This is a genomic window from Massilia sp. GCM10023247, assembly GCF_042653325.1.
Lineage (GTDB): Bacteria > Pseudomonadota > Gammaproteobacteria > Burkholderiales > Burkholderiaceae_D > Telluria.
This window is the reverse complement of record NZ_JBHSIB010000011.1, coordinates 397,881-509,759: the sequence shown is the minus strand read 5'-3', so window position 1 is coordinate 509,759 and position 111,879 is coordinate 397,881. Positions and strand designations below refer to the sequence as shown.

103 protein-coding genes and 1 tRNA gene (2 of these 104 running past the window's edge) are annotated in these 111,879 nt (G+C 68.5%); 43 read left to right on the top strand and 61 right to left on the bottom strand.

What is annotated here, in order from left to right:
• Positions 1–649 carry the 5' portion of an acyl-CoA dehydrogenase family protein gene (locus tag ACFPAH_RS12635; RefSeq protein ID WP_379745574.1) on the bottom strand. It extends 539 nt beyond the left edge of the window, so the window shows 649 of its 1,188 coding nt (coding positions 1–649); it begins with the start codon at positions 647–649; its stop codon lies off the left edge, out of view.
• 199 nt (positions 650–848) lie between these two features.
• Between ACFPAH_RS12635 and ACFPAH_RS12630 the strand changes: the two genes are divergently transcribed.
• Genes ACFPAH_RS12630 through dmpG (ACFPAH_RS12610) form a run of 5 tightly spaced genes read left to right on the top strand, consistent with a single transcriptional unit; the run spans position 849 to position 5,462 of the window.
• Complete coding sequence (locus tag ACFPAH_RS12630; protein WP_379745571.1) at positions 849–1,814, top strand: flavin reductase; 966 nt, start codon at positions 849–851, stop codon at positions 1,812–1,814.
• A 46-nt stretch (positions 1,815–1,860) separates the two neighbouring features.
• Positions 1,861–2,688, top strand: coding sequence for an alpha/beta fold hydrolase (locus tag ACFPAH_RS12625; RefSeq protein ID WP_379745568.1), 828 nt, complete (start codon positions 1,861–1,863; stop codon positions 2,686–2,688).
• Between the two features lie 6 nt (positions 2,689–2,694).
• On the top strand, positions 2,695–3,486 hold the full coding sequence (locus tag ACFPAH_RS12620; protein ID WP_379745565.1) for a fumarylacetoacetate hydrolase family protein: 792 nt from the start codon (positions 2,695–2,697) through the stop codon (positions 3,484–3,486).
• A 9-nt stretch (positions 3,487–3,495) separates the two neighbouring features.
• Positions 3,496–4,419, top strand: a complete 924-nt coding sequence (locus ACFPAH_RS12615; RefSeq protein WP_379745562.1) for an acetaldehyde dehydrogenase (acetylating) — start codon at positions 3,496–3,498, stop codon at positions 4,417–4,419.
• Positions 4,420–4,433: 14 nt separating this feature from the next.
• Positions 4,434–5,462: a 4-hydroxy-2-oxovalerate aldolase gene (gene dmpG / locus ACFPAH_RS12610; RefSeq protein WP_379745559.1), complete on the top strand. Its 1,029-nt coding sequence runs from the start codon at positions 4,434–4,436 to the stop codon at positions 5,460–5,462.
• 119 nt (positions 5,463–5,581) lie between these two features.
• On the opposite strand, the gene ACFPAH_RS12605 is transcribed toward dmpG (ACFPAH_RS12610), so the two are convergent.
• Both ACFPAH_RS12605 and ACFPAH_RS12600 read right to left on the bottom strand, forming a co-directional pair.
• Positions 5,582–8,413, bottom strand: a complete 2,832-nt coding sequence (locus ACFPAH_RS12605) for a long-chain-acyl-CoA synthetase (protein WP_379745556.1) — start codon at positions 8,411–8,413, stop codon at positions 5,582–5,584.
• A gap of 41 nt (positions 8,414–8,454) precedes the next feature.
• Positions 8,455–9,228 carry an SDR family oxidoreductase gene (locus ACFPAH_RS12600; protein ID WP_379745553.1) on the bottom strand — a complete coding sequence of 258 codons (774 nt, stop codon included), beginning with the start codon at positions 9,226–9,228 and terminating at the stop codon, positions 8,455–8,457.
• A 158-nt stretch (positions 9,229–9,386) separates the two neighbouring features.
• Between ACFPAH_RS12600 and ACFPAH_RS12595 the strand changes: the two genes are divergently transcribed.
• Both ACFPAH_RS12595 and ACFPAH_RS12590 read left to right on the top strand, forming a co-directional pair.
• A complete protein-coding gene (locus ACFPAH_RS12595) occupies positions 9,387–10,208 on the top strand; it encodes an enoyl-CoA hydratase-related protein (RefSeq protein WP_379745550.1) in 822 nt (273 codons plus the stop codon).
• Between the two features lie 78 nt (positions 10,209–10,286).
• Positions 10,287–10,988 (top strand): hypothetical protein, encoded by a 702-nt coding sequence (locus ACFPAH_RS12590; protein WP_379745547.1) that lies wholly within the window; start codon positions 10,287–10,289, stop codon positions 10,986–10,988.
• A gap of 30 nt (positions 10,989–11,018) precedes the next feature.
• On the opposite strand, the gene ACFPAH_RS12585 is transcribed toward ACFPAH_RS12590, so the two are convergent.
• Genes ACFPAH_RS12585 through ACFPAH_RS12575 form a run of 3 tightly spaced genes read right to left on the bottom strand, consistent with a single transcriptional unit; the run spans position 11,019 to position 14,540 of the window.
• On the bottom strand, positions 11,019–12,284 hold the full coding sequence (locus ACFPAH_RS12585) for a spinster family MFS transporter (protein ID WP_379745544.1): 1,266 nt from the start codon (positions 12,282–12,284) through the stop codon (positions 11,019–11,021).
• 57 nt (positions 12,285–12,341) lie between these two features.
• Positions 12,342–13,736 (bottom strand): aldehyde dehydrogenase family protein, encoded by a 1,395-nt coding sequence (locus ACFPAH_RS12580; RefSeq protein ID WP_379745541.1) that lies wholly within the window; start codon positions 13,734–13,736, stop codon positions 12,342–12,344.
• A gap of 33 nt (positions 13,737–13,769) precedes the next feature.
• Positions 13,770–14,540, bottom strand: coding sequence for an SDR family NAD(P)-dependent oxidoreductase (locus ACFPAH_RS12575; protein WP_379745538.1), 771 nt, complete (start codon positions 14,538–14,540; stop codon positions 13,770–13,772).
• A gap of 189 nt (positions 14,541–14,729) precedes the next feature.
• Here ACFPAH_RS12575 and ACFPAH_RS12570 point away from each other — a divergent pair, with 189 nt between their 5' ends.
• Positions 14,730–15,497 carry an SDR family oxidoreductase gene (locus ACFPAH_RS12570; protein ID WP_379746015.1) on the top strand — a complete coding sequence of 256 codons (768 nt, stop codon included), beginning with the start codon at positions 14,730–14,732 and terminating at the stop codon, positions 15,495–15,497.
• 39 nt (positions 15,498–15,536) lie between these two features.
• Here the strand turns inward: ACFPAH_RS12570 and ACFPAH_RS12565 are convergent, their stop codons facing one another.
• The 14 genes from ACFPAH_RS12565 to ACFPAH_RS12500 all read right to left on the bottom strand — a co-directional run bounded on the left by ACFPAH_RS12565 (position 15,537) and on the right by ACFPAH_RS12500 (position 29,062).
• Positions 15,537–16,733, bottom strand: coding sequence for a helix-turn-helix transcriptional regulator (locus ACFPAH_RS12565; protein ID WP_379745535.1), 1,197 nt, complete (start codon positions 16,731–16,733; stop codon positions 15,537–15,539).
• Positions 16,734–16,789: 56 nt separating this feature from the next.
• The gene (locus tag ACFPAH_RS12560; protein ID WP_379745532.1) at positions 16,790–17,992 is read right to left on the bottom strand and encodes an acetyl-CoA C-acyltransferase; all 1,203 of its coding nucleotides are present in this window, start codon (positions 17,990–17,992) and stop codon (positions 16,790–16,792) included.
• 210 nt (positions 17,993–18,202) lie between these two features.
• Entirely contained in the window at positions 18,203–19,078 is an 876-nt protein-coding gene (locus ACFPAH_RS12555) for an SDR family oxidoreductase (RefSeq protein WP_379745529.1), read from the bottom strand.
• 42 nt (positions 19,079–19,120) lie between these two features.
• Positions 19,121–20,275, bottom strand: a complete 1,155-nt coding sequence (locus tag ACFPAH_RS12550) for an acetyl-CoA C-acetyltransferase (RefSeq protein WP_379745526.1) — start codon at positions 20,273–20,275, stop codon at positions 19,121–19,123.
• 12 nt (positions 20,276–20,287) lie between these two features.
• Entirely contained in the window at positions 20,288–21,346 is a 1,059-nt protein-coding gene (locus ACFPAH_RS12545) for an acyl-CoA dehydrogenase family protein (protein WP_379745523.1), read from the bottom strand.
• A 16-nt stretch (positions 21,347–21,362) separates the two neighbouring features.
• Positions 21,363–22,535, bottom strand: a complete 1,173-nt coding sequence (locus tag ACFPAH_RS12540; protein WP_379745520.1) for an acyl-CoA dehydrogenase family protein — start codon at positions 22,533–22,535, stop codon at positions 21,363–21,365.
• A 15-nt stretch (positions 22,536–22,550) separates the two neighbouring features.
• Positions 22,551–23,306: an enoyl-CoA hydratase family protein gene (locus ACFPAH_RS12535; RefSeq protein WP_379745517.1), complete on the bottom strand. Its 756-nt coding sequence runs from the start codon at positions 23,304–23,306 to the stop codon at positions 22,551–22,553.
• Positions 23,307–23,322: 16 nt separating this feature from the next.
• The gene (locus tag ACFPAH_RS12530; protein WP_379745515.1) at positions 23,323–24,402 is read right to left on the bottom strand and encodes an NAD(P)H-dependent flavin oxidoreductase; all 1,080 of its coding nucleotides are present in this window, start codon (positions 24,400–24,402) and stop codon (positions 23,323–23,325) included.
• Complete coding sequence (locus ACFPAH_RS12525) at positions 24,399–25,292, bottom strand: enoyl-CoA hydratase (protein WP_379745512.1); 894 nt, start codon at positions 25,290–25,292, stop codon at positions 24,399–24,401. The genes ACFPAH_RS12530 and ACFPAH_RS12525 overlap by 4 nt, the downstream gene beginning before the upstream one ends.
• Before the next feature lie 20 nt (positions 25,293–25,312).
• Entirely contained in the window at positions 25,313–26,086 is a 774-nt protein-coding gene (locus ACFPAH_RS12520) for a CoA-transferase subunit beta (RefSeq protein WP_379746012.1), read from the bottom strand.
• 6 nt (positions 26,087–26,092) lie between these two features.
• Positions 26,093–26,971 carry a CoA transferase subunit A gene (locus tag ACFPAH_RS12515; protein ID WP_379745509.1) on the bottom strand — a complete coding sequence of 293 codons (879 nt, stop codon included), beginning with the start codon at positions 26,969–26,971 and terminating at the stop codon, positions 26,093–26,095.
• The gene (locus ACFPAH_RS12510) at positions 26,968–27,870 is read right to left on the bottom strand and encodes a VOC family protein (RefSeq protein ID WP_379745506.1); all 903 of its coding nucleotides are present in this window, start codon (positions 27,868–27,870) and stop codon (positions 26,968–26,970) included. Before ACFPAH_RS12510 ends, ACFPAH_RS12515 begins: the two co-directional genes overlap by 4 nt.
• Positions 27,871–27,931: 61 nt before the next feature.
• Positions 27,932–28,681: a TetR/AcrR family transcriptional regulator gene (locus ACFPAH_RS12505; protein ID WP_379745504.1), complete on the bottom strand. Its 750-nt coding sequence runs from the start codon at positions 28,679–28,681 to the stop codon at positions 27,932–27,934.
• Between the two features lie 207 nt (positions 28,682–28,888).
• The gene (locus tag ACFPAH_RS12500; protein WP_379745501.1) at positions 28,889–29,062 is read right to left on the bottom strand and encodes a hypothetical protein; all 174 of its coding nucleotides are present in this window, start codon (positions 29,060–29,062) and stop codon (positions 28,889–28,891) included.
• A gap of 261 nt (positions 29,063–29,323) precedes the next feature.
• Between ACFPAH_RS12500 and ACFPAH_RS12495 the strand changes: the two genes are divergently transcribed.
• Entirely contained in the window at positions 29,324–29,725 is a 402-nt protein-coding gene (locus ACFPAH_RS12495) for a DoxX family protein (RefSeq protein WP_379745499.1), read from the top strand.
• A gap of 48 nt (positions 29,726–29,773) precedes the next feature.
• On the opposite strand, the gene ACFPAH_RS12490 is transcribed toward ACFPAH_RS12495, so the two are convergent.
• From ACFPAH_RS12490 to ACFPAH_RS12425, 14 genes are all read right to left on the bottom strand, one after another.
• The gene (locus ACFPAH_RS12490; protein ID WP_379745496.1) at positions 29,774–30,172 is read right to left on the bottom strand and encodes a RidA family protein; all 399 of its coding nucleotides are present in this window, start codon (positions 30,170–30,172) and stop codon (positions 29,774–29,776) included.
• Positions 30,173–30,190: 18 nt separating this feature from the next.
• On the bottom strand, positions 30,191–31,366 hold the full coding sequence (locus tag ACFPAH_RS12485) for an acyl-CoA dehydrogenase family protein (RefSeq protein ID WP_379745493.1): 1,176 nt from the start codon (positions 31,364–31,366) through the stop codon (positions 30,191–30,193).
• Between the two features lie 4 nt (positions 31,367–31,370).
• Entirely contained in the window at positions 31,371–32,225 is an 855-nt protein-coding gene (locus ACFPAH_RS12480) for an enoyl-CoA hydratase family protein (protein ID WP_379745490.1), read from the bottom strand.
• A gap of 19 nt (positions 32,226–32,244) precedes the next feature.
• Positions 32,245–32,784, bottom strand: a complete 540-nt coding sequence (locus ACFPAH_RS12475; protein ID WP_379745487.1) for a MarR family winged helix-turn-helix transcriptional regulator — start codon at positions 32,782–32,784, stop codon at positions 32,245–32,247.
• 12 nt (positions 32,785–32,796) lie between these two features.
• Entirely contained in the window at positions 32,797–35,190 is a 2,394-nt protein-coding gene (locus ACFPAH_RS12470; protein ID WP_379745484.1) for a bifunctional salicylyl-CoA 5-hydroxylase/oxidoreductase, read from the bottom strand.
• The gene (locus ACFPAH_RS12465) at positions 35,187–36,824 is read right to left on the bottom strand and encodes an AMP-binding protein (protein ID WP_379745481.1); all 1,638 of its coding nucleotides are present in this window, start codon (positions 36,822–36,824) and stop codon (positions 35,187–35,189) included. Before ACFPAH_RS12465 ends, ACFPAH_RS12470 begins: the two co-directional genes overlap by 4 nt.
• 156 nt (positions 36,825–36,980) lie before the next feature.
• Positions 36,981–38,081, bottom strand: coding sequence for a porin (locus tag ACFPAH_RS12460; protein WP_379745478.1), 1,101 nt, complete (start codon positions 38,079–38,081; stop codon positions 36,981–36,983).
• Positions 38,082–38,206: 125 nt separating this feature from the next.
• Positions 38,207–38,653 carry a MaoC family dehydratase gene (locus ACFPAH_RS12455; protein WP_379745475.1) on the bottom strand — a complete coding sequence of 149 codons (447 nt, stop codon included), beginning with the start codon at positions 38,651–38,653 and terminating at the stop codon, positions 38,207–38,209.
• Entirely contained in the window at positions 38,650–39,459 is an 810-nt protein-coding gene (locus ACFPAH_RS12450; RefSeq protein ID WP_379745472.1) for an enoyl-CoA hydratase/isomerase family protein, read from the bottom strand. The genes ACFPAH_RS12455 and ACFPAH_RS12450 overlap by 4 nt, the downstream gene beginning before the upstream one ends.
• The gene (locus ACFPAH_RS12445) at positions 39,456–41,012 is read right to left on the bottom strand and encodes a 3-hydroxyacyl-CoA dehydrogenase (protein ID WP_379745469.1); all 1,557 of its coding nucleotides are present in this window, start codon (positions 41,010–41,012) and stop codon (positions 39,456–39,458) included. Before ACFPAH_RS12445 ends, ACFPAH_RS12450 begins: the two co-directional genes overlap by 4 nt.
• A gap of 39 nt (positions 41,013–41,051) precedes the next feature.
• Positions 41,052–42,302: a benzoyl-CoA 2,3-epoxidase subunit BoxA gene (gene boxA, locus ACFPAH_RS12440; protein ID WP_379745466.1), complete on the bottom strand. Its 1,251-nt coding sequence runs from the start codon at positions 42,300–42,302 to the stop codon at positions 41,052–41,054.
• A gap of 57 nt (positions 42,303–42,359) precedes the next feature.
• A complete protein-coding gene (gene boxB / locus ACFPAH_RS12435) occupies positions 42,360–43,787 on the bottom strand; it encodes a benzoyl-CoA 2,3-epoxidase subunit BoxB (RefSeq protein ID WP_379745463.1) in 1,428 nt (475 codons plus the stop codon).
• Between the two features lie 43 nt (positions 43,788–43,830).
• Positions 43,831–45,489 carry a 2,3-epoxybenzoyl-CoA dihydrolase gene (gene boxC, locus ACFPAH_RS12430; protein WP_379745460.1) on the bottom strand — a complete coding sequence of 553 codons (1,659 nt, stop codon included), beginning with the start codon at positions 45,487–45,489 and terminating at the stop codon, positions 43,831–43,833.
• Positions 45,490–45,668: 179 nt separating this feature from the next.
• Positions 45,669–46,577, bottom strand: a complete 909-nt coding sequence (locus ACFPAH_RS12425; protein ID WP_379745457.1) for a helix-turn-helix transcriptional regulator — start codon at positions 46,575–46,577, stop codon at positions 45,669–45,671.
• Between the two features lie 199 nt (positions 46,578–46,776).
• Here ACFPAH_RS12425 and ACFPAH_RS12420 point away from each other — a divergent pair, with 199 nt between their 5' ends.
• The 9 genes from ACFPAH_RS12420 to ACFPAH_RS12380 all read left to right on the top strand — a co-directional run bounded on the left by ACFPAH_RS12420 (position 46,777) and on the right by ACFPAH_RS12380 (position 55,997).
• Positions 46,777–47,256: a DUF4863 family protein gene (locus tag ACFPAH_RS12420; protein ID WP_379745454.1), complete on the top strand. Its 480-nt coding sequence runs from the start codon at positions 46,777–46,779 to the stop codon at positions 47,254–47,256.
• Positions 47,257–47,266: 10 nt separating this feature from the next.
• On the top strand, positions 47,267–48,841 hold the full coding sequence (locus ACFPAH_RS12415) for a 3,4-dehydroadipyl-CoA semialdehyde dehydrogenase (RefSeq protein WP_379745451.1): 1,575 nt from the start codon (positions 47,267–47,269) through the stop codon (positions 48,839–48,841).
• A 92-nt stretch (positions 48,842–48,933) separates the two neighbouring features.
• Positions 48,934–50,493, top strand: coding sequence for a benzoate-CoA ligase family protein (locus ACFPAH_RS12410; protein ID WP_379745448.1), 1,560 nt, complete (start codon positions 48,934–48,936; stop codon positions 50,491–50,493).
• Positions 50,494–50,500: 7 nt separating this feature from the next.
• Positions 50,501–51,277, top strand: a complete 777-nt coding sequence (locus ACFPAH_RS12405; protein ID WP_379745445.1) for an alpha/beta fold hydrolase — start codon at positions 50,501–50,503, stop codon at positions 51,275–51,277.
• 28 nt (positions 51,278–51,305) lie between these two features.
• Positions 51,306–52,481: an ABC transporter substrate-binding protein gene (locus ACFPAH_RS12400; protein ID WP_379745442.1), complete on the top strand. Its 1,176-nt coding sequence runs from the start codon at positions 51,306–51,308 to the stop codon at positions 52,479–52,481.
• Positions 52,482–52,617: 136 nt separating this feature from the next.
• Positions 52,618–53,490: a branched-chain amino acid ABC transporter permease gene (locus ACFPAH_RS12395; RefSeq protein WP_379745439.1), complete on the top strand. Its 873-nt coding sequence runs from the start codon at positions 52,618–52,620 to the stop codon at positions 53,488–53,490.
• Between the two features lies 1 nt (position 53,491).
• Positions 53,492–54,514 carry a branched-chain amino acid ABC transporter permease gene (locus ACFPAH_RS12390; RefSeq protein WP_379745435.1) on the top strand — a complete coding sequence of 341 codons (1,023 nt, stop codon included), beginning with the start codon at positions 53,492–53,494 and terminating at the stop codon, positions 54,512–54,514.
• Complete coding sequence (locus tag ACFPAH_RS12385; RefSeq protein WP_379745428.1) at positions 54,511–55,266, top strand: ABC transporter ATP-binding protein; 756 nt, start codon at positions 54,511–54,513, stop codon at positions 55,264–55,266. The genes ACFPAH_RS12390 and ACFPAH_RS12385 overlap by 4 nt, the downstream gene beginning before the upstream one ends.
• Before the next feature lie 29 nt (positions 55,267–55,295).
• Positions 55,296–55,997: an ABC transporter ATP-binding protein gene (locus ACFPAH_RS12380; RefSeq protein WP_379745425.1), complete on the top strand. Its 702-nt coding sequence runs from the start codon at positions 55,296–55,298 to the stop codon at positions 55,995–55,997.
• Here the strand turns inward: ACFPAH_RS12380 and ACFPAH_RS12375 are convergent.
• The 11 genes from ACFPAH_RS12375 to hcaE form a co-directional block, all read right to left on the bottom strand.
• A complete protein-coding gene (locus ACFPAH_RS12375; protein ID WP_379745422.1) occupies positions 55,982–56,485 on the bottom strand; it encodes an acyl-CoA thioesterase in 504 nt (167 codons plus the stop codon). The genes ACFPAH_RS12380 and ACFPAH_RS12375 overlap by 16 nt on opposite strands.
• An 85-nt stretch (positions 56,486–56,570) precedes the next feature.
• A complete protein-coding gene (locus ACFPAH_RS12370) occupies positions 56,571–57,440 on the bottom strand; it encodes an alpha/beta fold hydrolase (RefSeq protein WP_379745418.1) in 870 nt (289 codons plus the stop codon).
• A gap of 18 nt (positions 57,441–57,458) precedes the next feature.
• The gene (gene dmpG / locus ACFPAH_RS12365; RefSeq protein ID WP_379745415.1) at positions 57,459–58,496 is read right to left on the bottom strand and encodes a 4-hydroxy-2-oxovalerate aldolase; all 1,038 of its coding nucleotides are present in this window, start codon (positions 58,494–58,496) and stop codon (positions 57,459–57,461) included.
• Positions 58,497–58,510: 14 nt separating this feature from the next.
• Positions 58,511–59,455, bottom strand: coding sequence for an acetaldehyde dehydrogenase (acetylating) (locus ACFPAH_RS12360; RefSeq protein ID WP_379745412.1), 945 nt, complete (start codon positions 59,453–59,455; stop codon positions 58,511–58,513).
• A gap of 17 nt (positions 59,456–59,472) precedes the next feature.
• The gene (gene mhpD / locus ACFPAH_RS12355) at positions 59,473–60,258 is read right to left on the bottom strand and encodes a 2-keto-4-pentenoate hydratase (protein WP_379745409.1); all 786 of its coding nucleotides are present in this window, start codon (positions 60,256–60,258) and stop codon (positions 59,473–59,475) included.
• Positions 60,259–60,276: 18 nt separating this feature from the next.
• Positions 60,277–61,221, bottom strand: coding sequence for a 3-carboxyethylcatechol 2,3-dioxygenase (locus ACFPAH_RS12350; protein ID WP_379745406.1), 945 nt, complete (start codon positions 61,219–61,221; stop codon positions 60,277–60,279).
• Between the two features lie 77 nt (positions 61,222–61,298).
• Positions 61,299–62,537, bottom strand: a complete 1,239-nt coding sequence (gene hcaD, locus ACFPAH_RS12345) for a 3-phenylpropionate/cinnamic acid dioxygenase ferredoxin--NAD(+) reductase subunit (protein WP_379745403.1) — start codon at positions 62,535–62,537, stop codon at positions 61,299–61,301.
• A gap of 51 nt (positions 62,538–62,588) precedes the next feature.
• Positions 62,589–63,428, bottom strand: coding sequence for a 3-phenylpropionate-dihydrodiol/cinnamic acid-dihydrodiol dehydrogenase (gene hcaB, locus ACFPAH_RS12340; protein WP_379745400.1), 840 nt, complete (start codon positions 63,426–63,428; stop codon positions 62,589–62,591).
• Positions 63,425–63,745, bottom strand: a complete 321-nt coding sequence (gene hcaC, locus ACFPAH_RS12335) for a 3-phenylpropionate/cinnamic acid dioxygenase ferredoxin subunit (RefSeq protein WP_379745397.1) — start codon at positions 63,743–63,745, stop codon at positions 63,425–63,427. Before hcaC ends, hcaB begins: the two co-directional genes overlap by 4 nt.
• Before the next feature lie 5 nt (positions 63,746–63,750).
• On the bottom strand, positions 63,751–64,284 hold the full coding sequence (gene hcaF, locus ACFPAH_RS12330) for a 3-phenylpropionate/cinnamic acid dioxygenase subunit beta (RefSeq protein ID WP_379745394.1): 534 nt from the start codon (positions 64,282–64,284) through the stop codon (positions 63,751–63,753).
• Between the two features lies 1 nt (position 64,285).
• Positions 64,286–65,650 carry a 3-phenylpropionate/cinnamic acid dioxygenase subunit alpha gene (gene hcaE / locus ACFPAH_RS12325; RefSeq protein ID WP_379745391.1) on the bottom strand — a complete coding sequence of 455 codons (1,365 nt, stop codon included), beginning with the start codon at positions 65,648–65,650 and terminating at the stop codon, positions 64,286–64,288.
• A gap of 167 nt (positions 65,651–65,817) precedes the next feature.
• Here hcaE and hcaR point away from each other — a divergent pair, with 167 nt between their 5' ends.
• Positions 65,818–66,702, top strand: coding sequence for a DNA-binding transcriptional regulator HcaR (hcaR, locus tag ACFPAH_RS12320; protein WP_379745388.1), 885 nt, complete (start codon positions 65,818–65,820; stop codon positions 66,700–66,702).
• A gap of 161 nt (positions 66,703–66,863) precedes the next feature.
• Here hcaR and ACFPAH_RS12315 read toward each other — a convergent pair.
• The 4 genes from ACFPAH_RS12315 to ACFPAH_RS12300 all read right to left on the bottom strand — a co-directional run bounded on the left by ACFPAH_RS12315 (position 66,864) and on the right by ACFPAH_RS12300 (position 68,975).
• Positions 66,864–66,938: transfer RNA gene (locus ACFPAH_RS12315), tRNA-Val, on the bottom strand.
• A gap of 39 nt (positions 66,939–66,977) precedes the next feature.
• Positions 66,978–67,685 carry a DNA polymerase III subunit epsilon gene (dnaQ, locus tag ACFPAH_RS12310; RefSeq protein WP_379745385.1) on the bottom strand — a complete coding sequence of 236 codons (708 nt, stop codon included), beginning with the start codon at positions 67,683–67,685 and terminating at the stop codon, positions 66,978–66,980.
• A 55-nt stretch (positions 67,686–67,740) separates the two neighbouring features.
• Positions 67,741–68,178, bottom strand: a complete 438-nt coding sequence (rnhA, locus tag ACFPAH_RS12305; RefSeq protein WP_379745382.1) for a ribonuclease HI — start codon at positions 68,176–68,178, stop codon at positions 67,741–67,743.
• A gap of 23 nt (positions 68,179–68,201) precedes the next feature.
• Complete coding sequence (locus ACFPAH_RS12300; protein WP_379745379.1) at positions 68,202–68,975, bottom strand: class I SAM-dependent methyltransferase; 774 nt, start codon at positions 68,973–68,975, stop codon at positions 68,202–68,204.
• Between the two features lie 149 nt (positions 68,976–69,124).
• Between ACFPAH_RS12300 and gloB the strand changes: the two genes are divergently transcribed.
• Positions 69,125–69,901: a hydroxyacylglutathione hydrolase gene (gloB, locus tag ACFPAH_RS12295; RefSeq protein ID WP_379745376.1), complete on the top strand. Its 777-nt coding sequence runs from the start codon at positions 69,125–69,127 to the stop codon at positions 69,899–69,901.
• A gap of 54 nt (positions 69,902–69,955) precedes the next feature.
• Here gloB and aceB read toward each other — a convergent pair whose 3' ends face one another.
• A complete protein-coding gene (gene aceB, locus ACFPAH_RS12290; protein ID WP_379745373.1) occupies positions 69,956–71,545 on the bottom strand; it encodes a malate synthase A in 1,590 nt (529 codons plus the stop codon).
• Positions 71,546–71,710: 165 nt separating this feature from the next.
• On the opposite strand from aceB, the gene ACFPAH_RS12285 reads away from it, so the two are divergent.
• Positions 71,711–72,613: a LysR family transcriptional regulator gene (locus ACFPAH_RS12285; protein ID WP_379745370.1), complete on the top strand. Its 903-nt coding sequence runs from the start codon at positions 71,711–71,713 to the stop codon at positions 72,611–72,613.
• 123 nt (positions 72,614–72,736) lie between these two features.
• Here the strand turns inward: ACFPAH_RS12285 and ACFPAH_RS12280 are convergent, their stop codons facing one another.
• The 4 genes from ACFPAH_RS12280 to ACFPAH_RS12265 all read right to left on the bottom strand — a co-directional run bounded on the left by ACFPAH_RS12280 (position 72,737) and on the right by ACFPAH_RS12265 (position 76,069).
• On the bottom strand, positions 72,737–72,940 hold the full coding sequence (locus tag ACFPAH_RS12280; RefSeq protein ID WP_182988379.1) for a cold-shock protein: 204 nt from the start codon (positions 72,938–72,940) through the stop codon (positions 72,737–72,739).
• Between the two features lie 302 nt (positions 72,941–73,242).
• A complete protein-coding gene (locus tag ACFPAH_RS12275; RefSeq protein ID WP_379745367.1) occupies positions 73,243–73,620 on the bottom strand; it encodes an Hpt domain-containing protein in 378 nt (125 codons plus the stop codon).
• Positions 73,617–74,267 (bottom strand): uracil phosphoribosyltransferase, encoded by a 651-nt coding sequence (gene upp / locus ACFPAH_RS12270; protein WP_379746009.1) that lies wholly within the window; start codon positions 74,265–74,267, stop codon positions 73,617–73,619. The genes ACFPAH_RS12275 and upp overlap by 4 nt, the downstream gene beginning before the upstream one ends.
• Positions 74,268–74,362: 95 nt before the next feature.
• Positions 74,363–76,069, bottom strand: coding sequence for an isovaleryl-CoA dehydrogenase (locus ACFPAH_RS12265; protein ID WP_379746006.1), 1,707 nt, complete (start codon positions 76,067–76,069; stop codon positions 74,363–74,365).
• 358 nt (positions 76,070–76,427) lie between these two features.
• Between ACFPAH_RS12265 and ACFPAH_RS12260 the strand changes: the two genes are divergently transcribed.
• Together ACFPAH_RS12260 and ACFPAH_RS12255 are read left to right on the top strand one after the other, a co-directional pair.
• Positions 76,428–78,164, top strand: a complete 1,737-nt coding sequence (locus tag ACFPAH_RS12260; RefSeq protein ID WP_379745364.1) for a putative bifunctional diguanylate cyclase/phosphodiesterase — start codon at positions 76,428–76,430, stop codon at positions 78,162–78,164.
• Positions 78,161–79,657, top strand: coding sequence for an HDOD domain-containing protein (locus tag ACFPAH_RS12255; protein ID WP_417568501.1), 1,497 nt, complete (start codon positions 78,161–78,163; stop codon positions 79,655–79,657). The genes ACFPAH_RS12260 and ACFPAH_RS12255 overlap by 4 nt, the downstream gene beginning before the upstream one ends.
• Positions 79,658–79,728: 71 nt before the next feature.
• On the opposite strand, the gene aroC is transcribed toward ACFPAH_RS12255, so the two are convergent.
• On the bottom strand, positions 79,729–80,823 hold the full coding sequence (aroC, locus tag ACFPAH_RS12250) for a chorismate synthase (RefSeq protein WP_379745361.1): 1,095 nt from the start codon (positions 80,821–80,823) through the stop codon (positions 79,729–79,731).
• Between the two features lie 210 nt (positions 80,824–81,033).
• Here aroC and ACFPAH_RS12245 point away from each other — a divergent pair, with 210 nt between their 5' ends.
• Together ACFPAH_RS12245 and ACFPAH_RS12240 are read left to right on the top strand one after the other, a co-directional pair.
• Positions 81,034–83,310, top strand: a complete 2,277-nt coding sequence (locus ACFPAH_RS12245) for an EAL domain-containing protein (RefSeq protein ID WP_379745358.1) — start codon at positions 81,034–81,036, stop codon at positions 83,308–83,310.
• Between the two features lie 121 nt (positions 83,311–83,431).
• The gene (locus tag ACFPAH_RS12240; protein ID WP_379745355.1) at positions 83,432–83,803 is read left to right on the top strand and encodes a hypothetical protein; all 372 of its coding nucleotides are present in this window, start codon (positions 83,432–83,434) and stop codon (positions 83,801–83,803) included.
• Between the two features lie 184 nt (positions 83,804–83,987).
• Here the strand turns inward: ACFPAH_RS12240 and ACFPAH_RS12235 are convergent, their stop codons facing one another.
• Complete coding sequence (locus ACFPAH_RS12235) at positions 83,988–84,440, bottom strand: CBS domain-containing protein (protein ID WP_379746000.1); 453 nt, start codon at positions 84,438–84,440, stop codon at positions 83,988–83,990.
• Positions 84,441–84,634: 194 nt separating this feature from the next.
• Between ACFPAH_RS12235 and ACFPAH_RS12230 the strand changes: the two genes are divergently transcribed.
• The 3 genes from ACFPAH_RS12230 to ACFPAH_RS12220 are packed head-to-tail and all read left to right on the top strand — an operon-like array spanning position 84,635 to position 87,058.
• Positions 84,635–85,951, top strand: coding sequence for an O-acetylhomoserine aminocarboxypropyltransferase (locus tag ACFPAH_RS12230; protein WP_379745352.1), 1,317 nt, complete (start codon positions 84,635–84,637; stop codon positions 85,949–85,951).
• Entirely contained in the window at positions 85,948–86,757 is an 810-nt protein-coding gene (locus ACFPAH_RS12225) for an alpha/beta fold hydrolase (RefSeq protein ID WP_379745349.1), read from the top strand. Before ACFPAH_RS12230 ends, ACFPAH_RS12225 begins: the two co-directional genes overlap by 4 nt.
• A 10-nt stretch (positions 86,758–86,767) precedes the next feature.
• Positions 86,768–87,058: an Mpo1-like protein gene (locus tag ACFPAH_RS12220; protein WP_379745346.1), complete on the top strand. Its 291-nt coding sequence runs from the start codon at positions 86,768–86,770 to the stop codon at positions 87,056–87,058.
• Position 87,059: 1 nt separating this feature from the next.
• Here ACFPAH_RS12220 and ACFPAH_RS12215 read toward each other — a convergent pair whose 3' ends face one another.
• Positions 87,060–88,427 (bottom strand): YihY family inner membrane protein, encoded by a 1,368-nt coding sequence (locus ACFPAH_RS12215; protein WP_379745343.1) that lies wholly within the window; start codon positions 88,425–88,427, stop codon positions 87,060–87,062.
• Positions 88,428–88,514: 87 nt separating this feature from the next.
• Between ACFPAH_RS12215 and wrbA the strand changes: the two genes are divergently transcribed.
• From wrbA to ACFPAH_RS12150, 13 genes are all read left to right on the top strand, one after another.
• Positions 88,515–89,159: an NAD(P)H:quinone oxidoreductase gene (gene wrbA / locus ACFPAH_RS12210; protein ID WP_379745340.1), complete on the top strand. Its 645-nt coding sequence runs from the start codon at positions 88,515–88,517 to the stop codon at positions 89,157–89,159.
• Positions 89,159–89,557, top strand: a complete 399-nt coding sequence (locus tag ACFPAH_RS12205) for a DUF2069 domain-containing protein (RefSeq protein ID WP_379745337.1) — start codon at positions 89,159–89,161, stop codon at positions 89,555–89,557. The genes wrbA and ACFPAH_RS12205 overlap by 1 nt, the downstream gene beginning before the upstream one ends.
• 20 nt (positions 89,558–89,577) lie before the next feature.
• The gene (locus tag ACFPAH_RS12200) at positions 89,578–90,987 is read left to right on the top strand and encodes an FAD-binding oxidoreductase (RefSeq protein WP_379745334.1); all 1,410 of its coding nucleotides are present in this window, start codon (positions 89,578–89,580) and stop codon (positions 90,985–90,987) included.
• Positions 90,988–91,000: 13 nt separating this feature from the next.
• Positions 91,001–91,438 (top strand): DUF4124 domain-containing protein, encoded by a 438-nt coding sequence (locus ACFPAH_RS12195; protein WP_379745331.1) that lies wholly within the window; start codon positions 91,001–91,003, stop codon positions 91,436–91,438.
• Positions 91,426–93,972, top strand: coding sequence for an FtsX-like permease family protein (locus ACFPAH_RS12190; protein WP_379745328.1), 2,547 nt, complete (start codon positions 91,426–91,428; stop codon positions 93,970–93,972). The genes ACFPAH_RS12195 and ACFPAH_RS12190 overlap by 13 nt, the downstream gene beginning before the upstream one ends.
• 14 nt (positions 93,973–93,986) lie before the next feature.
• Complete coding sequence (locus ACFPAH_RS12185; protein ID WP_379745325.1) at positions 93,987–95,090, top strand: lipocalin-like domain-containing protein; 1,104 nt, start codon at positions 93,987–93,989, stop codon at positions 95,088–95,090.
• On the top strand, positions 95,087–96,949 hold the full coding sequence (locus tag ACFPAH_RS12180; RefSeq protein ID WP_379745322.1) for an ABC transporter transmembrane domain-containing protein: 1,863 nt from the start codon (positions 95,087–95,089) through the stop codon (positions 96,947–96,949). The genes ACFPAH_RS12185 and ACFPAH_RS12180 overlap by 4 nt, the downstream gene beginning before the upstream one ends.
• A 100-nt stretch (positions 96,950–97,049) precedes the next feature.
• The gene (locus tag ACFPAH_RS12175) at positions 97,050–99,062 is read left to right on the top strand and encodes a Cache 3/Cache 2 fusion domain-containing protein (protein ID WP_379745319.1); all 2,013 of its coding nucleotides are present in this window, start codon (positions 97,050–97,052) and stop codon (positions 99,060–99,062) included.
• Positions 99,063–99,301: 239 nt separating this feature from the next.
• The gene (locus ACFPAH_RS12170; protein ID WP_379745316.1) at positions 99,302–100,390 is read left to right on the top strand and encodes a threonine aldolase family protein; all 1,089 of its coding nucleotides are present in this window, start codon (positions 99,302–99,304) and stop codon (positions 100,388–100,390) included.
• Between the two features lie 33 nt (positions 100,391–100,423).
• Positions 100,424–101,218 (top strand): thymidylate synthase, encoded by a 795-nt coding sequence (locus tag ACFPAH_RS12165; RefSeq protein WP_379745313.1) that lies wholly within the window; start codon positions 100,424–100,426, stop codon positions 101,216–101,218.
• A 19-nt stretch (positions 101,219–101,237) separates the two neighbouring features.
• On the top strand, positions 101,238–101,903 hold the full coding sequence (locus ACFPAH_RS12160; protein ID WP_379745310.1) for an MOSC domain-containing protein: 666 nt from the start codon (positions 101,238–101,240) through the stop codon (positions 101,901–101,903).
• A gap of 119 nt (positions 101,904–102,022) precedes the next feature.
• Positions 102,023–102,508 (top strand): dihydrofolate reductase, encoded by a 486-nt coding sequence (locus tag ACFPAH_RS12155; protein ID WP_379745307.1) that lies wholly within the window; start codon positions 102,023–102,025, stop codon positions 102,506–102,508.
• Positions 102,509–102,875: 367 nt separating this feature from the next.
• Complete coding sequence (locus tag ACFPAH_RS12150; RefSeq protein ID WP_379745304.1) at positions 102,876–105,131, top strand: Orn/Lys/Arg decarboxylase N-terminal domain-containing protein; 2,256 nt, start codon at positions 102,876–102,878, stop codon at positions 105,129–105,131.
• 207 nt (positions 105,132–105,338) lie between these two features.
• Here ACFPAH_RS12150 and ACFPAH_RS12145 read toward each other — a convergent pair whose 3' ends face one another.
• The 3 genes from ACFPAH_RS12145 to ACFPAH_RS12135 form a co-directional block, all read right to left on the bottom strand.
• Positions 105,339–106,007 carry a cation transporter gene (locus ACFPAH_RS12145; protein ID WP_379745301.1) on the bottom strand — a complete coding sequence of 223 codons (669 nt, stop codon included), beginning with the start codon at positions 106,005–106,007 and terminating at the stop codon, positions 105,339–105,341.
• Positions 106,008–106,061: 54 nt separating this feature from the next.
• Positions 106,062–106,628 carry a dCTP deaminase gene (gene dcd, locus ACFPAH_RS12140; protein WP_379745298.1) on the bottom strand — a complete coding sequence of 189 codons (567 nt, stop codon included), beginning with the start codon at positions 106,626–106,628 and terminating at the stop codon, positions 106,062–106,064.
• A 93-nt stretch (positions 106,629–106,721) separates the two neighbouring features.
• The gene (locus tag ACFPAH_RS12135; protein WP_379745295.1) at positions 106,722–107,552 is read right to left on the bottom strand and encodes an alpha/beta fold hydrolase; all 831 of its coding nucleotides are present in this window, start codon (positions 107,550–107,552) and stop codon (positions 106,722–106,724) included.
• A 158-nt stretch (positions 107,553–107,710) separates the two neighbouring features.
• On the opposite strand from ACFPAH_RS12135, the gene ACFPAH_RS12130 reads away from it, so the two are divergent.
• Both ACFPAH_RS12130 and ACFPAH_RS12125 read left to right on the top strand, forming a co-directional pair.
• Positions 107,711–108,403 (top strand): response regulator, encoded by a 693-nt coding sequence (locus tag ACFPAH_RS12130; protein WP_379745292.1) that lies wholly within the window; start codon positions 107,711–107,713, stop codon positions 108,401–108,403.
• A gap of 47 nt (positions 108,404–108,450) precedes the next feature.
• Positions 108,451–109,911 (top strand): sensor histidine kinase, encoded by a 1,461-nt coding sequence (locus ACFPAH_RS12125; RefSeq protein ID WP_379745289.1) that lies wholly within the window; start codon positions 108,451–108,453, stop codon positions 109,909–109,911.
• A 14-nt stretch (positions 109,912–109,925) separates the two neighbouring features.
• On the opposite strand, the gene ACFPAH_RS12120 is transcribed toward ACFPAH_RS12125, so the two are convergent.
• Positions 109,926–111,879, bottom strand: the 3' portion of a protein-coding gene (locus tag ACFPAH_RS12120; RefSeq protein WP_379745286.1) for a DNA internalization-related competence protein ComEC/Rec2. The gene runs 392 nt beyond the window's last position; 1,954 of the gene's 2,346 nt are visible here — the last part of the coding sequence; its start codon lies off the right edge, out of view; it ends in the stop codon at positions 109,926–109,928.

Sequence of the window (111,879 nt, the reverse complement as noted above, 5' to 3'; positions counted from 1 at the left end):
TGTGGTCGTTGGTGCGCTGGGTGTGGTGCTCGGGCACGAACACGTTATCGACCACGATGTCGTGGCTGCCGGTGGCGCGCAGGCCCAGCACGTCCCAGTTGTGCTCCACCTTGAAATCGGACGCCGGCAGCAGGAAGGTGGTGTGCTCGAAGCCGGGCGTGCCGTCGCGTTTCGGCAGCAGGCCGCCCAGGAAGATCCACTGGCAGTGCTCGACGCCGCTCGAGAATTGCCAGCGGCCCGAGAAGCGGTAGCCGCCCTCGACCGGCTCGGCCTTCCCGACCGGCATGTAGGTCGAGGCGATCAGGGTCGCGGAGTCCTTGCCCCAGACATCCTGCTGCGCCTGTTCCGGGAACAGCGGCAGCTGCCAGTTATGGACCCCGATCACGCCATAGATCCAGGCGGTCGACATGCAGCCCTCGGCCAGCGTCATCTGGACCTGGTAGAACACGCGCGGGTCGAGCTCGTAGCCGCCCCAGCGGCGCGGCTGCAGCACGCGGAACAGGCCGGCCTCCTGCATTTCCCGGATGGTCTCGTGCGGGACCATGCCGGCCCGCTCGGCATCGGACGCGCGCGCGGCCAGCTTGGGCACCAGCGCGCGCGCGGCCTCGATCAGCCGGACCGCGTCGGGGGTCATATAGGATTGGTTCATTCTGGTCATGCCGTACTCCTCGTTGTCCATAGTGTTGGTCGCCGCGCTGCATTGGCGGGGGCGTAGCGACGATGGTGGCACCGGCCCGCCCCGTCCTCATCGTCTGACCGGACTACCGGCGAGGTAGTCCAATCGGCCGATTCCGCCCCCGCGCAACTGTCGCAAGCTATCCCGACTTATGGACAACGAGGAGAGCAGCGTGGACCAATCCAGGGCATTCGATGCGGGCGACTTCCGCAAGGCGCTCGGCCATTTCGCCACCGGGGTGACCATCGTCACCACCCGCGGCGAAGACGGCGCGGCGATCGGGATGACGGCCAACAGCTTCAACTCGGTCTCGCTCGATCCGCCGATGGTGTTGTGGAGCCTGGCCAAGAGCGCGCGCAGCCTGCCCGCCTTCGCGCGCGCGTCGCACTGGAACGTGCACGTGCTGGCCTGCGACCAGGAGGCGCTCTCGAACCGCTTCGCGCGTGCCGGCGAGGACAAGTTCGGCGGCCTCGCGCTCGACCCCTGCCCCAGCGGCATGCCGCTGCTGCCCGGCTGCAGCGCGCGCTTCCAGTGCCGCTCGGCCTTCCAGTACGAGGGCGGCGACCACATCATCTTCGTCGGCGAAGTGATCGATTACGACCGCAGCCCGGCGCCGCCCCTGCTCTACGTCACCGGCCAGTACGCGGTCGCCGCCCACAAATGCGGCCCGGTCGCCGGCGCCGGCCCAGGCCCTGATGCGGCCCAGACCGGCGCCTTTTCGGAAGACATGCTGGGCTACCTGCTGGGCCGCGCCCACTACCAGTTCATGGCGCGCTTTCGCCCCGCGCTAACCGAGACGCGCCTGTCGGACGCCGAGTTCTTCCTGCTCTCGCTGCTGAGCGTGCGCCAGCCGCTCGGCGCCGCCGAGATCGCCGCCCACATGGCCTATACCGGGGTCGAGCTGACGCCGGAGGCCCTGCAGGCCGCCTGCGCCCGAGGCCTCTTGCAGGTGCAGGCCGGCGGATTCAGCCTGACCCCGGCCGGCAACGACGCCATCCTGCACGTGCTGGCCGCGGCCAAGGCGGTCGAGGCCGACCTGAGCGCCGGCATGGGCCCGGTGCAGGCCACCGCCTTGCGCAACCTGCTCAAGACCCTGGTCAGCGCCAGCGACCCGGGCCTGCCCAAGCTGTGGCCGTAGCCTCGCACAGCGCGCCGCCCCACTTCCACTTCGACCAAAGGACAACATGGACCAGCACTCTCCCATCCCCGTCGGCCGCTTCGCCGACATCGGCCAGGGCCAACAGATCCACTACCACGACAGCGGCAGCGGCGAGGCCGTGATCTTCCTGCACGGGGCCGGCGCCGGCGCCAGCGGCTACAGCAATTTCAAGGGGAATTTCCCGGCCTTCGCCGAAGCCGGCTTTCGCTCCATCGTGCCGGACCTGCTCGGCTACGGGCTTTCGAGCAAGCCGGACCTGCCGCAGTACGACCTCGATTTCTTCGTCGACGGCGTCAAGCGCCTGGTCGACGCCCTCGGCCTGAAAAACATCACCCTGCTCGGCAATTCGCTGGGCGGCGCGGTGGCGCTCGGCTATGCGCTGGCCCATCCCGAGGACGTCAGCCGGCTGGTGCTGATGGCGCCCGGCGGCGTCGAGGACCTCGACACCTACCTGGCCATGCCCGGCATCGCCAACATGTTCGCCGTCTACCGCTCGGGCCTGACCGGCATCGAGGCCATGCGCGCCGTGATGCGCATGCAGCTCTACGACCCGTCGCTGCTGACCGACGCCATCCTCAACGAGCGTGCGCCGATCGCGGCGACCCAGACCGAGGCGGCGCGATCGGTGCTGAAAGTGCCGAACATGACCGCGCGCCTGGGCGAGCTGCGCTGCCCGGTGCTGGCCTTCTGGGGCATGGACGACCAGTTCAACCCGGTCGGCGGCGCCGACAAGCTGATGGCGCATTGCCCCGAGATCCGCACCATCCTCGTCAACCGCTGCGGCCACTGGGTCCAGGTCGAGCACCAGGCCATGTTCAACCGCATGTGCATCGACTTCCTGAAGAACGGATGACGCGCCATGAACCATGAGCTCATCGAAGCGCTGGGCGAGGAACTGTTCCGCGCCTGGCAGACCCGCGAGACCATCCGCCCGGTGTCGGCGCGCCACGCGGCCCTCACGCTGGAAGACGCCTACCACGTCTCGCAGTCGGTGCTGCGCCGGCGCCTGGAAGGCGGCGAAGCCCTGGTCGGCAAGAAGATCGGCGTCACCTCGCGCCCGGTGCAGGAAATGCTTGACGTGCACCAGCCCGATTTCGGCTTCCTGCTCGACAGCATGGCCTACCCGGACGGCGCCACCGTCAGCCTGGGGCAGGCGCGCCTGATCCAGCCGCGCGCCGAGGGCGAGATTGCCTTCTGCCTGAAGCAGGACCTGCACGGCAGCAACCTGACCCGCGAGGACGTGCTCGACGCCACCGAATGGGTGGCGCCCTGCTTCGAGATCGTCGACTCGCGCATCCACAACTGGGAAATCCGGATCCAGGACACGGTGGCCGACAACGCCTCCTGCGGCGTGTTCACGGTCGGCTCCCTGCGCACGACCCCGCGCTCGCTCGACCTGGCCGCCGCCCGCATGGAACTGCGCCGCAACGGCGAACTCGTGTGCAGCGGGCTCGGTTCGGCGGTCCAGGGCCATCCGGCCGAAGCGGTTGCCTGGCTGGCCAACACCCTCGGCCGCTTCGGCATTCCGTTCCGCGCCGGCGAACTGATCCTCTCGGGCTCGCTCGCGGCGCTGGTGCCGGTCCAGGCCGGCGACGCTTTCGCGATGCACATCGAAGGCCTGGGCGGCTGCGCGATCAACTTTATCCACTAGGTGACCTCCATGAAGAAAATCAAATGCGCCCTGATCGGGCCGGGCAACATCGGCACCGATCTCCTCTACAAGCTGCAGCGCAGCAGCGTGCTCGAACCGGTCTGGATGGTCGGCATCGACGCCGGCTCCGAAGGCCTGCAGCGCGCCGCCGCGATGGGCCTGAAAACCAGTTTCGAGGGCGTCGACGGCCTGTTGCCCCACGTCGAGGCCGACGAGATCCGGATCGCCTTCGACGCCACCAGCGCCTATGCCCACGCCGAGCACTCGGCCAAGCTGACCGCGCTGGGCGTGCTGATGATCGACCTGACCCCGGCCGCGATCGGCCCCTTCTGCGTGCCGCCGGTGAACCTCGACACGCTGCTGGGCACGCAGAAACTGAACGTCAACATGGTCACCTGCGGCGGCCAGGCCACCATCCCGATGGTGGCGGCCGTCTCGCGGGTGCAGCCGGTGGCCTACGGCGAGATCGTCGCCACCGTCTCGAGCCGCTCGGTCGGCCCCGGCACCCGCAAGAACATCGACGAATTCACCCGCACCACGGCCGGCGCCGTCGAGCAGGTCGGCGGCGCCAAACAAGGCAAGGCGATCATCGTGATCAACCCGGCCGAGCCGCCCCTGATCATGCGCGATACGGTCCACTGCCTGACCGAGGACGAGCCGGACCAGGCCGCGATCACCGCCTCGGTGCACGCGATGATGGCCGAAGTGCAGAAATACGTGCCCGGCTACCGCCTGGTCAACGGCCCGGTGTTCGACGGCAAGCGGGTCTCGGTCTACCTGGAGGTGACCGGCCTCGGCGACTACCTGCCGACCTACGCCGGCAACCTCGACATCATGACCGCCTCGGCGGCGCGCACCGCCGAACTGTTCGCCGAACACATGCTGGCTGAATCGCCTGCCAACGCGCCGGCCGCCGCGGCCCTGGCCGACTAATCGAAAGGACTACCATGACACTCAAGGGCAGGAAGATCACCGTTCACGACATGACGCTGCGCGACGGCATGCACCCGAAGCGCCACCTGATGACGCTCGACGAGATGCGCACCGTCGCCTGCGGGCTCGATGCGGCCGGCGTGCCGCTGATCGAGGTCACCCACGGCGACGGCCTGGGAGGCTCCTCGGTCAACTACGGCTTTCCCGCGCATAGCGACGCCGACTACCTGGGCGCGGTGGTGCCGCTGATGAAGCAGGCCAAGGTATCGGCGCTGCTCATTCCCGGCATCGGCACTGTCGACCACCTGCGCATGGCCAAGGATCTCGGGGTCGGCACCATCCGCGTGGCCACCCACTGCACCGAGGCCGACGTCTCCGAGCAGCATATCGGGCTGTCGCGCAAGCTGGGGCTGGACACGGTCGGCTTCCTGATGATGGCGCACCTGAACTCGCCCGAGGGCCTGGTCAAGCAGGCGCGCCTGATGGAGAGCTATGGCGCCAACTGCATCTACGTCACCGACTCGGCCGGCTACATGCTGCCCGAGGACGTGCGCGAGCGCCTGCAGGCGGTGCGTGACGCCCTCAAGCCCGAGACCGAGCTGGGCTTCCACGGCCACCACAACCTGGCCATGGGCGTGGCCAATTCGATCGCGGCGATCGAGGCCGGCGCGACCCGCATCGACGCCGCCGCCGCGGGCCTGGGCGCCGGCGCCGGCAACACGCCGATGGAAGTGCTGGTCGCGGTCTGCCACCGGATGGGGATCGAGACGGGCGTCGACGTCTACAAGATCTCGGACGTGGCCGAAGACCTGGTCGTACCGCTGATGGACCACCCGATCCGCATCGACCGCGACGCCCTCACCCTCGGCTACGCCGGCGTATATTCGAGCTTCCTGCTGTTTGCCAAGCGCGCCGAGAAAAAGTACGGCGTGCCGGCGCGCGACCTGCTGCTGGAACTGGGCCGCCAGGGCATGGTGGGCGGCCAGGAAGACATGATCGAGGATACCGCGATCACGATGGCGCGCACCCGCGCCGCCGCCTGACACACCGAAGCACGGCTGCGGCATGCCGCAGCCAATAAAACAGCCGGGGGACGCTGCGACAGCGTCCCCCGGCTTTATTGTTCTCCGCGCCGGCCGGCGACGCCGCGCCGGCGCCTCCCCTACGCGGCGCGGAAGCGGTACAGCCCGTCCGCGTCGAGCGTGCGCACCAGCTCGCCGGCCGCGCACAACCAGGCCAGGTGGGCCATGGCTTCGCCGAGCGCCATCATGCTGTCGGCGCCGCCGCGCAGTTTCGGGAACATCGCCTGCATCACCTCGTAGGCGGTGCGCGCCTGGCCGTCGGCGAAGCGCAGGCGCAGCACGCCGAACTGCTGCTCGTGGTGCTCGCGCAGCTGGCGCAGGCGCGGGTGCAGGCCGCGGAAGACCTTGTGGTGCGAGGGCAGCACCAGCGTGTCCGGCGCCAGCGGCGCAAGGCGCTCGAGCGAATCGAACCACAACTGCAGCGGATTGGCCTCCGGCTCGAGCGAGGACACCGAGACGTTCGAGGTGATCGTCGGCAGCACCTGGTCGCCGGCGATCAGCAGGCGGTCCGCGGCGCTGTACAGGCAGGCGTGCTCGGGCGAGTGCCCCTCGCCGATGATCACTTCCCACTCGCGGTCGCCGATCCGGAGCCGGGTGCCGGCGCGCAGGCGGCGGAAGCTGGTGGCGGCCGTGTTCCGGTAGGTGTGGCTGCCGATGGCCGCCAGCATGCTTGCCGTCGTCTCCGCCGGCATGCCCGAGCGCGCATAGAAGCGCTGCTGGGCCGGCGGGGGCGGATCCGGCATCGGGCTGGCGGACAGGCGGAGCATGAAGAATTCGCCGTGCGTCATGTAGAGCGGCACGTCGTAGGTCGTGCTCAGCCAGTGGGCCAGCCCGGCGTGGTCGCTGTGGAAGTGGGTGCAGAGCACGGCCTTGAGCGGCAGGCCGTCCAGCTGGGTGGCGCACAGCTGCTGCCAGAGGGCGCGCACCGGCTCCGAGTCGAGCCCGGTGTCGACCGCCCACCAGCCGTCGCCGTCGCGCAGCAGGTAGACGTTGACGTGGTCGAGCGACATCGGCATCGGCATGCGCGCCCACAGGATGCCGGGCGCGACCTCGACCACCGAGCCGTCCGCCGCCGGCGGCGCCAGCGGGTAAGTGAGCAGCGGCGTGCCGAAGGCGCGCGCCATCGAATCGGGCGTCAGCGGCACATAGGTGCCGGCCTGCTCGTCGCGCACATACAAGGGGTCCGTTACCAGCCGGCTGTCGTAGCCCTCCTGCTGCAGGCGCACCTTGCGCAGCTTGAAGGTCGAGGTCATGTCGGCGTTCGAGGACACCCGCACGAACAGCGGCAGCGCGTAGTGCGGCAGGCGCGCCCTGGTGAGGGCGAAGAAGGCGTCCGGATCGAAGGCATGGCCCTCGCACATCACGATCGAGGCCATGCCGGCGCGTCCCTCGTGGCCCGGCACCTGGACGCCGTAGATGGCGATGGTGTCGACCCCGGGCGCGTCGGCCAGGCTGTCGGCCACTTCGAAGGTCGAGACGTTCTCGCTCTTCCAGCGGTAGGTGTCGCCGATCCGGTCGACGAAATAGCAATAGCCCTCCTCGTCGTAGCGCAGCAGGTCGCCCGAGGACCACCAGGCGTCGCCCGGCTCGAACACGTCGCGCAGGATCTTCTTCGCGGTCGCCTCGGCCGAGGTATAGCCCTCGAAGCGCCCGGCCACCACGTCCGGGATGTCGAGGATGCGGCCCAGGGCCTCGCCGGTTTCGCCCGGCTGGCAGACGATGCAGGCGCCGTTGGCGTCGCGCGGGTAGCTGTCGGTGTCGACGTCGTAGCGCACGATGCGCAGGTTGGTTTTTTCCCAGTACGGGATGCGGCCGCAGGAGCCGAGCCGGTTGTCGACGTTGATCGTGTTGGTGTTCGACTCGGTGGCGCCCCAGCCCTCGAATACCTGGAGCGGGCCGAAACGGTCGATGAACTGCTGCCAGACCTCGACCGACAGGCCGGCGCCGATCATCTTGCGCAGCCCGTGGTCGCGGTCGCCCGGCTGCGGCGGCTCGGTCAGCAGGAAGCGGCAGATCTCGCCCACGTACTGGCAAATCGTCACCCGGTAGCGCCGCACGTCGTTCCAGAATCCGCGCCGGCTGAACTTGCGGCGCAGCGCCAGGGCGGCCCCGGCCGCGAACGCGGTGGCCGCGGCAGACAGCGAGGCCGCGCCGTGGTAGAGGGGAAGGAAGCAGTAGAAGCAGTCCTCGCCGCTCACCTCCATCGTCACTTCCATCACGTCGGCCGTGATCAGCCAGCGCGCGTGGCTGATCACCGCCGCCTTCGGCAGCCCGGTGGTGCCGGAGGTGAAGATGTAGACCGCCGGGTCTTGCGCGACCAGGCCGGCGCGCCACTCGAAAGGAGGATTGCCGCGCGGCGCCGAGGCGGCCGCGGCGCCGAGGTCGAATTCGCACAGGGCGCGGCGCGCCAGGTCCGGGTTCTCCGGGTCCTGCCACAGCCAGTAGCGCGCCAGCCCCTCGAGTTCGGGACCCTCGAAGTTGGCCAGGCATTCCTCGCCGACCACCACCAGGGCGGCGCCGGCGGCGCCCAGCGCATGGGCCATTGCCTTGCCGGCGACGTTCGTGTTGAGGAAGGCGACGGTGGCGCCCAGCTTGGCCAGGCCGAGCCAGGCGAACAGGAAGCCGGGCCGGTTTTCCAGGCAGATGGCGACCACGTCGCCGCGCCGCACGCCCTGGGCGCGGGCTGCGTGCGCCACCTGGTTGACCTGCGCATTCAGGTCGGCATAGCTGTAGGTCTCTTCGCCGAAATACAGGCAGGGCCGCTCGGCGAAGCGCTGCGCGCATTCCTCGATGCGCTCGGCGGTGCAGTAACTCTGCGATGCGCGGTGGCGCCCGGCCTGGGCGGCGCGCAGGTCCAATTTGGCCTGGGTCGCATCCCGGCTCACGTACGCATGTTGCGCAAGATTGTTCATCGAAGTCTCTTTCCGGTGGGTGAAGAAAGGCCGCAGGATGCTCAGGCGGCGCTGTTGGCGGCCGCCAGGAAGGCCGGCTTTTCGCCGCCGCCGTGCAGCAGCAGGTTGGTGCCGCTCATGTAGGCCGCGCGGGGCGAGGCGACGAACAGGCAGGCGTTGGCGATGTCGGCCGGGTCGGCCATGCGGCCGGCCGGAATGGTGGCGCCGACGGCGGCGATGCCGGCCGCGTCGCCGTAATGCAGGTGCGATTGTTCGGTCTGGACCAGGCCCGGGCTGACCGCGACCACCCTGACCTTGGGCGCCCATTCGACGGCCAGCGAGGACACCAGGCTCAGCACGCCGGCCTTGGCGGCCCCATAGGCGGCGGTGCCGGGCGACGGGCGCAAGGCGCTGACGCTGCCGATGAAGACGATGACGCCGCCGCCATTGGCCTGCATCAGGCTGTTGGCCGCCTGCGCCAGGTGCAGCGGGGCCAGCAGGTTCAGGCGCAGGATGCTTTCGTGGAAGCGCGGCGAGGCGGTCGCGGCCTCGGCGTAGGGACTGCCGCCGGCGTTGTTGACCAGGACGTCGAGCCGGCCATGGCGCGCGGCGATGCCGTCGACCAGCTGCTGCACCGCCTCGGCGTCGCGCACGTCGCAGGGGACAAACTCGGCGCTGGCGGCACCGAGCGCCGGCAGGGCTTCGGGCCGGCTGCGCCCGCAGACGACGACATGGGCGCCGGCAGCGAGGAAGGCTTCGGCGATGCCGCGGCCGATGCCGCGGGTGCCGCCGGTGATGAGGACGACTTGGTTCTTGAAGCAGGCGGAATCGGTCATGAAGTGTTCTCGTCGCAGTAACAGGTAGGCCTACTGTAGGAGGCCTACCCTGCCTGCGGCTACGTCCGAAAGGACGATGTTGGCGCGGCCCGCGGCGCCGATCATGGGGCCACTGCCGCCGCCTTTCCCGCGCGCGCGGCGCCATCCATGAGGAACGCATGAACAGCCGCACCGACAGCCGCACCGACAGCCACAGCGAGGCCCCGGCCGCGCCGGAATTGACCATCGAACGCCCGCGCGAGGGCGTCGCCCTGCTCTGCCTGAACCGTCCCCAGGCGACCAACGCACTGAGCCTGCAACTGCAGGCCCTGCTCTCGAACGCGTTCCGCGAACTCGGCGCAGACCCCGCGGTGCGGGTGATCGTCCTGACCGGGGGACCGGCGGTGTTCGCCGCCGGCGGCGACATCAAGTCGATGGCCGGCGCCGGCCCGATCGAGATCATGGCGCGCCATACCGAGCGGGTCTGGGCGCCGATCGCCGACTGCCCGAAGCCGGTGATCGCCGCCGTCTGCGGCTATGCCTATGGCGGCGGCAACGAGCTGGCCATGCACTGCGACATCATCGTCGCCGGCGAAGGTGCCCGCTTCGCGCAGCCCGAAATCCGGATCGGGATCATGCCCGGCATCGGCGGCACCCAGCGCCTGGTGCGCGCGGTCGGCAAGGCGCATGCCATGCGCATCCTCCTGACCGGGCAGCCGGTGGCGGCGCGCGATGCCTGGCAGATGGGCCTGGTGAGCAGCGTCGTGCCCGACGAGCAGGTGCTGCCCGAGGCGCTGGCGATGGCCGCGACCATCGCCGCCATGCCGCCGCTGGCGGTGCAGCAGATCAAGGAAGTGGTGCTGGCCGGGATGGACGCCCCGCTCGAGGTCGCCCTGATGCTCGAACGCAAGGCCAACCAGATCCTGTTCGCCAGCCGCGACCAGAAGGAAGGGATGGAAGCATTCGTCGAGAAGCGACCGGCGCGTTTCGAAGGGCGCTAGCCGGCCCGGCAGGCAAGGACCGCCCTGTGCTATAAAGCCGCCATCGGCAACCATCGCGGCAAGAACGCACCTGCGCCCATGACTGACTTTCCTTCACTGAGCGAACTCGCCTGGAACTACAACAATCGGCTCGAATACCTGGCGGTCGAGATGGTCCAGGAGTTGCAGTGCATGTTCGAGCGCCACGCTCCGTCGACCGCGGACGGGCTCTACCAGGTCATCGATATCGTCTCTTCGGCAAGCCTCAGGCAAGTGCGTCCTGGGCGCGGCTTCTACCTGATCGCCAGCGACCACCTGCCGCCCTGGGAAAGGCGAAACGCCTGTACGCTGACCGTGGCCGGCCTTCCCGTCCTGTATCGGGGGCAGGCCCATCAGGTGCAGGAAAGGCTGATGAGCCATCTGGCCAATCGCCACTATGTGCAGACCAAGACGGACAAGGGACAGGCCTTCTGGGAACGCTGCCTCAAGCTCGACGAGGTCAAAGGCAACAAGGGCGGCATCAACGTCGAGGACCCGCCGTTCGACCGGTCACGCTGGGCCGTGGCGGTCCTGCCGATGCCGAACAGTACGAGCCAGATGCGGGAGCTGGCCGAGTGGGCTTTCGACCGCGTATACGGCAGGCCCGTCGCGTCCAACGAACGCAAGCAGATTCCGCGGCGCGTCGAGGCGGAGATCGAGGCGGCGCAGGCCAGGGCCAGGGCGCTGCAGCTCGTGAGCGACCGGGTGTTCGGCCAGCCCGGGGACGGCGCGCCTGGCCGGACGGCGGGCACCTCGGGCTGACAGCCCCGGCGGTGCGGCCGGCCGTGCTTGTCACACGGCCGCGCTCGCGGCCTCTTCGCGCGCCATCCGGTGCGCCGCCGGATAGGCGCGCCAGGCCGCCACGAAGGCGGCCAGCGCGCCCAGCAGCAGGAACATCGAGATCGCCAGCGCGTAGCGCAGCGAGTCGGCGCCGGCGACCGGCACCAGCCGGTCGCTGAGCCAGCCGATCAGGATCGGGCTGGCACCGCTGCCGATCAGCGAACTGGCGAGCAGCATCATGGCGTTCGCCGTGGCCCTGCGCTGCGGCGCCACCACGAAACTGAGCGCGGCATAGGTGGGCGCGGCCCAGCCGGAGAGCAGCATCGCGTACACCACCACCAGCAGCGTGGCCGCGCCGATGGCGCCGGGCGGCACCATGAAGTAGACCAGGCTGACCGGCAGGCCGCAGGCGAGCGCCATGATCGGCACCCCGATCTGCCAGCGCAGGTCGCGCCGGGCCAGGTAGTCGGTCAGCATGCCCGAGCCCAGCCCGCCCAGCACCGAGCCGATCGCCGCCGTGCTCGAGATGATGCCTGCCTGCCCCAGCGACAAATGGTGGTAGCGCACCAGGTAGGTGAAATTCCAGGCGCCGAAGGCATAGGCCGGCACCAGCACGCAGGCCGCGGCGACGATCAGCGCGCGCGCCACCGGCTGCCCCCATACCTGGCGCAGCGCGCCGGGTGCGCCCAGCGTCGGCGCCGCCGCCTTGAAGACGGGACGCGCCGGCTCGTGCGCGCGCCAGCGAAACAGCAAAGCCAGCAGCAGCGAGGCGATGCCGGCCGTGGCCAGCGCCACGCGCCAGCCATAGCGCGCCGCCAGCCAGCCGCCGCCCACCAGCGCGATCAGCGAGCCGATGGCGGCGCCGAGGCCGAACACGCTCAGCGCGCGCGAGCGTTGCTGGGGCGGGAACAGGTCGGCGATCATCGACATCGAGGCCGGCGCGCTGCCCGCCTCGCTCAGCGCGCCGCCGGTGCGGGTCAGGGCCAGCGTCCAGAAGCCGCCGGCGCAGGCGCCGAGCGCGGCGATCGCCCCGCCCAGGCTGCGGAACAAGGCCACCAGGCTGCGCCGCTCGCCGCGGTCGGCGATGCGCCCGAGCGGAATCCCGACCAGGGCGAAGGTCAGCGCGAAGCCGAAGCCGGACACGATCCCGATCTGCATGTCCGACAGCGCGAACTCGGCCTTGATCGGCTCGATCAGGACCGCGAGCATCTGCCGGTCCATGAAGGACAGAGCCGACATCGCCGTCAGCATCGCCAGTACGTAGCGGGGATTGTGCATGGACTTCTCCGGCAACTTCAAGGAAGGCGCCGGCCGGGGCCGGCGCCGGGGGCGCTGCTAGCGGGTTACAGCGGCGCGGATCGCCTGGCGGAAGGCCTCGTTGTAGGGCGGGAGCATGCCCCACTCGCGGCGCGGATCGTGGCCGCCGGCCTGGTACACGCTGCGCGCATGGCTGAACTCGAGGAAGCCTTCGCGGCCGTGGTAGTGCCCCATGCCGGAGGCGCCGACGCCGCCGAAGGGCGCGTCGTGCAGCGCCGGGTGCATGGTGACGTCGTTGAGCGACACGCCGCCCGAGAGCGTGCGCGCCAGCACCTGCTGCTGCGCCTCCTGGTCGCTGCCGAACCAGTACAGGGCCAGCGGCCGCGGGCCCGCATTCACGGCGTCCAGCGCCTCCTCGAAGCGCTCGTAGGTATTGAGCACCAGGGCCGGGCCGAAGACTTCCTCGGTGGCGAAGGCGCTGCCGGCCGGCGGGTCGATCACCAGGTGCAGCGCCATGCGGCGCCCCTCGGCCACGCCGGCCGTCTCGATGCGTACCCCGCGGGCTCTAGCCTCGTCGATATAGCCCTGCAGGCGCGCGGCATGGCGGTCGTTGACCACCGCGACCACGTCCCCGGCATCCGGGAACAGGCCCTCGTGGCAGGCGCGCGCGGCCGCCACGAAAGCCTCGAGCTTCTCGCGCGGCAGCCAGACGGTGTCCGGCGCCACGCACAGCTGCCCCGCATTGCCGGCCTTGCCGACCACGATGCGCTCGGCCGCGTTGGCGATGTCGGCGCCGGGATCGACCAGCACCGGCGACTTGCCGCCCAGTTCCAGCGTGACCGGCACCAGGTTCGCGGCGGCGGCCGCCATCACCGCCTTGCCGACGGCGGTCGAACCGGTAAATACGAGGTGATTCCAGGGCTCGGCGCTGAACGCGCGCGCCACCTCGGCGTCGCCGTTGACCAGGCCCACCACCTCGGCGTCGAAATACGCCGGCAGCACCGAGGCCAGCAAGGCGGCGGTGCGCGGCGCGATCTCGGACGGTTTCAGGACGGCGCGGTTACCGGCCGCCAGCACGCTCGCCAGCGGCGAAAACAGGGTGTACAGGGGCGCGTTCCAGGTGCCGATGATGCCGACCACGCCTTTCGGCTGGTATTGCACCCAGGCGGTCGCGCCGAAGGCGTCGAAGGGTGCCACGCTCGGGCGCGGGTCGGCCACCATCCACGCTTCCAGGTGGTCGCGCGCATGCTTGAGCGAGGCGAGCGAGCCGAGGATATCGTTCATCATCGAAAACACGGCCGGTCGCCCGCCGAAATCCTCGTCCATCGCCGCGCACAGCGCGTCGTTGTGCTCGACCAGCAGGTCGATCGCCGCCTGCAGGCGCGCCTTGCGCACCTCGGCCGTGACCAGCCCCTCGGCGCGGAAGGCCTTCTGCTGCGCGTCGAGCAGCGCGCGTATCGTTGGGTATCCCATGCATGTCTCCCTTGTTTATTTTTGCGGTCAGGTTCAGCCGACCGGTGCTTCGCAGCCGCCGTCGACGCCGAGGATCTTGCCGGTGACCCAGCGCGCCGCCGGCGAGGCCAGGTAGACCACTGCGGCCGCGATGTCTTCGGTCTCGCCCAGCGAGCCGAGCGGCGTGGCGCGCACCAGGCCGGCCTCGATGTCCGGGGTCAGGTAGGCGGCCAGCGCGTCGGTGCGGATCGCGCCCGGCTCGATGGCGTTGATGCGCAGGTGCGGCGCAAAATCCTGGGCCAGGTTGCGCGTCATCTGGTTCAGCGCCGCCTTGGCCGCGCCGTAGGCGCTGAAATGCTTTTGCGCCAGGCGCGCCGCCATCGACGAGATGTTCACCACGGCGCCGCCGCCGGCCGCGCGCATCGCCGGCGCGGCCTTCTGGATCAGCAGGTAGGCCGGCACCACGTTCCAGGCCAGCACGCCGGCGAAATCGGCGCCGCTCATGCTGCGCGGATCGTTGGGGCCGGCGCCGCCGGCATTGTTGACCAGGATAGTGATCTTGCCCAGTTCGGCGACCGTACGCTGCACCAGGGTGTCGAGCGCGGCGTCCTCGTTGACGTCGCCGGGCACGACGATGGCGCGCCGGCCCAGTGCCCGGATCTCCTGCGCCACCTGTTCCAGGTCGGAGGCGGTGCGCGCCGCCAGCGCCACGTCGGCGCCGGCCTGGGCCAGGGCGATGGCGCAGGCGCGCCCGATGCCCTTGCCGGCCCCGGTCACGACGGCGACCTGCCCCTCGAGTGAAAACAGGCTTGGTACATGTTGCATGACAGCGTCTCCCGGCAGTAGTTGATTTGATCGGATGGCCGCGGCGCGGCCTGTCCCCCATATTGCGCGGCCCGGACCGGGCCGGCATCGTCCGTTTGCATGACGCCGGGCCGCCGGCGCCGGGCGATACTGGCTGCCCCTATGATTGACCCATTTACCCGTTTGACCCATTACTACAAGGAGAGCGACATGCCCGTTACCGCCATCACCGGCTCGGCGTCCGGAATCGGCGCGGCCACCCGCGCCGCACTGCTGGCCGCCGGCCACACCGTGCTGGGAATCGACCTGCGCGACGCCGACATCGTCGCCGACCTGTCGTCCCCCGCCGGTCGCGCCGCGGTCGCCGCGGCGGTGCTCGACCGCTGCGGCGGCGTGCTCGACGGCCTGGTGCTGTGCGCCGGCCTGGGCCCGCAGGCCGAGCCGCCTGCGCGCACCGTCTCGGTAAATTATTTCGGCGTGGTCGACCTGCTCGACGCCCTGCTGCCGGCCCTGCAGCGCGGCCACAACGGCGCCGCCGTGGTGGTGTCCTCGGTGGCCTCGACCCAGCTTGCCTGGGACCGCAATCCGCTGGCCGCGGCCCTGGAACAGGGCGACGAGGCGCTGGCCGGCCAGCTGGCCACGGCCGCCGGCGGCGGCCAGCTGGCGTATGCCGGTTCGAAGAACGCGGTGACGGTGGCGGTACGGCGCCGCGCGGCGGCCTGGGGCGCGGCCGGAGTGCGCCTGAACACGGTGGCGCCGGGCGCGGTCGCTACCCCGCTGCTGCGCGCCGGCATGGACGACCCGCGCTTCGGCCAGGCGATCCGCGATTTCGTCGCCCCGATCGCGCGCCACGCCCAGCCGGAAGAAATCGCGTCCCTGATCGCCTACCTGATGGGTCCGCACGCCGGTTTCATCCATGGCGCCCAGATGGTGATCGACGGCGGGGTCGACGCCCTGATGCGGCCGACCCAGTTCTGAGCCGCGACGGACCGGACCAACAACCAGGATCAAGCGAAATCAGTCCTGGTTGCCGAGCAGCGCCACGCTGTTCAGGAAGATGCGCACCAGCTCGGTCTGGCGGCGCACGCCGGTCTTCGAGAAGATCGAACGCAGGTGGGCGCGCGCCGTGTTGCGGCGGATGCCGAGCACCTCCGATGCCTCGTCGAGCGACAGGCCGTTGGCCAGCTGGATCGCCAGCGCCGTCTCGGCCGGGGTCAGCTGGAACAGCTGCTGGGCCAGGCGCGCCGGCGGGTCCGACTTGCCCTCGGCGTCGCGCATGAACACGACCACGCTCGGTCGGCGCTTGCCGACGGTCCACTCGGTCGAGTCGATCGCCTGCGCCACCACGCCCCAGGCCGCGCGTCCGGATGGGCGGCTCAGCGACATCGCCTCGACCACGCCCATCTTGCCCGGCTCGCGCCGGCTCAGCACGTTCTGGATCATCTGGTACAGCTTGCGGTTCTCGGCCTGGTAGGAAGCGCTCAGCTTTTGCGAGGAAATGCTGACGCCGTCGTTGAGGGCGACGATGGCGCTGGCCATGGTATTGCTTTCCAGGATGACGCAATTCTCGTCGAGCACGAAGACGCCGACCATCAGCTGGCCCATCGCGTGGCGGTACATCGAGTCGACCTGGCGGTCGCGGTGCACGGCCGCATACAGGGTCAGCGCCCGCTGCAGGTGGGGAATCAGGTGCTCGCACAGCTCGCGGTCGGCGCCGGAGAACGGCGCCGCGTCGATCGGGCGCGTGATGCGAAAGCCATAGATGCCGATGCCGGGCAGGTCGACGTCGACCGCCATCACGTGGAACACGCCCTGGGGCTGGCACCACTGGCGGTAGTACTCGGAGGCCTGCCATTCGTCGATCGAGAGCAGGTCGCTGGTGGTGACCACCTTGCCCGGGCGCAGGCAGGAAAACGGGCTGATGGCGCTCAGCGGGTTATGCGAGAGCAGCGGGCGGCGCTCGCCGGAGGCCGAAATCACGTAGCCGAGGTCGGCTCCTGCGGCGCGCCGCACGATCAGCGAGCAGAAATTGCCGCCGAATTCGCGGCGTACGTGCTCCAGGCATTGCGACCAGCGGTCGGCGTCCTGGGCGGTTTCGTAAATGGCCCCCAGCAGGCGGCTGAAACGGTCGAGCGACAAGGGCGCTGCGGCATGCACAGCGTTGGCGGGAGGGGCCGCCTGCGGGGCGGCAATCGTGTCCAGGTCGGTTTCCATCGTGCAATTTAGTATAGCATCGCTTGCCATGTTTTCAAGCACCATGCATACGCCGGTCATGCCAGCTCGAACAGTGCGGCCGCCCCCATGCCGCCGCCGATGCACATGCTGACCACGACGTAGCGCACGCCGCGCCGGCGCCCTTCGAGCAGGGCGTGGCCGACCAGGCGCGCGCCCGACATGCCGAATGGGTGGCCGATGGCGATGGCGCCGCCGTTCACGTTCAATCTGTCGTCCGGTATGCCGAGCGTATCGCGGCTGTACAGCACCTGGCAGGCGAAGGCCTCGTTGATTTCCCACAGGCCGATGTCGGCCACCGTCAAGCCGTGGCGCGCCAGCAGCTTCGGGATCGCCACCACCGGACCGATGCCCATTTCGTCGGCGCGGCAGCCGGCCACGGCCAGGCCGCGGTAGGTGCCGAGCGGGCGCAGGCCGCGCCGCGCCGCTTCCTGCCGGCTCATCAGCACCGAGGCCGAGGCGCCGTCCGACAGCTGCGAGGCATTGCCGGCGGTGATGAACTGCCCTTCCCCGCTCCACTGCCCGCCCTTCCACACCGGTTTCAGCTGGCCCAGGCTTTCGAGCGTGGTACTGGGGCGGTTGCCCTCGTCCTGGGTCAGCCGCACTTCTTCGCTGCCGCTCGGCTGGCCGTCCTTGTCGAACAGCTGGCGCGTGCTCGTCAGGGGCACGATTTCGTCGGCGAACAGGCCGGCCTGCTGGGCCGCGGCGGTGCGCTGCTGGCTGCGCAGGGCATAGGCGTCCTGGTCGGCGCGCGAAATCCCGTAGCGCTGCGACACGATCTCGGCGGTCTCGATCATCTGGATGTAGGCCGTCGGCGCCGCTTCCAGCACGGCCTTCGACTGGGCCCGGTAGCTGTTCTTGTGGGCGTTCTGGACCAGCGAGATCGATTCCAGGCCGCCGCCGACGGCGATGGCGTATTCGCCCGCCATGATGCCCTTGGCCGCGCCGGCGATCGCCATCAGGCCGGAGGCGCACATGCGGTCGATCGCCATGCCGCCCACCGATTCGGGCAGGCCGGCGGTATAGGTGCACAGGCGCCCCAGGTTGTAGCCCTGGGTGCCCTGCTGGGCCGCGATGCCGAGGATCACGTCGTCGACCTCGGCGCCCTCGACTTCGGCCCGCTCGAGGGCGGCGCGGATCACATGGCCGCCCAGCACCGGCGCTTCGGTGTCGTTGAAGGCGCCGCGGTAGGCTTTGCCGATCGGGGTGCGGGCGGTGGAGACGATGACGGCTTCTTGCATGACGGTTACTTTCTATCGAGATGAAGACCAGGCCGCTGCAGGGCTGTACCGGTCCGGCAGCGGCGGATGCGAAAAAGGGGCACTGCTTGCACCTTGACGGTGCGGCGCGACAGGCGACGCCTCATTATTGACAGCGGCGCGCGCGCCGGCATCGTCTTAATGGATGATGCCGGCGCCGCGATTCCGGTGTCTGATGCTCAGCTTTGCGTTTCAGGTTCCATACACCGGCTGGGGCGGACGGGCCTCGGCGACCAGGCGCTCGATCACCGGCGCCAGCTCGGCCGGCTCCCAGCGCGCGCCCTTGTCGCGCACCGTGCCGGTGCGCCAGCCGTCGGCCAGCGACAGTTCGCCGCCCTTGGCTTCGAAGCAGCGCCCGCTCACGGCGCGCGCCTCCAGGCTGCCCAGCCAGACCACCAGCGGCGCCACGTTCATCGGGTCCCAGGCGTCGAAACCGGCTTCCGGCTTTTTCACCAGGTCGGGCATCGCGCTTTCGGTCATCGAGGTGCGCGCGGCCGGGGCCAGGCAATTGACGGTGATGTCGTAGCGCGCCATCTCGGCCGCCTGCACCAGGGTCAGGCCGGCGATGCCGGCTTTCGCGGCGGCGTAGTTCGACTGTCCGATCGAGCCTTGCAGGCCGGCGCCGGAACTGGTGTTGACGATCGCCGCCCGCGGCGCCTGGCCGCGCTTGGAAAGATCGCGCCAGTGGCGCCCGAAGGTGCTGGCCATGCAGAAGTGGCCCTTCAGGTGGACCTTGATCACCGCGTCCCAGTCCTCCTCGGACAGCGACAGGAACATCCGGTCGCGCAGGATGCCGGCGTTGTTGACCAGCACGTGCACGGCCCCGAAGGCGCCCAGGGCAGCGTCCAGGATGCGCCCGGCACCGGCCGTGCTGGTGATGTCGTCGCCGTTGGCCAGCGCGCGCCCGCCGCCGGCGGCGATCTCGTCGGCCACCGCCTGCGCGGCCTCGATGCGCACGTCGTTGACGACGACGCCGGCCCCTTCGGCCGCGAACGCGAGGGCGTAGGCGCGGCCAAGGCCGCCGCCGGCCCCGGTGATGACGACGACGCGCTGATCGCAGATACCCATGTCTACTCCATTATTCAATTTTTGATAGGTGGGCGAGCGGACTTACAGCCGCTCGATGATGGTGACGTTGGCCAGGCCGCCGCCCTCGCACATGGTCTGCAGCCCGTAGCGCCCGCCGCTGCGTTCCAGCTCGTGCAGCAGGGTCGTCATCAGCTTGGCGCCGGACGCGCCCAGCGGATGGCCGAGCGCGATCGCGCCGCCGTTGACGTTGGTGCGCTCGCGCGGGTAGCCGGTCTCCTGCAGCCAGGCCATGACCACCGAGGCAAAGGCTTCGTTGATTTCGACCAGGTCGATGTCTTCCAGGCGCATGTTGCTGCGCTCGAGCGCGCGGCGGGTGGCGGCGATCGGGGCCGTCAGGTGCCAGATCGGGTCGTCGCCCAGCACCGACAGGTGGTGGATGCGGGCGCGCGGGGTCAGGCCGTAGCGCTTCAGGGCCGCTTCCGACACCACCAGCACGGCGGCGGACGCGTCGCAGGTCGAGCTCGACACGGCCGCGGTGATCGCGGGGTAGCTGGGGTCGACCGGCTCCAGGCCGGCCATCTTTTCCAGCGTGCTCTCGCGCGCCGTTTCGTCCATCGCCAGCACGCCCGGCAGCGGCACCACCTCGCGCTCGAAGCGGCCGTCGCGGATCGCCGCCAGGGCGCGGGCATGGCTCTCCAGCGCGTAGCGCTCCATGTCGGCGCGCGAGATGCCCCAGTGGTCGGCGATGCGCTGGGCCGCATAGAACTGGTTCACCGGGGCGTCGCCGAAGCGCCGGCGCCAGCCGCTGCTTTCGGCAAACGGCGTGGTGAAACCGAGCGGCCGGCCGGCCAGCATGGCCGACGAAATCGGAATCCGGGTCATGGTCTGCACGCCGCCGGCCACCACCACGTCCTGGGTCCCGCTCATCACGGCCTGGGCCGCGAAGTGGATCGCCTGCTGCGACGAGCCGCACTGGCGGTCGACCGTGGTGCCGGGCACGTTCAGCGGCAGCCCGGCGGCCAGCCAGGAGGTGCGCGCGATGTTGCCGGCCAGCGCACCGATGGTGTCGACGCAGCCGAAAATGACGTCGTCGTAGTCGGCCGCGGGAATCGCGTTGCGCTCGACGATGGCACGCAGCACGTGGGCGCCGAGGTCGGCGCCGTGGATCTCGGCCAGCGAACCCTTGCGCTTGCCGGTCGGGGAACGCAGGGCGTCGACGATATAGGCTTCAGCCATTCCAGCTCCTCTTCAATTCGAAAAAACGGCGGTCGGCCCGAGCGGCGCGCCGGCACCCAGCAGGGCCTCGGAGACGCGCCCCTTGTGGAAGGCGCGGTCGCCCCAGGCCGCGTCCAGCACCCAGGCGCGCTTCATGAACATCTGGAGGTCGACTTCCCAGGTATAGCCCATCGCGCCGTGGACCTGGATCGCCTTGCGCGCGGCCAGCCAGGCGGCTTCCGCGCAGGCCAGCTTGGCGTGCGAGGTGTGCAGGGCGCGCTGGGCTTCGGCGTGCTCGAGCGCATACACCGCGCGGTACAGCACCGGCTTGGCGAACTCGATCCTGGTCATGACGTCGGCCAGATGGTGCTTGACCGCCTGGAACGACCCGATGGGTTTGCCGAACTGCTTGCGCTGGGCGGCGTAGTCGACCGCCAGGTCGAGCATGCGCTGGGCCAGCCCGATCAACTGGCCGCTGACGTTGAGCGCGCCGCGGTCGAGGGTCTCGGCCCACATCGCCCGGCCCTGCTCGCCGCTTGCGACCAGCGTCGCGGGGCCCGGCTGCCACTCGACCCGCGCCAGGCGGCGCGAAGCGTCGATGCTGTGCAGGGGCGTGAGCACGACCTCCGCGCGGGGCACCGCGTGCACCTCGTCGCCGTGCGCCAGCAGTAGCACGTCGGCCAGCGCGGCGTCGGCAACCCACGGGTTGACCGGATGGCCGACGGCGATCCGGCAGCTGCCGTCCGGAATACGCGCCAGCCACCGGGCGCGCAGCGGGTGGCCCGGCTCGAGCGCGGCCAGCAGGCCGGTGGCGACATAGGCGGTATCGGACATCGAATCGGGGATCGCGTAATAGCCCAGTTCCTGGGTCATCAGGGCCCAGTCGACGTCGCCCAGCCCCATGCCGCCTTCGGCTTCCGGCACCGACAGGCTGAACAGGCCCTGTTCGGTGATCTTGGCGCGCAGCCCGGGCGAGCGCCCGGCATCGGTTTCCCAGATCTCGCGCAGCATCTCGGGCGGCGCCTCGGTCATGAAGAAGCGGCTGATCGAATCGCGGAAGGCGACCTGCTCTTGCGTGAATGTGAAGTTCATGCGACTGTTCTCCGGCTTAGCTCTTGGGCAGGCCAAGCACACGCTCGGCGATGATGTTGCGTTGGATTTCGTTGGTGCCCGCATAGATCGGGCCGGCCTGGGCGAACAGGAAGCCGTCGAGCCAGCCGTCGCCGTCGCTGTCGCTGTCACCGAGGCCCCCGTCCATCAGCTCGGCATTGGCGCCGAGGATGCGCAGCGCGGTCTCGTGCATTTCCAGGTCGAGTTCGGACCAGAAGATCTTGTTGGTGCTCGACTCGGCGCCGATCGCCGCGCCTTCCTGCAGGCGCCCGACCGTGTGGTAGGACGACAGCGCATAGGCCTGGGCGCCCATCCAGGCGCGCATCACGGCGTCGCGGATGGCAGGATCGCGGTCGGCCTGCTCGCGGTGCTTCAGGTAGAGCTGCATCAGCTTGTGCGCCGTGTGCTGGAAGCGCGCCGGCGAGCGCAGCAGCAGGCCGCGCTCGAAGCCGGCCGTGGCCATCGCCACCTGCCAGCCGCTGCCTTCGGCGCCGACCAGGTTCCCGGCCGGCACCCGCACCTCGTCGAAGAAGATCTCGGCGAAGGCCTGGCGCCCGTTCAGGGCCTTGATCGGGCGCACCGTGATCCCGGGCGAATCGAGCGGCACCAGCAGGTAGCTCAGGCCGTGGTGGCGCTGCGATCCGGGTTCGCTGCGGAACAGGCCGAACAGCCAGTTGGCGAACACGGCGCGGGTCGACCAGGTCTTCTGGCCGTTGAGGACGTAGTGGTCGCCGTCGCGCACGGCGCGGCTGCTGATGGCCGCCATGTCGGAGCCGGCATTCGGTTCCGACCAGCCCTGGGCCCACATGTCGTCGCAGCGCGCCATGCGCGGCAGGAAGCGCGCCTTCTGCTCCTCGGTGCCGAATTCCATGATCGTCGGCCCGAGCAGCAGGATGCCGTTCTGGTTGACCCGCATCGGGGCGTCGGCGGCCCAGTACTCTTCCTCGAAGATCAGCCAGTCGATCAGGTCGCAGCCGCGCCCGCCCAGCTCGACCGGCCAGGCGACGCTGCTCCAGCCGGCGTCGGCCAGCTTGGCTTCCCACTGGCGGTGCTGCTCGAAGCCCTCGCGCGACTCGTAGCTGGCGAAGGGCTCGGCCGGCACGTTCGCGCGCAGCCAGGCGCGCACTTCCTGGCGGAAGGCTTGCTGCGCCGGTGTATAGGTCAGATTCATGCTGCCTTCTCCCGATTAAAATGTCGCTGCCCGCTTTTCGACGAAGGCGGCGCGCGCCTCGACCGAATCGGGACTCATGTAGGCCTGCATCGTGAAGCCCTGCTCCCAGCGGTACTTGTCTTCGAGGTTGCCGTCCTCGATGCCGTTCAGGGCTTCCTTGGCGATCCGGATCATGGCCGGGCTCTTGGCGGCGATCTTCGCCGCGATCTCGAGCGCGGTCGAGCGCAGCGCCGCGCGCCGCACCACCCGTTCGACGGCGCCCAGGCGCAGGGCCTCGGCGGCCGGGATCATCTCGCCGGTGAAGAAGGCGTAGCGCGTCTTCTGCAGCCCGAACATGCGCTGCAGGTGGGCCGCGCCGCCCATCGCGCCGCGGTCGACCTCGGGCAGGCCGAAGGAAGCATCCTCGGCCGCGATCACGAAGTCGGCGGCACCGCAGATGCCGATCCCGCCGCCCAGCACGAAGCCGTGTACGGCGGCGATCACCGGCACCTTGTTGCGGTGCACGGCCTTGAAGGTGGCGTAGTTGCCGGCATTGACCGAGACGATCCGGCCCTGCTCGGCGTCGAGCTGCTTGATGTCGACCCCGGCGCAAAAGCCGCGCCCTTCGGCCCGGATCACGATCGCGCGCACGGCGCGGTCCTCGCCGAGCGCGGCGATGCAGGCCGCCAGGGCGTGCCAGCCGTCGTCGTCGAGGGCGTTGACCGGAGGCCGGTCGAGCACGACTTCGGCGACGCCGTTATCGTGGACGCTTGAACTGAATTGTGAAGTCATCGGTCTTCCTTGGTTCCTAATAGGTATTCAGGCGCGCACGCGCGCGGCGGGCGTCGGCGACGATGGCGTCGACCACCTCGCGGCACGACTGCAGCTGGCCGATCAGGGCCGCCACCTGGCCGGCCGACATCACCCCTTCGGCCGGCTTGCCGTCGACCATCGAGCGCTGCAGCAGCACCGGGGCATTCGCCGCCATCACCACCTGGGCCACCGAGGCCGGGTCCTGGCGCAGCGCCTGCAGCAGCACCCGGGCGGCGTGGCCGGCGGTCATCCCGGTATGGGCCTTCCAGGCCAGCGCGCTGCGCAACGCGATCCATACCCGGCGCAGCGGCGCCGCCTTTTCCAGCGCGGCCAGGTACTCGTTGTCGATCATCCGCTGCGGCATGCCGTCGACCAGGTGCGAGACGCGCACCTGGTCGACGTCGCGCACGGCCAGGTAGCGCTCGAGGGTGGCCGGCGGCACGCCGCTGTCGGTGGTCATCAGGAAGCGCGTGCCCATCGCCACGCCCTGGGCGCCGAAGGCCAGCGCGGCAAGCAGGCCGCGGCCGTCGTAGAAGCCGCCGGCCGCCACCACCGGCACCTTGACCGCATCGACCACCTGCGGCAGCAGCACCGTGGTAGGCACCGAGCCGGTGTGGCCGCCGCCCTCGCCGCCCTGGATCGTGATGGCGTTGGCGCCCATCTCGATCGCCTTCTGGGCGTGCTTGAGCGCGCCCACGGTCGGCATGCAGACGATGCCGGCGTCGCGCAGGCGGGCAATGGTCTTCTTGTCGGGACCGCGGCCGTAGCTGACCGCGCGGATCCGGTACTTCACCGCCAGGTCCAGCAATTGCTGGGCGTTCGGCTGGAACATGTGGAAGTTCAGGCCGAAGGGCTTGTCGCCGGTGAGCTGCTTCACGCGCAGGATGTCCGCTTCGATCCGCTCGGCGGGAATCGTCGCTCCGGCCAGGAAGCCGAAGGCGCCGGCGTTGCAGGTGGCGGCCACCAGCTCGGCGCCGGCGACCCAGCCCATCGCGGTCTGCACGATCGGGTAACGGCAGCCGAGCAGCTCGCACAGGGGCGTGCGCAGGCCGGTGTCGAGATCGGCTTCGCTCATGATCCCGCCTTGTTGGCCGCCGCCATCGAGGCCGCGTCGTGGCCGCCCAGGTGTCCCTGGCCGATCACCTGGCCGTGCGCATGCGCCAGCTGGTGGTAGCCGTAGGCCATGTCGATCGTGGCGCGCAGGCCCTGCAGCTCCTCGGCGCGGTTGAGCACCTGCTTGGCCAGCGCCAGCCCGAGGCGCGGCTGGGCCGCGATGCGGGCCGCCAGCGACATGGTCTCGGCTTCGAGCGCCTCGGGCGCGACGATCCGGTTGACCATGCCCATCGCATGGGCGCGCTGGGCCGGCAGCCGCTCGCCGAGGAACAGGAATTCCTTGGCGATGCGCGGATTGAGCTCCTGCGCGTGGGCGAAGTACTCGACCCCGGGTATTCCCATGCGCAGCACCGGGTCCTGGAAGAAGGCGTCCTCGGATGCGACGATCAGGTCGCACACCCAGGCCAGCATCAGGCCGCCGGCGACGCAGGCGCCCTGCACCATCGCGATGGTCGGCTTCGGGATGTCGTGCCAGCGCCGGCACATGCCGACGTAGACTTCCTGCTCGCGCGCGTAATTGAACTCGGCGCCCGGCTTGTTGGCGTGGTCCCACCACAGGTGGGCGCGCTCGAAGGACTTGTTGACGTCGCGCCCGGGCGTGCCGATGTCGTGGCCGGCGCTGAAATGGCGGCCGTTGCCGCGCAGGACGATCACCTTCACCGCATCGTCGTCGACCGCGCGCCGGAAGGCGGCGTCGAGCGCGTAGGTCATCTGCGAGTTCTGCGCGTTGTTGAATTGCGGACGGTTCATCGTGATCGACGCGATGCCGTCGGCGGCCTGGTAGAGCACCGGGGAGTCGGTTTCGTAGACTGCGTCGTCTGGACGCTGGACGAATTCGGTCTTGGGGAGCATGGCGGCGTTCTTCACGATGTTCAGGCGCCCAGGGCGGCGGCGCGCAGGTTGTGCGGGTCGAGCCGCGCCAGCAGGGCCAGTTCGGCCGCCGTCGGCGCCGGCGTCTCGACGATGGGGTCGCCGCTCCAGAGCGGGAAGCCGGTGGCTTCCTCGACCTGCTCCAGGCTGACGCCGGGATGCAGGGAGAGGATGCGGGCCTGGCGCTGCGGCCCGCCGAAGTCGAACACGCACAGGTTGGTGATCACCTGGCGGATGTCGATGTCGTCGAAGCTGTAGCCGCGCGGCAGGCGCGCCGGGTTGTAGCCGATCGAGGCCACCATGTCGACCTCGCCCTCGACGAACACCTTGCGGTTGTGCTGGGGCACGAAGAACGAGTTGGCGTGACAGAAGGAGTTGCCGGGGAAGCCGCGCACGCCCAGCATCTGCACCTTCGGGCGCCGATAATCGTCGCCGATCATCGAGATGTTGGCCTGGCCGTAGCGGTCGACCTGGGTCGGGCCGACCATCGCATGGCGCCGGCCGCTCCAGACGTTGTCGAAGATGCGCGAGAAACCCATCCAGGTTTCGCGCTGCATCCGGTAGTCGCCGCGCGGGCCGACCGGCACCGGTTCGCGCACCAGCCAGGCTTCGGAATCGGTCATCATCAGGTCGGGATTGGTGGTCGACATGCACAGCGAGGCGGCCAGGCGCGGCACGATGCCGATGCCGGTGGCGAGCACCTCGCCGTCGCCGGCCCAGGCACGGGCGGCGGCACAGATGATGCGGTCGATCAGGGAGGTATCGTTCACGAGCAGGTCCTTTCAATACACCGGCAGGGGCAACTTGCGGATCGCTTCGATGCCGCCGACGGCATCGATATAGGCGTCTTCGCCGGCGGCGACATAGCGCTCGGCATAACGGGTCCAGCCGCCCTCTTCGCGGGCGCTGGCGGCGTACAGCTTCAGGTGGGCCATGTCGGGGCCATAGGCCGGCGCGCAGGAGCTCGGGTGGGCGCCGCCCGGCGCGTGCACCACGCCGGTAGTCACCGCGCGCTCCCAGAACACGTAGCGCGCTTCCTCGCCGGCGGCGAACCAGCTGTCGTCGACCAGCTCGTCGCAGGAGACATAGGTACGGCGCGCGGCGCGGGCGAACAGGTCGTCCATGTACAGGTCCGGGCCCTTGACCTGGCACACCCCGCGCGCGCTGGCGCGGTCGACGTGCAGCAGCGCGGCGTCGAGCGGCAGGGCCGGCATCGCCACCCAGTCGCGCCCGTCGTAGGGCGAGCCGATCACCTGGATCTCCGGATTGTGGCGGATCACGTCCGTGCCCAGGCCGATGCGGGTCGGGATGAAGGGCGCGCCCATCGCGGCGGCGCGCAGGCCGAGGAGCAGCATGCCTTCGTCGATCTCGGTGACCTCGAGGGCGCCGGCCTGGCGCGCCTGGCGGAAATACGGCTCGAGCGGGATCGCATCGAGCGACACGAAGGCGAACACCAGTTTCTTGACCTTGCCGGCCGCGCACAGCATGCCGACGTCGGCGCCGCCGTAGGCGACGATGGTGAGGTCCTTCAGCGGCGAGCGCAGGATTGCGCGCACCAGCGCCATCGGCTTGCGGCGCGCGCCCCAGCCGCCGATGCCGATCGTCATGCCGTCGCGCAGCTGCGCCACCACGTCGGCGGCGCTCATTTGCTTGTTCGTCATTGCTGCCCTTTCTGTCCAACCGAAAAATCGTGACCCCACAGGCTGACCTGGGTGAATTCATGGGTGATGTGCTGGGCCCAGTCGACCACCGCGCCGCCGTAGCCGAACTCGACGTCGAAACCGGACGGCGACTTCATGTAGAACGAGGTCACGCGGTCGTTGGTGTGCTGGCCCAGGGTCGAGGATTGCTGCACCCCGCGCGCGGCCATGCGGTCCATCGCGCGGCCGACTTCCGGCATCGATTCGACCTCGACCATCACGTGCACGCATCCGCTCTCGACCGGGTAGCCGGCCAGCGCCAGGCTGTGGTGGCGCCCGTTATTGCAGTGCAAGAAGTAGATCGGCACGCTTGGACCGTCTTCGCCGGCCGGCTGGAAGTTGAACATGTCCGACAGGCCGAAGCCGAGCACGTCGCGGAAGAAGCGCATGGTTTCCTCGAAGCCGGGCGCCGGCAGCACCACGTGGCCCATGCCGATGTCGCCGGTGACGAAGCGCGCCACGCCGACCGGGGAAGCGAAATGGCGGAAGTCCGACTTGTAGCCCCAGACCACCTCGTGGCGGTTGCCGGAAGGGTCGCTGAAGGCGGCCAGCTGCTGCACGCAGCGGCGCTTGCACAGGGCGGCGTCCGCTTCGGTCCAGGCGACGTCCGCCTGGCGCAGGCGCTCGAGCACGCGGGCGAAGGCGTCGCGGTTCGGCACTTCCCAGCCGGTGGCGACATAGGCGTCGCGTTCGCCCTGCTGGACCGCGATGCGGAACTGGCGCTCGTCCATCTTCAGGTACAGGTCGCCGGACGGAGCGGTCGATGCCATCATGCCGAGCACGTTTTCGGCATAGTCCTGCCATTTGCCCAGGTCGGTGGTCTCGGCGACGATATACGACAGGGCGCTAATTTCGGTCATGTGCATCACTCCTTCGATTGCGGGGAACATGCATCGATTATGGTTGCGCCCCCCTGCCCGATCATCGTCCAATAAGACTAGCGAAAACGGCGCGCTGCGCCCGGTCGGCGGGAGCGGCGTAGCGGGCGCCCGGCAGCGCCGGCGCGCGCCCGGCCGGGGCGGCATGGCAGGCGGCGAGCAGGCGCTCGAAGGCGCGCGTGCTGCGTTCGAGCGCGTCGTCCGCGCCCAGCAGGCGCGCATGGTGCTGCAGCACCAGCACCAGGCCGGTCATGTCGCAGGCCAGCTGCGCGACGTCGGTGGCCGGACCGAGCTGGCCGGCATCGATCGCGTAACGGATGCAGGTTTCCAGGGCGCGGCGCCACTCCAGCGCGTTGGCCAGCACGGCATCGCGCAGCACCCCGGGCTGGTCGGCGAATTCGGCGGCGCAGTCGAGGTAAAGGCAGCCCTGGGCGCCGGCCAGCCGCGCCCAGAAACCGAACATGGCGCGCAGGCGCGGCAGGCCCGCCGGGGTGGCGTTGGCGGGGTCGACCACGTGCCGGCGGAAGCGGGCGCGGTAGGCGGCCAGCACGTCGAGCTGCAGCGCCTCGATCGAGCCGACCCGCGCAAAGACGCCGGTCTTGCTCATCCGCATCTCGTCGGCGACCGTGCCCAGGGTAAGCGCGCCCAGGCCGCCGGCGCTGGCCATGCGCAGCGCGCATTCGACGATGGCCTTGTGGGTCTGCGCGGCCTTGCCGGCGGCCCCCGCCACGGGGCGGCGCCGCGCCGTGTCGGGCCGATGGCTTGTGCGCTCGATATCGGTGTTCGGTTTCATGATGGATGCGCCTCCCTATCCCGGCAGTCCGGTGCTAGCGCACAGGTTGGCGGACTCGGCCGAGCAGCACATACCCCACGCGGACTAAACGCGCGGCGGGCGGGCCGGGCCGCTGGTGGAGCGATGGGAGAAGGAGAAAGATGGCGGCGCGGCGGCCGGTTGTGGGCTGTAAAGCTTGGCGCCGCCCGCCGCGCCTGCGCGTGCTGGTCAGCGGTCGAAGGCCTGGGCGATCCGCTCCGGCCCGGCTTTTGCCGGGGTCGAGTGGTGAGGCTGGTTGTAGCTGAGATTGGCAGGCTGCTGGACCGGGTCATACGACCAGGCGGTCCAGCCGACGAAGCCGACAACGGCTGCGAGCAGGGAGTAGAAACGAAACGCCGACATGATATTCCCCTTTCCAGGAAGTTCACCAGACAGGGTTTCAAGCTACGCCTGCCGCATGGGCGTGGAATCGTCCGTATGGACGATTCCGCGCCCTTGGGCAGGCGTGCTGCGCTGCAGCAGGCGCATCGGGGGAAGCAGGCGCGCCGTCACGAGCTGGTGCAGGGCGCGCTGGCGGGAAGACAATCCTTCACAAGGACCGCCATTCGGGTGTAGCGTAGGCGCTATCCCTGTTGCATATCTTGTAGACCAAAGGAGGCGAACATGGCACTGAACCTCACGGCGCGGCTCTTGATGTCGCTTATCTTCATCCTCTCCGGTTGGAGCAAGCTGGTCGGCTACAGCGCTACCGCAGGGTATTTCGCGTCGATGGGCATACCCTCGCCGGCGCTGGTGACCCCGCTCGTCATCCTGATCGAGCTGGGCGGCGGCCTGGCCCTGCTGTTCGGATTCAAGGCACGCTGGGCGGCAGGTGTCCTCGCGCTGTTCAGCGTCGCGTCGGCGTTCGTGGCGCACACGAATTTCGCCGACGCAAACCAGATGAACAACTTCCTGAAAAACCTGGCGATGGCAGGCGGCTACCTGCTGTTCGTCCGGTACGGCGCCGGTGCGCCTTCGTTCGACACCCGGCCGGAATCGCTGGCCGGCGCGCGCAAGGGTTTTTAGCCAGCTCGGCGAGGCCGGGCGGTAACGGCCGGTGCGGCCGCCGCCAGGTCAGGCCGGTTCGGGAACGACCGCCGTGACTTCGATCTCGACCTTCGCGCGGTCCTCGACCAGGCCGGCCACCTGCACCGTGCTCATGGCCGGGAAGTGGCGGCCGATCAGGTCGCGGTAGGCCGCGCCGATCTGCGGATAGGCGCCCACGTACTCCTTCTTGTCGAGCACGTACCAGGTCATGCGCACGATGTGCTCGGGCCTGGCGCCGCCCTCGTGCAGCACCGCCACGATGTTCTCCAGCGCCTGGCGCACCTGGCCGGCCAGGTCGTCGGTGTGGAACACGCCGTCGCGGTCCCAGCCGACCATGCCGCTGACGAAGATCATCCGGCCCGAACAAGCGACGCCGTTCGAGTAGCCGCGCGGCCGTGGCCAGCCTTCCGGTTGCAGAAATTCCATGTGATTGCCTTTCCTTGATTAGCTTGTTCGGGCGGCCGCTTCGGCCAGCAGTTCGCGCGCGATGATCAGCTGCTGCACTTCGGTGGCGCCTTCGTAGATGCGCAGCGAGCGGATTTCGCGGTACAGGCGCTCGACCGGCTGTTCGCTCACGACCCCGAGGCCGCCGAACATCTGGACCGCGGCGTCGATCACCTGCTGCGCCGTTTCGGTGGCGGTCAGCTTGGCCATCGCCGCCTCCTTCGTCACGCGCCGGCCCTGGTCGCGCTGCCAGGCGGCGCGGTAAGTCAGGAGCGCGGCGGCATCGATGCCGGTCGCCATCTGGGCCAGCTTGGCCTGGGTCAGCTGGAAGTCGGCCAGGGTCTTGCCGAACATCTTTCTCGCGGTGGCGCGCGCCAGCGCCTCGTCCAGGGCGCGCCGCGCAAAGCCCAGCGCGGCCGCGGCCACCGAGGTGCGGAAGATGTCGAGCGTCGCCATCGCCACCTTGAAGCCCTGCCCGGCCGCGCCCAGGCGCTTCGAGACGGGCACCCGGCAATGGGTGAAGCGCAGGCGCGCCAGCGGGTGCGGCGCGATCACGTCGATCCGTTCGGCGATCTCGAAGCCCGGCAGGCCGGCGTCGACGATGAAGGCGGAGATGCCGCGCGCGCCCGGCGCTTCGCCGGTGCGCGCGAAGACCACGTACATGTCGGCGATGCCGCCGTTCGAGATCCAGGTCTTCTCGCCGTCGAGCACGTAGTGGTCGCCGTCCAGGGTGGCCGCGCAGGCCATGGCCGCGACGTCGGAACCGGCATCGGGCTCGGACAGGGCAAAGGCGGCGATCGCCTCGCCGCGCCCGACCCGCGCCAGGTAGTCGCGCTTGTTCTCCTCGCTGCCAAACAGGGTGATGGCGCCGCTGCCCAGGCCCTGCATGGCAAAGGCGAAGTCGGCCAGGCCCGAATGGCGCGCCAGGGTTTCGCGGATCAGGCAGACGGCGCGCGTGTCGATCGCCTCACCGGCGGCGCCGTAGGCGGTGCCGCCGATCGCGTGCTTGAGCCAGCCGGCGTCGCCGAGCTGTTTCACGAGGGCACGGCAGGCGGCGTCGACGTCGTGCCCGTGCTGCTGGGGAATGTGCTGCGCGGCCCAGGCGTCGAGCGCCTGCGCCAGTTCGCGGTGGCGGCCTTCGAGGAAAGGCCAGTTCAGGTAATCGAGGTCGGCCATGGCGTCAGTCTCCTTCGAATTGCGGTTTTTCCTTGGCCACGAACGCGTGGTAGGCGCGATGGAAATCGTTGGTCGCCATGCAGATCGCCTGGGCCTGGGCTTCGGCCTCGATGGCTTCGTCGACGCCCATGTTCCACTCCTGCTGCAGCATCTTCTTGGTCATGCCGTGGGCAAAAGTCGGCCCGGCGGCCAGCGCGGAGGCGAAGCCTTGCGCCTCGGCCAGCACGCTCTCCGGCGCGCACAGGCGGTTGAAGAAGCCCCAGCGTTCGGCTTCCTCGCCGCCCAGGCTGCGCCCGGTGTAGAGCAGCTCGGCCGCGCGGCCCTGGCCGATCACGCGCGGCAGCAGCGCGCAGGCGCCCATGTCGCAGCCGGCGAGACCGACCCGGGTGAACAGGAAAGCGGTCTTGCTGCGCGCGGTGCCGTAGCGGATGTCCGAGGCCAACGCCAGGATCGCGCCGGCGCCGGCGCAGATGCCGTCGATGGCCGCCACCACCGGCTGCGGGCAGGCGCGCATGGCTTTCACCAGGTCGCCCGTCATGCGGGTAAAGGCCAGCAGGCCCGGCATGTCGAGCCTGGTCAGCGGGCCGATGATGTCGTGCACGTCGCCGCCCGAGCAGAAGTTCTCGCCGGCGCCGGTGACGACGATCGCCTTGACCGCGTCGGCGTAGGCCAGCGTGCGGAACAGGTCGCGCAGCTCGGCGTAGGAATCGAAGGTGAGCGGGTTCTTGCGCTCGGGGCGGTCGAGCGTGATCGTGGCCACGCCTTGGTCGAGGGCGAACTGGAAGTGCTGCGGCCGGTATTGGGCCAGGTCGGCGCGGTTGCCAGGCAGCTGGTGCGGTTCGCCTGTGAGGTAACGCATGGGTTCTCCTGTGTTTCGGTTACTGCGTTGCGGTTGATGGGGGCCGCCCAGGGGGGGCGCCCAGGCCCCGCTTCATGGTCGACAGCAGCGCGATGAGGCTGGCCCTTTGCTGCTCGTCCAGGGCCTGCATCAGTTCGATGATCCAGCTCTCGTGGCGCGCGGCCATGCGCTTGAAGGCGCGCTGGCCGGCCGCGGTCAGCCTGACGCTCCAGGCGCGGCCGTCGCCGGGTACCGGGTCGCGCGCGACCAGACCTTCCTGCTCGAGCAGGTTGGTGATGCCGGTGACGTTGGCATTGGTGACCATCATGCGCCTGGACAGTTCGCCCATGCGCAGGCCTTCCGGATGGCGGTCGAGCTGGGCCATCAGGTCGAAGCGCGGCAGCGTGATGCCGAACTCGCTGCGCAGGCGGCTGCGGATCTCGGTCTCGACCAGGGTCGTGCACGAGAGCATGCGCAGCCACAGCTTGAGCGACTGGTGGTTGTCCTCGGTCAGCCGGCTCTCGTGGTCGAGGACATCCTCGGCATCGGTCTCGGCCGCCAGGCTTCGTTTTTGTACCATGCGCCTGTCCCGTCAGCCTTCGAGCAGTTTGGCCGCGACCTGCTGCGGGCTCAAGCCGCTGCTGGCCGCCGCCAGCTGGCGTTCGCGTTCCAGGTTGCGTTCGAGCTGCTGCTTGCCGGCGTAGTACTGCTTGGGCCAGGCAACCCCGGTGTAGCCGAGCTTGGCCGTTTCGTGCAGGGTCCAGGCGGGATCGGCCAGGTGCGGCCGCGCGATCGCGCACAGGTCGGCGCGGCCGGAGGCGATGATGCTGTTGGCGTGGTCGGCCTCGTAGATCGCGCCCACCGCGATGGTCGCGATCCCGGCCTCGTTGCGGATGCGGTCCGAGAACGGGGTCTGGAACATGCGCCCGTACACGGGCGTTTCCTTCTTGCTGACCTGGCCGGAGGACACGTCGATCATGTCCGCGCCCGCCGCCTTGAACAGGCGCGCGACCTCGACCGCGTCGTCCGGCGTCAGGCCGCCGGGCGTCCAGTCGTGGGCCGACAGGCGCACGCTGATCGGCTTGTCTTGCGGCCAGGCGGCGCGCATCGCGGCGAATACCTCGAGCGGATAGCGGCAGCGGTTTTCCAGGCTGCCGCCGTACTGGTCGCTGCGCTGGTTGGTCAGCGGCGAAATGAAACTCGACAGGAAGTAGCCGTGGGCGCAGTGCAGCTCGAGCCAGTCGAAGCCGGCCTTGTCCGCCTCCACGGTGGCGCGCACGAAGTCGCCCTTGATCCGTTCCAGGTCGTCCGGCGTGGCTTCCCGCGCGACCTGCGACACGCCTTCCAGGTACTGCTGGGGCGAGGCGGAGACCAGCGGCCAGTTGCCTTCCTCGAGCGGCAGGTCGGTGCCGTCCCAGGCGCGCCGGGTCGAGCCCTTGGCGCCTGCGTGGCCCAGCTGGAGCGCGATCTTCGCGTCGCTGCTGGCATGGACGAAATCGACGATGCGGCGCCAGGCCGCCGTGTGTTCAGGCGTGTACATGCCGGGGCAGCCGGGCGTGATGCGGGCGTCGGCGGACACGCAGGTCATCTCCGCGAACACCATGCCGGCCCCGCCCAGCGCGCGGCTGCCCAGGTGCACCAGGTGGTAGTCGCCGGCCACGCCGTCGACCGCCGAATACTGCGCCATCGGCGAGACCACGATCCGGTTCTTGAGCACCGTGCCGCGCGCTTTATAGGGGGTGAGCATCGGCGGTATGCTCTGGCCCGCGGGGGGCGGCGGCAAGCCGGCCTGGGCAAAGGCGCGGCCGGCGATCCAGTCTTCGAAGCGGCCCACGTACTCGGGGTCGCGCAGGCGCAGGTTCTCGTGCGACAGGCGCTGGCTGCGGGTCAGCATCGAGTAGGCGAACTGCTCGGCTTCCATGGCCGTGTAGCGGTCGACGTTCTCGAACCACTCCATCGAGTTGCGCGCCGCGCTCTGGATTTTCAATACTTCGACGGCGCGCGCGTCCTGGTAGGCCGCCAGAACTCCATCGATCCCGGCCGGGCCATGCTGCGCAAAACAGCGCGCCAGCTCGATCGCGTCCTCGAGCGCGAGCTTGGTGCCGGAACCGATCGAGAAGTGCGCGGTATGGGCGGCGTCGCCCATCAGCACCACCGGCACGCGGCGCCCGTCGACCTGGTTCCAGTGCACCCACTGGCCGCACACGATGCGCGGGAAGGTGATCCACATGGCCGAGCCGCGCAAGTGCGACGCATTGCTCATCAGCGCGTGGCCGTCGAGGTATTTCGCGAACAGTTTTTCGCAGAAGGCGATGCCCTCCTGCTGGCTCATGTCGGCCAGGCCGGACTTCCTCCACACCTCTTCCGGCGTTTCGACGATGAAGGTCGAGGTGTCGCCGTCGTACTGGTAGCAATGGGCCTGGAACCAGCCATGCTCAGTCTGCTCGAAGGCGAAGGTGAAGGCATCGAACTTCTTCTTGGTGCCGAGCCAGACGAAGCGGCAGTGGCGGGTATCGATGTCGGGCCGGTAGGTGGCCGCGTAGCGGGTGCGCACCCGGCTATTGAGGCCATCGCAGGCGATCACGAGGTCGGCGCCGTAGCGGCGCGCGACCTCCTGGTCGTCGCCGACATCGGTCTCGAACTCCAGCCGCACGCCCAGCTCCTCGCAGCGCGCCTGCAGGATGTTGAGCAGCCGCTTGCGGCCGATGCCGCAGAAGCCGTGCCCGCCGGAGGTGATGGTGCGGCCCTTGAAGTGGACGTCGATGTCGTCCCAGTGGTTGAACGATTGCAGGATGGTGCGCGCGGTCTGTTCGTCGGCCGCCACCAGGTTGCCCAGGGTCTGGTCGGAAAACACCACGCCCCAGCCGAAGGTGTCGTAGGGCCGGTTGCGCTCGATGACCGTGATCTCGTGGGTGGGATCCTGCTTCTTCATCAGGAGGCCGAAATAGAGGCCGGCGGGGCCGCCGCCGATGCAAACGATGTTCATGACTGCTCCATGTCCTGTTGCGCTTCCTGGCGCAGGCGAAAGCGCTGCAGCTTGCCGGTTTCCGTGCGCGGCAAGGCGCTGCGAAACTCGATCCGGCGCGGGTATTTGTAAGGGGCGACGCAGGCCTTGACGTAGTCCTGCAAGGCCTTGGTCATTTCCGGCCCGGCCTGCTCGCCAGGGCGCAGCACGACATAGGCCAGCACCACCTGGCCGCGCTCGGCGTCGGGCGCGCCCACCACGCCGCACTCGGCCACGGCCGGATGCTGGAGCAGCACGTCCTCGACTTCGGGGCCGGCGATGTTGTAGCCGGCCGAGATGATCATGTCGTCGGTGCGCGCCTGGTACCAGTAATAGCCGTCGGCGTCGACCTGGTACGCGTCGCCGGTCAGGTTCCAGCCATTGCAGACATAGTCGCGCTGGCGCGGATCGTCCAGGTAGCGGCAGCCGGTCGGGCCCTTGACCGCCAGCCGCCCGGTCACGCCGGGGCCGACCGGCTTGCCGTCTTCGTCGAGGATGCAGGCCCGGTAGCCGGGAATCGGGCGGCCGGTGGCGCCGGGCCGGATGTCGGCGCCGGCGGCCGAGATAAAGATGTGCAGCATTTCGGTCGAGCCGATGCCGTCGATCATGACCAGGCCGGTCGCGTCCTGCCAGGCCTGGCGCGTCTGCCGGGGCAGCGCCTCGCCGGCCGAGACGCTGCGCGTCAGGCTGGACAGGTCGTGCTTGCCCGCCAATTGGGCCATCTGGCGGTAGAACGTGGGCGCGGTGAAGCAGACGGTCGCGCGGTATTGGGCGATGGCCGCCAGCAGCAGGTCGGGCGTGAGTTTTTCGAGCAGCACCGCGCAGGCCCCGTAGCGCAGCGGGAACAGCAGCAGCCCGCCGAGGCCGAAGGTGAAGGCCAGCGGCGGCGTGCCGATGAAGACGTCGTTCGCGGTGGTGGCCAGCATCGAGCGCGGGAAGCAGTCGCAGATGGCCAGCACGTCGCGGTGGAAGTGCATGGTGCCCTTGGGGCGGCCGGTAGTGCCGGAGGTGAAGCTGAGCAGGCAGACGTCCTGCGCCCAGGTGTCGACCGCTTCGAAGCGCGCCGGGCTGGCCGCCATCCGCTGCTCGAGCGAGCCGGCCGCTGCAGGATCGTTAAAGGACAGCACCGCCGGCGGCGTGTCGAGCGCGCCGCAGGCCAGGTCGAGTTCCACGCGCAGGTCGGCGGCGCACAGCACGGCGTCGACCCGCGCCAGGCCCATGATGGTCCCGATTTCCTTGGCGCGCAGCAGCGGCATGGTGGGCACCGCGATCAGGCCCGCCTTCCATACCGCCAGGATGCAGGCGGCCATCATCGGGTTGTTCGCGCCGCGCAGCAGCACCCGGTTGCCGGTGACCAGTTTCATGTCGTCGCGCAGCACGCCGGCGATGCGGTCGACCTTTTCCAGCAGTTCGGCGTAGGTCCAGGCAAGGCCTGCCCCGCGCACCGCCGTCGAGGCCCCGTGGCCGCGTTCGACCATCCGGTCGAGCAGGTCGGCCGCGCAGTTGAGGCGCTCGGGATAGGCCAGTTCTTCCAGGTCGAACACCAGCTCGGGCCACTGTTCGCGTGGCGGCAGGTTGTCCATCGCAAAAGTGTCCAGGTACGCGCTTGCGTTCATGTTGTCTCCGGCCAGTCGGGGGGAAGGAACGAGTCGGCACGGGCAATCAGGCCGCGCGCCGCTTGCTCGGCACACTATGCAAGTACTTTAAGCCTAAACTATCTGCCCGTGCAAGCAGTTTTACCACCCGGCGCGCGCCGGGTGGTCAAGCAGGTCTTAGAACGCGTGGCGCACGCCGACCGAGACGCCGGACTGGTTCATGCCGGGGCCGACGGTGCCGCCGACGTCGAGCGCGATGGCAGCCGCGCCCTTGTTGCGCATGTGGCCCAGCGAGCTGTAGAGCGCGGTGCGCTTGGACAGGCTGTAGGTCAGGCGCGCCACAAACAGGGTCGAATCGTTGGCGCTGTCCTTGACGTCGTGCCGGGCCACCTGGGCGTCGAGCACCAGGGCCGGCGCCACCGGATGGCTTGCGCCCAGGTAGACCAGGTTCGAGTCGAGGTCGAAGGCCGGGGTTGCCGCGTCCTTGCGGCGCGCCATGATGCCGGCGCCGATTTTCGTGGCGCCGGCCATCGCGTAGGCGTTCAGCGTCGTGCGGCGGTCGCGGCTGTCGGCCGTGGTCAGGCCGGCGGCGGCGCCGGTGTTGCCGTGCATCTGGTCATACGAGGCCGTCACGCCCCAGGTCTTGTTGTCGTAACCCAGCAGCGCCGTCACCTGGCGGCAGGCTTTCGAGTTGCCCGGCACCTCGCCGCCGCAGTTGGTCGCCGCCGGGCCGCCGGCATTCGAGGCGTCGCGTCCGAAGCTGTAGGTGGCCCCGGCCGTGAAGTTGCCGAAGTTGCCCATGTAGCCGATCGCGTTGTCGCTGCGCGCGTTAGGAATGTACAGGTCGATGCCCGAGATACTGAAGATGTTCGGGCCCATGACGTCGGTCTTGAGCATCGAATGGAAGGTCATGTTGGTCTGGCGCCCGACCGTCACGGTGCCGAAGCCGCCCTTGAGGCCGACGAAGGCCTGGCGCCCGAACAGGCGGTTGCCCTGGCCGCTGGTGCCGGTGTCGACGTTGACCCCGCCTTCGAGCACGAACAGGGCTTGCAGGCCGCCGCCCAGGTCCTCGGTGCCGCGGAAACCGATGCGCGAGGGCACGCTGCCGGTCAGGCCGGGGATCTTCGTCTGCGAGTCGCCGGCGGCGTTGACGTGGTTGGTGTGCACCACGCCGCTGTCGAGGATGCCGTAGATGGCGACCGAAGTCTGGGCCAGGACCGGCTGCGCCGCAAGGCAGGTCAAAACGGCGATGGCGGCGCAGATGGTGTTTTTCTTCATTATTGTGTCTCCTTGGATGTGATGGACCTGGGTAGAAGGCAGCCGCGCCGCCAGCGCATCGTTTCGCGGACTTCCTGCAGAAGGCCGCGCGGTGATGCATGCCGCATAAAACCGCTCTTCCAACACTAAGCCACGGGTGGGCCGAGTGCAAACATGCTGGTCGCCTCCAGGTCGAGCACGACCTGATTGTCGCTATTGCGCAACACCCACTGCCAGCGCACGATGCCCAGTTCCGGGCGCGAGGCCGAGCGGCGCGCCTCGATCACCGTGACCTCGAGCATCAGCTGGTCGCCGGGCCGCACCGGATGGGGCCAGCGCAGGTAGGCCAGGCCGGGCGAGGCAAACGATTCCGAGCCGGCCAGCAGCTCGCGCGACACCAGCCGCATCGCCAGTGCGCAGGTATGCCAGCCACTGGCGATCAGCCCGCCGAACGGGCCCTCGGCCGCAGCCCCGGCATCGGTGTGAAACCACTGGTCGTCGAAGCTGGAGGCGAAGGCCACGACTTCGCCGCTGTCGGCCGATACCGGCCCCAGCAAGAAGTGCCCGGCGGCGGCGATCTCGGCGAACTTCATGAGGCCGCGCCTTTGAATACGGGGCTGCGTTTTTCCTTGGCCGCGGCGACTCCTTCGCGGGCGTCGGCGCCGCCGAAATCCATGAATTCGCTGAGGAGCGAGGCTTCGAACGCAGGCCAGGCCGCGTGCAGCCAGCCGTTCAGGGCGCGCTTGGTGCCGGCCAGCGCGGACGCGCTGCCTGCGGCCAGGCGGCGCGCGATGGCCAGCGCTTCTTCCTGCAAGGCTTCGGCGTCGACCGCGCGGCTGACCAGGCCGATGCGTTCGGCTTCCTCGCCGCTGACGGTCTCGCACAGCAGCAGGTAATACTTGGCCTTGGCCATGCCGCACAGCAGCGGCCAGATCGCGACCGCGTGGTCGCCGGCGGCCACGCCCAGGCGCGTGTGGCCGTCGATCAGCTTGGCGCTGCGCGCGGCGACCGGAATATCGGCCAGCAGCGCCACGGCCAGGCCCGCGCCCACCGCGGCCCCGTTGATCGCCGAGACGATGGGCTTGCCGCAGCCGAGCATGCCGCGCACCAGGGCGCGGGCTTCGCTCATCACGCGCGCGCGCACGCTTTCCGACGCCAGCATCTGCTCGACCATCGCCATCTCGCCGCCCGCGCAAAAGCCCTTGCCTTCGCTGCGCACGAGGATGACCTTGACGCCGGGATCGGCGTCGAGCCGGTCCCAAATCGTTCCCAGCTCCGCGTGCCCGGCGCTGTCGGTCACCGGCATGGCCCCTGCGGGCCCGAAGACGAGGTGGGCGATCCCGTCCGGGTCGACGGTGACGCGAAAACTCTCGGTGGCAAGGGCGATCTCACGGTTCATGCGGGGTTCCTTTGGGTCCAGTAGCGTTGTTGCAGGAGCGGGCTGACACGGTAGCGTTCGCTGCGGTAGGCCGCGTGCAGGTTGTCGAGCACGGCGACGACGTAATCGACCCCGACCTGGTCGAGCCATTCGAAGGGCCCGGCCGGGTAGTTGGTACCGAGGCGCATGGCCAGGTTGGCCGCGCGCACGTCGCACACGCCCTGCCAGACCGCGTCGGCGCCCTCGTTGACGAGCATGGCGACGGTGCGCGCCACCAGCAGGCCGGGAATGTCGCGGATGGCGATGGCTTGCCAGCCGCAGGCGCGCAGCAGCTGGAACACGCCGGTGCGCGCGGCCGGGCCCACGCCGGGAGCGAACGCCACGGCGAGCGCGCCCTCCCCGCCTTCGAGTACCAGGTCGAGCACCCCGGTCTGCCGTTCTCCGCGCTGCGCCGCCACCTGGACCGCGCTGCGCCCGTCCGTGACGTGCATGGCCACCTCGCCCACCAGCAGCCCGGGCCAGCCGCCGTCGCTGCGTTCGAACGCGATCCCGCTGCGCTCGAGCCGCGCCGCGAGCAGGTCGGCGAGCGGGCCGCTGCCGGAGACGGCGACGGCCAGCGCCGGCGCCGCGGCCTCCTGCGATGTTGCCGACATCTGGGCCGAAAGCGGGGCCGGCGCGCCCTCGTAAAAACCTTTCCCGGTCTTGCGCCCCAGGCGCCCGCCGTCGACCAGCGCCTTCTGCACCAGCGAGGGCATATAGCGGCGGTCGCCGTAGTTGGCCTCGAACACCGACTGCGTCACCGCGTAATTGATGTCATGGCCGATCAGGTCCATCAGCTCGCAGGGCCCCATCCGAAAGCCGGCGCCGCGCGCGAGCATGTCGAGTTCGGCCGGGGTCGCCGCGTGCTCCTGCAACAAGGCCAGGGCTTCGGCATAGTAGGGGCGCGCGATGCGGTTGACGATGAAGCCGGGCGTCGACTTGGCGTGGACCGGGGTCTTGCCCCAGCGTTCGGCGAGCTCGAACACGGCCGCGGCCGCGCCGCCGGCCGTCTCCGCGCCCGACACCACCTCCACCAGCCGCATCAGCGGCACCGGGTTAAAGAAATGCATGCCGACCAGCCGCTCGGGATGGCGCAAGCCGTTGGCCAGCGCCGTGATCGATAAAGACGAGGTGTTCGAGGCCAGGATCGCGGCGGGCGCCACATGCTGCTCCAGTTCCCGCAGCAGGTTGCGCTTGGCGTCGAGGTCTTCGGCAATCGCCTCGATGACGAGCGCGGCGCCCTCCAGGTCGGCCAGCGCCGCCGCCGGCATGATGCGCGCCAGCAGCGTGGCGCGCGCGACCGCATCGATGCGGCCCTTGGCCACCTGGGCCGCGAGCGCGTCGCCGATGCGCTTGACGGCGTCGGCGGCGGCGCCCGGGCGCAGGTCGAAGAGGCGCACCGGGTGCCCGGCCGCGGCCGCCGCTTGCGCGATCCCGGCGCCCATGGTCCCGGCGCCGATCACGCCGACCAGCTGTTCGGCGGGGGTGCCCTGTGCCGGCAGCCAGGGCGCGCCGGCGGCGCTGGCGGCGCTCACGGGCGCCGTCCTGCGCGTGCGGGCATGGCCCGCGCCATCTCAATACGTCTCGACATGGAAGCGTCCCTCCGCGACCATCCGCGCCTGCAGGCCCGGCCAGTCGATGCCGGACGCCGCGCAGACCTCGCCCAGCGCCGCCAGCACGCCCGTCTCCATGCCTTTCAGGCCGCAGATATAAAGATAGGTGTCGCCCGCGAGCAGCTCGGCGACCGCCGTGCCGGCTTCGCGGATCTTGTCCTGGACATAGGTCTTCGGCTGCTCCGGCAGGCGCGAGAAGGCCAGGTGCATGTCGATGAAATCGGCGGGCAGCTTGAGCAGCGGGCCGAAATACGGCAGCTCGGCCGGATTGCGGGCCCCGAAGAACAGCATCAGCTTGCCGTCGTGCGGACGGCCGGCGGCATACAGGCGGCGCCGGTGTTCCGTCATCGCCCGCATCGGCGCCGAGCCGGTGCCGGTGCAGATCATCAGGATGTTCGAGCCGGCATGGTTCGGCATCAGGTAATTCACGCCGAACGGCCCGGCCACCTGGACGGTCGCGCCTTTCGGCAGGTCGCACAGGTAGTTCGAGGCGACGCCGCGGGTCGGCAGGCCGGCATGGTCCTCGACCACGCGCTTGACGGTCAGGGCCAGGTTGTTATAGCCGTCGCGCTCGCCGCCGCGCGGGCTGGCGACCGAGTACATGCGCATGTAATGCGGCTTGCCCTGCTCGTCCACGCCGGGCGGAATGATGCCGATCGACTGGCCCTCGAGCACCGGGAACATCTGGGTCCCGAAGTCGAGCACGATGTGGTGCACGTCGCTGGCGGCGTCCGGCGCGGTCAGGCGGTAGTTGCCGGCGACGGTCGCCAGCACCGGGTTCTTGACCGTGTACAGGTGGGCATACGGATGGGCGGCCGACCAGGGCGGGATCGGCGAGGATACGGAGGTCGCCGCATTCGCCTGCACCGCTTCGTCCGGCACCGTGGCGGCCGCTTCGTTGGCCGCTTCCATCTTCTCGAGCAGGGGCTCGGCGTGGGTTTGCTGCGGCGGCAGTTCGTCCCAGGAGAACTGCTCGGCGAGCGGATAGGCGTTCGCGCGCGCCACCGTGTGCCAGTGGTCGATCGCGCCGGTCGGGCACGGCGAGACGCAGTTGCCGCAGGCATTGCAGACGTCGGGATCGACCACGTAGTTGCGGCTGTCGTGGGTGATGGCGTCGATCGGGCAGGTCTCTTCGCAGGTGTTGCAGCGAATGCAGACCTCGGGGTCGATCAGGTGCTGGCGGATCAGCACGATGGATTCGGGAGCATTCATGGCGGCTCGCAGTCGGCCCGGGAGCGGAAACAAGGCCCCGCTCCCGGGCAAGGACAATTAGTTGAAACGGACGTACTCGAAGTCGATCGGCTGCTTGTTGATGCCCATCGGCGGCGGCGCGATCCAGTTGGCCATCTTGCCCGGCTCGATCACGCGGCCCATCAGCGAGGCCACGTAGGCGCGGTCTTCCTCGCTCGGCAGCCAGTTGCGCTCGTTGGCGGCCCATTCGGCTTCCGACAGCACGCGCCCGTCCGGCGAGATGCGGTGGCCGGCAAAGCCGCCGATGTGGCGGTTGAAGGCCTTGTTCGGCGCGCTCAGGCGGAACGGCAGGCCGGCTTTTTCGATGATCCGGTTCCAGCGCCCGATACCGGCGATCGAATCGCGGATGAAATCGTCGCGCAGGACTTCGTTGAGCGAATTGAGCATCGGGACTTCGCGTTCGGCCAGCTTGCCGTCGGCCACTTCCAGGATGCGGTAGTGCTGGCCCTTGAGCACGTGGTCGTCGTCGCGCTTGGTCTCCTCGTAGCGGCCCTTCAGGCCCGAGCTGTAGAAGGTGGCGGCGTTCGAGGACTGGTCGGCGCCGAACAGGTCGACCGTCACGCTGAAGTGGAAGTTGAGGTAGCGCTGGATCGTCTGCAGGTCGATCACGCCGAGCGCGCGCACCTGGGCCGGGTCTTCCACGCCGTGCTGGCGCATCACGTCGACGGTGCGCTGGATGGTGCGCGCCACGCCGGACTCGCCGACGAACATGTGGTGCGCCTCCTCGGTCAGCATGAAGCGGCAGGTGCGCGAGAGCGGGTCGAAGCCCGATTCGGCCAGCGCATTGAGCTGGAACTTGCCGTCGCGGTCGGTGAAATAGGTGAACATGTAGAAGGCCAGCCAGTCCGGGGTCTCCTCGTTGAAGGCCTCGAGGATGCGCGGATTGTCCTGGTCGCCGGAATTGCGCTGGAGGAGCGCTTCGGCTTCCTCGCGGCCGTCGCGGCCGAAGTATTTGTGCAGCAGGTAGACCATCGCCCACAGGTGGCGGCCCTCTTCCACGTTAATCTGGAACAGGTTGCGCATGTCGTACTGCGAGGGCGCGGTCAGGCCCAGGTGGCGCTGCTGCTCGACCGAGGCCGGCTCCGTGTCGCCCTGGGTGACGATGATGCGGCGCAGGTTGGCGCGGTGCTCGCCGGGCACGTCCTGCCAGGCGGCGCGGCCCTTCTCCTCGCCGAAGTTGATCTTGCGCTCGTTCTCGGCCTGGGCCAGGAAGATGCCCCAGCGGTAATCCGGCATCTTGACGTGGCCGAAATGGGCCCAGCCGTCCGGCGTGGTGCTGATCGCGGTGCGCAGGTAGACTTCCATCTGGTTGGAACCGTTGGGGCCCATGTCGTTCCACCACTGCAGGTAGTTCGGCTGCCAGTGTTCGAGCGCGCGCTGCAGCGTCTTGTCTTCGGACAGGTTGACGTTGTTCGGGATCTTGTCGGTATAGTTAATCGAGCTCACGGTGGTTTCCTTTAAGAGTGTGCCGGGTCCGGAATGCGAACGCTCAGACGCGGTTGAAATCGAACTGGGCCTTGTTGCCCGACCCGTAGACCTTCAGCGCGCCCAGTTCGCCGACGGCGTTGGGGCGGATGAAGATCCAGTTCTGCCAGGCACTGAGGCGCCCGAACACCCGGCTCTCCATCGTTTCGCGGCCGTTGAAGCGCAGGTTCGCCTCCAGGCCGGTCAGCGCATCGGGCGACATGCTGGCGCGTTCCTCGAGCGCCAGGCGGGTCTCGTCGGGCCAGTCGATGTCGTCGGGAGCGAAGGTCGCCAGGCCCAGGGCCTCGGCTTCGCCGGCGTCGAGCAGGCGTCCGAGCGTGGCGCGCACGGCGCCCACCGGCCCCTCCTCTTCGTAGAAGCGGCGCGCGATGCGCGACTGCGCGGTGACCATCGGCAGGCGGCCGAAATTGAGCTCGCTCACGCCGATCTTCGGCGCAGCGTCGGGCGCATCCGGCAGCGCCAGCATGTAGATGCGGTCGGCCGCGAGGGCCACTTCCAGCAGCGAGCCGACGAAGCACGAGCCTTCCTCGATGAAGGCGAACAGCGAGCGCGAGGACACGTCGAGGCGGGCCAGCGTGCGGCGCAGCAGGCCGACCGTCTCGCGCACCAGCCAGTGTTCGCCCAGCTCGACCAGGGTGGCGTCGGAGGCCAGCACGGCGGCCGGGTCGCCGCTGCTTTTCAGGATCCAGGTCCCGATCTCGAGTTCGTTGGTACGCAGGTGCAGGATGGCGTCGTCGAGTTCGCGCGCCAGGCGCAGCGGCCACCAGTTCACGCCGGCCGCTTCGATGCCGGCGGCGTCGCTCGGCTGCGGCGCGTCGGGTGCGCGCACCGTCAGGGTGGCGTTGCGGGCGGCGCGGTCGATGCGGATGCCGACGTAGGCGTAATCGATGGCGTCAGGTGTTTGGGTGCGTTCGAGCGGGGCCAGCTTCACGCCGCTGGCCTGGGCCGGACGGCAGCTGCCGCTCGCCAGCTCCTGCGCGCGGCGGCGCACGGTGTCGGCGAACTGGGCCGGCTTGGCCACCTCGTCGACCAGGCGCCAGTCCTTGGCCTTCTGGCCGCGCACCCCTTCCGAGGTGGTGCAGAAGATGTCGGCCAGGTCGTGGCGCACCTTGCGCTTGTCGGTCAGGCGGGTCAGGCCGCCGGTGCCCGGCAGCACGCCCAGCAAGGGCACTTCCGGCAGGCTCACCGAGGACGAGCGGTCGTCGACCAGGATGATCTCGTCGCAGGCCGCGGCCAGCTCGTAGCCGCCGCCGGCGCAGGCGCCGTTGACGGCGGCGAGGAACTTGAGGCCGTCATGGCGGCTGGAATCCTCCAGGCCGTTACGCGTTTCGTTGGTGAATTTGCAGAAATTGACTTTCCACGGATGGCTGGACTTGCCGAGCATGAAGATGTTCGCGCCCGAGCAAAAGATCCGGTCGCGTCCGCTGGTGACGACCACGGTGCGTACCGTCGGGTGTTCGAAACGGATGCGCTGCACCGCATCGTGCAGTTCGATGTCGACGCCGAGGTCGTAGGAATTGAGCTTGAGCTTGTAGCCTTCCCTGAGGCCGGCATCCTCGTCGATGTTCATCGTCAGCGTCGCGATCTCGCCGTCGACCGACAGGCTCCAATGCTTGTAGTGTTCCGGGGAAGTGGCGTAATCGACTTGCGGTGCGTTGCTCATGAGATGGGTCCCCTGGTGAAATATGGTGCATCCTCTAAACGGTAGAAGCACTATATTGCCGCTCAATGGACATGTCAAGAACAAAAGTGCATGTGCAATCCGGTGTGCGAACGAAAAAAAGCGTGGAGCCGGGACTCCACGCTTTTATATGTGCGCGGCGGACCGCGCCGGGAAGCGGGTTATTGCCCCAGCGCCACGGCGTCCCGCAACTGGTCGAGCAACCCGAAGAAGGCGGCCTCCTGGGTCATGTCGCTGGTATCGAAGGAGACATCCGCCTTCGAATAGAAGGCGGCCCGGCTCTCGAGGATGCTTTTGAGGTCTTCCATCGCTTCGCGGTTGCCCATCATCGGCCGGGTATCGCCCTGGGCCAGCACGCGCGCCATGTGATCCTTTGGCGCGGCCTGCACCCATACCGTATAGCAGTGCGACAGCAGCAGGTTGTAGGTGGCCGGATCGGAGACGATCCCGCCAGGGGTCGCGATCACGGCGCGCGGGTAGCGCTGGATGATGTCCTCGAGCGCGCGGCGCTCGTAGCGGCGATAGGCGTTCGGTCCGTACAGGGCGTGGATCTCGGCGATGCCGCAACCGGCGAGGGTTTCGACCTCGCGCCCGAGCTCGACGAAGGGCACCATCCAGTAGTCGGCCAGCATCCGCCCCAGGCTCGACTTGCCGGCGCCGCGCAGCCCGATCAGGGCCACGCGCTGGCGCCGCGCCGTCTCGCTGGTGGGGGCATCGAAGATGCCGGCCAGCACCGCGCGTGCCTTGGCCAGCTCCTCGTCGGAACGCCCGCGCAGGATCTCGCGGATCATCAGCCATTCGGGCGAGCTGGCCGTCTCGTCGCCGATCATCTCGGACAGGGTGCAGTTGAGGACGGTCGTAATCTGGCGCAGGAACTGGATCGAGGCATTCCCGACGCCTGACTCGACGTTCGCCAGGTGACGCTCGGACACGTCGGCCAGCCGCGCCAGCGCCTTGCGGGTCAGTCCCCGGCGCGAGCGCAGGGCCCGCAGGCGCTCGCCGAGTGCAATCAGGAAGGGGTCTTTTTCGTCGTCGGAGAGGATTTCCGTGCTGAGCTGCGATGCTGTCATTCTCGTTTCCATCATAGTTGCGCTGTCCGCCAGGGACAATCCGCCCATTATCGCAAAAGCCAGTGCATGCGGCGAGCCGGCACATGAAATATAACTCAAACATCGCTTGACCGCTGCAACATAGTACATCTACACTCCTGTCGAACGCACTATAAATCTGCTTCTTTCGACATGCTGTTTGCATAGCCAGGGGACTTGGATGGACGTTTCACAGTTTCAGCAGCTCGTTTCCAGAATCACCGCAGACATCGCCGGCCAGCCGCTCGGCGCTTCCCTCGAAGCCCACCTGAATAGCCGCTACGGCGCCGGCAGCGAGGCCTACACCCAGTTGTTCGAAGCCTGCCAGGCCGGCGTGCGCGACGGCTGGCTGTGCAACCGCGAAGGCGGCGGCATCCGTTTCGGACGGGTGCTCAAAGCAAGCGACGCGACCCATGGCTTCAGCGTCGACGTGGTCGACATGGACGACATCGCCGGTCCCCACCATGCGCATCCGAACGGCGAGATCGACCTGGTCATGCCGCTCACGTCCGGGGCCCGCTTCGACGGACGTCCTGCCGGCTGGTGCGTGTACGGTCCCGGCAGTGCCCATGCGCCGACCGTCTCGCAGGGCCGCGCGCTGGTGCTCTACCTGCTGCCGCAAGGCGCGATCCAGTTCTCCCCTGCCACCGCCACTGCCTGAGGCCAGCCACATGACGACTTTCCTGCACAATTACCTGGGCGGCGTACGCCAGGGCGCCGGCGCGCCGCAACACACCCTGTACGACCCGGTCACGGGCGAAGCGCTGGCCGCCACCGGGGGCGCCGCCGAGGGACTCGAACAAGGCTTTGCCTTTGCGCGCGAGCATGGACGCAGCGCGCTGCAGGCGCTGAGCTATGGCCAGCGCGGCGCCCTGCTGGCCGAGGTGGTCAAGGTCCTGCAGGCCAATCGCGACGAATACTATGCGATCGCCCAGGCCAACTCCGGCACCACCCAGGCCGATTCAGGCGTCGACATCGAAGGCGCCACCTTCACCCTCAACTATTACGCCAAGCTGGGCGCGAAACTGGGGGACGCCCGCCTGCTGCTCGACGGGCCCGCGGCCGCCCTGGCGCGCGACGGCGCCTACCAGTCGCAGCACATCTTCGCGCCGGTGCGCGGCCTGGCCCTGTTCATCAACGCCTTTAATTTCCCGGCCTGGGGCCTGTGGGAGAAGGCGGCGCCCGCCCTGCTTTCCGGCGTGCCGGTGGTGGTCAAGCCGGCCACCGTCACGGCCTGGCTCACCCAGCGCATGGTGGCCGACGTCGTCGAGGCCGGCGTGCTGCCGCCGGGCGCCCTGTCGGTGGTGTGCGGTTCCGCAAACGGCCTGCTCGACGCCCTCACGCCCTTCGATGTGCTCTCGTTCACCGGTTCGGCCGCGACCGCCGCCAAGATTCGCACCCATGACGGGGTGGTGCGCCATTCGGTGCGCCTGAACATCGAAGCCGACAGCCTGAACGCGGCGATCCTGGCCCCGGACGCCCTGCCCGGCACGCCGGCTTTCGAACTGTACGTCAAGGAACTGGTGCGCGAAATGAGCACCAAGAGCGGCCAGCGCTGCACGGCGATCCGGCGCGCGCTGGTGCCCGAGGCCCAGTTCGATGCGGTCGCCCAGGCGGTCGGCGCCAGGCTGGCGCAGCTCAGTGTCGGCAATCCGCGCAATCCGGACGTGCGCATGGGTTCCCTGGTCAGCCGCGAGCAATTCGACAGCGTGCAGGAGGGCATCGCCATGCTGGCCGGCGAGGCGCAGCTGCTGCACGACGGCCGCGCCCAAACCCTGGTCGACGCCGATCCCGGCGTGGCGGCCTGCGCCGCGCCGACGCTGCTCGGCCTGCGCGACGGCGACCGGGCCCGCCTGGTCCACGAACATGAAGTGTTCGGCCCGGTCTCGACCCTGCTCGGCTACCGCGACGCCGCTCACGCGGTCGCGCTCACCCACCGCGGCCAGGGTTCGCTGGTGTGCTCGGTGTTCGGCGCGGACGAGGACTGGCTGGCCGCGGCCAGCCCGTTGCTGGCCGGCTCGCACGGCCGCGTGCACCTCGTCACGCCCGAGGTGGCCAAGGCGCAGACCGGGCACGGCAACGTGATGCCGGCATCGATCCACGGCGGCCCGGGACGCGCCGGCGGCGGCGAGGAACTGGGCGGCCTGCGCGGCCTGGCCTTCTATCACCGCCGCAGCGCCGTGCAGGGGCCGCCTTCGGTGCTGGCACGGATGGCGCAGGACGGGGTGCAGCTCACCCAGGACTAGTGTTGGACCGGCGGGCGCCGGCATGCAGCTTCCGGGCTGAAGCGCTATATAAGACACGGGACGCGCCGCGCGCGATCCCGCTGAAGGAGACCATGATGAACCACGACAGCCTCACCCTGCCGCAGCAGTTCAATTTCGCGCAGCACATCCTTGCCCTGAACGCGCAGCGTGCCGCGAAGGTCGCCTACATCGACGACCACACCAGCATCACCTATGCGGAACTCGACCGCCGCGTGCGCAGCTTCGCGGCCAGCCTGCTGGCGCGCGGCATCCAGCCCGAGCAGCGCGTGCTGCTGGTCATGCAGGACACGGTCGACCTGCCGGTGGCGCTGCTGGGCGCGATGTTCGCCGGCGTCGTGCCGGTGCCGGTCAACACCCTGCTGCACGCCGCCGACTATGCCTACATGATCGACCATAGCCGGGCGAAAGCGGTGTTTGCCAGCGCCCCGCTGCTGCCCTGCGTGCGGGAAGCGCTGGCAAGCAGCCGCAACCAGCCCGAGCTGATCGCCTGCGGCGCCGCCGACGACGCCTCGCTGCCGCACATCGACGCCATGCTGGCCGCCGCCCCGCTGGCGCCCGACGCGCACGCCGACACCAGCGCCGACGACTTCGCCTTCTGGCTGTATTCGTCCGGCTCGACCGGCCGCCCGAAAGGCGCGGTCCACTCGCATGCCAACCTGTTCTGGACCGCCGAACTGTATGCCAAGCCTATCCTCGGCATCCGCGAAGACGACATCGTCTTTTCCGCCGCCAAGCTGTTCTTTGCCTATGGGCTCGGCAATGGCCTGACCTTCCCGCTCAGCGTGGGCGCGACCGTGGTCCTGATGGCCGAGCGCCCGACGCCGGCGGCCGTGTTCGCGCGCCTGACCCGGCACCGCCCGACCGTGTTTGCCGGCGTGCCGACCCTGTACGTGGCGATGCTGGCCTCGCCCGACCTGCCGCCGCGCGAGCAGGTGGCCCTGCGCGTGTGCGCCTCGGCCGGCGAAGCGCTGCCGCGCGAGGTCGGCGAAGCCTTCCGCCGCCACTTCGGCTGCGATATCCTCGACGGCCTGGGCTCGACCGAAATGCTGCACATCTTCGTCTCGAACCGGGAGGGCGACGTCCACTACGGCAGCTCCGGGCTGCCCGTGCCCGGCTACGAGATCGAACTGCGCGACGAGGACAACCGCCCGGTGGCGCCGGGACAGATCGGCGACCTGTACGTGCGCGGCCCGAGCGCCGCGCTCCTGTACTGGACCAACCGCGAAAAGACCCGCTCCACCTTCCAGGGCGAATGGCTGAAAAGCGGCGACAAGTACAGCATGGATGACGGCGGCTACCTGACCTATGCCGGGCGCAGCGACGACATGCTCAAGGTCAGCGGCCAGTACGTCTCGCCGATCGAGGTCGAGGCCGCGCTCAGCGCCCACCCGGCCGTGCTCGAATGCGCGGTGGTCGGCAAGCGCGACGACACCGGGCTCACCAAGACCGCCGCCTACATCGTGCTGCGCCAGGGCCGCCAGCCCGAGCATGGGCTCGCCGAGGAGCTCAAGGCCTTTGTGAAGGAGCGCCTGGCGCCGCACAAGTATCCGCGCGAGATGGTGTTCGTGGCCGACCTGCCGAAGACGGCGACCGGCAAGATCCAGCGCTACCGCCTGCGCGATGCGGCCTGAACCCGCCATGTCCGGATTTGCCCACCTTGACCTGGCCGGCAGGCCACTGCGGCTCGAATACCAGTGGGTCGGCGTGCCCGACTCGCCGCGGCCGACCGTGGTCTTCCTGCACGAGGGCCTGGGCTCGGTCGCGCTATGGAAGGATTTTCCGGAACGCTTCTGCCGCGCCGGGGGTTTTCGCGGCCTGGTGTATTCGCGCAACGGCTACGGCCGCTCGACGCCGCGCCCGCACGAGGAGCGCTGGCCGGTCGATTTCATGCACCGCCAGGCCTGGGAGGTCTTGCCGGCCCTGCTGGCCGAACTGGGCATCGAGCGCCCCTGGCTGTTCGGCCATAGCGACGGCGGCTCGATCGCCCTGCTGCACGCGGCGCGCTTCCCGGTCAGCGGCCTGGTCGTCGCCGCGCCCCACATCATGGTCGAAGACCTGTCGGTCGACTCGATCGCCAAGGCGCGCACGGCCTACCTCGAAGGCGGGCTGCGCGAGCGCCTGGCGCGCTACCACGACGACATCGACTCGGCCTTCTGGGGCTGGAACGACATCTGGCTGGACCCGGCCTTCCGCGCCTGGGACATCCGCGAGCACCTGCCGGCAATTACGGTCCCGCTGCTCGCAATTCAGGGAACGGACGACGAATACGGTACATTGGAGCAGATTCACGGCATTGCGAGACTGGCGCCGCAGACGCGCCTGCTCGTGCTGCCCGAATGCGGTCACTCGCCCCATCGTGACCAAGCCGGGAGGCTGATAGACGAGGCCACCCGATTCATGATCAGCCCGAACTGATCAATTTAAAACATCAGGAGACGACGCCATGCACCTTCCAACCACTTTGCGCACGACCGCCGCCGCGGTGGCCCTGCTCGCCGCAGGCTTTGCCTGCGCCCAGGGCAATGCCCCGATCAAGGTCGGCTTCATGCTGCCCGCGACCGGCACCTATGCCAACCTCGGTACCATGATCGAGAACGGCTTCAAGCTGCACGTTGCCGAACAGGGCGGCAAGCTCGGCGGCCGTGAAGTCCAGTACTTCAAGGTCGACGACGAATCGGACCCGGCCAAGGCCGCCGACAACGTCAACAAGCTGATCAAGCGCGACAAGGTGGACGTGCTGGTCGGCACCGTGCACTCGGGCGTGGCCCAGACCATGGCCAAGGCGGCCAAGGAAAGCAATACGCTGCTGATCGTGCCGAACGCGGGCGCCGACATGATCACCGGCCCGATGTGCGGCCCGAACATCTTCCGCACCTCGTTCTCGAACTGGCAGCCGGCCTTCGCGATGGGCAAGGTCATGGCCGAACGCGGCCACAAGAAGGCGATGACCGTCACCTGGAACTATGCGGCCGGCCAGGAATCGGTCAAGGGCTTCACCGAAGCGTTCGAGAAGGGCGGCGGCAAGGTGGCCGGCAACCTGACCCTGCCCTTCCCGAACGTCGAATTCCAGGCGCTGCTGACCCAGATCGCTTCCCAGAAGCCGGACGCCGTGTACGTCTTCTTCGCAGGCGGCGGCGCGGTCAAGTTCGTCAAGGACTATGTCGCGGCCGGCCTGAACAAGACCATCCCGCTGTACGGCGCCGGCTTCCTGACCGACGGCACGCTCGAGGCGCAAGGCGCCGCGGCCCAGGGCCTGCTGACGACCCTGCACTATGCCGACAAGCTCAACACGCCGCGCGACAACGCCTTCCGCGCCGCCTTCACCAAGACCTACAACACCGACGCCGACGTCTACGCGGTGCAGGGCTACGACGCGGCCCAGCTGCTGGCCACGGGTCTCAAGAGCGTGGGCGGCGACTTCGCCGGCAAGCGCCCGGCGATGCTCAAGGCCATGCACACGGCCACCATCGACAGCCCGCGCGGCAAGTTCACCTTATCAAGCGCGAACAACCCGGTGCAGGACATCTACCTGCGCCAGGTCGTCGGCATGGATAACGTGGTCAAGGGCGTCGCCATCAAGGGGCTGGCCGATCCGGCGCGCGGCTGCCGTCCGTTCTGAGCGGGCGCGCAGCAAGGCACGCGCCTCGACGGCCGCGTCGTAGCAGGCGGTTCGTCGTTCGCAGCACGCCGTCTGCCGCCGCCGGCCCCTGCCGGCGGCGGCAGACGATCTTCACCCTCGATGCAAGAAGACTCCGATGGATATTTCGACTTTCCTGGTCCAGTGCCTGAACAGCATCCAGTACGGACTGCTGCTGTTCCTGGTCGCCAGCGGCCTGACCCTGATCTTCGGCATCATGGGCGTGATCAACCTCGCCCATGGCAGCTTCTACATGATCGGCGCCTACATGGCCTATCTGCTGGCGCCGCTGTTCGGCGACCATTTCATCGTCATGCTCCTCGCCGGCATGCTGCTCTCGGCCATCTTCGGCTTCCTGCTCGAATGGGTCTTCTTCAGCTTCCTGTACCAGCGCGACCACCTGCAGCAGGTCCTGATGACCTATGCGCTGATCCTGGTGTTCGAGGAGCTGCGCAGCATTTTGGTCGGCAACGAGGTGCACGGGGTGCAGGCCCCGCAGTGGCTGTCCGGCGGCGTGTCGCTGGGCGGCGTGATGACCTATCCGGTCTATAACCTGTTTGCCTCGGCCGCCTGCCTGGTGGTCGCCGGCGCCCTGTACTGGGTCGTCAACCGCACCCGCCTGGGCATGATGATCCGCGCCGGCGCCAGCAACCGCGACATGACGCGCGGCCTGGGCATCAACATCCGCCTGCTGTACCGCGCCGTGTTCGCCGGCGGCGTTGCGCTGGCCGCGCTGGCCGGCATGATCGCCGCCCCGGCCGCCTCGGTCTACCCGGGCATGGGCGGCAGCGTCCTGATCATGTGTTTCGTGGTGGTCGTCATCGGCGGCATCGGCTCGATCTCCGGTGCCCTGATCGCGGCCTTGCTGGTCGGCTTCGTCGATACCTTCGGCAAGGTCTTTTTCGCCCAGCTGTCGGGCATCGGCGTCTACGTGTTGATGGCGGTCATCCTGATCTGGCGTCCGCAGGGCTTGAGAAATAAGGGATTCTGAGATGCACTCCTCCACCGCCCCCCTCACCCGCGCCGCCGTGCCGGGCACGCGCCGCCAGGCAGGCTGGCTGGTGCCGCTTGCGGTCGCCGTCGCGCTGGCCTTCGCGCCCCTGGTGCTCGAGACCTATTACCAGGAACTGGTCATGAAGATCATGATCTACGCGATCTTCGCCCTCAGCCTGGAGCTGCTGGTCGGGACCACCGGCCTGGTCAGCCTCGGTCACGCGGCCTTCTTCGGCATCGGCGCCTATGTCACGGCCCTGGCCGCGCCCCAGTACGAGGCCGGCTCGCCCTTGCTGCTGCTGGCCTATTCGATGCTGGCCGCGGCCGGCTATGCGCTGCTGGTGGGCGCGCTCAGCCTGCGCACCCGCGAAGTGTATTTCATCATGGTGACGCTGGCGTTTGCCCAGATGGCGTATTTCGTCTTCCACGACACCCCGATCGGCGGCGGCAGCGACGGCATGTACCTGATGCTGCGCCCGGTCCTGAGCGCCGGCGGCACGGTGCTGGTCGACTTCGAGCAGCCGCGCCAGCTGTACTTCGTCGCGCTCGGCCTCTTGGTGCTGTGCTACGCCTTCCTGGCGCTGCTGCTGCGCTCGCGCTTCGGCCATGCGCTGACCGGCATCCGCATCAACGAACAGCGCATGCGCGCCGCCGGCTTCCAGACCTACCGCTACAAGCTGGCCGCCTTCGTGCTGGCCGGCGCGCTGGCCGGCATGGCCGGCTTCCTGTACGTCTCGAAGAACGGCGTCGTGAACCCGGAACTGCTGTCCTGGCACGAATCGGGCGCCGTGCTGATGATGATCATCCTGGGCGGCCTCGGCTCCCTGCGCGGCGCGGTGATCGGCGCCGCCGCCTTTGTCCTGCTCAAGGAATTCTATTCGTCCGAGGCGCTGCTCGGCCCGGACATCGCCCAGCGCTGGCAGCTCACGCTGGGCCTGACCATGATTGCGTTCGTCGCGCTGCTGCCCAAGGGCCTGATCGGCCTGGGCCGGCGCTTTACCTTGCCGGGAGCCCGCCCATGAGCACCGTTCCTCTCTTGCAGGCCGCCTCCCTGACGCGGCGCTTCGGCGGCCTGGTGGCGGTCGATGCGGTGTCGCTCGACCTGCACCGCGGCCAGATCCACGCCGTGATCGGCACCAACGGCGCCGGCAAGTCGACCCTGATCAACCTGCTCTCGGGCGAAATCCCGGCGTCGAGCGGCGAGATCCGCCTTGCCGGCAAGCCGATCACGACGCTGGCCCAGCCGCTGCGCGCGCGCGCCGGCATCGGCCGCAGCTACCAGCGCACGACGATTTTCCCCACCCTGTCGGTGTTCGAGAACTGCCGGCTGGCGGCACAGGCCGCGCACCAGAAACCCTGGACCCTGTGGCAAAGCGCCGCCGGCTGCCGCGCCAGTACCGATGCCGCCCTCTCCGCCCTCGATGCCTCGGGCCTGGGCGACGCGCTCGGCCACACCGCCGGCAGCATGAGCCACGGCAAGAAGCGCCAGCTGGAGATCGCCATGTGCCTGGCGACCGCGCCCCAGGTGCTGCTGCTCGACGAGCCGCTGGCCGGTATGGGCCTGGAGGAAAGCGAACGCATGCTCTCGATGCTCGAACGCCTGCGCCGCGACCACGCGATCCTGCTGGTCGAGCACGACATGGACGCGGTGTTCCGCGTGGCCGACCGCATCACGGTGATGGTCAACGGCGCCGTGATCGCCAGCGGCAACCCGCAGGAGGTGCGTTCCAGCCCCGAGGTGCAGCGCGCCTACCTGGGCGAGACGCACGCTTGAACGTCTGAAACGATAACGCGAGGCCTGCTTTGCTCCAGATTACTTCACTCAACACCTATTACGGCGACAGCCACATCCTGCAAGGGGTCGACCTGGGCATACCGGCCGGCAGCGCCGTCGGCCTGCTCGGGCGCAACGGCATGGGCAAGACCACCCTGATCCGCTCGCTGATGGGCTATGTGCCCGCGGCCTCGGGCCGCATCGCCTGGCAGGGCCGCGAGGTCACCGGCAGCGCGCCCGAGCGCATGGCGCGCCTGGGCATCGGCTACGTGCCGGAAGGACGCGGCATCTTCCCCAACCTGACGGTGCGCGAGAACCTGGTGATGAGCGCGCGCCGCGGTCCCGGCGGGCGCCAGGACTGGACCTACGAGCGGGTGCTGGACACCTTCCCGCGCCTGGCCGAGCGCATCGGCCACGGCGGGCACCAGCTCTCGGGCGGCGAACAGCAGATGCTGGCCATCGGGCGCGCCCTGATGACCAATCCCGAGCTGATGATCCTCGACGAAGCCACCGAAGGCCTGGCGCCGCTGATCGTGGCCGAGATCTGGCGCGTCATCGAGCAGATCGGCAAGACCGGCATCAGTACCCTGATCGTCGACCGCAACTATCACGCGGTGCTGTCGCATACCGATTCGGCGATCGTGCTGGAAAAGGGAGTGGTCGTGGCCCAGGGCAGCTCGGCCGGGCTGCTGGCCGAACCGGAGACCCTGGCGCGCTACCTCGGGGTCTGAGGTCCCTGCCCGGCCGCTCCCGCGGGTCCGAAGCGGGCGAGGCGCGCGCGCATGGCATCCGGGATCGGCATGGCGCCCCCCTGTTTCCGGTCCATCAGCACCAGCACCAGGGTCGCGCGCACGCGCTCGGCGCCGCCTGGGCCGAGCAGCCGGATCGCCACCGTGATCGACGAGCGGCCGATTTTCGCCACCGACAGTTCGGCGCGCAGCTCCTCGCCGAGCGTGCTGGGCGCGACGAAATCGGTCTGCACGCTCACGGTCGGCAGCCCCAGTCCGCGCTCGAGGATCAGTTCGCGAAAACCTGTCCCCAGCCCGGCCGCGCACCAGTCTTCGACCAGGTTGTTGAACATCTCGAAGTAGCGCGGGTAGAACACGATGCCGGCCGGGTCGCAGTCGCCGAAGCGCACCGGCACCGCGCGCGCGAATACCTGCTGGCCTGGCGCCGCATCGTGCGTCGCGGCAGTCTCGGGGGATGGGTTTGCAGGCATGTCGTCTCCAGGCAGTGTGGGGTAAGGTACTTTAAGCCTGAAGTAACAGTGCCGGCAAGGCCCGGACGGAGATCGCCGGTTCCTGCTAGTGCGTCAGGAAGTCGACCACCATGCGGTTGAAGGCATCGGCATGCTCCCACTGGACCCAATGGCCGCAACGGTTGAAGACGTGCAACTGCGCATCGGGAATCCCCGCGATCAGCTTCAAGCCGGTGTCCATCGCGACGAAACGGTCGTCGCGGCCCCAGATCACGAGGGTCCGGGCGCGGATCTCGCCCAGGCGCGGACCGTAATCGGTAAACTGTTTCGGGTTCGCGGCGACGCTCTTCAGGAAGCTCTCCAGGTGGTCGCGGCGCGCCAGGATATTGGCCAGGCGCTGCTCCATCAGCGCGTCGGTGATCGCGCTCGCGTCGTACACGAAGACATTCATCAGGCGCTTCAGGTTCTCGATGGTCGGCTCGCGGTACACGCCGTTGAGCAGCTTGATGCCTTCGGTGGGCATCGGCGCATACAGGCTCGGCCCGCCCGTGCCGCCGCCCATCAGGATCAGCTTGCCGACGCATTGCGGGTGGGCCAGCGCGAAGGCCACCGCGCTGTGCCCGCCCATCGAGTTGCCGACGATGTGGACCCGCTCGATCGCCAGCGCATCGATCAGCGCCTTCAGGATGCTGCCGTTGAGCTCCGAGCGCGAACCGGTGTTGACGATCGTGTCGCTCTTGCCCCAGCCCGGGCAATCCATCAGGATCACGCGGTAGCCGGCCGCCACCAGCGGTTCGATGTTCTGGTGGAAGTTGGCCCAGCCGGTCGCGCCCGGACCCGAACCGTGCAGCATCACGACCGTCTCCATGCCGCTGCCGACGTCGTTGTAGTGGATGTTCAGGTCCAGCTCGCCGTGTTTGACGCGCACGAATTTGCTCGTCGCTGCTTCGTCCACCGTGGATGCCTTGGTCGTCATCGTTTGTCTCCTGTGATGTCAATGGTTGTGGGATGCGTCGCGGCGCTTGAGCATGTCCAGCGCGACGTCGACGATCATGTCTTCCTGCCCGCCGACCATGCGGCGCTTGCCCAGTTCGACGAGGATGTCGAAGGCCGGCAAGCCGTACTTTTGGGCTGCCGCTTCCGAGTGGCGCAGGAAACTGCTGTAGACGCCCGCGTAGCCGAGCGCCAGGGTTTCGCGGTCCACCCGCACCGGGCGTTCCTGCATGGGCCGGACGATGTCTTCGGCGGCGTCGATCAGCTTGCGCACGTCGCAGCCGTGGTTCAGGCCCATGCGGTCGACCGCCGCGACGAACACCTCCAGCGGCGCATTGCCGGCGCCCGCGCCCATGCCGGTGAGGCTGGCGTCGATCCGGTCGCAGCCGTGTTCGAGCGCCACGATCGAGTTGGCCACGCCCAGCGACAGGTTGTGGTGGGCGTGCATGCCGAGCTGGGTTTCCGGCTTCAGGACCTCCTTGAAGGCCTTGAAACGCTCGGCGATGTCGTACATGTTCATCGCGCCGCCCGAGTCGACCACATAGACCGTCGTGGCGCCGTAGCTTTCCATCAGTTTGGCCTGCTGGGCCAGTTGCTGGGGCGTGCTCATGTGGCTCATCATGAGAAAACCCACCGTGTCCATGCCCAGCTCGCGGGCGTACTCGATGTGCTGGCGCGAGATGTCCGCTTCGGTGCAATGGGTGGCCACGCGCACGATGCGCGCGCCGGCGTCATAGGCGTTCTTCAGGTCGTGGATGGTCCCGATGCCGGGCAGCAGCAGGGTCGCGACCTTGGCGTGCTGGATATTCGCGGCCACCGCTTCGATCCATTCGAGGTCGGTGTGGGCGCCGAAGCCGTAATTGAAACTGGCTCCCTGCAAGCCGTCGCCGTGGGCGACTTCGATCGAGTCCACTTTCGCTTCGTCCAGCGCCTTGGCGATCCGGACGGCCTGCTCCAGGCTGTACTGGTGGCGCACGGCGTGCATGCCGTCACGCAGGGTGACGTCGGAGACATAGATATTCCGGGTCTTGTCGAACATGTGCATTCCTTCGCTTAGGCCGCGACTGCGGCAAGTTGACGCTCGGCCATGCGTTCGGCCGTCCTGAGCGCCGCGCTGGTCATGATGTCGAGGTTGCCGGCATAGGCCGGCAGGTAGTGGGCCGCGCCTTCGACTTCGAGGAAGACGGACACTTTCAGGCCGGCCGTCCTGCCGATGCCGGGCAGGTTCACGCCGTCCTCGCAGCGGTCGAACTGCACCTCCTGCTTGAGGCGGTAGCCGGGCACGTATTCCTGCACGGCGGCCGCCATCTCGGCGACCGAGCGGCGGATCGCCTCCTGGTCGGCGTCCAGCGCCGTCATGCAATACACCGTGTCGCGCATCATCAGCGGCGGCTCGGCCGGATTCAGCACGATGATGGCCTTGCCCTTGCGCGCCCCGCCCACCTGCTCGATCGCCTGGGAGGTGGTTTCCGTGAACTCGTCGATGTTGGCGCGGGTGCCCGGGCCGGCCGACTTGCTGGAAATCGAGGCCACGATTTCGCCGTAGCAGACCGGGGCCACGCGCGAGACCGCCGCCACCATCGGGATCGTGGCCTGGCCGCCGCAGGTGACCATGTTCACGTTGAGGGCGTCCAGGTGGGCGTCGCCGTTCACCACGGGAATGCAGTAGGGGCCGATGGCGGCCGGGGTCAGGTCGACCATGCGGATGCCGGGCTTGAGCCCGCGCAGGAAGGCGTCGTTGCTGACGTGGGCCGCGGCGGAAGTGGCGTCGAACACCAGATCGATGTCGGCGAACTCCGGCATCGTCGTCAGTCCTCGCACGCCCTCGTGGGTCACCGCCACGCCCATGCGCGCGGCGCGCGCCAGGCCGTCGGACTTCGGATCGATGCCGACCATGACCGCCATCTCGATGTGCTTCCCGTGGCGCAGGATCTTGATCATCAAATCCGTGCCGATGTTGCCCGATCCGATGATCGCGGCCTTGAGTTTCTTGCTCATTACGTGACTCCTCTTCCTTATTCGGTAAAGACCGCGCGTACGCTGCCCAGGCCTTCGATCTGGGCCGTGAATGTCCCCGGCTGGGTCACGGCCACCATCGGACCGAGCGCGCCGGTCAGCAGCACGTCGCCGGCGCGCAGGGGCGTGCCCAGCTTGGCCATGGTGTCGGCCAGCCACGCGGCCGCGTTCAGGGGGTTGCCGAGGCAGGCGGCGCCGGCGCCCTGCGACACCTGTTCGCCGCCGCGCTCCATCGTCATGCGGCAGCCGGCCAGGTCCAGCTTGCGCAGCGGCACCGGGCACGAGCCGAGCACGAACAGCGCGCTCGATGCGTTGTCGGCGACGGTGTCGACGAAGCGGATGTCCCAGTCCTGGATGCGGCTGTCCACCACTTCGATCGCCGCCAGCGCGTAGGCGCTGGCGCAGAGGATGTCGGCAAAGCTGTGTTTTTCGTGGAGCAGGTCGCGCTCGAGCACCAGGGCGATTTCGGCCTCGACTTTCGGCTGGATCAGGCCCGACAAGGACATCGGCTCGCCGTCGCCATAGGCCATGCCGGCAAACAGTGCGCCGAAGTCGGGACGGTCGACGCCGAGCTGCCGCTGCACGGCGAGCGAGGTCAGGCCGATCTTGCGCCCCACGACGCGTTCGCCCTGCGCACGGCGCGCGTCGACGTTCGCCTGCTGGACCGCATAGGCCAGCTGCATGTCGTCCGCGCCGATCTCGTGGCGCACCGGAGCGACCTGGCGCCGCGCCTGCTGCGCGTCGCGCAGCCTGGCGGCAAGGGTGTGGATGAGTTGTTCGGACATCAGGGAGTTCTCCTTGGTTCAGGCCGCCGCGAGCGGGCCGGCATGCATGGCCCCGAAACCGGCAATCCATTCGGGGATCGGGCGATAAAAGTCGAGCGAGGCGCGGTAGGGTCCGTAGGCGGACAAGGCGCCGAAGGCGGCCACCCAGGTGCGGATTTCGTGCGCCGATTTGCCGCCGTCGCGCGTGATCGCCTCGTCGGTCATGCCGTCGACGGCCGTCAGTTCGCTCGACAGGCGCTCGATGAAGGCGCGGTCCCATTCGGGATTGAGCGGACGCAAGCTGCTGGTGCCGGCCGCGAATGCGCGGGCGGCGGCGACCGTGCGTTCCTGGCGCTGCCGGCGCGCCTCGAGGGACGGATTGCGCCCGTCGATCAGGCGCTCGGCCACCTCGGCGCTGGCGCCGGCCAGTTCCGGCACCGGCGGCTCGTGCGAGATGCCGCCCGAGCCGACGACCAGTACCCGCTTGCCGGTACGCGCCAGGAAGCGCCCGATGGCCTCGCCGAGCAGGCGGGCGCGGCGCAGGCTCGCCATCGGCGGCGCCACCGAATTGATGAAGACGGGGATCACCGGGTAGCGGTCCAGCCCGCCCGTCAGCACTTCCAGCGCCTGGGCGCAGCCGTGATCCACCTGCATCCGCCAGGACAAGGCGACGTCGATCTCGGCAGCGAGCACGCTCGCCGTCAATTCCCGGGCCAGCCCGCCCGGCACATCCAGCGGCCCGGCCAGGCTCAGGTAGTCGCCGACCGATTCCGCTGCGGCGCCGATGCAGAACGGCGGCATCATGTCGTAGAAGAAGCCGTTGTAGTGGTCCGGCGAGAACACGAGGACCAGTTCCGGGTCATAGGCGAGCACCCGCGCGCGCGCCGCGGCTTGCACCCGCTCGACTTCGGCCAGCACGTCCGGGGCCGGATCGAAATAGCCGTGCAGCGGCGAGTGGGAAAGACATTCCAGATGAATTGGCATAGGCAGCTCCAGCCGTCGTTCGACGGGTCGTTCAAAAGTAGTCGGGTACGCCGGCCCGGGGGGCTGGCGCCATGGTGTCAGGCCGCGAGCGGCAGGCTGGCCGCCTTGGCCAGCGCGCGCAGCGGCTGCTGCGGGTCTTGCCATACCTCGCGCGGCAGCCGCACGCGGCGCGCCACGAGCTCGCGCGCGCTGCGCATCTCGCGCCCCAGGTTGACGGTGATGGCGCCCACCAGCGCGCCCTCGTGATCGAGTCCGAACAGCATGCAGGGCGGCGCAGCAAGCGCGCCGCGCACGATCCATTTCGGCGCGCCCATGTCGCCCACGAACTGGACGTTGTAGCCGCACTGGTCGGTCCAGAACCAGGGGGCGGTGTCGGCCTCGGCCGGCAGGCCGAGCATGGCGCGCGCGGCGGCGATGCCCTGCTGCTGGGCGTTCTCCCAGGTCTCGCGCCGCTGGGGGCGGCCGCCGGCGTCGCGCCGGCTGGCGACGTCGCCCGCCGCGTAGACATGCGGGTCCGAAGTGCGGCACTGGTCGTCGACCACGATGCCGTTGTCGAGCGCCAGGCCCGCCGCCTGCGCCAGCGCGGTGTCGGGCTCGACGCCGATGCCGTAGACGACGGTGTCGGCGGCGACCCGGGTGCCGTCCTGCAGCGTCAGGACGATCTCCTTATCCTGGCGTTCTGCGCGCGCGATGCCGGCGCCGAAATGCAGCGCGACCCCGCGCCGGCGATGCGCTTCGCACAGGAAGGCGCCCAGGAGCGGCGGCGCGCAGCGTGCCATGGCCGCGGGCGCGGCTTCGATCACGGTGACCTGGGCGCCGAGATCGGCCGCGCTCGAGGCCAGTTCCAGGCCGATCACGCCGGCGCCGACCAGCAGCACCCGGCGGCCCGGCCGCAGCTCGCCGGCCAGTTTCGTGGCGTCGTCGAGCGTGCGCAGCGTGTGCACGTTGGCGCCGAGCGCATCGAGCAGCGGCAGGCGGCGGGCGCGGGCGCCGGTGGCCAGCAGCAGCTTGTCGTAGGCAATGGTTTCGCCACTGGCCAGGGTCAGCGTGCGCAGGGCCGTATCGAGCGCGCTGCCGGACACGCACAGCTTGAGCTCGATGTCCTGCTCCCGGTAGAAGGAATCCGGGTGCACCGCGCAACGGGTTTCGTGCGGACGCAGCAGCACGTCCTTGGAGAGCGGCGGACGCTCGTAGGGCAGGTGCGGCTCGTCGCCGACCAGCAGCACGCGGCCGGCGAAGCCCTGCCGGCGCAGTTCCGCGGCGGCATTCGCGCCGGCCTGGCCGGCGCCGACGATGACATAAACGGGACGATTCATGGTTCCACTCTCGAAATAGACGGGCGCGGGCGCCGGTTCATGCAGGCTGCATCAAAGCTGCAGCCCGCCGGCCACGTGGCGGATGCCGCGGATGCCCAGGCCGGCATCGGCGTTGATCATCACGCCGCTCAGCACGCGGTTGTTCGCGCGCGAGGCGAGCAGGACGTAGGGCCCGGTGAAATCGGCCGGGTCCGGAAAGAACTGCAGCGGCAGGATGCCGGCGATCGCCTCGGGCGAACGCGAATCCATGATGCGCTTGCCGTCCTGGCCGAGCGCCGCCGGTCCGCGCAGGTCGCTCGCCATGCCGCAGGGGCCGACGCCGTTGACCCGTACCCTGGGTGCCAGTTCGTAGGCCAGCTGGCGGATCAGGCCGACGGCGGCGTGCTTGCTGGCCGTGTAGAGCGGTCCGCCGCCGCCCGGGTAGAAGGACGCGTTCGACAGGGTGAAGATCATGCTGCCCTCGCTCTCGACCAGGGCCGCGGCGGCCGCTTTTGCGCCCAGCAGGTAGCCCTTCACGTTGATCGGGAACAGCTCGTCGAAGCCCTGCTCCAGTTGCTCGGGGGTGAGGTCCATCAGGCTTGATGCGTGATCCCAGATCGCCGCGTTGCCGATGAAGGTGTCGAGTGCGCCGAAGCGCTCCAGCGTGGCCGCGACGGCGCGCGCATTGTCCTGGGTCGAGCGCACGTCGCCCTGCACCGCGATGACGTCGGCACCGAACCGCGCGTTCAGGGCCGCGACCTTTTCCGGCGCGCGTTCCAGCACCCCGACCCGGCAGCCCTCGCGCACGAAACGCTCGACCAGGGCCAGCCCGAGTCCGGAACCGCCGCCGGTGATCAAGGCCACCTGGCCGCGCAGCCAGCCGCCCTGCTGCGCCCCCTGCCCGGCGCTCATGCGGGCTCCGTGACGTCGACGTAGATCTTGCCGTCGACGACAGCGACGGGGAAGGTCCGGAGCGGCTCCGTGGCCGGCTGGCAGAGGGCCGCGCCGGTCTTCAGGCAAAAGCGCGCGGCGTGCAGCGGGCACTCGACCGTGCCGTCGTCCTCGACATAGCCTTCGGACATCGATGCATTGCCGTGGCTGCAACGGTCGGCCAGGGCGAACACCTCGCCGTTGGAGCGGAATACCGCGACCGCATCGGCGGGGCCGGCGACCTTGATGGCCCCGCCGTCTGGCAGGGCGCTGTCTTCGCAAACGAGAATACGTGTCATGGCTGTCAGAAAAGTACGCTAAGGTTGTGTGTCGTCAGGGTGGCCTGGTCGAGCACGATCTCGCGGCGGCAGATCTGCCATCCCGCGGCATTGCCCGCGCGGCGCACCCGGTCCATGCGCTTGCCGGCATACAGCACCAGGTCGCGCTCTTTCTGCTGGCGATGCAGCAGGTAGTTCAGCCGGATGTCGAATTCGTCCGGATTCGAAGTGGCCTTGATCACGATGTTGGTGACCAGGTGGCGCGTGCGCGAGGGCGGCTCCTCGGCCCAGGCCATGCCGGTTTCGAGGCGCGCGATGCGGCGCTCCAGCTGGGCATGGGTGTCGTTGAAGATCCAGGTGGTCGGCGGCTGCACGCCGCGGCGGCGGTCGCGCGTCTGCGCATTGGCCAGGGTGCGCATGGTGTACTCCACTTCCGGCGACAACAGGTCCAGCCAGTCGCGAAACTGCCAGTCGTCGAGCAGTTCGGCCTCGTGATACAGGAACTGGGTCAGTGCGTGGTAGAGTTCCAGCGACACCGGCTGGGCAGGTTCAAGGGTCATCTCAGCCATGCTTGAGCACCTCCTCTTCATACGCCTTGCTGCGTTCGAGCACTTGCGCCCAGCTGTCGCAGTCGAGCAGGTCGGCCCAGCGGCGGTACATCGCGCGGGCTGCCGTCTCCGAGAAGATGTAATTGGTCACGCCCGGAATACCATCCTCGCGCAGCTTCTCGTTGCCGATGCCCATCTCGACGACCAGCTTGGTGGCACGCGCGCGCTTACCGCGCAGCACCTTCTGGATCTCGACCCAGTTCTCGGAATCGTCCTGTTCCAGGAAGCCCGCCGGCCCGAAGGCGCGCGTCGCGCTGCGCTCGAAGGCCTGCTTGACGTCCTCGTGTGCGTCCTTGTCGGCGATGCAGAAGGCCCAGACTTCGACCTGGTTCGGCCCGCGCGGATGCCATACCCGCAGCGTGGCGGTGCCGTTCAGCCAGGACATCGTGGGGAACATGTTGTTGTGGCCCGCCAGGCGCAGGGCGCGCACCTTGCCCAGGCGCTCCTCGACCTCGGGATAGGTGTCGCGGTAATACTGGGACACCATGCCGTCGACCCAGACGTTCGCGTCCGGCTTTTCGGTGAAGAAGAAACCGCTGCCGTGCCCGGCCTGGCCGTACTGCAGGGCGTCCTTCGCCGTTTCCCACACCGGGCGCGCGGTCTGGCCCGCGCCCAGTGCCTTGTCGTCGGCGTCCGCTTTCGCGCCGAGCACCTGCACTGCCGAGGCGTGCGAGAACAGGGCGTGGTACTGGTCGCTGGCGAACTGTTCGGCCGGCAGCTTCCAGTTACAGTCGATCACCCATTTCTGCACGCCGCCGATGATTTCGGTGCCGCCCGGACGGCGGTCGAGCACGCCGTCCAGATACCAGGCGATATCGCCCATGTACTCTTCCAGGCTGGGCGCCTCCGGATCCCAGTTGCCGAACACCAGGCCCTTGTATTCGACCACGCGGGTCACTTCCTGCAGGCCCAGCTTTTCCTTGCACAGGCCGTGCGGATAGGCGCGCTGCTCCAGCGGCACGTCGACCAGGCTGCCATCCGTGCCGTACGACCACCCGTGGTAGGGACAGGTGAATGCACGGGTATTGCCGCAATCGGCGTGGCTCACGCGCATCGAGCGATGGCGGCACTGGTTCAGGAAGGCCTTGATGGAGCCATCCTTCTGGCGCACCACGATGATCGGGTCTTCCCCCATGTAGGTATTGAAGAAATCGCCCGCCTTCGGGATCTGGCTGACATGCGCCAGGAACAGCCAGCAGCGGCCGAAAATGCGGTCCAACTCCAGTTCGTACAGGTCGGGGTCGGTATAAATGGACGATGCCACCCTGCCGGTCCGGGCGTCGACCAGGGCATCGAAATCGATGACTTTTTCAGACATTTCGCGTCTCCTCTACGGGTTCGTATGAACGGTGAACTTCCGCATATCTTCGTAGGAACAGGAGAGCTTGTATAATATTTTGTTTGTAGCGATTAAGACGTTCTAGCGATAACAGAAAAAACCGCCGCGTCAAGATGCCTGGTCGGCGCGCGCTTGCAAGGGAGATTATGGAACTCAGACATCTACGCTATTTCGTCGCCGTCGCCGAAGAACTCAGCTTTACGCGCGCCGCCGAACGCCTCTGTACGGCCCAGCCTTCGCTGAGCCAGCAGATCCGCGATCTCGAAGAACAGGTCGGCACGCTGCTGCTCGAGCGTACCCGGCGCAAGGTCGAGTTGACCGACGCCGGCAAGGTCTTCCTGACCGAGGCGCGCCTGACGCTGGCGCAAGCCGACCGCGCGATCGTGCGCGCGCGCCAGGTGGGACGCAAAGGGGCCTCGACGATCACGATCGGCTTCGTTCCCGCGGCCGAGGTGCGCATCTTCCCGGGCGTCCTGCCGCGCCTGCGCATGCGCCTGCCCGAGCTCAACGTCGAATTGCGCAGCATTCCGACCTTCGAACAGGAACAGAAGCTGCTCGATCATGAAATCGACATCGCCTTCCTGCGCAAACCGATCCGCTCGCCCGACGTGATGAGCGAAGTGGTGCTGAGCGAAGCCCTGGTGGCCGTGCTGCCGGTCGCGCACCCGCTCGCGCAATGCAAGGAGATCCACCCGCAACAGCTCGACGGCGAAGCCTGGGTCCAGCCGCATCCGCTGTACTCGGGCGACCTGCACAAGGTGGTCGAGACCTATTTCGCCCAGCACGGCGTGCGGCCGAAGGTCACCCAGGTCGCCACCAACACCCTGCTCTACCTGAACCTGATCGGGATGGGCCTGGGCGTGGGCATCCTGCCCGCCTACGCGGTGTCGCTGACCAATCCCGCCATCTGCACCAGGCCGCTCGCCGCGCCCGCGCCGGAAATCGAACTCCTGATGGCATGGCGCGCCGGCGAGTGCCCGCCCCACCTCGAGGTGCTGCGCGAGCTGGTGGCGCAGCACACGGACGGGTGATGGCGGCGTTGGCCTAGGGTAATGATGCGCAAACCTCGACGCGCAAAATAAAAAGCGCTGCTCCGCGTTTTGCGTGCAGCGCTTCGTCAGTCCACATTTCGGACCCTGGCGCCGAAATGCAAAAAGCCCACCAACCGAAGCTGATGGGCTTTTCTGAATTCTGGTGGGAAGTGCAAGTTTCGAACTTGCGACCCCTGCAGTGTGAATGCAGTGCTCTACCCCTGAGCTAACCTCCCTGACAACGAGGCGTATTATGCCACAAGATTTCTCTACCGTCACCCCTGTAGAGAATAATTTCTCCAAACACACTGCCCTTTTACGCCCTTGTCGAGCCCCGCGAGGACCTCTTCGTGTTGTGCTTCTTCTTCCGCAGTGGCGGTCACGACGATGATCTCGCCGAGCGGCACCGCGTCGAGCAGGACGCCGTCGTCCGACGTTTCCTCTTCCACGTCCATCGACAGCGAATTCTGGCCGCGGGTCATGGCCAGGTAGACGTCGGCCAGCAGTTCCGAGTCGAGCAGCGCGCCGTGCAGCTTGCGGTGGGCGTTCGAGACGCCGTAGCGGTCGCACAGGGCATCCAGCGAGTTGCGCTTGCCGGGGTGCATTTCCTTGGCGTTGACGAGGGTGTCGATCACGCCGCTGCAATGCGACACGAAGGACGGCAGGCCGAGGCGCTGGAACTCGTGGTTCAGGAAGCCCAGGTCGAAGGGCGCGTTGTGGATGATGACTTCGGCGCCGTCGATGTAGGCGCGCAGTTCCTCGACGATTTCGTGGAACTTCGGCTTGTCGCTGAGGAACTCGGTGGTCAGGCCGTGGACCGCGAGCGCGGCTTCGTCGGACTCGCGCTCGGGATTGATATAACGGTGAAAGTTGTTGCCGGTCAGCGTGCGGTTGACCAGTTCGACGCAGCCGATCTCGATGACGCGGTCGCCTGTCCTGGGGTTCAGGCCGGTGGTTTCGGTATCGAGGACAATCTGGCGCATGGCGGATTACTGTTGAAGAAAGGCAAGTCAGCAGTATAGCGCATGCACCCTGTTTTCAGCGACGCACCGTCGCCACACCGCGGTTTGCCAGCACGTCGGCGCGCTCGTTGCCGGGGTGGCCGTTATGGCCGCGCACCCAGCGCCACTCGACGGCGTGCTGCTGCTGCGCCAGGTCGAGCGCCTTCCACAAATCGTCGTTCTTGACCGGCTCCTTGGCTGCCGTCTTCCAGCCGCGCGCCTTCCAGCCGTGGATCCATTCGGAGATGCCCTTCTGGACGTACTGGCTGTCGGTATGCAGCACGACTTCGCATGGACGGTTGAGCACGCCGAGCGCTTCGATCACGGCCTTCAGCTCCATGCGGTTGTTGGTCGTGTTCAGTTCCCCGCCAAAGATTTCTTTCTCGTGACCGTCAGCAACCAGCAGTGCACCCCATCCGCCTGCACCGGGATTGCCCTTGCAGGCGCCATCGGTAAAAATTTCCACTTTCGTCATGCCGCCCGGTCTTTCCTGATTCGTTATTCTCTGTTGGTGGCGGGCACCGCCTGCGGCGCCCGGCTCGATTTCTTGTTCCACGCCGGCCCGATCAGGTGCATGCCCTTCACGCGCTTGACCGCGTGCACGACGTAGACGGCGCCCAGGTAGGGCCACCAGCGCTGCCCTGCCCCCTCCATGCTGGAGAAGCGGTTGATCCACTGGGCGGTGCGAAACGGTGGCGCGAAGCAGCCGAAATGGCTGCGCGTGGGGCCAAGATTCAACAATTTTAACCAGTCTTTCAGGCGGGGCATAGAGATGAATTCGCCTGCCGCCGGCAGGTAGCCGCTGCGCGTGACCTTGCCGATGCCCTGGCGCATGCCCCACAGGCTGGCCGGATTGAAGCCGCAGATGATGACCTGCCCTTCCGGAATCAGGACGCGCTCGACCTCGCGCAGCACCTGGTGCGGCTCGGCTGCGAACTCGAGCACGTGCGGCAGCACGACCAGGTCCAGGCTTTGCGAAGCGAAGGGCAGCTCGGCAAAGTCGAGGGCCACCGCGATCTGCTTGCCGGTCGCGGCGAACTCGAGCTCGTCGAAAGTGGAGGTGCGCGTGGCCGCCTGCCACTTGTTCGGCATGCGGTTGGCGGCCAGGGCGTCGATCTGCGGGACGCCGATCTGGACCGCGTTGAAGCCGAAGATGTCGGCCGTCAGCTCGTCGAGGCATGCCTGCTCGAAGGCGCGCACGTAGGCGCCCGCCGGCGAAAGCAGCCATTCGTCGAGCGCTATAATGGATTTTTCAGATGCAGCGCTATCCATGACCACCCTCTTTTCGGAAAACCATGACCAATTCGCCTGATGGCGTGTTTTCTGCAGGCGCACCGCAAGTCGAGCCGGCGCCGGCTGAAGCACCTAATGCTGCAACTAATGCGGCAACTAATGCAGCAACTAATGCAGCAACTAAGAATTTGAGTGTCCTGACCGTGCCCGCGTTCAAGGATAATTACCTTTGGCTGATCCATGACGGCGTCCACGCCGCCGTGGTCGACCCCGGCGACAGCGGACCGATCCTCGCCAGCCTGCGCGAGCATGGCCTGACCCTTACCGCCATTTTACTCACCCACCATCATGCTGACCACATTGGTGGCGTGCCTGAGCTGCTGGCGCGCTATCCGGTGCCGGTTTACGGGCCGCGCAAGGACCGCATCGCGACCGTCACCCATCCTTTGTCCGAGGGCGACCGGGTCGCGGTGCCCGGGCTGGACCTGGAGCTGGACGTGCTCGACGTGCCCGGACACACGCTGGGCCATATTGCCTACGTACGCGCGACGCCGGGGCTGCACTGGCTGTTCTGCGGCGATACCCTGTTTGCCGGCGGCTGCGGACGCCTGTTCGAGGGCACGCCCGCGCAGATGACGGCCTCGCTGGAGAAGCTGGCGGCCTTGCCGGAAGATACCGAAGTGTATTGCGCGCACGAGTACACGCTGGCGAACCTGCGCTTTGCCGAAGCGGTCGATGCGGACAACGAAGCGCTGGCGCTGCGGGTGCGCGACGAGGCCGCGAAGCGGACCGCGGGACTGCCGACGGTGCCGTCGAGCATAGGCCTGGAGCGCAGGACCAACCCCTTCCTGCGGTATCGGGAGCCGGCGCTGGTGGGCGCGCTGGTCGCGGCGGGAAAGCTGCGCGACGGGGCGGCACCGGTGGAGGCATTTGCGGCCTTGCGGGAGTGGAAGAACGTGTTTTGAGCAAGCCCCGGCGGAGCCCACCCGCGATCGCGGGGTGGTCTCCGCCGCAGTTCCTCAGATCTCTTCGTACAGCGGCAGGGTCAGGAATTCGGCGAACTGTTCGGACGTCGACATTTCCTCGAAGATGACGGCGGCGCGGGCGTAGCTCGGGTTGTCGCCGTTCGGCGCCGCGGCCTTTGCCTTGGCCAGCTCTTCCGGGATCATCGCGCGCACCATCTCGGCCGTGACCTTGCGGCCATCCTCCAGCACGCCCTTCGGCGAGCGGATCCACTGCCAGACTTGCGAGCGGCTGATCTCGGCCGTGGCGGCGTCTTCCATCAGGTTATGGATCGGCACGCAACCGTTGCCGGCCAGCCAGGCGCCCAGGTAGTGGATGCCGACGTTGATGTTGTAGCGCAGCCCCTCTTCCGTGATCGGGGTTTCCGGCTTGAAGTCGAGCAGGTCCGCCGCCGTGACCTCGACGTCCGGGCGCTGCTTGTCGATCTGGTTCGGACGATCGCCCAGCACCTTGGTAAATTCCGTCATCGCCAGCTCGACCAGCCCAGGGTGGGCGACCCAGCCGCCGTCATAGCCGTCGCTGGCGTCGCGCGCCTTGTCGGTGCGCACGCCGCCCATCGCAATCTCGTTCTTCGCCGGATCGTTCTTGATCGGGATCAGGGCCGACATGCCGCCGATGGCCGGCGCGCCGCGCTTGTGGCAAGTCTTCAACAGCAGCAAGGCGTAGGCGCGCATGAAGGGCGCGGTCATCGTCACTTTCGGACGGTCGGCCAGGCAGAAATCCTTGTCCAGTTTAAATTTCTTGATGCACGAGAAAATGTAATCCCAACGGCCCGCATTCAGGCCGGCGCTGTGCTCGCGCAATTCATACAGGATCTCGTCCATTTCGAAAGCGGCGAGGATGGTTTCGACCAGCACGGTAGCCTTGATCGTCCCGCGCGGCAAGCCAAGCGCTTCCTGGGTGGCGATGAAGATATCGTTCCACAGGCGCGCTTCCAGATGGGATTCCAGTTTCGGCAAATAGAAATAGGGACCCGCGCCGCGCGCCAGTTGCTCCTTGGCGTTATGGAACATGAACAGGGCGAAATCGAAAATACCGCCGGAGACGCGCTTGCCGTCGACCAGCACGTGCTTCTCGTCCATATGCCAGCCGCGTGGGCGCACCAGCAGCGTGGCGACCTTCTCGTTCAATTGATAGCGCTTGCCGTTCTGTTCGAGCGAAATCGTACCCCGCACGGCGTCGCGAAGATTGATCTGGCCGGCAACCTGGTTTTCCCAGTTGGGCGCGTTCGAATCCTCGAAATCGGTCATGTAGGCGTCCGCGCCCGAGTTCAGGGCGTTGATGACCATCTTGCGCTCGACCGGACCGGTAATCTCGACGCGGCGGCATTCCAGGGCCGGCGGGATCGGCGTGATCTTCCAGTCGCCGTCGCGGATGTGGGCGGTTTCGGGCAGGAAGTCCGGGCGTTCGCCGGCGTCGATACGGCGTGCGCGCTCGACGCGCGCTGCCAGCAGTTCCTGGCGCCGTGGCTCGAACTGGCGGCTCAGCTTGGCGACCAGTTCCAGTGCCTCGGGCGTCAGGATCTGCTCGAAGCCCGGTTGGATGTCGGCCTGGATTTCCAGTCCCGCTGGGGTGGCGATGGTCATGGCATTACTCCTCGTGTGTGGATGTTCTTGCGCACAACGCCAAGTACGGCCCTACCGGGAAAACCTTGGCGTTTGTCATATCATCAAGTATATTCAACTTAAAGTAGAGGAACGATACATTTAATAACTTCATCTGTGCAAATATGTCACAGATGGGAGACGCCGATGGGAAAATTCAGGGAAATCTCGACTTTCGTCGAGGTGGTGGCACGCGGCAGCCTGTCGGGCGCGGCGCGTGCCGAAGGCATCGCGCCGGCGATGATCGGCCGCCGCCTCGACGCGCTCGAAGCCCGGCTCGGCGTCAAGCTGCTGCAGCGTACGACGCGCCGGCTGGCGCTCACCGACGAAGGCGCCGCCTTCCTGGAGGACTGCCAGCGCATCCTGGCCGAAATGGAAGAGGCCGAAAGTGCCGTGGCCGCGCGCAGCGGCCAGGCCAAGGGGCACCTGCTGGTATCGGCACCGGCAGGTTTCGGCCGCCAGCACGTGGCACCGCTGCTGCCCTCCTTCCTGGCCGAGCACCGCGAAGTGACCGTCAACCTGAACCTGAACGACCGCATCGTCGACGTCGTCGGCGAAGGCATCGACGTCGCGATCCGCATCGCCAGCCTGTCCGATTCGAACCTGGTCGGTGTCAAGCTGGCCGACAACGCCCGCGTCGTGGTGGCCTCGCCGGCCTACCTGAAGCGCCATGGCACCCCGCGCACGCCCGCCGACCTGGCCCATCACAACTGCCTGGCGATCAGCAGCGAAGGCAGCCAGCGCGGCTGGACCTTCCGCGATGGGGCGAAGACGACAACGCTGAAAGTGCCCGGCAACCTGGTCTGCAACGACGGCGAGGTGCTGCACGACTGGGCCCTGGCCGGGCGCGGACTGGCGTGGCGCTCAATGTGGGAAGTGGGTCCGCAGATTGCGGCGGGAAAACTGGTGACGGTCCTCGACCAATACGCGGCACCGGGCAACGATATCCATGCGGTATTTGCACAACGGCGCCACCTGCCCTTGCGGATCCGCGTCTTCGTGGATTTCCTCCGGCGCGCCTACGCCGAGCGTTTATACCGGAGCCAATGACTGCCGGGCTCAGTTACTGCCGGCTTGGCAATTGACGAGTAGTAATCTAAAAGCGCTTGAAACAGAAAGTCCAGACAAAAAAAATCCCCGGCATGCCGAGGATTTTTCATCGTAATTCAGCGATTAGATCGGCTGGATGTTCGATGCTTGTTTGCCCTTAGGACCCGAGGTCACGTCGAACGAGACGCGCTGGTTCTCTTGCAGGGACTTGAAGCCTTGGCTCTGGATTGCCGAGAAGTGCGCGAACAGATCTTCGCCGCCTTCATCAGGGGTGATGAAGCCGAAGCCCTTCGAGTCATTGAACCATTTAACGATGCCAGTTGCCATTACAATTTCCTATTTCAGTTAAGTGGGCTTGCGCCCGTTTATGATCGTTTGAAGTAGCAAGAAAGAAATGACAGACAGACTGCACAACTAGCTCGAACCCAACGATCCCGTATTATACCGAATAAAACAGATTGCAAGCGATTTTCGAAAAATAAAAGTGCGGACCGCTTAACAATGCTGTAAACCAATGCTCGAAACCAACTTGCGCGGTTTGGATTTTGAATCGGCAGTAAGGAGAATATAGGGCATCGACAAAGCGCAAGTTTGCGCTGGATCAAACGGCCCGGCGCAATACTTCTGGTTCAAGGCAACAGTGAAAACGCGGCGCTATGATAAGCCGGCGGCTGCGCGTCGAGGCCGGCACGCACGAAATCATCGAGCGCAGCCAGCCATGCGCGCCAGTCGTCTTCGCCCACCGCCTCGAAGACCCGCAGCACCCGCAAGCGCTGCTCGAGCGCGCGCGCGCCCTGCCCCAGCTCGCGGAAACCGAAGGTCACCGCGGCGCCGGCCAGCGTGTGGAGCAGGGCCTGCAGCTCGGCGACCTGCTGCGGCGCCGGCGCGGCCGGGACGAAGTCCGCCCGGGCCGCCTGGATGCGCCCCAGGGTGGCCGGCAGCCCGTCGCGGAAGGCCTGGTTGGCCTGCGTCAAGCGCGTGAAGAAACTGGCGTCGACGCCGTTCACTTGGTGCCAAAGATGCGGTCGCCCGCGTCGCCCAGGCCCGGCACGATATAGGCGTGCTCGTCCAGGTGCGAGTCGAGCGAGGCCACGTACAGCTTCACGTTCGGGTGCGCCGCCTGGACCACCTTGACGCCTTCCGGCGCCGCCACCAGCGCCAGGAAGATGATGTGCTCGTCGGGCACGCCGCGCTTTTTCAGCACGTCGATCGCGTGCACCGCCGAGTTGCCGGTGGCGACCATCGGGTCGCACAGGATGAAGGTGCGCTCCGAGGTGTCGGGCAAGCGCACCAGGTATTCGACCGGCTCGTGGGTCTCGGGGTCGCGGAACACGCCGATGTGGCCGACACGCGCCGAGGGCACCAGTTCCAGCAGGCCGTCGCTCATGCCGATGCCGGCGCGCAGGATCGGCACGATCGCCAGCTTCTTGCCGGCGATGACGGGCGCGTCGATCGTCACCAGCGGCGTCTGGATCGGGCGCGTGGTCAGCGGCAGGTCGCGCGTGATCTCGTAACCCATCAGCAGCGTGATTTCCTTGAGCAGCTCGCGAAAGGTGCGCGTCGAGGTATCGTGCTCGCGCATGTGCGACAGCTTGTGCTGGATCAGCGGGTGGTTCAGGATGTAGAGGCTGGGGAAGCGCGGGTCTTGTTTCATGGTCGACATGGTGTGTGTTCTTAAATTGTTTCTCTTAACCTGCCATTATCCCAGTCGCCGGCCCATTTGTCGCGCCCGCCCCTAGAAATTTCATCCTAAACCGGCAGCGCCCGCGCCAAGATGGCCGCGGCATCGATCCCGGGCGGCAGCCTGCCGAAGGCCCCGCCGACATCCTCGGCGATGCGCGAGGCCAGGAAAGCCTCGGCCACGAAAGGCGGCGCATGGCGCAGCAGCAGCGCGCCCTGCACTGCAATGACGAGCCGCTCGGCCAGCCGCCGGGCGCCCGCTTCGCCGGTCCCGGCCAGCTCGCGCCCGAGCAGGTCGACATAGCGGGCGAAACGCGGGTCGAGCGCGGCGGCCGGGCCCAGCTCGGCCTCGAGCACGGCGCGCGCCGCCTCCGGGTCCTTGCCGAGCGCGCGCAGCACGTCCAGGCACATCACGTTGCCCGATCCTTCCCAGATCGAATTGACCGGAAACTCCCGGTAGAGCCGCGCCAGCGGGCCGTCCTCGACATAGCCGTTGCCGCCCATGACTTCCATCGCCTCGGCGCCGAAGGCCGGGCCGCGCTTGCACAGCCAGTACTTCCCGGCCGGGGTCAGGATGCGCCCGAGCAGGCTTTGCGCCGGATCGTCCGGATGGTCGAAGCAGCGCGCCAGGCGCAGGGCGAAAGCGCTCGCCGCTTCCGACTCGAGCGCGAGATCGGCCAGTACGTTCTGCATCAGGGGCTGCTCCGCCAGCGGCTTGCCGAAGGCGGCGCGCCCGCGCGCATGGTGCAGCGCGTGGCAGAGTGCGGCGCGCATGATGCCGGCGGTCCCGACCACGCAGTCGAGCCGCGTGTAGCCGCCCATCTCCAGGATGGTCGGGATGCCGCGCCCGACGTCGCCGACCAGCCAGCCGGCGGCGCCGCAAAACTCGACCTCGGACGAGGCGTTCGAGCGGTTGCCGAGCTTGTCCTTCAGGCGCTGCACGCGGATCGCGTTGCGGCTGCCGTCGGGCAGGAAGCGCGGCACGAAGAAACAGGACAAGGCGCCGGGGTCGCCAACCCGGCCAACCCGGCCATCCCCGCCCGCCTCGACAGCCTGGGCCAGCACCAGGTGCGCATCGGACTGCGGGGCGGAAAAGAACCACTTGTGGCCGACCAGCTCCCAGGCGCCCTCGCCCTCGTCGCCGAAACGGGCCCTGGCCGCGGCCGGGTCGATCCGGACCGCGCGCGTGGTGTTCGCGCGCACGTCGGTGCCGCCCTGCTTCTCGGTCATGCCCATCCCGATCAGGGCGCCGCGCTTTTGCGCGACCGGCAGCGAGCGCGGGTCGTACTCGCTCGAGAGGATCTTGGGCAGCCAGCGCGCACCCAGCGCTCCGGCGCGGCGCAAGGCGGGCACCGCCGCGTAGGTCATCGTCACCGGGCACTGGGCGCCGTTCTCGACCTGGCCGAACAGCAGGTAGGCCGCGGCGCGCGCGACCTGGGCGCCGGGGCGCGGCGCGACCCAGGGCTTGCTGTGGGCGCCTTCGCCGATCATCAGCGCCATCAGGGCATGCCAGGCGGGGTGGAATTCCACCTCGTCGACACGGCGCCCGCTGCGGTCGAAGTTCACCAGGCGCGGGCCGTTGGCATTCGCCAGCCGCGCCAGGTCGAGCACCTCGGAGCGGCCGAGCCGTTCGCCGAGCGCGGCCAGCTCATCCCTGGCCCAGCCCGCGCCTTCGCGCTCCAGGGCTTGCTGCAGCGCCGGGTCGGCCAGGAACAGGTTGACGTCGCCAAACGGCGGCGCCTGGTTGAAGACTTCGTGCGTTTCGAACTGGTGCATGAACTGGTGCATGAACTGGCTCATCGCGGCTCCACGCTCGTGAAAGCTGATAAATGTTGCGTTAAAGCATCGTTTCCGGCGGATGTGCTTTCCCGGCACGGCGCCTATCGGCGACAATACAAGCACCTGCCAGGAACCGGATCGTTAGCGATCCGTCAACAGGCTAACGCAAAGCGCCACTTCCGGCAAGGTACTCCTGCTGTAACGCAAACGGAGCGCAAATGGGCGCCAAGGGCGAGCGGCGCTCCCGATTTTTTAATTCCAGCCGGAATTATTCAGTGATAGAGTCAGCGGTGGTTTGATACACTCGCGCGGTCCCACCCTTCCGGGTGCCAGCAATAAGGCAGATATTTCAATAATGCGCTCCAGTTCCGCCGCCGTGCCGTTCGACCCGCCGCGCCAACAGGCAAGTAGCGGCCTCGACAGCTTGATGGAGGCGGCTGGCGACGCCGTCTTCCAGCTCACGCCCGCCGGCCAGGTCCGCGCCGCCAGCCGCCGCGCGCTGCGCCTGACCGGACTCGATTTCCCCTTCGACGGCACGCCGCTGGCCGCGCTGGTCGCCGATCACGACGGCCCCGCCCTGCGCACCGCCATCGTCGACGCGGTCGCGACGGGCGAGCCGGTCCTGGCGCGCGTGCGCCTGCGCTGCGCCGGCGACGCCGCATCGGCCGAGCTGCGCCCCTTCGAACTGCGCATCGCCGCCGGAGACGACGGCCTGCTGTTCGCCGTCGGGCGCGACATGAGCGAGCAGCAGGCGACCGAGGAGCGGCTGCGCCACATGGCGACCCACGACGCGCTCACCGAACTGCCGAACCGGCTGCTGCTCGCCGACCGGGTGCGCATGGTGGTCGCCAATGCGCGCCGCTCGGGCCAGGGCTTTGCCGTCGCCACGGTCGGGCTGGACGGCTTCAAGAAGGTCAACGACGGCCTCGGCCACCAGGTCGGCGACACCGTGCTGCGCCAGGCGGCGGCGCGCCTGCGCAAGGTGCTGCGCGACAGCGACACGCTGGCGCGCCAGGGCGGCGACGAGTTCGTTGCCGTGCTGCCGGGCACCATCACCGACGCCCAGATCAAGCTCGTCACCGGGCGCCTGCTGGCGGCGCTGCAGTCGCCGTTCGAGATCGACGGCCACACCATCTACCTCGGGGCCTCGGCCGGGGTGGCCCTGTATCCGCAGCATGCCGAAGACGACAACGGCCTGCTGGCGCTGGCCGAGGCGGCGCTGGCGCGCGCCAAGGAGACCGGCAAGGCGCGCGCGGTGGTCTACAGCGTGCGCGACGAAGGCCCGCCGCAGCACGACATCTCGCTCGAAGCGGCCATGTTCAGCGCAGTGCGCGAAGGCGAATTCCTGCTCTATTACCAGCCGATCGTCGACGCTCGCACGCGCCTGATCGAGGGCTTCGAAACCCTGATGCGCTGGAAGCATCCGACCCTGGGCATGGTGCCGCCGGTGCGCTTCATCCCGATCGCCGAAACCAACGGCCTGATCAACCTGCTCGGCGCCTGGGCCCTGAAATCGGCCTGCGCCCAGTTGCGCCAGTTCGAGGAGGCGGCCGGGCGCGACCTGTACATCTCGGTCAACATCAGCCCGCGCCAGTTCCGCAGCGATAAATTCCTCGAGGTGCTGGACCAGGCGCTGGCCTTGTCGAGCCTGCCCGGCGACAAGCTGGTGCTGGAGATCACCGAGGGCACGCTGATGATCGATCCGCAGCACGCCGAGACCATCCTCGGCCGCATGGCCGAGCGCGGCGCGCGCATCGCGATCGACGACTTCGGCACCGGCTATTCGTCGCTGGCCTACCTGAAACGCTTCCCGATCTCGGTATTGAAGGTCGACCGCGCCTTCGTCAAGGACCTGCCGGGCGCGCACAAGGAGGCGGCAATCTGCAGCGCCGTGCTCGACATGGCGCGCCACCTCGACCTCACGGTCGTCGCCGAAGGCGTCGAAACCGAGGAGCAGCTCGGCTGGCTGCGCCAGCGCGACTGCCGCTACGTGCAGGGCTACCTGACCGGCAAGCCGATGCCGGCCCACGTCGCGCTCGCTGCCCTGCAAGACAACCATTACACGGCATTGCTGCCCCAGGAGCGGCAATGAACACCATGACGCACCACGACACCCCGGCCAGCGCCGACGCCACCCTCGCCCTGCTCTGGGAGCGCATCCGGCGCCAGGGCGACATGCCGGGTTTTACGCGCGCCATCAACGCCATCCTGGCCTCGATGCGCGGCGAGGACGAGCGCGAATTCTCGATGACGCAGACGGTGCTGTCCGACCCCGTCCTCACCCAGAAGGTGCTGCGCCTGGCCAACAGCGGCATGTACTCGGCCTTCGGCCAGCGCATCAATACCGTCTCGAAAGCGGTGCTGGTGCTCGGCACCGAGGCCATCGGCCACCTGGCGCTGGGCCTGAAACTGATCGAGGAGATCTCCAAGAGCACGCCGGACTCGGCCAATGCGCACGTCGAGATGGAAAAGGCCGTGCTGGCCGGGATGGTGGCGCAGCAGGTCGCCGCCAGCGCCGCCACCCGCGATCCGGAGGAGGCGGTGGTCTGCTCGATCCTGCATTCGCTCGGCCGGATGATGGTCGCCTTCTACCTGCCGGAACGCTGGACCGCGCTGCAGGCCGCCTCCGGCGCGGGCAACGAGGCCGCCGCCGCCCCGCGCCTGCTCGGCCTGTCGCTCGAAGCGCTGGGGCGCGCCACCGCCGAGCACTGGGGGCTGCCGCGCAACCTGGTGGCCGGCATGCGCACGCTCGAACCGGGCGAGCGGTCCGACGGCTTCGGCCACGACGACTGGCTGGCCGCGCTCGGCACGATGTCGACCCGCTGCGCCGGCGCGCTCTGGAACGACGATGAAGCGGGCGCCGCCGAGGTGGCCGACATGGCGGCCGCGTTCGCGCCGATGCTGGGCGTACAGCTCGACAACATCATGGGCGCCATCGAGCGTGCCAAGGCCGGCGCCGCGGCCGACCTGACGATCGCCCCGCTGGCCAATCCGGTCGAGAAGCGCGCCAAGGTCGACGCCGTGACGCGCAAGCGCGAAGCCGGCAACCGCGTCCTGATGAGTGGGGTGGCCGACATGCGCGAAGTGGGTGCGGGCGCCAGCCCGGGCCAGATGATGTCGATGGCGCTGGAGACGGCGCACCAGGGACTGTCCTTCACGCGCTCGTTCGCCTTCCTGCGCAACCGCCGCGAGGGCCGCTACCTGGCCAAGATGGGCCTCGGCACGGGCTCGCGCGCCCTGCTGCCGAATCTCGTGTTCGACGATGCCTACGGGGCCGACGTGTTCCACGCGGCGCTGGCCAGCGACCGCGTGATCTTCATCGAGAACGCCCAGGAGCCGAAGTTGTCGAGCAAGCTGCCCGGATGGTGGAAGGGCACGCTGTCGGAGGCGCGCAGTTTCGTCGTGGTGCCGCTGTGCCTGAACGGCCAGCCGGTCGGCTTCCTGTATGGAGACTGGGACGGCAGCTTCCCGTCGACCAGGCTGAGCCAGACCGAATTCTCGCTGCTCAACGACCTGCGCATGCTGGTGGTGCGCACGGTCGAGCGGCGCGCCGGACTCGAGATCGCGGCTCCCGGCCGCGCCTAGGCGCGGGGCGGCGCTGCGTCGCCCGCCCTGCTACCCTGGTTCCTTCGACGGCGCCCCCTTGGACGCGCTGTTCAAACCAGTTTCGGCGTAGGAACCTGGACGTCGCCGCACTGGGCGCGCTGCATCAGCGCGTGGTCGATCAGCACCAGCGCCAGCATCGCTTCCGCGATCGGCGTGGCGCGGATGCCGACGCAGGGGTCGTGGCGGCCGAAGGTTTCCACCGTCGCGGCGCTGCCCGCCTTGTCGATCGAGCGGCGCGGCACCCGGATCGAGGAGGTCGGCTTGATCGCCAGCGACACCGTGATGTCCTGGCCGGTCGAGATCCCGCCCAGCACGCCGCCCGCATTGTTGCCCACGAATCCGGCCGGCGTCAGCTCGTCGCCGTGCTCGGAGCCCTTCTGCGCCACCGAGGCGAAGCCGGCGCCGATTTCCACGCCCTTGACCGCGTTAATCCCCATCATGGCATAAGCGATGTCGGCGTCGAGCTTGTCGTAGATCGGCTGGCCCCAGCCGACCGGCACGCCGGTCGCCACGACGTCGATGCGGGCGCCGATCGAGTCGCCGGCGCGCCGCAGTTCGTCCATGTAGGCCTCCATCCGCGCCAGCAGGGCGGCGTCGGCGGTGGCGGCAAAGAACGGATTATTGGCGACGTGCTCCCAGCCCGCGAACGGAACCTCGATCTCGCCCAGCTGGCGCATGCAGCCGGCGAAACCGACGCCATACCGCTCGCGCAGCCATTTCTTGGCCACGGCGCCGGCGCCGACTACCGGCGCGGTCAGCCGCGCCGACGAGCGTCCGCCGCCGCGCGGGTCGCGCACGCCGTACTTGTGCCAGTAGGTGTAGTCGGCATGGCCGGGGCGGAAGGTGTCGACGATGTTGCCGTAGTCCTTGCTGCGCTGGTCTTCGTTCGGGATCAGGAGCGCGATCGGGGTGCCGGTCGTGACGCCCTCGTACACGCCCGACAGGATCTGCACGCGGTCCGCTTCCTGGCGCTGGGTCACGTGGCGCGAGGTGCCGGGCTTGCGGCGGTCGAGCTCGGGCTGGATGTCCGCTTCGGAGAGGGCCATGCCGGGCGGGCAGCCGTCGATGACGCAGCCGATCGCGGGACCGTGCGACTCGCCGAAGGTGGTAACGGAAAACAGCTTGCCGAAGGAATTGCCGGACATGATAGCGAAAGGGGAAGTGGCGAAAAGGCCATTCTACCAGCGCGCGCCCCGGGCGGCAGGGGCATCGAAAAAAGCCGGGAAGCCGCCGCCCGCGTGCTGCGGCGCAGGATATTTTTGCCCTGAGGAAATATTTTTCGTTTCCCGCCCAGTATTTGCGGCTATACTTCCCCGGTACGAAATGCAGAGCCCAAGCCTGGAGACGCAATAACAATGCCCGCATCGATTACGCCCGGAGTCGGTGGCGACGCGCACGACGACCTGGTTTTCCTGGACGAGACGCCACCGGCGGCCGGCGTCGACCTGCGCCCGGCCTGGCGTGTCCTGATCGTGGACGACGATGCCGACGTCCACTCCAGCACCACCTTCGCCCTCGCCGGCCTCGACGTGCAGGGCCGCCCGCTGGCCTTCCTGCACGCCAGTTCGGGCGCGGCCGCGCGCGCCCTGTTGGCCGACGAGCCCGACATCGCCGTGATCCTGCTCGACGTGGTCATGGAGCAGCCCGACGCCGGCCTGCACCTGGTGCGCTACATCCGCGAAACGCTCGGCATGCTCGACGTGCGCATCATCCTGCGCACCGGCCAGCCCGGTTACGCGCCCGAGATGGACGCCATCCGCGACCTCGACATCAACGATTACCGCACCAAGTCCGAGTTTACGCGCACCAAGCTGTACACGACGGTGGCCGCCGCCGTGCGCTGCTACCAGCAGCTGCGCGCCTTGAGCATGGGGCGTGCCGGCCTCGAGCGCATCGTCCAGGCCGGCGCCGAATTCATGCGGCTGCACGGCCCGCGCGAAGTGGCGCGCGCCGTGCTGGTACAGGCGGCCGCCCTGCTCGGCCAGCCGGGCGACGGTGTGCTGTGCGCCCGCGACCGTGGCCAGCTGCGCGTGCTCGGCGGCGAAGGCAGCGGCCGCGACCTCGAGGGCGGCCCGCCCGAAGTCCATCTCGACACCCGCATAGCCGCCAGCCTGCGGCGCGCTTTCGAGCAGCAGGCCATCGACTTCGGCCCCGGCTGCCTGGCGCTCTACTTTCCCGGCAAGTCGGGGCGCGACTTCGCCGCCGCGATTCCGCTCGTGCAGCCGGTCAGCGAAGGCGTGCGGCGCCTGCTGCGGGTGTTCGTCAGCGTCGTCTCGGTGGCGCTCGACAACCTGGAACTGGTCGGGCGCCTGAACGATGCCGCCTTCTTCGACCGCCTGACGCGCCTGCCGAACCGTACCCGGCTGGTCGAGGAGCTGGACCAGGCGCTCGCCGGCGCCAGCCCGGCCAGGCCCGCGCAGACGGTCCTGGCCCTGGTCGACCTCGACCACTTCGCCGAATCGAACGACGCCCTCGGCCACGGTTTCGGCGACCTGCTGCTGGTGGCCGTGGCGCAGCGCCTGCAAGCCCGGCTCGATCCGCGCCTGATCGTCGCGCGCATCGGCGGCGACACCTTTGCCGTGCTCGGGGACGCCAAGCTCAACACGCCCGCGGCGATCCACGCCCTGTTCGAAGCGCCGTTCGCGATCGACGGCCAGGACGTGCAAGTGTCGAGCACGCTCGGCCTGGTCAGGCTGAGCGAGCACGACGGCGCCGGCGCGGATGCGCTGAAGGACGCCGACATCGCGCTCAAGCGCGCCAAGTCGCAACAGCGCGGCGGCCATTTCTATTTCTCGCGCGGCATGGGCGTCGAGATCCGCGAACGGGTACGCCTGATGCACGCGCTGCGCGGCGGGCTCGAACGTGGCGAACTGTTCCTCGCCTACCAGCCGCAGGTCGACCTGGCCACCCATCGCCCGTTCGGCGTCGAGGCGCTGCTGCGCTGGCGCACCGCCGACGGCACGATGGTGCCGCCGGACCGTTTCATTCCGATTGCCGAATACTCCGGCCTGATCGTCGAGATCGGCGCCTGGGTGCTGCGCCAGGCCTGCGCCGAACTGATGCGCATCCGGGCGGCCGGCCACCTCGACTTCACCATGTCGGTCAACGTCTCGCAGGCGCAGTTCCGCCATCCGCAGTTCATCGACGTCCTGCGCGGCGCCCTCGACGCGAGCGGCGCCCCGGCCGCGTATCTCGAGCTCGAGATCACCGAATCGATGGCCATGGAAGAGCCGCAGCAGCTGGCCGAGATGCTGGCCCAGGTCAAGCGCACCGGCGTGTCGATCGCGATCGACGACTTCGGCACCGGATTCTCCTCGCTGTCGCACCTGCAGCGCCTGCAGGTGGACCGGCTCAAGATCGACCGCACCTTCGTGACCGAGATCACCGACTCGGCGCGTGGCAGCAGCATCGCGGAAATGGTGATCCAGCTCGGGCGCAACCTCGGCCTGTCTGTGGTTGCCGAGGGCGTCGAGGACGAGCGCCAGGCCCAGATCCTGCACGCGCTCGGCTGTCCGCTGGCGCAGGGCTACCTGTTTGCGCGGCCACTGGCGCCGCAGGCCCTGCTGGAGTGGCTCGCCGGCCAGCAGCCGCTGGCGGGCGCGCTGCACGCCGGACAACAGCTCGTTTCATAGTCCAGTAGCGAGGTCCTGATCGGCCGCTATGTTAAGTAGCGCACGAAAGTACCTTGCCTACTCAACTATACTTGTCGCGCATAAGCCGCTGCGTTGCCGGCGGCATCCTCACGGCGTTGCGATGACGAAACTTGACCGATTTTCCCGAAAGTCCTATGCGATGCGCAGGATGACGCTCGCCATCGAGCGTGCGATCGTCGGCCCTACCCGCAAGGATGAGGAGCGCGCCGCGCGCTGGGCCGCCGCCTGGGGCCTGCTCTGCGGGATACGTACCGAAGGCATCAACCTGAAGAGCTGCGACGTCAAGAATCCGGACCACGCCGCCGGGGAGACGCCTGACGCAATCGCAGCCCTGTCGTCACCTTCGCCGCGCGAGCGCGACAGCGTCGTACAGGCGCCATGCCCGTCCGGCGCGTCCGCCGGCAGCCCCTTGGTCGGCCAGACGGCCGGCGCCGCCGCAGCGCGGCCACCTGCCCAGCCAAATACCCTGTAGAAACGCCGATGATTGGCCTGTCCTGGCGGCGGCGGGCCGACCGGATTGCTGGGCTCGAACAGCCCGAGAAATGGAACCTTGCCCCGACGCAATACCTTTGTCCAGCCTGAGACAGGCTAAAACGCACGCGGGCATCGGTGCCGAATGCGTTTCAAACAAGCGTCAAGCGGGTTTCAACTGCGTTTCAGTCCTCGGCCGCCTGCTCCGCCGGCCAGTCACGGATATACGCCTTGAGCATGCGGTTCTCGAAGCTCTGCGCTTCGAGCACGGCGCGGGCGACGTCGTAGAACGAGATCACGCCCAGCAGGGTCTTGGCATCCATCACCGGCAGGTAGCGCGCGTGCTTCTCCAACATCATGCGGCGCACTTCGTTGACTTCGGTTTCGGGCGTCACCGTGATCGGGCTGTCGTCCATGTACTTGCGTACCGTGCCGGCGCCGAGCCCGCCGCCGTTGGCGTGCAGCACCTTGATCACCTCGCGGAAAGTCAGCATGCCGACCAGGTCGCCGTATTCCATCACCACCAGCGAGCCGATGTCTTTCTCCGACATCGTGTTGACCGCGTCCGCCAGCAGCGTTTCCGGAGTGACCGTATAAAGGATATTGCCTTTCACCTGCAGGATTTCCGAAACTTTCATGTTGGCCACCCCGGCGTCAGTTAATGTATTCACTAGTAATTTCTTTGTCAAAGGCATAAAACGGATGTAGCCTTAGCGTAGCAGAAAATCGGGATTCAGAGGAAGCAGAACCGGTTGGCACTTGCGCAATGATGCGTATTGGTCAATAACAGTGCTACGATGCCGCCCATCGTTCCTTCCTTGATGAGTACACCATGAGCGGTCCACGTTATCCCGGCTTCGATACGCTGTCGCTGCACGCGGGCGCAGCCCCCGACCCCGCCACCGGCGCGCGCGCCACGCCGATCCATTTCACGTCCTCGTTCGCCTTCCGCGACTCCGAGCACGCGGCCTCGCTGTTCAACATGGAGCGCAGCGGCCACGTCTACTCGCGCATCTCGAACCCGACCAATGCCGTGCTGGAAGAGCGCATTGCCGCGCTCGAAGGCGGCGTGGCCGGCATCGCGACTGCCAGCGGCCAGGCGGCGATGCACCTGGGCCTGTCGACGATCGCCGGCGCCGGCTCGCACATCGTGGCCTCCCGCGCGCTGTACGGCGGCTCGCACAACCTGCTCGCCTATACGCTCAAGCGCTTCGGCATCGAGACCACCTTCGTCGACCCGCGCGACATCGACGCCTGGCGCGCCGCGATCCGCCCCGAGACCAAGGTACTGTTCGGCGAAACCCTGGGCAATCCCGGCCTGGATGTGCTCGACATCCCGCGCATCGCCGCGCTGGCCCACGAGCACGACCTGCCGCTGATGGTCGACGCCACCTTCACCACGCCCTACCTGCAGCGTCCCTTCGACCTGGGCGCCGACCTGGTGTTCCACTCGGCCACCAAGTTCCTGTGCGGGCACGGCACCGCCATCGGCGGGCTGCTGGTCGACGGCGGCGTCTTCGACTGGCAGGCCGCCCATGAGCGCAGCGGGCGCTTCGCCGAGCTGTGCACGCCCTACGAGGGCTTCCACGGCATGGTGTTTACCGAGGAGTCGACGGTGGGCGCCTTTGCCCTGCGCGCGCGCCGCGAAGGCCTGCGCGACTTCGGCGCCGTCATGAGCCCGCACAACGCATTCGCCGTGCTGCAGGGGATCGAAACCCTCGGGCTGCGCATGGAGCGCCACGTCGCCAATACCCGGCGCGTGATCGACTTCCTGCTGTCGAACCCGGCGGTCGAGTCGGTGTCCTATCCGGAGCTCGAGAGCCATCCCGACCATGCGCTGGCAAACACCCTGCTGCCCAAGGGCTGCGGCGCGGTGTTCACCTTCGTCCTGAAGGGCGGGCGCGCAGCGGGACGGACTTTCGTGGACGCCTTGAAGGTGTTCTCGCACCTGGCCAATGTCGGCGACGCCAAGTCGCTCGTCATCCACCCGGCCTCGACCACGCACTTCCGCGTCCCCGCCGAGCAGCTCGCGGCCTCCGGCATCAGCGAGGGCACGATGCGCCTGTCGGTTGGCCTGGAAGACGCGGACGACCTGATCGAGGACCTGGCGCGCGCGCTGAAACTGTCGCAGAAGGGAGCGCGGGCATGATCCTCGATATCGACGGCAAGGCTGCCTACTGCTACAGCGGCGGCAAAGCGTTCGACCCGGCGCTGCCGACGGTCGTCTTCCTCCATGGCGCCCAGAACGACCACTCGGTCTGGGCCTTGCAGTCGCGCTGGTTCGCGCACCACGGCCATGGGGTGCTGGCCGTCGACCTGCCGGGCCATGGCCGCAGCGCCGGGCCGGCCCTGGCCAGCGTCGAAGCCATGGCCGACTGGCTGCTGGCCCTGCTCGAGCGGGCCGGCGCGTCGGCCGCGCTGCTGGTCGGGCACAGCATGGGTTCGCTGATCGCGCTGGAAGCGGCCCATCGCGCGCCGCAACAGGTGCGCGCGCTGGCCCTGCTCGGCACGACCTACCCGATGAAAGTATCGGACGCCCTGCTCGCCACCGCGCGCGACGACGAGGCGGCGGCGATCGACATGGTCAACATCTGGTCGCATTCGTCGTGGGCGCACAAGCCGTCCGCCCCGGCCCCGGGCTTCTCGGTGCTCGGCGGCGCGCGCCGCCTGATGGCGCGCATGTCGGCCATCAATCCCGACCGGCTCTTCTACACCGACTTTTCTGCCTGCAATGCCTATGCCAACGGCGAGGCGGCAGCAAGCAGCGTGCGCTGCCCGGCCCTGTTCATCTTCGGCAAGCAGGACATGATGACGCCGCCGCGCTCGACGAAGCTGCTGACCGGCGCCATCGCGCACGCCAAGGTGGTCGAGGTCGACGCCGGCCATTCCCTGATGAGCGAGCAGCCCGACGCGGTGCTCGACGCCCTCGCCGGTTTCGCCGCCAGCCTCGATTGAGGAGGAGACGATGCGCTTCGCCGAGTTCTATCCGTATTACCTGGCCCAGCACGCCGACCGCCGCTGCCGGCGCGCCCATTTCATCGGCACGTCGAGCGCGATCGCGGCCCTGGTGGCGGCGGTGGCCAGCATGAACGGCTGGTGGGTGCTGGCGGCGCTCGTGTTCGGCTACGGCGGCGCCTGGGTCGGGCACTTTTTCTACGAGCACAACCGGCCGGCGAGCTTTGCCCAGCCGTGGCTGTCGTTCAGGGCGGACTGGGTGATGTATTGGGAGATGTTGACGGGCAAATTAAGCTGGTAATTCAAGCCGGTGGTAATACGGCGCGTTCCGCGAAATACGCGCCGATCGGCCGGTCCAGCCCCTGCGCCACCGCCGCTTCCACCTGCCGCGCCAGCGCGTCCGTGTCGAGCGACAGCGCCGATCCCGCCACCTGGCGCGCGGCCGGCGCCAGCGCGGCCTGGGCGCCGCCGAACACGAACAGGCGGTACACGTCCGCCACGCTCAGCTTGTCCGGGTCGGCCAGCAGCACCCAGGCCTCCATCGCCGAGCCGCGCCGCGCGGCCTGCGCGGCATCGGCCTGCACCCGGCCGACCCATCCCGCCGCCGCCATCTGCTCGAGCAGGCGCCCCAGTTCGTCGTAGCCGATGCGCGTATGCGCGCGCAGCGCGGCGGCATCCACCAGCGCCGAGCCGGTGGCCTGCGCGCCGCCGTGCAGTACTTTCAACACCGCCATCGCATCGACGAAGGCGCCGCCGGGCGCCGGCACATGCCACCAGCGCTCGTATTTCACCGTCGGCAGCGCCGCCGCGACCACCGCCCCGAGCAGGGTGATCAGCCAGGACAGGTACAGCCACAGCAGGAACAGCGGCAGCGCTGCCAGCGCGCCGTAGATGATGGCGTAGGTCGGGAACTGGCGGATGAACAGCGCGAACAGGCGCTTGGCCAGCTCGAAGGCGATCGCCGCGGCCAGCGCGCCCCACAGCGCGTCGCGCCAGTCGACGTAGCGATTCGGTACCGCCACGTAGAGCAGCGTGTAGGCGCCGGTGCTGAGCGCGACCGAGGCCAGGGTCGACAGCACGGTGCCCAGCAGCGGCAGCGACTTCGTCACGCCGCCGGTGGCCATGAACAGCTGGGTGGTGAGCGAAATCGACAGGCCGAACAGTAGCGGCCCGAGCGTGATCAAGGCCCAATACACCAGCATGCGCTGCATCAGCGGACGCGGACGGCGCACGCGCCAGATCTGGTTGAACACGCGCTCGATCATGCCCATCATGGTGCTCGTGGTCACCAGCAGCATGACGGCGCCGAGCAGCGACAGGCCGGTCGCCTTGCTGGCGAACTGGGTCAGGTTCGAGATGATGGTGTTCGAGATTGCCTTGGGCATCAGGGCCTGGGCGAAATACATTTCCAGCGCCGTGCGGAGCTGACCGAAAATCGGAAACGTGGTAAAAATGGCCAGCACGATCGTCAGCAGCGGCACCAGTGCCAGCGTGGTCGTGAACGTCAGGCTGCCTGCTACCTGGGGCAACATTTCCTCGCGCAGGCGGCGCCGGGCGAAGCGCACCAGGTCGCGCGCCTCGCCCAAGGTCAGGCCGCGCACGCGCTCGGCGCCGAGGTGGAGCATATCGTTGGTGGAACGCGAAATCGCATTCACTGTTTTGGAGAGCATCTTGTCGTTTCAATGAGCCTGGGGACATTTGCTCGAGCGATGCCGCTCGAGCAATTCGAAAAGGCAAAGCATTCTATAATACCAACGATGAACCCGACCCCCCTGACCATACTTGTTCTGTACTACTCGCGCCACGGCGCTACCCGCAAACTGGCCGAGCTGATCGCGCAGGGCATCGAAAGCGTGCCCGGCGTGGAGGCGCGCCTGCGCACCGTGCCGGCAGTCTCGACGGTGACCGAGGCCACCCAGCCGGCAATTCCCGACGGCGGCGCGCCCTATGTCGAGCTGCAGGACCTGGCCGAATGCGCGGGACTGGCGCTGGGTTCGCCCACGCGCTTCGGCAACATGGCAGCGTCCATGAAATACTTCCTCGACGGCACCGCGGCCGAATGGCTGGCCGGTACCCTGTCCGGCAAGCCGGCGGTCGTGTTCGCCTCTACCGGCAGCCTGCACGGCGGCCAGGAGGCCACCCTGCTGTCGATGATGATTCCGCTGCTGCACCACGGCATGCTGGTGATGGGCTTGCCCTACACCCATCCGGAACTGATGACGACTTCCAGTGGCGGCAGCCCCTACGGCGCCACCCACTGGGCGGGGATCGACGGCGACAAGTCGGTCACGGAAGACGAAAAGCGCCTGGCGATCGCGCTCGGGCGCCGCCTGGCCGAGGCTGCCGCGAAGCTGCAATTCCCGTTACAACAACAGCTGCAACCACTGCACGGACCACGCTGATGCAAACCCCTAAGCTCTTTCTCGGTGGTGCCATCACCAGCCTCATCTGGCTGGTCGGCTGGCTGGTGGCATGGGAAATGTGGGTCGCCCCGCTGCACCCGGGCGGATCCCTGCTCGCACTCAAGGCGCTGCCGCTGCTCGTTCCGCTGCGCGGCGTGATCAAGCGCGACCTGTACACACTGCAATGGTCGTCGATGGTGATCCTGATCTACTTCGCCGAGGGCGTGGTGCGCGCCTGGAGCGACACCAGCGAACTGTCGCGCTTCATGGCGATGGGCGAAGTGGTGCTGGTCTGCGTGTATTTCGCCTGCGCCCTGCTCTACCTGCGCCCCTACAAGAAGGCGGCGCAAAAGCTGGCCAAGGAATTGCTCGACAAGGTGAAAGTGCCGCATGACTGAGGGCGCATGGCTGATGACGCATGACAGATGAATTCGTTGGGCGCTGCCGCGACATCGTCGGCGCGCCCTGGGTAGTGGCGGAAGAGGCGGCGATGGCGCCCTACCTCACCGACTGGCGCGGCCGTTTCACCGGACGCGCCCGCGCCGTGCTGCTGCCTGCCGATACCAGCCAGGTGGCGCAACTGGTCGCCGCATGCGCTGCCGCCCGGGTGCCGATCGTGCCCCAGGGCGGACGCACCGGGCTGGTGCTGGGCAGCGTGCCGGACGCCTCCGGCGCCGCCGTCGTGCTGTCGCTGCGGCGCATGAACCGCATCCTCGAGGTCGACGCCACCAACCGCACCATGCTGGTACAGGCCGGCGCCATCCTGCAAGACATCCAGGAGGCCGCGGCAAACGCCGGGCTGCTGTTCCCGCTCTCGCTGGCGGCCGAGGGCAGCTGCACCATCGGCGGCAACCTCTCGACGAATGCCGGCGGCACGGCGGTACTCCGCTATGGCAATACGCGCGAACTCTGCCTCGGACTGGAAGTCGTCACGCCCCGCGGCGAGGTCTGGGACGGCCTGCGCGCGCTGCGCAAGGACAATACCGGCTACGCGCTGCGCGACCTCTTCATCGGCGCCGAAGGCACGCTGGGCGTCGTCACGGCGGCCGTGCTGAAGCTCTATCCGCAGCCGAAAGCGGCCACCACCGCCCTGGTGGCGATGGACTCGCCCGCCAGCGCCCTGTCCCTGCTGTCCCTGATGCAGGACGTGTGCGGATCGAACCTGACCGCCTACGAGCTGATGTCCGACTTCTGCCTGCGCCTGGTGGCCACCCACTTCCCGCACCTGCCGCGGCCTTTCGCGCGCCCGCACGCCCAGTATGCGCTGCTGGAAGTGTCGAGCAGCGAGTCGGAACAGCACGCGGTCCGGCTGCTCGAATCGGGCGTCGAGGCCGCGCTCGAAGCGGGGATCGCGATCGACGCCGTGGTGGCCATGTCGGCGGCGCAGTCGGGCGGCCTGTGGCAGCTGCGCGAGCACATCCCGCTGGCCCAGGCCAGCGCCGGCAAGAACATCAAGCATGACGTGTCGCTGCCGATCTCGCGCATCGCCGACTTCATCGACACCGCCGGCGCCCGGCTGGCCCAGGCTTTCCCGGGCTGCCAGGTGGTCTGCTTCGGCCACCTCGGCGACGGCAACCTGCACTACAACGTGGCGCCGATGGACGGCGTCGACCACGAGGCCTTCCTCGCCAACCAGGGCGAGATCAACCGCATCGTGCACGACAGCGTGGCCGCCTTCGACGGCTCGATCTCGGCCGAACACGGCATCGGCGCGCTCAAGGTCGAGGAGCTGAAACGCTACAAGGACCCGGTCGAACTGAACATGATGCGTGCCATCAAAACCGCCCTGGACCCGCTCGGCATCATGAACCCCGGCAAAATCCTATGAACGGGGAAAAACGATGGGACGCATCATGGCGGTGACGGCGGCATGCCTGCTGGCGGCGAGCGCGGCAGTGCAATCACAAACAGTCTATCAATGCACCGCTGACGGCAAGGTCAGCTATGGCGAGCACCCGTGCGCGGATGGCGTCGCGCGCGCCCTGCCGCGCGCGACGGCACCGAGCGATCCCGCCGCCGCCGCGGCCCGCCTGGAACGTGACAAGGCGCGGCTGGCGCAACTCGAGCGGGCGCGCAATGCCCAGGCGCAGGCCGACGAGCGCGCCCATGCCCGCGCGGCCCGCGCCGCGGCCCTGCAGCGCCGCACATGCGAGCGCCTGCGGCTGCAGGCGGCCTGGGCGGCCGAAGACGCGGGGCGCGCCACCAAACAGGCAGCGGGCGCGGCGCGCTTGAAGGCACAACGGCAGGAGCAGGCGCTGGCGGTGGAATGTCCGGCCTGAACGTCCTGTCGCGCTGGCTGCTGTTCGGCGAATGGCGCGCCCATCCCGTGCGCGCCGTGCTGGCGGTGGCCGCGATCGCGGTCGGCGTGGCGATGGGCTTCGCGATCCACCTGATCAATGCCGCCGCCTTCAACGAATTCTCGGCCGCCATCAAGAGCCTGTCGGGCCAGGCCGACGTCCAGGTGCTGGGACGCGAGGCCACCTTCGACGAATCGATCTACCCTTTCCTGGCCGAATACCAGGGGGTCGCGCTGGCCTCCCCGGTGCTCGAACTGCAGGCGGCCGTGCCTGCCGCGCGCGGCGCGCTGCGCCTGGTCGGCATCGACCCGCTGCGCGCCGGCTACATCGCGCCCGACCTGCTGGGCGTGCCCGCCGAGGGGCGCGGCACCGACGTGCTGGGCGACGACACCGTCTTCCTGTCGCCGGCCGCGCAAAGCTGGCTGAACCTGGACGGCAAGCCCCTGGTGATACGCGCCGGCACCCGCGACCTGGCGCTGCGCGTGGCCGGCCCGGTGGCGCGCGCCCGTGCCGGCCAGCGCTTCGGCGTGATGGACATCGGTGCCCTGCAATGGCGTTTCGGGCAGATCGGGCGGCTCTCGCGCGTCGACCTCAAACTGCGCGACGGCGTCAACCGCGCCGAATTCGAGCGGCAGCTGGCAAGCGACCTCGCACGGCGCTTTCCGGGGCGCTTCCGCGTCCAGCAGCCGAACGACAGCGACCAGGAAAGCCGCAACAACAACCTCAGCCGCGCCTACCGGGTCAACCTCACCGTGCTGGCCCTGGTCGCCCTGTTCACCGGCGCCTTCCTCGTGTTCTCGACCCAGGCGCTGTCGGTGATGCGCCGGCGCAGCCAGTTCGCCCTGCTGCGGGTGCTCGGCGTCGAGCGCCGCCAGTTGCTGCGCCAGGTGCTGGTCGAAGGGGCCAGCCTGGGCGTGATCGGCGCCGCGCTGGGCGTGGCGGCCGGCTACGCCCTGGCGGCGCTCGCCCTGCGCTTCTTCGGCGGCGACCTCGGCGCCGGCTACTTCCCCGGCATCAAGCCGCAAGTCGTGTTCACCCCGGTCGCGGCCGTGGTCTTCTTCGCGCTCGGCCTGGGCGTTGCCCTGCTCGGCTGCCTGGCCCCGGCCCTGGAGGCGGCCCGCGCCCGCCCCGCCGTCGCCCTCAAATCCGGCAACGACGAGGCCGCGCTGACCCGCCTGGCGCGGGTCTGGCCCTCGCTGCTCTGCCTGCTTCTCGCCACCGTCTTCGCCTTCGCCCCGCCCGTGTTCGAGCTGCCGCTGTTCGGCTATTTCGCCATCGCCCTGCTCTTGATCGGCGGCATCGGCCTGATGCCGCGCCTGGCGTCCAGCACCTTCCGCCTGCTCAACCGTCCATTGCTGCGCGCCACCAAAGCCCCGCCGGTACTGGCGCTGACCCTGGCGCGCCTGGCGAATGCGCCCGGCCAGGCCTCGATCGCACTGGGCGGCGTGCTTGCCAGCTTCAGCCTGATGGTCGCGATGGGGATCATGGTCGCCAGTTTCCGCGAATCGGTCGACGACTGGATGCGCCACATCCTGCCGGCCGACCTGTACGTGCGCAGTGCCGCCGGCGGCAGCTCCGGCTTCTTCGGCAAACCCGAACAGGAGGCGATCCTGCGCGCGGCCGCCGGCCATCCGGTGCAGTTCCTGCGCACCCGGCCGGTCTCCCTGGCCGAGAACCGTCCCGACGTGATCCTGATCGCGCGCGACCTCGATCCGGCCGACCCGGGGCGCCTGCTGTTCCTGGTCGGCCAGTCGCGTCCCATCCCGGCCGGCGCGCGCCCGGCCTGGGTCTCGGAGGCGATGCTCGACCTGTACGGCACCCGGGTCGGCCAGACATTGACGCTGCCGCTCGGTGGGCGGCCGGTTTCCTTTTTTGTGGCCGGCGTCTGGCGCGATTACGCCAACCAGTCGGGCTCGGTCGTGGTGCGCCTGGCCGACTACCGCGCGCTGACCGGCCTGGACGAGGTGACCGACGCCGCCATCTATGCCGGCAGCGAGGAACAGACCGACGCCATCGAACGCGCGCTGCGCAAGCTGCCTTTCGGCCCGGCCCTGCAACTCGCGCGGCCCGGCCAGATCCGCGCCATGAGCCTGCAGATCTTCGACCGCAGCTTCGCCGTCACCTATTTGCTGGAGGCGATCGCGATCGTCATCGGCCTGTCGGGCGTGGCCGCGACCTTCTCGGCCCAGACGCTGGCGCGCGCCAAGGAGTTCGGCATGCTGCGCCACGTCGGCGTGACCCGGCGCCAGGTGCTCGGCATCCTGGCCTGCGAGGGCGGCCTGCTGACCCTGCTGGGCGTGGCCTGCGGCTTCGCGCTCGGGCTGGTCATCAGCCTGATCCTCGTCTTCGTTGTCAACCCGCAATCCTTCCACTGGACCATGGGCCTGCACCTGCCCTGGGGCCTGCTGGGCACCGTGGCGTTCGTGCTGGTCGCCGCCTCGGTCGCCACGGCCCTGGTGTCGGGACGGTTTGCCTTGTCCGGCGGGCCGGTGCGCGCCGTCAGGGAGGACTGGTAGTGAAAAGATCAAGCTTGACCCGGCCCCTGCTCGCGCTACTGCTGTTGTTTGCGCAAGCCTGCCTGGCGGCGCCGCCCGCGTTCGCGCCCGTGACACCGGTGTCGGGCTTGCGCTTCCCGACCGATTTCGGCGCCCATCCGGCATTTCGCACCGAATGGTGGTACGTCACGGGCTGGGTCGAGACCGCGGCCGGCAAGCCGCTCGGCTTCCAGGTGACCTTCTTTCGCAGCCGCACCGAACACGATCCGGCCAACCCGAGCGCCTTTGCCCCGCACCAGCTGGTGATCGGGCACGCCGCCGTGTCCGATCCGGCCTACGGCCGCCTGGTGCACGCCGAGCGCAGCGCGCGCGAAGGCTTCGGGCTGGCCTGGGCCAGGGCCGGCGATACCGACCTGAAACTCGACGACTGGCGCATGCGGCGCGCGCCGGACGGCAGCTACCGGGTGCTGGTGCGCTCGAACGAGCTGACGCTCGACCTCGACCTCGTGCCCACCCAGCCGACCCTGGTGCAGGGCGAAAACGGCTATTCGCGCAAGGGACCCTCCGCGCAGAACGCCAGTTACTACTACAGCCAGCCGCACCTGAAGGTCAGCGGCACGGCGGGGCGCGCCGGCGCAGTCGGGCCGGTCGCAGGCAGCGCCTGGCTCGATCACGAATGGTCGAGCGAAGCGCTGCAGCCCGAGGCGAGCGGCTGGGACTGGGTCGGCCTGAACCTCGACGACGGGTCGGCGCTGATGGCTTTCCAGGTCCGCCGCAAGGACGGTGGTAAACTATGGGCGCACGCGGCGCTGCGCAATGCCGAGGGCAAGGTGACGCGCTACGCGCCCGAGCAGGTCAGTTTTACCCCGCAGGCACGGTGGAAGTCGCCGCGCACGAACGCCGAATACCCGGTCGCCACCACGATTGCCACGGGTACGACGCGCTGGCAGGTCACGCCGCTGCAGCACGACCAGGAACTCGACTCGCGCCGCTCGACGGGCGCCGTCTACTGGGAGGGCGCGGTAACGGTGGCGCGCGACGGCGTGCCCGCAGGGCGCGGCTACCTCGAGATGACCGGCTACGTACGGCCGATGAAACTGTTGAACCAAGAGACAAAACAACAACAAGCGACACGATGACCAAGCGTTCCCCCAGCAGTACAGAGTCCTCCGCCCCGGCGCAGGCACCCGCACAAGGCAGCCTCGCCGCGCTCAAGGGCCTGTTGCCCTTCCTGGCCCCCTACCGGCGCCAGTTCGTCCTGGCCGGCATCGCGCTGCTGTTTGCGGCCGGCTCGACGCTGGCCATTCCCGCGGCCTTCAAGCAGATGATCGACCTCGGCTTCGGCAATACGGCCGGCGGCCAGGGCATCCGCCACATCGACAGCGCCTTCCTGGCCCTGTTCGGCGTCGCCACCGTGCTCGGCCTGGCCACGGCGGCGCGCTTCTACATGGTGTCCTGGCTGGGCGAGCGCGTCACGGCCGACATCCGCAGCGCGGTCTACCGCCACGTGGTCCAGCAGAGTCCCGAATTCTTCGAGACCACCCAGACCGGCGAAGTGCTGTCGCGCCTGACCACCGACACCACGCTGATCCAGACCGTGGTCGGCACCAGCATCTCGCTGGCCCTGCGCAACACCCTGCTCTTCCTGGGCGGCCTGGCGATGCTGTTCGTGACCAGCGCCAAGCTGACCGCCATCATCCTGGCCCTGCTGGTGGCCGTGATCGTGCCGATCGTGCTGTTCGGGCGGCGCGTGCGCAAGCTCTCGCGCGATTCGCAAGACCGCATCGCGGACGCCTCGGCCCTGGCCGGCGAGATCCTGAACGCCATACCGACCGTGCAGGCCTATACCCACGAGCAGATCGAGGCCGAGCGCTTCGGCGCCACCGTCGAGGGCGCGTTCGGCGCGGCCATGCAGCGCATCCGCGCCCGCTCCTTCCTGACCATGCTGGCCATCGTGCTGGTGTTCGGCACCATCGTCTTCGTGCTGTGGCTGGGCGCCCATGCGGTCTTGCAGGGCGAGATGACCAGCGGCGACCTCGGGCAGTTCATCCTGTACGCGGCCATCGTGGCCGGCTCGATCGGCGCCCTGTCGGAAGTGATGGGCGAAGCGCAGCGCGCCGCCGGCGCCACCGAGCGCCTGCTCGAGCTGCTCTCGGCGCGCGCCGACATCCGCAATCCGGCGCACCCGCGCCCGCTGCCGGCACGCCACCAAGGTGAAACATCGAACGGCGCGGCGCTGGCCCTGCAGGACGTGACCTTCGCCTACCCCTCGCGCCAGGACACGGCGGCCCTGTCGCACGTGTCGCTGGCGATCCGTCCCGGCGAGACGGTCGCCGTCGTCGGCCCTTCGGGCGCCGGCAAGACCACCCTGTTCCAGCTGCTGCTGCGCTACTACGATCCGCAGGCGGGGGCGATCACGCTCGACGGCGTCGACATCCGCGACCTCGACCTGCACACGCTGCGGGGCGCCATCGGCATCGTCCCCCAGGACACCGTGATCTTCTCGGAAGACGCGATGGAAAACATCCGCTACGGCCGGCCCGAGGCCAGCGACGAAGAGGTGATCGCGGCCGCGAAGATGGCCGCCGCCCACGAGTTCATCGAACGCCTGCCGCAGGGCTACCGCTCCTTCCTCGGCGAGCGCGGCGTGCGTTTGTCGGGCGGCCAGCGCCAGCGCATCGCGATTGCGCGCGCCCTGCTGAAGAATCCGCCGCTGCTGCTGCTCGACGAAGCGACCAGCGCGCTCGACGCCGAATCGGAACGCCTGGTCCAGGGCGCGCTGGAAGCGGCGATGGTCGGGCGCACCACCATCATCATCGCCCACCGCCTGGCCACCGTGCAGCGCGCCGACCGCATCGTGGTGATGGAAGACGGACGCGTGGTGGAAACCGGCACCCATGCGTCGCTGGTGGCGATGGGCGGCATCTACGCCAACCTGGCGGCGCTGCAGTTCCATCACATCCATGTTGAACAGCCTGCATCGGGTGTTGCAAGTTGACACGAGGTTGACACAAAAGCGGTATCACACTGGCATTTTTTTGTTGATTTAGGGCAATTCGCGCGTAGGATGGATCTCCGTTTTCCCCATCTTGCGCGTCATGTCGAACAGTAAATATCACCCTGCCAACTGGAGTGTCGGCACCAAGGTCAGTGCCTTCACCTTCACCCTCGTCGGCGCCATCCTTGCGGCGCTGATCCTCACGATCAGCGCGAACACGGCCAGCCTGCTGGAACAACGCTCGACCCAGGCCATGGACAAAGAGCTGGCCGGTGTCGTCAGCACGATCGAGCTCTTCAACAAGACGGTGTCGAACGAGGCCGTCGGCTTCGGACGCATCTTCCGGGCCGCATTCGGCGGCGCCTTCGAACTCGACGAAGCGAGCACGGTCGACATCGGCGGCAAGCCGGTGCCCACGCTCAAGCACGCGGGCCAGGCGCTCAACCTCGACTTCAGCGCGCCGGACCGCTTCAGCGCCGCAACGGGCGGCAATGCCACCATCTTCGCGGCGGTCGGCGAGGACTTCGTGCGCATCAGCACCTCGGTCAAGAAAGAGAACGGCGAGCGCGCCGTCGGCACCCAGCTCGACCGTGCCAGCCCGGCCTATGCCGCCCTGCGCGCCGGGCGTGTGTTCGTCGGCCTGGTCACGCTGTTCGGCAAGCAATACATCACCCAGTACGAACCGGTGCGCGACGGCGCCGGCCGCGTCGTGGGCGCCCTCTACGTCGGGATCGATATCAGCGCCGACATGGCCGCGCTCAAGGAACGCATCCGCACGCTCAAGGTCGGCGAGACCGGCTATTTCTATGTGCTCGATTCGGCGCCGGGCAAGCACTACGGCAACGTGCTGGTGCACCCGCAGCGCGAAGGCGAGAACCTGCTCGAGCAGCGCGCGGCCGACGGCCGCGCCTTCGTCAAGGAGATGCTGGAACAGAAGACCGGCTTGCTGCGCTACGCGCGGCAAGAGGGGGACCAGGCAACGCCGCGCGAGCAGGTCGCGGCCTTTGCCCCGGTCAAGGACTGGAACTGGGTCGTGGTCGGCGCCACCTACCGCGACGAGCTCACGGCCGAGGCCCGCGCGCTGCGCAACCGCTGCTTCGTGCTCGGCCTGGCCGCGCTGCTGGTGTTTGCCGCCGGCCTGTACGCCTTCGTGCGCCGCTCGATCACCCGTCCGCTGGCCGCCGCCCGCGACGCCGCGGTGCGCATGGCCGACGGCGACCTGACGGTGCGCGTCGAGCGCCGCCACAACGACGAACTCGGCCTGCTGGCCGACGCCATGAACGGCATCAGCCGCAACCTGTCCGCGGTCGTGGGCAAGGTCCGCACCGGCGCCGAGCAGATCGCCACCGCCTCCAACGAGATCTCCTCCGGCAACCTCGACCTGTGCGCCCGCACCGAGCGCCAGGCCGGCCACCTGGCCAGCACCGCTTCCTCGATGGGCGAACTGACCGATACCGTGCGCCAGAACGCCGACCATGCGCGCCAGGCCAACACGCTGGCCGTCAACGCTTCCGGCATCGCGCAGGAAGGCGGCAACATGGTGGCGCAGGTGGTCGACACCATGGAATCGATCCAGCAGTCCTCGCGCAGGATCGCCGACATCACCGGCGTCATCGACGGCATCGCCTTCCAGACTAACATCCTGGCGCTCAACGCCGCGGTGGAGGCGGCGCGCGCCGGCGAACAGGGGCGGGGCTTCGCGGTCGTCGCCAGCGAGGTGCGCAACCTGGCCCAGCGCAGCGCGGCGGCAGCCAAGGAGATCAAGACCCTGATCGCCGCGTCCAGCACGGAAGTCGAGGCCGGCAGCAAGCTGGTCTCGCAGGCCGGCGTGACGATGAACGAGGTGCTGGCCAGCGTCGGCCGCGTCACCAGCATCATGGCCGACATCAGCGCCGCCAGCGCCGAGCAAAGCAGCGGCATCGAACACGTCAACCGGGCGATCGGCGAAATGGACGAGGCCACCCAGCACAACGCCGCCCTGGTCGAGGAAGCCAGCGCCGCCGCCCAGGCGATGCAGGACCAGGCCGCCGAGCTGGCGCGCGCGGTGCGGCTGTTCCGGCTGGACGAGGCGGCGTTGGCCGCTCCGGCGGCGCGCCTTGCGCTGGCGGAATAGCCCCCGCGGCGCGGTCCAGTCGTAGGGTGGCCGGCTCCACCCGGGTGCTGAAACTTGCGCGGCATTTGCGCCGCCCACGCGTTCAAGCGGCTCCCGAGTGCCCGCGCGCTTGCATGCTCTGATTGAACGCGTGGGCGGCGGACAGGCCGCTTGAATTCGCGCACCCGGGTGGAGCCGCCCACCCTACCGCCCGCGTGCGCTTCGGTGTAGAGTGACAGCCCCACCCCAAGGAGCCGACCTTGACCGACGCCGAACTGATCCGCCGCTGCCACACCGTCTTCCCGGGCCACCGTGCCCGCACGCCCGCCGAGACCTTCGCCGCGATGGCCGCCTGGTGCGAGCAGCACGGCGCCCTGCACGACGTCTACGGCAACGGTGAGCTCATCGAAGCGTTCGAGGCCAAGGTCGCCGCCCGGCTGGGCATGGAGGCGGCCGTGTTCTGCATCAGCGGCACGATGGCCCAGGTCACGGCGCTGCGCCTGGCCTGCGCCGACCGCGGCGGCCTCCCCGCGGCGCTGCACCCGACCTCCCACATCTTCGTGCACGAACGCTCGAACTACCAGCTGCTCGGCCATTTCGACGCGCTCCAGGTTGGCGACCGCCACCGCCCGTGGACGCTGGCCGACCTGGAAGCGGTGCCCGACCGGCTGGGTGCGATCGGCATCGAGATCCCGATGCGCGAAATTGGCGGCCAGGTGCCCTCCTGGGACGAGCTGGAAGCGATCAAGCGCCACGCCAGGGCGCGCGGCGCGCACCTGCACATGGACGGGGCCCGGCTGTGGGAAGCGGCGGCCGGCTATGGCCGCAGCGCCGCCGAGATCGCCGCCGGCTTCGATTCCGTCTACGTCTCGCTGTACAAGGGCATCGGCGGCCTGGGCGGCGCCATGCTCGCCGGCAGCGGCGGCTTCGTGGAGCGCGCCGCCGAGTGGTTCCGGCGCCAGGGCGGCAACGTCATCCACCGCACGCCCTACGTGGTTGCGGCCGCCATGCAGTTCGACGCGCGCCTGGCCGCCATGCCGGACTATTTCAGGCGCACCGAATTCCTGGCCGCGGCCCTGCGCGCCCATCCGCAGATTCGCGTCAACCCATCTACGCCCGCCGCCAACATGCTGCACCTGCACCTGCCGGTAAGCCGCGAGCGGGCAGCGGCGATCCGCACCGAGCTGGCCGAGCGCCGCGGCATCTGGATGTTCAACCGCGTCTCGCACGGGGCGCTGCCCGACACCAGCTATGTCGAACTGTACGTGGGCGACAACCTGCTCCACATGCCGGACGCGCGCCTGCTCGAAGCGCTGGCGATCTTCGCAGGGGCATTGGCAGCTGGATAAGCTACAATGGCGGGTTTCTTTTGAAGGCTAGCGATGCGCCAATATCTCGACTTCATGCGCCATGTGAAAGAGCACGGCGCGCTCAAAACCGACCGCACCGGTACCGGCACCCTGTCCGTGTTCGGCCACCAGATGCGTTTCGATCTGCAGGACGGTTTTCCGCTGGTGACCACCAAGAAGGTCCACCTCAAGTCGATCATCCATGAACTCATCTGGTTCCTCCAGGGTTCGACCAACATCGGCTACCTGAAGGAAAACGGCGTCAGCATCTGGGACGAATGGGCGGACGCCAACGGCGACCTCGGCCCCATCTACGGCTACCAATGGCGGAATTGGCCAGCACCGGCTGGCCAACACATCGACCAGATCAGCCAGGTGCTGGACCAGATCAGGAACAACCCGGACTCGCGCCGCATGATCGTCTCGGCCTGGAACGTGGCCGACATCCCGCAGATGAAGCTGCCGCCCTGCCACGCGCTGTTCCAGTTCTACGTCGCCGACGGCAAGCTGTCCTGCCAGCTCTACCAGCGCAGCGCCGACATCTTCCTCGGCGTGCCCTTCAACATCGCCTCGTATGCGCTGCTGACCCACATGATGGCGCAGCAGGCCGGACTGGAAGTGGGCGACTTCGTCTGGACCGGGGGCGACTGCCACCTGTACTCGAACCACCTGGAACAGGCCGCGCTCCAGCTCTCGCGCGACCCGCTGCCGCTCCCGAAACTCGTCATCCAGCGCAAGCCCGATTCGCTGTTCGACTACCGCTTCGAGGACTTCGCCTTCGTCGATTACCAGTCGCATCCGGCCATCAAGGCGCCGGTGGCGGTGTAATGCGCCGGGCCTGAAGCGCATGCTGGGGACGGTGGTGGCGCTGGCCGCACGCGGCGCCGACAGGAAGCTGGCCGCGGCCGGCTGCCTGCAGCTGGTGGCCGGCCGCGGCATTCTCGGCGACTGCCATGCCGATCCGCTGTCGCCGCGCCAGCTGCTGCTGGCCGGCCGCGACGTCTACCGCGACCTCGCGCTTGCGCCGCTCGCCTTGCGCGAAAACCTGCTGCTCGACCTCGATACCGCAGGCCTTTCCTCGGGCAGCGTGCTGGCGGTCGGCGCCGAGGCAAGACTGCGCTTGATGTTCCAGTGCGAAGCCTGCGGCCGGCTCGACCTGGCCCAGCCGCGGCTGGCGGCGCGCATCGGCGCCCGGCGCGGGATGCTGGCGCGCGTGCTGGCCGGTGGCCCGATCCGGGCAGGGGACGCGGTGCGCGACCTGGGCATCCTGGCGCCGTCCTGGCACGAGGACTGGCGCGAACGCGTGCGGCGGGTGCTCGAGGCGGTGCCCGACGGGATGTTGGTCGAATACCGCCAGCTGGCGCGCCTTGCCGGCATCCAGTCCAGCTATTGCCGCACCTTCCCCCGCCTGCTCGGCAAGTTCGGCCCGGAACTGGCGGCGCACGCGGTGTCGGCGCAATCGAAGGCGCCGCAGCCGCGCTGGGCCGGCGACGGCCTGTTCGACGCCCGCTAGATCGGGGCAGACTTGACAGGGCCGCCCCCAGGCGACACCATCTGCCGACTTTACTGCACAAGGACGACCAGCATGCGCCTCCCTACCTCGACTTCCTCCAGCCGTTCGCGGGGCGTCCGATGACGCGCCTCACCATGGTCGTGGCCATCGACGCCCAGCGCGGCATCGGGGTCGACAACCGCCTGCCCTGGCACCTGCCGGAAGACCTGGCGCACTTCAAGCGCGTCACCCTCGGGCGCCCGATCGTCATGGGCCGCAAGACCTTCGATTCGATCGGCCGTCCGCTGCCGGGCCGGCGCAACATCGTCGTCACCCGCAATCCCGACTGGCGCCACGAAGGCGTCGAGGCCGTGACCTCGCTGGAGGCCGCCATCGCGCTGCTGGGCGGGGAGGAAGCGAGCATCATCGGCGGCGCCCAGATTTTCGACAGCGCCCTGCCCCTGGCCGAGCGCCTGATCGTCACCGAAATCGCGCACAGCTTCGCCTGCGATACCTTCTTCCCGCCGATCGACCCGGCCGTGTGGGTCGAGACCGCGCGCGAGCAGCACCGGTCGGAGGCGAACGGCTTCGATTTTGCGTATGTGACCTACCAGCGCAAGAAATGAATACCGTAGGGTGGGCGGCTGCACCCGGCAATGGGCATGCACGCGCCGCATGTGCCGCCCACGCGTCCAGGCGGCCGGTGATCGGTCGTGAGGTGTCACACGGCGGTTGAACGCGTGGGCGGCGTTCGGGCAGCGGGCCGCGCGCGTTTCAGGGTGGAGCCGTCCACCCTACGGGACCGTGCCCTGGGCGGTCCTGACGCGCTGGAGTGCGCCATGCTGGAGCGCATCCCGTTACCCTAGTAAAAAATGTTCACCGGACAGCGGAATTTCTGCGAAAATCCGCTTCTTATTTTACGGTGCCGTGAGGGCGGGCCCTGCCGATAGTCGGCGGGGGTCTGCATCACGGCGCTTCGCATTGGAGCTGTCAATGAAATTTCGTTTCCCCATCATCATTATTGACGAGGACTTCCGGTCCGAGAACACCTCGGGCCTGGGCATCCGCGCCCTGGCCGCCGCGATGGAAAAGGAAGGCATGGAAGTGCTCGGCCTGACCAGCTACGGCGACATGTCGCAGTTCGCGCAGCAGCAGTCGCGCGCGTCGGCCTTCGTACTGTCGATCGACGATGAGGAATTCGGCGGCGGTTCGGTCGAGGAAACCGACCAGGCCCTGACCAGCCTGCGCTCCTTCGTGCAGGAGATCCGCCACAAGAACTCGAACATCCCGATCTACATCTACGGCGAGACGCGCACCAGCCGCCACATCCCGAACGAGATCCTGAAGGAGCTGCACGGCTTCATCCACATGTTCGAGGACACGCCGGAATTCGTCGCGCGCCACATCATCCGCGAAGCCAAGGCCTACCTCGACTCGCTCGCGCCGCCCTTCTTCCGCGCGCTGGTGAACTACGCCTACGACGGCTCCTATTCCTGGCACTGCCCCGGCCACTCGGGCGGCGTCGCCTTCCTGAAGAGCCCGATCGGCCAGATGTTCCACCAGTTCTTCGGCGAGAACATGCTGCGCGCCGACGTCTGCAACGCGGTCGAGGAACTGGGCCAGCTGCTCGACCACACCGGCCCGGTCGCCAAGTCCGAACGCAACGCCGCCCGCATCTACGGCGCCGACCACTGCTATTTCGTCACCAACGGCACCTCGACCTCCAACAAGATGGTCTGGCACAGCACGGTCGCGCCGGGCGACATCGTCGTGGTCGACCGCAACTGCCACAAGTCGATCCTGCACTCGATCATCATGTGCGGCGCGATTCCCGTGTTCCTGATGCCGACCCGGAACAACCTCGGCATCATCGGCCCGATCCCGCTGGAAGAGTTCACGCCCGAATCGATCGCCCGCAAGATCGAGGCCAACCCCTTCGCCCGCGAAGCCAAGGACAAGAAGCCGCGCATTCTCACCATCACCCAGTCGACCTACGACGGCGTGGTCTACAACGTCGAGACCCTGCGCGAGATGTTGGACGGGAAGATCGAGACCCTGCACTTCGACGAAGCCTGGCTGCCGCACGCGACCTTCCACGACTTCTACAAGAACATGCACGCGATCGGCCGCGACCGTCCGCGCGCGAAGCAGTCGATGATCTTCTCGACCCAGTCGACCCACAAGCTGCTGGCCGGCCTGTCGCAGGCCTCGCAGGTGCTGGTGCGCGAATCGGAATCGGTCAAGCTCGACCAGGACGCCTTCAACGAAGCCTTCCTGATGCACACCTCGACCTCGCCCCAGTACTCGATCATCGCTTCCTGCGACGTCGCCGCGGCCATGATGGAAGCGCCGGGCGGCACCGCGCTGGTCGAGGAATCGATCCTGGAAGCGCTCGACTTCCGCCGCGCCATGAAGAAGGTCGACCAGGAGTTCGGCGAGGACTGGTGGTTCAAGGTCTGGGGCCCGGACGTCACCTCGGAAGAAGGCATCGGCACCCAGGAAGACTGGATGATCCACGCCGAGGACGACTGGCACGGCTTCGGCAAGCTGGCGCCGGGCTTCAACATGCTCGACCCGATCAAGTCGACCGTCGTCACGCCGGGCCTGTCCCTGGACGGCAAGTTTGGCGAGACCGGCATCCCGGCCTCGATCGTCACCAAGTACCTGGCCGAGCACGGCGTCATCATCGAGAAGTGCGGGCTGTACTCGTTCTTCATCATGTTCACGATCGGCATCACCAAGGGCCGCTGGAACACCCTGGTCACCGCGCTCCAGCAGTTCAAGGACGACTACGACCGCAACAAGCAGATGTGGCAGGTGATGCCGCAGTTCGCCGCCGCCAACCCGCGCTACGAGAACAGCGGCCTGCGCGACCTGTGCAGCTCGATCCACAGCTTCTACAAGCAGTACGACGTGGCGCGCCTGACGACCGAGATGTACCTGTCGGACATGGTGCCGGCGATGAAGCCGTCCGACGCCTTCGCCAAGATGGCGCGCCGCGACATCGAGCGCGTGGCGATCGAGGACCTGGAAGGCCGCACCACGGCCATCCTGCTGACGCCTTACCCGCCGGGCATCCCGCTCCTGATCCCGGGCGAGCGCTTCAACCGCACCATCGTCGACTACCTGCGCTTCGCACGCGACTTCAACGAGCGCTTCCCGGGCTTCGAGACCGACGTGCACGGCCTGGTCAAGCGCGAGGTGAACGGCAAGCGCGACTACTTCGTCGATTGCGTGAAGCAGGACTGATGCATCTGGTCCGGATGTGAAAAGAGGAGCCGCTGGCTCCTCTTTTTTTTGGTGCTGTGTTCCGGCTTTCGTAGGGTGGACGGGTCTCCCGTCCACGCGTTCAAGCTGTGCACGCCCCGGCCACAGCGCCGCGTTTCCGGCACGGTTTGAACGCGTGGACGGCGCACCTGGCGCGTCGATTCGCAAGGATCGGTGGAGCCGTCCACCCTACCTGCGTTTCAGCTCCACGATCGGCGCGGGCTGTGCCGGCACCGGCGCCTCGGCGGCATTCATCTCGGCGCGCGCCTGGGTGATCACGCTGCGCGCCGCCGTCAAGCCGAGCACGCCCATGACGCCGGCCACGAACAGGTCGGGCAAGCCGCTGCCGGCCTGCCACACGCCGAGCGCGGCAAGCAGCACGGCCACGTTGCCGATCATGTCGTTGCGCGTGCACAGCCAGACCGAGCGCATGTTGGCGTCGCCGTTACGGAAGGCAAACAGCAGCACCGCGACCAGGCCGTTGGCAAGCAGCGCGGCGACGCCGATCACGCCCATGGTTTCGGCCTTCGGCACGATGCCCGACGCCAGGTGCCAGAGCGCGGTGCCGATCACGAAGACGCCGTAGGCGCCCATCGTCGCGCCTTTGACCAGCGCGGTGCGCGAGCGCCAGATCGGCGCCAGGCCGAGCACGAACAGGGAGATGCCGTAGTTGGCCGCATCGCCGAAGAAGTCGACCGCGTCGGCCAGCAGCGAGACCGAGCCGGCTGCCCAGCCGCCGACCAGTTCGACGCCGAACATCAGGGCGTTGACGACGAGCGCGATCCACAGCACCCTGCGGTAACGCGGATCGACCGGCGGCTTGCTTGAAGAGCAGCCGCCGCTGCAGCAATCTGCCACATCAGCCTCCGGCAAACATGATTCGAATTATGAAGTCTACCCCGAAAAACCGTATCAGGTTTTCGGCAGCGTGACGCCGTGCTGGCCCTGGTACTTGCCGCCGCGGTCCTTGTACGAGGTCTCGCACACTTCGTCGCTCTCGAAGAACAGCACCTGGGCGCAGCCTTCGCCGGCGTAGATCTTCGCCGGCAGCGGAGTCGTGTTCGAGAACTCCAGCGTCACATAGCCTTCCCACTCGGGCTCGAACGGCGTCACGTTGACGATGATCCCGCAGCGCGCATAGGTCGATTTGCCGAGGCAGATCGTCAGCACGTTGCGCGGGATGCGGAAGTATTCCATGGTGCGCGCCAGCGCGAAGGAATTCGGCGGGATGATGCAGACGTCGCTCTTGATGTCGACGAAGGATTTCTCGTCGAAGTTCTTGGGGTCGACGATGGTGCTGTTGATGTTGGTGAAGACCTTGAATTCGTCGGCGCAGCGGATGTCGTATCCGTACGAGGACGTGCCGTAGGAGATGATACGGCGTCCTTCCTGCTCGCGCACCTGGCCCGGCTCGAACGGCTCGATCATGCCGGTTTCCTGCGCCATGCGGCGGATCCATTTATCGCTCTTGATGCTCATCGCTGATTCTTTCCTGTATAGCTGGCAATCTCGCAATTTTACGCGAAAAGCGCCGCCTGGCAGCGAAGTCGATGCGGGGTCCTTGCACGGCCTTCAGGCGGCCTGGCCCTGGCGCCTGCGCGGCAAGGGACGCTGCACCAGCATCCGCTGGATCATCTCGTGCGTCAGTTGGGCGGCGCGCGCCGGGTACTCCATCGGAAACAGGTGGCTGCCCTCGGTCATCACGAAATGCTCGCGCACCAGCTTGCGGGTCGAGGCCATGCCGGCCTGGCGCAATTCTTCCGAACGGGTAGCGCCGATAAAGCCGACCGGCACCGGGAATTCGCGCCGGATGATTTCGCCCAGGTGGTGCGGCAGCGAATTGTAGATCCGGGTTTCGACGTCGCGGTCGAAGCGCAGCTGCACGCCGTCCGGATGGGGGGCCAGGCCGACCTCGAGGTAGTCGTCGAGCACGCCCGGCGCCCATGCGGCGAAAATATCTTTCGAGATGAAATGCTGGTAGGCGGCCGCGCGGTCCGGCCACACGTTGCGGCGCCGCTCGGAAAAACGCGCCGGCGAAAAGCGCGAGCCCTTGCCCAGCATTTTGACGAGCCGCCAGGCCACCGCGCGCCAGCCCGCCACCACCGGCGAGTCGAGCATCACCACGCAATGGGCCAGCTCCGGGCGGCGCGCGGCGGCCATCGTGCTGAGCATGCCGCCCAGCGAATGGCCGACCAGGATCGCCGGCCTGCCATGGCCCTCGAGCTGGGCGATCAGCTCGTCCACCAGGCCGTCCCAGCCGTCGCCGACGGGATAGCGCGAATCGTGCCCGACCATGTCGGTGGCCTGCACCTCGTAATGGGTGCGCAAGCCGTCGAGCAGTTGGCGATAGGTCCCGGAGGGGAAACTGTTACCGTGGCAAAAGTGCAGCAGGGGCTTGGTCATGGAGGGCGCATTCGAAAGACGGACTAGGATTGTAATGTGACCACGTCCAAAGCGCGCCCGCTTTAGAGGAAAACGCCTACAGCGGGCTCCGGTGTAAAGCTGGGTAAAAGCCCGGTGCCCGGTGGCGTGGCACGCAAGCCCTTTGTTATGATCGTGGCATGAACCACGTACTGCTGATCGACGACGACAAGGAACTCGTCGGAATGTTGTCCGAATACCTCGAGCAGGAAGGCTTTGCCGTCGCCTGCGCCCACGACGGCGTCGCCGGGGCCCGCGAAGCGCTCAGCGGGCGCTATGCCATCGCCGTCCTCGACGTCATGATGCCCGCGCAAAACGGCATCGACACGCTGCGCCGCATCCGCGAGCAGAGCCGGATCCCGATCCTGATGCTGACCGGCCGCGGCGACGACGCGGACCGCATCCTCGGCCTGGAACTCGGCGCCGACGACTACGTCACCAAGCCCTGCACCCCGCGCGAACTGACCGCGCGCGTGCGCGCCATCCTGCGCCGCACCCACGACACCGCGCCCGGCGGCAGCGGCGGCGCCATCGTGCATGCGGTCGGCAAACTGACGGTCCTGCCCGAGCAGCGCCGCGCCACCTGGGACGGCGCCGCCCTGGAGCTGACCAGCACCGAATTCAACCTGCTGGAGGTGCTGGCGCGCCACGCCGGCCGGCCGGTCAGCAAGGCCGAGCTGTCGGAACAGGGGCTGGGCCGGCCGCTGGCCCGCTTCGACCGCAACATCGACGTCCACCTGAGCAGCCTGCGCCACAAGCTCGGCCTGCTCGAGGATGGCCGCTCTCCCCTGCAAACGGTCTACCGGCTCGGCTACCAGCTGATCCGCGACTAGCGATGGCGTATCCCGCAGCACCCGCAGCGCGTGCGCCGGCGCCCCTCATGGGACGGCTGTTCTGGAAGTTTTTCCTGTCGATCCTGCTGGCGCAGCTGGCGGCTGCCGCCGCCATCGGCAGCGTGTTCTGGCTGCGCGAGCAGGCGCGCCTGCCGGCTGCCGCGCAAGCCATCGAGACCGGGCTGCCGGCCGTCTTCCTGATCGACTCGGCGGCCGTCTCCCTGAAATACGGCGGCCTGCCGGCCCTGCGCGAACTGATCGGGCACATGCGCCGCCATAGCGTCTACGTGGTCGACGCCGACGGCCGCGAGCTGCTCGGGCGCGCCGTTTCGCCGGCCATGTTCGCCCAGGCCCAGCGCGAACTGCAGGCCCAGCACCCCTACGAGCCGGTACGCATCCTCGGCACACCGGACGGCCGCCGCTGGCTTGCCTTCGTGCCCTCGCGCTGGCGCAGCGCCGGCGCGGCGGCGCCGCTGTCGGCGGCCGGCAGCGAAGGCGCGCTCGCCGCCGCCTCCGCGGACGCGACGCCAGATGCGCGCGGCGCAAAGGCCGGCCCGGCCTTCGGCGGCGGACGCGGGCCGCGCGGCCCCTTCGGTCCCGGCGCCGACTTCGGCAAGCCGGTCTTCGTGGTGGCCAGCGTGCTGGTCAGCCTGCTGTTCGCCTTCCTGCTGGCCTGGTATTTTTCGCGCCCCATCCGGGCGCTGCGCAAGGCCTTCGAGGCCGCCGCCGCCGGCGACCTGGCGCCGCGTTTCGGCGGCCGGGCGACCGGCGGCGACGAACTGAAGGACCTCGGGCGCGACTTCGACCGCATGAGCGGCCGGCTGCGCGCCCTGATGGACGGCCAGCGCCGCCTGCTGCACGACGTCTCGCACGAACTGCGCTCGCCGCTGGCGCGCCTGCAGGCCGCGATCGGCCTGGCGCACCAGCAGCCCGACAAGATCGCCGCCTCGCTGGCGCGCATCGAACGCGAGAGCGAGCGCATGGACAAGCTGGTCGGCGAACTGCTGACCCTGTCCCGACTGGAAGCCAACCCCGACCTGCCGAAGGACGAACTGGTCGACATGCAGGAACTTATCGAGGGCATCGCCCAGGACGCGCGCTTCGAGGCCGGCAGCGAAGGCGCGGCCGTCGCGGTCGAGGTCACGGGCGCGGTGCCGGCCCAGGTGCGCGGCGCGCCGGACCTGCTTTGGCGTGCGATCGAGAACGTGGTGCGCAACGCCGTCAAACACGGCGGCGCCGGCAAGCCTGTCGAGGTCAAGCTGCGCAGCGAGGCGCGCGCGGTCTGCATCGACGTGGCCGACCGCGGCCCGGGCATCCTCGAGGAAGACCTGCCGTCGATCTTCCAGCCCTTCTTCCGCTCTAACCCGGCGACCAACATTGTCGATGGCCACGGCCTGGGCCTGGCGATCGCCGAGCGCGTGATCCGCGCCCACGGCGGCACGATCACGGCCTGCAACCGCGACGGCGGAGGCTTGCAGGTGGCGATTACCCTGCCGCTGGCTTCCTGACGCGCGGGCCTCGCTTAATTTTCGTGCCAGTAGCGGGGGCGTTCGCTGCGCCACGCACGTACCGCGATGTCGGCCCCGAATTCGAACGTCAACGCGCCCGACTCGTCGGTGCGCAGGCGGCGGATGCCGAGCGCGCCGTAGCGCTCCCACACCTCCCGCTTCGGGTGGCGATAGCGATTCCGATGACCGACCTGGAACACGCCGATCGACGGCTGCACGGCGGAGAGGAAGGCCGGCGTCGACGAGGTGCCGCTGCCGTGGTGCGGCGCCAGCAACACGTCGGCCCGCAGCGACTCGGGCGCCGCGCGCAGCAGTTGCGCTTCCTGTGCCGCCTCGATGTCGGCCGCCAGCAGGATCGCGCGGCCCCGGTTCGACACCCGCAGCACGCAGCTGCGCGCGTTGGGTTTCAGGTCCGGGTCTTCGTAACTGGCGCCGTCCGGCTGCACCATCTCGAACAGCACGCCGTCCCACTCCCAGCGCTGGCCGGCTTCGCAGCGCCGGTGCCGCCGCGCCACCCGCACCACCGGGTGGCCGGGCCCCAGCGAACTCGCGACCCAGTCGACCCGCACTGCCTGGAGCAGGTTCACCGCGCCGCCCACGTGGTCGCTGTCGCTATGGGTCACCACCAGCCCGTCGAGCCGGCCGATGCCGCGCGCCCGCAGGTAGGGCAGGATCACGCGCGTGCCGCCGTCCTGTCCAGGCGCGTACTGCGGACCGGTATCGTAGAGCAGCCGGTGGCGCTCGGTCTCGACCAGCAGCGCCATGCCCTGGCCGACGTCGAAGGCGGTGACGATGAAGCGTCCCGGCTCCGGATGGGTCGGCAGCAGCGTGAACAGGGGCAGCCAGGCGGCGGCGCCCGCCCAGCGGTGCGGCCAGCCGCGCGGCGCCAGCATCCAGGCCGTGCCGGCCAGCGCCAGCACGAACAGCCAGGGCGGCGGCGCCGCTGCGCTGTGGACGGCGAGCGGCAGCGCGGCCAGCCAGCCCAGCACGCCGGCCAGCACTTCGACCGCGAAGTGGGCTGCCCACAGCACCGGCTGCGCAAGCGGCGCAGGCAACAGGCTGCCCAGCAGCGCCAGCGGCGTCACGACGAAGCTCACCACGGGAATCGCCAGCGCATTCGCGAGCGGCCCCACCAGCGACACCTGCGAAAACAGCAGCAGCGTCAGCGGAACCAGGCCGAGCGTGACCGCATACTGCGTGCGCGCCGCCAGCCAGAGCGCGCCGCGCCAGCCGGGCTGCTCGCCGCCCAGCCTCCCCAGCCCGGCATACAGGATCACGGCCACCGCGCCGAACGACAGCCAGAACCCGGGCCACAGCACGGCCCAGGGGTCGAGCAGGACCACCAGCCCGAGCGCCAGGCACAGGATGTGCGACACGCTGGTCAGCCGCCCCATCCACAGGGCCAGGGCGACCACGGCCAGCATGTAGAGCGTGCGCTGGGCCGGCACCCCAAAGCCGGCGAGCAGCACGTACAGCAGCGCGCCGCCGGCGCCGGCCAGCGCGGCCACCTTCTGCGCCGGCAGCAGCAGCGGCCAGGCACCCGCCGTGAAGCAGGAACGGCGCCACAGGCTGGCGGCGGCAAAGGCGCACAGCCCCGCGATCATCGTGATGTGCAGTCCCGAGATCGCCACCAGGTGGCTCACGCCGGTGCGGTTGAACACGTCCCAGTCGGCCTGGGCGATGCCGCGCTGGTCGCCGATCACCAGCGCAGTGACGACACCGGCATACGGCTCGCCCTCGAGCGCGCGCGCTATCCGTTCGCGCAGCAGGTAGCGCCCGCGTTCGACGGCGTGCCCGGCGCTGGGCACGAAGTCGTCGAGCCTGCGGTTGCCCTTGGCCACGCGCACATAGCCGGTGGCGCGCACGCCCTGCCCCAGCAGCCAGGCTTCGTAATCGAAACCGTGCGGGTTGGCGTTCCCGTGCGGGCGCTGCAGGCGCACCGTCAGGCGCCAGCGTTCCCCGGGCCGC

Bases quoted from the DNA above. Each gene is read 5' to 3' on its own strand.
- ACFPAH_RS12625 (WP_379745568.1), top strand. From the start codon at position 1,861: ATGGACCAGCACTCTCCCATCCCCGTCGGCCGCTTCGCCGACATCGGC.
- ACFPAH_RS12620 (WP_379745565.1), top strand. From the start codon at position 2,695: ATGAACCATGAGCTCATCGAAGCGCTGGGCGAGGAACTGTTCCGCGCC.
- ACFPAH_RS12615 (WP_379745562.1), top strand. From the start codon at position 3,496: ATGAAGAAAATCAAATGCGCCCTGATCGGGCCGGGCAACATCGGCACC.
- dmpG (WP_379745559.1), top strand. From the start codon at position 4,434: ATGACACTCAAGGGCAGGAAGATCACCGTTCACGACATGACGCTGCGC.
- ACFPAH_RS12605 (WP_379745556.1), bottom strand. From the start codon at position 8,413: ATGAACAATCTTGCGCAACATGCGTACGTGAGCCGGGATGCGACCCAG.
- ACFPAH_RS12600 (WP_379745553.1), bottom strand. From the start codon at position 9,228: ATGACCGATTCCGCCTGCTTCAAGAACCAAGTCGTCCTCATCACCGGC.
- ACFPAH_RS12595 (WP_379745550.1), top strand. From the start codon at position 9,387: ATGAACAGCCGCACCGACAGCCGCACCGACAGCCACAGCGAGGCCCCG.
- ACFPAH_RS12590 (WP_379745547.1), top strand. From the start codon at position 10,287: ATGACTGACTTTCCTTCACTGAGCGAACTCGCCTGGAACTACAACAAT.
- ACFPAH_RS12585 (WP_379745544.1), bottom strand. From the start codon at position 12,284: ATGCACAATCCCCGCTACGTACTGGCGATGCTGACGGCGATGTCGGCT.
- ACFPAH_RS12580 (WP_379745541.1), bottom strand. From the start codon at position 13,736: ATGGGATACCCAACGATACGCGCGCTGCTCGACGCGCAGCAGAAGGCC.
- ACFPAH_RS12575 (WP_379745538.1), bottom strand. From the start codon at position 14,540: ATGCAACATGTACCAAGCCTGTTTTCACTCGAGGGGCAGGTCGCCGTC.
- ACFPAH_RS12570 (WP_379746015.1), top strand. From the start codon at position 14,730: ATGCCCGTTACCGCCATCACCGGCTCGGCGTCCGGAATCGGCGCGGCC.
- ACFPAH_RS12565 (WP_379745535.1), bottom strand. From the start codon at position 16,733: ATGGAAACCGACCTGGACACGATTGCCGCCCCGCAGGCGGCCCCTCCC.
- ACFPAH_RS12560 (WP_379745532.1), bottom strand. From the start codon at position 17,992: ATGCAAGAAGCCGTCATCGTCTCCACCGCCCGCACCCCGATCGGCAAA.
- ACFPAH_RS12555 (WP_379745529.1), bottom strand. From the start codon at position 19,078: ATGGGTATCTGCGATCAGCGCGTCGTCGTCATCACCGGGGCCGGCGGC.
- ACFPAH_RS12550 (WP_379745526.1), bottom strand. From the start codon at position 20,275: ATGGCTGAAGCCTATATCGTCGACGCCCTGCGTTCCCCGACCGGCAAG.
- ACFPAH_RS12545 (WP_379745523.1), bottom strand. From the start codon at position 21,346: ATGAACTTCACATTCACGCAAGAGCAGGTCGCCTTCCGCGATTCGATC.
- ACFPAH_RS12540 (WP_379745520.1), bottom strand. From the start codon at position 22,535: ATGAATCTGACCTATACACCGGCGCAGCAAGCCTTCCGCCAGGAAGTG.
- ACFPAH_RS12535 (WP_379745517.1), bottom strand. From the start codon at position 23,306: ATGACTTCACAATTCAGTTCAAGCGTCCACGATAACGGCGTCGCCGAA.
- ACFPAH_RS12530 (WP_379745515.1), bottom strand. From the start codon at position 24,402: ATGAGCGAAGCCGATCTCGACACCGGCCTGCGCACGCCCCTGTGCGAG.
- ACFPAH_RS12525 (WP_379745512.1), bottom strand. From the start codon at position 25,292: ATGCTCCCCAAGACCGAATTCGTCCAGCGTCCAGACGACGCAGTCTAC.
- ACFPAH_RS12515 (WP_379745509.1), bottom strand. From the start codon at position 26,971: ATGACGAACAAGCAAATGAGCGCCGCCGACGTGGTGGCGCAGCTGCGC.
- ACFPAH_RS12510 (WP_379745506.1), bottom strand. From the start codon at position 27,870: ATGACCGAAATTAGCGCCCTGTCGTATATCGTCGCCGAGACCACCGAC.
- ACFPAH_RS12505 (WP_379745504.1), bottom strand. From the start codon at position 28,681: ATGAAACCGAACACCGATATCGAGCGCACAAGCCATCGGCCCGACACG.
- ACFPAH_RS12500 (WP_379745501.1), bottom strand. From the start codon at position 29,062: ATGTCGGCGTTTCGTTTCTACTCCCTGCTCGCAGCCGTTGTCGGCTTC.
- ACFPAH_RS12495 (WP_379745499.1), top strand. From the start codon at position 29,324: ATGGCACTGAACCTCACGGCGCGGCTCTTGATGTCGCTTATCTTCATC.
- ACFPAH_RS12490 (WP_379745496.1), bottom strand. From the start codon at position 30,172: ATGGAATTTCTGCAACCGGAAGGCTGGCCACGGCCGCGCGGCTACTCG.
- ACFPAH_RS12485 (WP_379745493.1), bottom strand. From the start codon at position 31,366: ATGGCCGACCTCGATTACCTGAACTGGCCTTTCCTCGAAGGCCGCCAC.
- ACFPAH_RS12480 (WP_379745490.1), bottom strand. From the start codon at position 32,225: ATGCGTTACCTCACAGGCGAACCGCACCAGCTGCCTGGCAACCGCGCC.
- ACFPAH_RS12475 (WP_379745487.1), bottom strand. From the start codon at position 32,784: ATGGTACAAAAACGAAGCCTGGCGGCCGAGACCGATGCCGAGGATGTC.
- ACFPAH_RS12470 (WP_379745484.1), bottom strand. From the start codon at position 35,190: ATGAACATCGTTTGCATCGGCGGCGGCCCCGCCGGCCTCTATTTCGGC.
- ACFPAH_RS12465 (WP_379745481.1), bottom strand. From the start codon at position 36,824: ATGAACGCAAGCGCGTACCTGGACACTTTTGCGATGGACAACCTGCCG.
- ACFPAH_RS12460 (WP_379745478.1), bottom strand. From the start codon at position 38,081: ATGAAGAAAAACACCATCTGCGCCGCCATCGCCGTTTTGACCTGCCTT.
- ACFPAH_RS12455 (WP_379745475.1), bottom strand. From the start codon at position 38,653: ATGAAGTTCGCCGAGATCGCCGCCGCCGGGCACTTCTTGCTGGGGCCG.
- ACFPAH_RS12450 (WP_379745472.1), bottom strand. From the start codon at position 39,459: ATGAACCGTGAGATCGCCCTTGCCACCGAGAGTTTTCGCGTCACCGTC.
- boxA (WP_379745466.1), bottom strand. From the start codon at position 42,302: ATGAATGCTCCCGAATCCATCGTGCTGATCCGCCAGCACCTGATCGAC.
- boxC (WP_379745460.1), bottom strand. From the start codon at position 45,489: ATGAGCAACGCACCGCAAGTCGATTACGCCACTTCCCCGGAACACTAC.
- ACFPAH_RS12425 (WP_379745457.1), bottom strand. From the start codon at position 46,577: ATGACAGCATCGCAGCTCAGCACGGAAATCCTCTCCGACGACGAAAAA.
- ACFPAH_RS12420 (WP_379745454.1), top strand. From the start codon at position 46,777: ATGGACGTTTCACAGTTTCAGCAGCTCGTTTCCAGAATCACCGCAGAC.
- ACFPAH_RS12415 (WP_379745451.1), top strand. From the start codon at position 47,267: ATGACGACTTTCCTGCACAATTACCTGGGCGGCGTACGCCAGGGCGCC.
- ACFPAH_RS12410 (WP_379745448.1), top strand. From the start codon at position 48,934: ATGATGAACCACGACAGCCTCACCCTGCCGCAGCAGTTCAATTTCGCG.
- ACFPAH_RS12405 (WP_379745445.1), top strand. From the start codon at position 50,501: ATGTCCGGATTTGCCCACCTTGACCTGGCCGGCAGGCCACTGCGGCTC.
- ACFPAH_RS12400 (WP_379745442.1), top strand. From the start codon at position 51,306: ATGCACCTTCCAACCACTTTGCGCACGACCGCCGCCGCGGTGGCCCTG.
- ACFPAH_RS12395 (WP_379745439.1), top strand. From the start codon at position 52,618: ATGGATATTTCGACTTTCCTGGTCCAGTGCCTGAACAGCATCCAGTAC.
- ACFPAH_RS12390 (WP_379745435.1), top strand. From the start codon at position 53,492: ATGCACTCCTCCACCGCCCCCCTCACCCGCGCCGCCGTGCCGGGCACG.
- ACFPAH_RS12385 (WP_379745428.1), top strand. From the start codon at position 54,511: ATGAGCACCGTTCCTCTCTTGCAGGCCGCCTCCCTGACGCGGCGCTTC.
- ACFPAH_RS12375 (WP_379745422.1), bottom strand. From the start codon at position 56,485: ATGCCTGCAAACCCATCCCCCGAGACTGCCGCGACGCACGATGCGGCG.
- ACFPAH_RS12370 (WP_379745418.1), bottom strand. From the start codon at position 57,440: ATGACGACCAAGGCATCCACGGTGGACGAAGCAGCGACGAGCAAATTC.
- dmpG (WP_379745415.1), bottom strand. From the start codon at position 58,496: ATGTTCGACAAGACCCGGAATATCTATGTCTCCGACGTCACCCTGCGT.
- ACFPAH_RS12360 (WP_379745412.1), bottom strand. From the start codon at position 59,455: ATGAGCAAGAAACTCAAGGCCGCGATCATCGGATCGGGCAACATCGGC.
- mhpD (WP_379745409.1), bottom strand. From the start codon at position 60,258: ATGTCCGAACAACTCATCCACACCCTTGCCGCCAGGCTGCGCGACGCG.
- ACFPAH_RS12350 (WP_379745406.1), bottom strand. From the start codon at position 61,221: ATGCCAATTCATCTGGAATGTCTTTCCCACTCGCCGCTGCACGGCTAT.
- hcaD (WP_379745403.1), bottom strand. From the start codon at position 62,537: ATGAATCGTCCCGTTTATGTCATCGTCGGCGCCGGCCAGGCCGGCGCG.
- hcaB (WP_379745400.1), bottom strand. From the start codon at position 63,428: ATGAGCGCCGGGCAGGGGGCGCAGCAGGGCGGCTGGCTGCGCGGCCAG.
- hcaC (WP_379745397.1), bottom strand. From the start codon at position 63,745: ATGACACGTATTCTCGTTTGCGAAGACAGCGCCCTGCCAGACGGCGGG.
- hcaF (WP_379745394.1), bottom strand. From the start codon at position 64,284: ATGACCCTTGAACCTGCCCAGCCGGTGTCGCTGGAACTCTACCACGCA.
- hcaE (WP_379745391.1), bottom strand. From the start codon at position 65,650: ATGTCTGAAAAAGTCATCGATTTCGATGCCCTGGTCGACGCCCGGACC.
- hcaR (WP_379745388.1), top strand. From the start codon at position 65,818: ATGGAACTCAGACATCTACGCTATTTCGTCGCCGTCGCCGAAGAACTC.
- dnaQ (WP_379745385.1), bottom strand. From the start codon at position 67,685: ATGCGCCAGATTGTCCTCGATACCGAAACCACCGGCCTGAACCCCAGG.
- rnhA (WP_379745382.1), bottom strand. From the start codon at position 68,178: ATGACGAAAGTGGAAATTTTTACCGATGGCGCCTGCAAGGGCAATCCC.
- ACFPAH_RS12300 (WP_379745379.1), bottom strand. From the start codon at position 68,975: ATGGATAGCGCTGCATCTGAAAAATCCATTATAGCGCTCGACGAATGG.
- aceB (WP_379745373.1), bottom strand. From the start codon at position 71,545: ATGACCATCGCCACCCCAGCGGGACTGGAAATCCAGGCCGACATCCAA.
- ACFPAH_RS12285 (WP_379745370.1), top strand. From the start codon at position 71,711: ATGGGAAAATTCAGGGAAATCTCGACTTTCGTCGAGGTGGTGGCACGC.
- ACFPAH_RS12280 (WP_182988379.1), bottom strand. From the start codon at position 72,940: ATGGCAACTGGCATCGTTAAATGGTTCAATGACTCGAAGGGCTTCGGC.
- upp (WP_379746009.1), bottom strand. From the start codon at position 74,267: ATGAAACAAGACCCGCGCTTCCCCAGCCTCTACATCCTGAACCACCCG.
- ACFPAH_RS12265 (WP_379746006.1), bottom strand. From the start codon at position 76,069: ATGCACCAGTTCGAAACGCACGAAGTCTTCAACCAGGCGCCGCCGTTT.
- ACFPAH_RS12260 (WP_379745364.1), top strand. From the start codon at position 76,428: ATGCGCTCCAGTTCCGCCGCCGTGCCGTTCGACCCGCCGCGCCAACAG.
- ACFPAH_RS12255 (WP_417568501.1), top strand. From the start codon at position 78,161: ATGAACACCATGACGCACCACGACACCCCGGCCAGCGCCGACGCCACC.
- aroC (WP_379745361.1), bottom strand. From the start codon at position 80,823: ATGTCCGGCAATTCCTTCGGCAAGCTGTTTTCCGTTACCACCTTCGGC.
- ACFPAH_RS12245 (WP_379745358.1), top strand. From the start codon at position 81,034: ATGCCCGCATCGATTACGCCCGGAGTCGGTGGCGACGCGCACGACGAC.
- ACFPAH_RS12240 (WP_379745355.1), top strand. From the start codon at position 83,432: ATGACGAAACTTGACCGATTTTCCCGAAAGTCCTATGCGATGCGCAGG.
- ACFPAH_RS12235 (WP_379746000.1), bottom strand. From the start codon at position 84,440: ATGAAAGTTTCGGAAATCCTGCAGGTGAAAGGCAATATCCTTTATACG.
- ACFPAH_RS12230 (WP_379745352.1), top strand. From the start codon at position 84,635: ATGAGCGGTCCACGTTATCCCGGCTTCGATACGCTGTCGCTGCACGCG.
- ACFPAH_RS12225 (WP_379745349.1), top strand. From the start codon at position 85,948: ATGATCCTCGATATCGACGGCAAGGCTGCCTACTGCTACAGCGGCGGC.
- ACFPAH_RS12220 (WP_379745346.1), top strand. From the start codon at position 86,768: ATGCGCTTCGCCGAGTTCTATCCGTATTACCTGGCCCAGCACGCCGAC.
- ACFPAH_RS12215 (WP_379745343.1), bottom strand. From the start codon at position 88,427: ATGCTCTCCAAAACAGTGAATGCGATTTCGCGTTCCACCAACGATATG.
- wrbA (WP_379745340.1), top strand. From the start codon at position 88,515: ATGAACCCGACCCCCCTGACCATACTTGTTCTGTACTACTCGCGCCAC.
- ACFPAH_RS12205 (WP_379745337.1), top strand. From the start codon at position 89,159: ATGCAAACCCCTAAGCTCTTTCTCGGTGGTGCCATCACCAGCCTCATC.
- ACFPAH_RS12200 (WP_379745334.1), top strand. From the start codon at position 89,578: ATGACAGATGAATTCGTTGGGCGCTGCCGCGACATCGTCGGCGCGCCC.
- ACFPAH_RS12195 (WP_379745331.1), top strand. From the start codon at position 91,001: ATGGGACGCATCATGGCGGTGACGGCGGCATGCCTGCTGGCGGCGAGC.
- ACFPAH_RS12190 (WP_379745328.1), top strand. From the start codon at position 91,426: ATGTCCGGCCTGAACGTCCTGTCGCGCTGGCTGCTGTTCGGCGAATGG.
- ACFPAH_RS12180 (WP_379745322.1), top strand. From the start codon at position 95,087: ATGACCAAGCGTTCCCCCAGCAGTACAGAGTCCTCCGCCCCGGCGCAG.
- ACFPAH_RS12175 (WP_379745319.1), top strand. From the start codon at position 97,050: ATGTCGAACAGTAAATATCACCCTGCCAACTGGAGTGTCGGCACCAAG.
- ACFPAH_RS12165 (WP_379745313.1), top strand. From the start codon at position 100,424: ATGCGCCAATATCTCGACTTCATGCGCCATGTGAAAGAGCACGGCGCG.
- ACFPAH_RS12160 (WP_379745310.1), top strand. From the start codon at position 101,238: ATGCTGGGGACGGTGGTGGCGCTGGCCGCACGCGGCGCCGACAGGAAG.
- ACFPAH_RS12155 (WP_379745307.1), top strand. From the start codon at position 102,023: ATGACGCGCCTCACCATGGTCGTGGCCATCGACGCCCAGCGCGGCATC.
- ACFPAH_RS12150 (WP_379745304.1), top strand. From the start codon at position 102,876: ATGAAATTTCGTTTCCCCATCATCATTATTGACGAGGACTTCCGGTCC.
- dcd (WP_379745298.1), bottom strand. From the start codon at position 106,628: ATGAGCATCAAGAGCGATAAATGGATCCGCCGCATGGCGCAGGAAACC.
- ACFPAH_RS12135 (WP_379745295.1), bottom strand. From the start codon at position 107,552: ATGACCAAGCCCCTGCTGCACTTTTGCCACGGTAACAGTTTCCCCTCC.
- ACFPAH_RS12130 (WP_379745292.1), top strand. From the start codon at position 107,711: ATGAACCACGTACTGCTGATCGACGACGACAAGGAACTCGTCGGAATG.
- ACFPAH_RS12125 (WP_379745289.1), top strand. From the start codon at position 108,451: ATGGGACGGCTGTTCTGGAAGTTTTTCCTGTCGATCCTGCTGGCGCAG.